The following is a 114,689-nucleotide window of genomic DNA, read 5'->3' on the forward strand; positions in this document are numbered from 1 at the left end:
GCCCAGCATCGAGTCCCGGCCCCGGCGCGAACGGCGCTGCGAGCGCTTCAGCCGACGTGCCGTTCGACCCACTCCGGCACCGATGCCGCCGGCATGGGGCGGGAAATGCCGTAGCCCTGGCCGTAGCGGCAGCCGAGCTCGCGAAGCCGCGTCGCGAGGGCGTTGTTCTCCACGCCCTCGGCGATGACCCGGCGATCGAAGGCCTGGGCGAGGCCGATGACGCTGCGCACGATATCCATGTCCGCCGGGTCGCGGAGCATGTCGCAGACGAAGCTTCGGTCGATCTTCACGGTGTCCACCGGCAGGAAGCGGAAATAGGAGAGCGAGGAGTAGCCGGTCCCGAAATCGTCGAGGGCGACCCGGAAGCCCCCGCGCGCACAGTCCTCCAGCACGCGTCGGGCCCGCTCGACGTTGGCCAGCGCCGATGACTCGAGAATCTCCAGCGACAGGTCTGCGGCAGCGAGGGCAGGGTGGGCCGCGAGCTGCGCTTGCAGCTTCTCGTAGAACGATCCCTCCAGAAGCTGCTGGGCGCTGACATTCACGCTCACCGGCACCTCGAGACCCATGGCCCGCCACTGGTCGAGCTGCGTGAGGGCCAGCGCGATCACCCGGTCACCCAGCGCGACTTCCAGCTGCGTGCCCTCAACATCGGGAATAAAGGCATCGGGCAGCAGCTCGCCGCGCTCGGGATGCTGCCAGCGGACCAGGGCTTCGAGGCTGATGGGTTCGCCGGTGACGAGGTCGATGACCGGCTGGTAGACCAGGAACAGCTCGCCCGCCTCGATGCCGTGGGCGATCCGCGCCCGCCAGCGCTGGGCCGCCTCCTGCTTGCGATCTTCCTCGGCATCGTAGAACACGTGGCCGTTGCGGCCCTGTTCCTTGGCCCGGTACATCGCCTGGTCCGCGTGGCGGATGAGAAGGTCAGGCTCCGCCGCGTCCGGGGGCGAGAGGGCGACACCGATGCTGGCCGTGAGCCGGTGTTCCACTCCCTGGAGGAGCAGCGGCTCGCGCACGGCGCCGAGAACGCGGTCGAGCAGGTTCACCAGCTCGCGGCGGGCGGGATCGATGTCGTTGAACAGCAGCACGAACTCGTCGCCGCCGAGGCGGGCGACCGTGTCATCGCTGCGCATTTCCTGCACCAGCCGCCGCGCCACTTCGCTCAGTACCGCGTCCCCGGTGCTGTGGCCGTAGCGATCGTTGACCGGCTTGAAGTTGTCGAGATCGAGGTAGCAGAGGGCGAGCGCCTTGCCGCCGCGCTGGGCGCGGCGAAGCCCCTGTAGCACCCGGTCCGTGAGCAGCCGCCGGTTCGGCACGCCGGTGAGGGGATCGTAGTTGGCCCGCTGCTCCAGCTCGTCCTCGTAGCGCTTGAGAGGCGTGATGTCGGTGGCCACGGCGAGGTAGTTGCGAACGGTGCCGCCCTCGTCGCAGAGCACCGAGATCGCGAGCAGCTGGGCGTAAGGCTCGCCGTCTTTGCGCCGGTTCCAGACCTCGCCGCGCCAGGCGCCGTCACGCTCGAGCGCCGCCCACATGGCAGCGTAGAATTCACTGTCCTGCTGCCCGGAGGAAAGGAACCCGGGATCCCGGCCGATGGCCTCCTCGTGGCTGTAACCGGTGATCTGCACGAAGGCCTCGTTTACCTGGACGATGCGGTTGTCCGCGTCACAGATAACAATTGCTTCGGTGCTGTTCTCGAAGACCGCGGCGGCCAGGCGGCGATCCCGCTCGAGTTCCTCGCGCTGCCGCTGCTCCATGATCCGGAGCGTCACGTCGCGGATATAGCCGTGCCAGAGCACGCTGCCGTCCGGCTGCGCTTCCGGCGTCGCCTCTCCCTCGAGCCAGCGGACCCCGCTGCCCGGGTCGCAGATCCGGTAGGTGCACACCCAGGGTGTCAGCGCCTCGGCAGACGCGTCGATGGAGGCCGCCACGCGGTCCAAGTCGTCCGGGTGAATGCGCTCGAACACGATGCCGGCATCCTCGACGACCTGCTCCGGCCGGACGCCGTAGATCGCCAGCATGCCGCCGCTGGAGTAGGGGAAGGCCGTGCGCCCGTCGGGCCACTGCTGGTACTGGTAGATCACGCCGGGGATGTTGACCGCCAGCTTCTCCAGCCGCTCGAGCATGGCGGCGTCGAGCCCGGTATCTTTCCCTGGCGCCATGGGTTTTTGCCCTGTTTTTACCCCAGCTTAGACTGCTGGCGTCGCCCCGTCGACGCTAGCCGGGCAGATCGATGACCAGCTTGCCCTGGAAGCCACCGGCATCGAGGTCGCGCAGGGCAGACGGCGCCTCGTCGAAGGCATAGCGCCGGGCGATGACCGGACGCAGGCCCTTCTCACCGACGAAGGCCAGCAGGGCTTCGAAGGCAGCCCGGTGCCCGGTACCGATGCCATGGATGTTGGCATTGCGGATGATGAGCGGGAACACCGTCAGATCGAGCGCGGCGCCAGCCATGTAGCCGATCACGTTCACGTGCCCGCCGTGGCGGATTGCCGCCAGGGACTGGGGCAGGGTGCCCGCGCCGCCGATCTCGACGACCGCGTCGACCCCATGGCCGGCCATGGCGTAGGCCTGCTCGCCCCAGTCGGGCGTTTCCCGGTAGTTGATCGTCTCCGTGGCCCCCAGTTCCCGGGCCCGCGCCAGGCGCTCGTCACTCGAGGACAGCACGATACTGTTGGCGCCGAGCGCCGTGGCGAACTGCAGGGCGGCAGTCGCGACGCCGCCGGTGCCCTGGACCAGCACCCAGCTCCCGGGGCTGACCCGGGATTTTTCCACCAGCGCCGTCCAGGCGGTCAGGCCCGCGCAGGGAAAGCAGGCGAGTTCGGCTGCCGAGAGCCCTGCCGGCGCCTTGACCAGGGCGTGTTCGGGATAGACCCCGTATTCGCGCAGCACACCGGGCGCTTCGAGTCCACCGGAGATCTTGCGCTCCTCCCCGAGTGCCTCGCCGTCGAGCCAGTTCGGAAAGAACGTCGGCGCGACGAGGTCGCCGACGGCGACACGGCTGACGCCTTTACCGACGGCCGCCACCGTGCCGGCACCGTCGGAGAGGGGCACCAGCGGGAAGTCCACGTTGGGCGTGAAGTGACCCGCGATGATCTGGCTGTCCCGGGGATTCACGCTCGCCGCTGCAAAGTGCACCAGGACCTCTCCGGGGCCGGGATCCGGTGTCGGCAGGCCGCTGAGCGTGAGGTGGTCGATACCGAAAGCGGGGAGTTGCCAGGCGCGCATGGAGTGTCCTCTGGTTTACCGGTGGGTCTTCCCGTCACGGAGCGCGTGGCGGAAGAAGCGCTCAAGAGTGCCAGAGCGTCCCGGCGGCCGCCAGTAGCGGGGCGGAGCCGTCCCTTCATACCCGCCTGTGGATGACTCGGTGGCCAGATCCTTTATTTAACATAATATGTATTATGCGCACTTGTGGATAAGACTGGCCCCAGGGCCGGAGTCTACAGGGATAGGCCCTCGACGCTCTTTTCGATCACTTCCAGCGCCCACACCACGGGCACCATGGCGATCGGCTGCGTCGCCTCTCGCGAGTCAAACAGGGTTAAACAAGGGATGCCGTCGCAGTCGAGGATGCCGAGCTTGCGGCACTTCGGCGTGGCTTCGATCAAGCGGTGCAGCTCGTCATCGGTGAGCGCTTCCAGTCCAACTTCCGGGCGTGTCATCAGGCGTACTCCATGCGTTTCAGTTGATGCTGCGGAGCCTGCACGCGCTTCCGCCAGAACGGCGCCGGCTCACGTCCATCAGTGAACAGCGGCTTGTCGTCCACGTCCCTGATGAGCCAGTACAGATCGACGTGCTGGTCGCAGATGTGCAGGAGTTTCTCGGTAAACCAGTAGTACAGCTCGTCCTGGGCGCTGGGCGGCAGCCGGTGGAACTCCCAGCGCTCGAGGTGCCGCCAGTACAGCATCACGTCCACGAGGATGCAGTACAGCATGAAGGCCTGGCGGCTAGCGTGGGCTTTCCGGTTGCGCCGGTAGATAGCTTCCAGCCTGTCGAGGAACGGCCGGATTTCCCGGTGGACGATCACGCGGCTTTGAGCTGCGCGACCCTCGGCAGTCGGTACCAGCTGGGCATCACGGCTGGCTTGAGGTCGATGACCTCCGAGCTGCGCACCTGCGGCGGCAGCCGGGAGATGTCGTGCGGCATGGAGATGTCCAGGCCGAGCTGCAGCAGCCGCCCACGGTGCACGTGGTACTGGCTTTTGCTGCGATCCAGCGGCGTGCCGTGCAGCCACTTGAGAGCATAAGATTCAGTCGCATTTGCAGACTGAGAGCTGGTGCAGATGCCTTTGGCGATCAGTTGTTCCGCTATGGTTTCGTAGGTCACGTGGTTCACCTCTAGTCGCTTGAGCGCGGTCTCAATGTCGGTCAGGTGCGGCCTAAAGTCCTGTTCAGAGGTCAGCCCGTAGAACGCCAGCGTGAGGTGCTTTTTCAGGAACGGGGCTTTCTTGCTCTGCTCTTCTCGGACTATTCCGCAGTCCTTGCAGTATTCGATGAGTCGGTCGTAGTAGGTGATTTCCTCCCTCGAAGCGCCCTTCAGGCGCTTGTCACGATGCGTCTCCAGGTCGTGGGCCTTGATATAGAGCTTGTCGTAGCGGTAGCTGGAGCCCTGGCCTCGAACGCGGAGCCGATGCGTGCCCCAGTCGACGGTGGCCCCGTTCGGGTACAGGTGCGGCTGCAGGCCGCGGCCTATGGTCAGCGTGGACGCGCCCCGCAGGAACGCGTGTTCCCTGCCCTGTCCTACCGCGTGATTTCGCGTCCAGTCGATGTGCCGGATAACAGCCCCATCGGAGATCATCCGAGCGCGCTTCCCGTCCGGTGACTGTCCATGCCAGACGCCAGTGCAGCGGGCGAACGGCGGCAAGTCGTACTCAGCAAGGATCTGGTTGTAGACCTGCATGCATTGCTCGATGGTCGTGAAGCCCCAGAGGTTGTCGGAACGGTTGAACCTGGACGGATTGCCAGAGACCGTCACCGATGAACCAGTGCAGCGGATCTGCACACTGGAGCTGTAGGAGCCTTCGTGCTGGCGGCTGTTAACGGTGTCGCTGAGGCGCTCGCCGGTGGCGATATCGTGGCGCAGGATGCCGTGCTTGCCGACGACCGGCAGGCCGCCCTCAGGGTACTCCTGATGGACGGTAAGCCTGTCGATGAACCAGTCCATGCGCCCTCTCGGCGATCCCCTCTGGCCGTCAGTTTGTCCGGAACTCCGGAGTTAGTTTGGGTGTAGTTTGGGTGTAACAGGAACCCAAACGAGAAGGCGTCAATACGCCTTGAGCATCAATCTAGTTGATCCTATAGAACCAAGCAAGCCTTTCAGGGTGTGTCAGGGGGTTATATTGACTCTCGGGACACAACCGGAGGGCCAGAGAATGAGCCTCGGAGAGAACCTCAGGCGGCTTCGCATAGATCGTGGGATGACCCAGGGCGAGCTGTCCAACAAGTCAGGCGTGGGCCTGGGCCAGATCAGCAAGCTGGAGCGGAACAAGGCCGACCCTACCCTATCGACCCTCTACAAGCTGATGACCGCCCTGGACTGCTCAGCCGACCGGCTGCTGATGGACAAGGAGAAGTCAGGGCTGAGCGCCGTACTCAAGGAACAGTTCGAGCGGGTATCAGGCCTACCCGAGGGCGACCAGGAGACCCTCATCCGGATTATGGACAAGTTCTGTATCGCCAACGGCCTGAGAGCGATGCTGGATGAACACCGAGTACTAATCGGCATCTCAGGCAGCTCAGGCGTCGCAGACGTACTCGATTAGTTAACCAAGAAGGAGTTGATATGAAGGTCTTCATTAGCTGGTCTGGGGAGAGGAGCGCTAAGGTTGCAGAAGCTTTTCGCGATTGGCTTCCTGCCGTGATACAAGCCATAAAGCCATACTACACGCCTTCTGACATCGAGAAGGGAGCTAGGTGGTTAAACGATATATCTCAGGAACTTTCGGATTCCTCCTTTGGGATTCTTTGCATCACCAGGGAAAACATTCATAGCGACTGGATGCTTTTCGAGGCAGGGGCGCTGTCCAAGAGCCTCGAAAAGTCACACGTCTGCCCCATCCTGTTCGGCATTACAAATGCAGATGTCACTGGGCCTTTGAAGCAATTTCAAGCTACATCGTTTAGTAAAGCTGATGTGCAAAAACTTATTAATGCGATGAACAACGCTATGGGGGATGCCAGGCTACCTCAAAAGACACTTGATACGGTCTATGCAACTTGGTGGCCTCAGCTGGAAGAAAAAATCGTAGCGATAATGGAGGCTGATGATGACGATAATGATGAGCCACCGCTTCGCAACGACAGAGAGCTACTGGAGGAAATTTTGATGCTGACTAGGGCAGCATCAAGACGACCATTGAGTAGGGTCAGCCAGATAGCAATCAAGGACCTACTTCGAAAGTTCATTGAATTCCACGATCACCAGGCAACCGCTACAGGCGGTTACCAAGAGGCGCTGGACAAGCTAGACGAATTACGAACACCAGTTAATCATCTCGTTGTGAAGCTTGCGGACCGAAACGATGAAGAAATCGAAGCATTGGTAAAGCAATTCAAGGAGCTATCTTTTAGCGTCGTTGAGGAGCAAGAACAAAACGAAGAGCAGGATAGCAACGACGATATTCCGTTCTAGCGCGTCAAAGGGTTCCACGCTCGCGAGTGTGCAGCGAAGCTGCACACACACTCGCGCGGTCGGCGCCCGACCTGGCCACGCCCCGCACGCCCTTACATAACCTACTGTTATGCGCACTTGTGGATAAGCGAACAGGCAGGTGCCCGGTGCCAGGATGGCGCGCCAGCGTGAAATCTCGTGGGGTTTGCCCCTCGCCGAGGAAGACATTGGCTCTCTCCGCGCCGTCGCTCTCCCGTGGTAGCGGCAAATCTTGCCTTGAGAGCATGGCCGTTCGGAACTCTCTGCCTGCGCAGAAGCCCTGACTGCTCCGCGATCGCTCTCGTGCCCGGCAGCAACAAACACACTGCATTCCTCCCGGCGATCGACGCTCCCGCCCCAAGACAGGTAGCGCCCTGTAGCAGCTGGGCCCCTGGAACGGGCTGTCTGCCGGTAACCCCCGCGCCGTACTGCGCTGCTTTTTTGGAACAACTTCGCGAGACCACCGGCCGGACGGCGGAGCCTGGCAGGCACCGGTCCAGCTGACGGCACTCGGGATCCGGCAGCGCTAGCGAGAGCCCGGCCGAAGGGCAAGCGGCTCATGCCGACAGACAAAGCCACCAGTAAATATTGTTTTAATACAAAAGGTTGGGGCACCTTTCTCCCCTGGATTCTCCGAATTCCTGCAACAAGTTTCAGAGCCAATTCCGGCCGTTCCCGGGTGGTGGCGCTGTAGATAAATGTTTTATGTTAAATAGAAAGATGCCTGCTCGCACGACTGCAAGGCCAAGGATCAACAAGGGGATCTCGCGACTGCCCCGTCGGGGGCAGCCGATTGCTCAGGCGAGCTTGCGATAGAGGCTGCGGACGCTGATGCCCGCCGCCTCGGCAGCGCGTTGCTTGTCCCCGCCGAGGTGGGCCAGCAACCAGCGCAGGTAGCGCTGCTCGGCCGCACGCAGGCTCAGGTCTTCGGGGACTGTGGACGTGGACGCCGGCGCAGGGGCCCCCTCCTCCCCCGCCAGCCGATGCCGGGAGGGCGCCAGGGCGCGATCGATCACGTTGCGGTCGATGACGTTGGTGTTCGCCAGCAGCATCGCCCGCGCGAGGATATTACGCAGCTCGCGGATGTTGCCCGGGAACCGGTGCTGGCGCAGCCGGTCCGCGGCCGACTGGGTGAGGTGATGGTGCCTGCCCTCCCCCAGGTCCTCGAGGATCCGGCGGGCGATGCCCTGCAGGTCCTCCAGGCGCTCGCGCAGCGCAGGCACTCGGATGGGAAACACGTTGATCCGGTAGTAGAGGTCCTCCCGGAACTGCCCCTCGGCGACGAGCTGCTCGAGGTCCTTGTGCGTGGCGCAGACCAGGCGGAAGTCTGAGTGGCGCACCTCGGTGCTGCCGACCTGCCGGTAGGTGCCCGTCTCGATGAGCCGCAGCAGCTTTACCTGCAGCGGCAGCGGCACGTCGCCGATCTCGTCCAGGAACAGCGTGCCGCCGTTGGCCGCCTCGACGAGCCCGGGCTTGTGGAAGTTGGCCCCGGTGAACGCGCCGCGGACATGGCCGAACAGCTCGCTCTCGAACAGGGTCTCGGTGAGGCCCGCGCACTCGAGCGTGACCATGTGCCGCTTTGCCCGCCGGCTGTGCTGGTGGATGGCGTGCGCCGCCAGCTCCTTGCCGGAGCCGGACTCGCCGGACAGCAATACCGCGACCTCGCCCGGGGCAACCCGCGAGATGAGCCCCATCATCTCGTTGAAGGCCGGCGAACTGCCGGTCATGGCCAGTTCGGGTTCGTTGACGCTGCCCGTGCGCAGGGGGCGAAGCAGCTCGATGAAAAATTCGAGGTCGCCGGCCTCGTCGAACACCGGCAGCATCTCGACGTCCACGTGCTCTTCACCGCGCGGGGTCTGGTGGATATGAAGCACGCGTTCCCGGTTGCGCGAGGCGGTGGCCGCCCGCAGCGGGCAGGTCTCCCCGGCCTCGTCGCAGGGCCGGTCGTAGCCGTGGGACACGGCGTAGCAGCGTGGACGCTCCTCGCCCGGGTCCAGCTCGCCGAACTTCTCGCGGTAGAGGTCGTTGGTGGCGAGGATCTCGTAATCCCGGCTGACCAGGATCGCGGGGCTATCGTAGCTGTCGAGCATGCGGGCGACAGTGGGATGGGTATCGCGGGCGATAACGTTCATGTTTTGTCATTACTGTCAGTAAGCTCTGCCAATAATGACACAGCTGGCACAGTACCGCGAGGTGTCAGTTCCCGTAAACCCCCGGGGTTTACGCTCGTATCGAATTAAACTCTCTTATTATCAGGGGCTTGGAGCTGCACGGAAGCTGCCCTGGGCAACCTTGGCACGGCTCGTGCTGAACCGGGGTAAGGATGGCGCAGGCCCCGGCCGCGCCCGCAGCGAATCCTCGACAGCGATAACGCCAGGAGATATCACCATGCAAAGTGCCCAAGCCGCCGGCAGCGCCCTGAAGGCCGTGGTAACCCCCTTCTTCGACGAGCCCACGAACACCCTCAGCTACGTGGTCCGTGACCCGGACAGCAAAGCCTGCGCCGTGGTCGATTCGGTCCTCGACCTCGACTATCCCTCGGGCACCATCAGCTACACGAGTGCCGACCAGATCATCAGCTTCATCCGCGACAACCAGCTGGAACTCGACTGGATCCTCGAGACCCACGTGCACGCCGATCACCTGTCGGCCGCGCCCTACATCCAGCAGGAGCTCGGTGGCAGGATCGCCATCGGCGACCACATCACCACCGTGCAGGAGACCTTCGGCGAAGTCTTCGCCGCCGGCCAGCGCTTCGCCCGCGACGGCTCGCAGTTCGACGTGCTGCTCTCCGAAGGCGATGCCATCAACATCGGCGGTCTCACCGGCTACGCCATGCATACCCCAGGTCATACGCCGGCCTGCATGACCTACGTGCTCGGCGACGCGATCTTCGTCGGCGACACGCTGTTCATGCCGGACTACGGCACGGCCCGCTGCGACTTCCCCGGCGGTGATGCAGCCACCCTCTTCCGGTCCATCAAGCGTATCCTCGCGCTGCCCGAGGACATGCGCATCTTCGTCTGCCATGATTACCTGCCGAACGGTCGCGAACTCGAGTTCGAGACCACCGTGGGAGCGGAGCGCAAGGACAACATCCACGTCCACGACGGCACCAGCGAGGAAACGTTCGTGGCCATGCGCGAGAAGCGCGACGCCACCCTGGGCATGCCGACGCTGATCCTGCCCTCGCTGCAGGTCAATATGCGCGCGGGTCATATGCCGCCCGCGGAAGGCGAGCGCTTCTTCCTCAAGCTGCCGCTGAATGCCTTTGGCGGCCCGGATCTCGGCCGCCTGGCGCCGAAGGGGGAATAGGGTCATGAGCGTCGATATCATAAGAGTCAGCGACGAGTACGCCGTTTCCGCCCAGATCACCGCGGCCGACATCGAGGCGATCGTCGCCTCCGGCGCGAAAACCCTGCTCTGCAGCCGCCCCGACGGCGAGGCCAACGACCAGCCCACCTTCGCAGAGATCGAAGCGGTCGCCCGCGAGGCCGGCCTGGCGGTCGCGCACGTGCCGGTCATCTCCGGCAAGGTGAACGAGACCAACGTGGACGACTTTCTCGCGGTGGTGGAGAAGCTGGACAAGCCGATCCACGCCTACTGCCGCACGGGTACCCGGTCCATGACCCTGTGGACGCTCTACCAGCGCCGCCTCGGCGTGCCCGATGACGACCTGCTGGCGCGGGCGAAGGCCTGCGGCTACGACCTGTCGCAGGTCCTGGCGGCAAAGGGCAAGGCCGCCGCCGTTGCCGGCCCCGGGCACCGCCGGGACCACTACGACATCGTGATCGTCGGCGCCGGCGCCGCCGGTATCGCCGTGGCCTCGAGCCTAGTGGCGCGCACGCAGGACCTGGCCATCGCCATCATCGACCCGGCGGCCGTGCACTACTACCAGCCCGGCTGGACCATGGTCGGCGCCGGCGTGTTCACGCAGCAGGAAACGGTGAAGACCACCGCGTCGCTCATCCCCCGCGGCGTGACCTGGATCCAGGCGGCCGTCGGCGACCTGGAGCCGGACCACAACCGTGTGCTACTGGAGGACGCCCGGCCGGTTTACTACGACCGGCTCATCGTCGCGCCGGGCATCAAGCTCGACTGGAACGGCATCGAGGGCCTGGTGGAAACGCTCGGCGACAACGGCGTGACCTCCAACTACCGCTTTGACCTCGCCCCCTACACCTGGGAACTGGTGAGCCAGCTGCGCAGCGGCCGCGCCGTATTCACGCAGCCGCCCATGCCGATCAAGTGCGCCGGGGCGCCGCAGAAGGCCGTGTACATGTCCTCGGACCACTGGAAGCGCAGCGGCTGCCTGGACGACATCGACATCGCCTTCTACAACGCCGGCCAGGTGCTCTTCGGCGTCAAGGAGTACGTCCCGGCGCTCATGTCCTACATGGAGAGCTACGGCGTCGACCTGAACTTCGGCAAGCGCCTGGTGCGCGTCGACGGGCCGGGCCGTACCGCCTGGTTCGCAACGCAGAATGCCGACGGCGAAACCGTGGAGGAGAGCACCCGCTTCGACATGATCCACGTCGTCCCGCCGCAGACGGCGCCCGATTTCGTCCGCGCCAGCCCCCTGGCCGACGAGGCCGGCTGGGTGGACGTGGACCAGAACACGCTGCAGCACAAGCGCTACGCCAACGTCTGGGGGCTCGGCGACGCCATGAACGCGCCGAACGCCAAGACGGCGGCCGCCGCGCGCATGCAGGCGCCGATCGTCGCCAACAACCTGCTGCAGGACATCGGCAAGGCGCGCGGCGTCGCCCACTACAACGGCTACGGCTCCTGCCCGCTCACGGTGGAACGGGGCAAGATCGTCCTCGCGGAATTCGGCTACGGCGGCAAGCTGCTGCCCAGCTTCCCGCGCTGGCTCATCAACGGGGAGAAACCCTCGCGGCTGGCCTGGATCCTCAAGGAAAAGATCCTGCCGCCGGTCTACTGGAAGGCCATGCTGCGCGGCCGTGAGTGGATGGTCGAGCCCGAACGGAGCAAGCCCGGCGCCAGCGCTGCATGAACGGGGGCCCGGCCCGCTTCCTGCCGCCCCTGGCCTGGCTCCGGGGCTACGACGGCCCGACGCTCGCGAGCGACCTGCTGGCAGCGGTGATCGTCACGATCATGCTGATCCCGCAGTCTCTCGCCTATGCGCTCCTCGCGGGGCTGCCGCCGGAGATGGGGCTCTACGCGAGCATCCTGCCGCTGGTGGCCTACGCGCTGTTCGGCACCAGCCGCACGCTGTCGGTCGGCCCGGTCGCCGTGGCATCACTCATGACGGCAACGGCCGTGGGCAAGGTCGCGCAGGCCGGCACCGCCGATTACGCCAGCGCCGCGGTGGCCATGGCCCTGATGTCCGGCCTCATGCTCGCCGCCATGGGCCTGCTGCGCTTCGGCGCGCTGTCGAACCTGCTGTCCCACCCGGTGGTGTCCGGTTTCATCACCGCCTCCGGGATCATCATCGCCATGTCCCAGCTGCGCCACATCCTGGGCATTCACGCGCACGGTGAGACGCTGCTGGACCTCGGCCACTCGCTGCTCGCGCACCTTTCCGACTTCAACACGGTTACCCTCGGCACGGGGACCGCCGCCCTGCTCTTCCTGTTCTGGGTGCGCCGGGGCCTGGCGCCGCTGCTCACCCGCGCCGGCCTCTCGGAGACCGCGGCAGGCATGGTGGCAAAGGCCGGTCCGGTACTGATCATTGTGCTCACCACCCTGGCCAGCTACCTAGGCGGCTTCGAGGCCCGCGGCGTCGCCATCGTCGGCGCGGTTCCGAGCGGCCTGCCCGCCTTCAGCACCCCGGTGTTCGACGCCGAGCTCTGGTCGGAGCTGGCCGTCTCCGCGCTCCTCGTCAGCATCATCGGCTTCGTCGAGTCCGTGTCCGTCGGGCGCACCCTCGCCGCCAGGCGGCGCCAGGCCATCGACGCGAACCAGGAGCTCATCGCCCTCGGCGCCGCCAACGTGGCCTCCGGCATTTCCAGCGGTTTCCCGGTGACCGGCGGCTTCTCGCGCTCCGTGGTCAACTTCGATGCCGGGGCGCAGACCCAGCTCGCCAGCGTGTTCACCGCCGCGGGTATCGCCCTCGCCGCGCTGTTCCTGACGCCGGTGCTCTACTTCCTGCCCAAGGCCACGCTGGCGGCCACGATCATCGTCGCCGTGACCTCCCTGATCGACTGGGGCATCGTCCGCCTGGCCTTCCGTTACTCGCGCTCGGACTTCATCGCGGTGACCGCGACCATTGCCGTCACCCTGGCGCTGGGGGTCGAGCTCGGCGTGCTCGCGGGAATCATCGCCTCCATCGCCCTGCACCTGCACAAGACCTCGCGGCCGCACATCGCCGTGGTCGGCACGGTGCCCGGCACGGAGCACTACCGGAACGTCGAGCGGCACGACGTGGTGACCTACCCGAACCTCGTCTCGATCCGAGTCGACGAGAGCCTGTACTTCGTCAACGCGGCGTACCTGGAGAGCGCCATCTACGACATCGTCGCCGCGCGGCCGGGGGTGGAACACGTGATCCTGCAGTGCGCAGCCGTCAACGAGATCGACCTGTCGGCCCTGGAAGCGCTGGAGAACGTCGACCACCGGCTGCGCGAGCGCGGCATCGCGCTGCACCTGTCGGAAGTGAAGGGGCCGGTGATGGATGCCCTGAAGCGCACGGATTTCCTCGACCGCCTGAGCGGCGAAGTCTTCCTGAGCCAGCACCAGGCGGTGGCGGCGCTGCGCCGCGCGGAAGGTTAGCGGCGACGCCGGGACTCAGACCTGGCGCCGGTCGAGGCCCCGCTGCCAGAGCCTGAGGATGGCGCGGGTCACCGCCTCTTCGGCCGCCACCCCGAGCCGGTCCTGCCAGCTGCGCCGCTGGACGAAGCGCACGGCCAGCAGGTCGCGCTCTGCCGCCAGCGACGTCAGCAGGGCATCGGAGGTGCTGAGCTCGTCGACCAGCCCCGCCTCCAGCGCCCGGCGGCCATACCAGATCTCGCCGGTAGCGACCGCGGCCACGTCCAGCGCCGGACGGTTCTCGTGCACGAAGGCCTTGAACAGCTCGTGCGTCTCCTCGAGCTCCTCCTGGAACTTCTGCCGGCCCTTGTCCGTGTTCTCCCCGAACAGCGTCAGCGTGCGCTTGTACTCGCCGGCGGTGAGCAGCTCGACGTCGACGTCGTGCTTTTTCAGGAAGCGGTGGAAATTCGGCAGCTGGGCCACGACACCGATGGAGCCGAGCACGGCAAAGGGGGCCGCGACGATGCGCTCGGCGACACAGGCCATCATGTAGCCGCCGCTGGCGGCGACCTTGTCGACGCAGACGGTCAGCGGCATGCCGGCGTCGCGCAGGCGCTGCAGCTGGGACGCGGCGAGGCCGTAGCCGTGCACGATGCCGCCGGGGCTCTCCAGGCGCAGAATCACGTCGTCACCCTCGCGCCGCGCGGCGAGGACGGCGCTCACCTCCTCCCGCAGCTGCTCGGCGGCGGCCGCGCGCAGGTCGCCCTCGAAGTCGAGCACGAAGGTCACCGGCCGCTCGCGGGGGGCGCCCCTGTCGCCGCCCTTCCCGGCATCCTTCTCGGCGCCCTTCCGGGCCGCCTTCTGCGCCCGCTTGTGCGCCTTGCTGCGCGCCTTGGCGGCGGCCTTGTCCGACTTCTCCCGCGCCTTGGCCGCCGTCTTGGCGCCCTCCGGGTCCAGGGCCTCGGCCAGCGTGTCGGCGTGGTGCCGGTAGCGCTCGTGCAGCTTGTGCACTTCCATGTGGCCGTCGCTGCCGCCCTTCTTCTGCCGCTGGGCGATCACGGCGATGCCGAGCACCAGCAGGAGCAGTGCGAGCACCACGCTCACCGCCTGTGCCAGGAAAAGGCCGACCTCACTCAGGAATTCCACGTGTCGTGCTCCCCCGCCATCAGGCGATCTCGTCGATGTAGGTCTGGATCAGCTGCCCGGCGATCGATTGCGGTGGCGGCACGGGCGGCAGGTCCCGGTAGTGAAACCAGTCCGCGTGGGCGATCTCGCCCGGCTCGCAGCGGATATCGCCGCCGGCATAGCGGGCGTGGAAGCCCACCATGAGCTGGTCCGGGAAGGGCCAGGGCTGGGACCCGTAGTAGCGCAGCTCATCGACCTCCACGCCGACCTCCTCGCGCACCTCCCGGGCCACGCAGTGCTCGAGGTTCTCGCCCGCCTCCACGAAACCCGCCAGGGTGCTGTAGAACGGCCGCCGCGTGCGCGCGTTGCGCGCGAGCAGGAGATGATCGCCGTTGGTCACCAGCACGATGACGCAGGGCGAGATGCGCGGGTAGACGCTGCGGCCACAGCGCTCGCAGCGCATCGCCCGCTCACGCCCGTCCAGGGCCATCGGCTCGCCGCAGCGCCCGCAGTAGCGGTGGTCCCGCTCCCAGGCGAGCAGTTGTGCTGCGCGGCCGGCCAGGGCGAAGAGCGGCTCCTCGACCCGGCCGAGGAGCTGGTAGAGGCTGCCGCAGTGGTGTTGCATCGGGTCCAGCGCCTCGTTCTCGATTTCCACGGCGAAGCAGGGCCGCCCCTGCCAGCTGCCGATGTACTGTTCCCGGCAGACGGTCCAGCCGTTCGCCGCCAGCTGCCCCTCGCTCAACGCGCAGCCGTCCGGGGCGCGCAGCTCGCTCACGAGCTGTCCCTCGCGAAAAACGAAATGCAGTGCGCGGTCCCGGGACGCCGGGGGCGGCGTTTCGAAATCGAACATGGTGAAAAGTCTGCTCTGGCGACGGCCGCGTATGGTAGGCAGGCGGAGGATGAGACCGCAAGGGCGGGCGCTTACCCCGCTCACCGAATTTGCCGTACACTACGCCGCTTTCAATCCCGGACAGAGTGAACTCCCATGAGCGAATCGACCGCCCAGGCGCTGTGGCAGAACTTCCTCGGCCCGTCTCCGGCCTGGTACAAGAAGACCATTATCGGTTTCCTGCTGATCAACCCCGTGCTCCTGATGACTCTCGGCCCCTTCATCACCGGCTGGTTCCTCATCGCGGAGTTCATCTTCACCCTGGCCCTGGCGCTGCGCTGCTACCCGCTGCAGCCGGGCGGTCTCCTCGCCATCGAAGCGGTGGTGCTGGGGATGACCACGCCGCACATGGTCTACGACGAGGCGATCCACAACTTCGAGGTGATCCTGCTGCTCATGTTCATGGTGGCGGGCATCTACTTCATGAAGGAGCTGCTGCTCTTCGTGTTCACGCGGATCCTGCTAACGGTGCGCTCCAAGAAGCTGCTCGCGCTCCTGTTCTCCTTCGTAGCCGCCTTCCTGTCCGCCTTTCTCGATGCGCTCACCGTGACGGCGGTACTGATCGCCGTCGGCGTCGGCTTTTATTCCGTGTATCACAAGGTCGCCTCCGGCAAGGGCTCGGCGGACGACCATGATCACGGCGACGACGCCACCATCCACGCCAATCACCGCGAGGACCTGGAGCAGTTCCGCGCCTTCCTGCGCAGCCTGCTCATGCACGGCGCCGTCGGCACCGCGCTTGGCGGCGTGTGCACGCTCGTCGGCGAACCGCAGAACCTGCTCATCGCCTCGGTGGCCGAGTGGGAGTTCGTGCACTTCGTCAAGGTGATGGCGCCGGTGACCATGCCGGTGCTGGCCTGCGGCCTGCTCACCTGTCTGCTGCTGGAGGTAACCGGCAAGTTCGGTTACGGCGCCACGCTGCCCGACAACGTCCGCATCGTCCTGCAGGACTTTCAGCAGGAGCAGGAACAGCACCGTAACGCGCGCATGAACGCGCGCCTGGTCGTGCAGGCGCTGGTCGCCGTGCTGCTGGTCGTGGGCCTGGCCATGCACTGGGCCGCAGTTGGCCTCATCGGCCTCATGATCATGGTGCTGCTGACGGCCTTCAACGGCGTGGTGGAAGAGCACCAGATCGGTCACGCCTTCGAGGAGGCCCTGCCCTTCACCGCGCTGCTGGTCGTGTTCTTCGCCATCGTGGCTGTGATCCACGAGCAGCACCTGTTCACGCCGGTAATCGACGCGGTGCTGGCCATGGAGTCGGATATCCGCCCTGCCATGTTCTTCCTCGCCAACGGTATCCTGTCGATGATCAGCGACAACGTCTTCGTGGCAACGGTGTATATCAGCGAGGTAAAGGCGGCGCTGGATGCGGGCACCATCACCCGCGAGGAATTCGACCACCTGGCCGTCGCCATCAACACCGGCACCAACCTGCCCAGCGTGGCGACACCGAACGGCCAGGCGGCCTTCCTGTTCCTGCTGACCTCGGCGCTGGCGCCGCTGATCCGCCTGTCCTACGGCCGCATGGTGATCATGGCCTTCCCGTACACGCTGGTCCTCGGCGGCGTGGGCCTGGCCTGCGTGCACTTTTTCATCGCCTGAGCGTCGTCGCCCGGGGGTCAGGGCCCCGGGGTGATGGCGGTGCCTTGATGGTCTGAAAGCGCCCGCAGTGCCCGCCGGCGCCGGCTCACCCCCGGCGCCAGGCCACCTCGCCGCCGCAGGCGGACGCGATCGCATCCAGGGCCGCCTCGTGGGCGGCCAGCTCTGCCGCGCTGGGCGCGATCACCGGCAGCCGGGGCCTGTCCGCCGGCAGCCGTCGCGGCTCCGCGCCACCGCTCTGCCCGTCCGCCGCGCGGCTCGAGGCCTCGAGTTCGAAGGTCGTCTGGCCACCGGTCATCGCCAGGTAGACGTCGGCGAGGATCTCCGCGTCGAGCAGCGCGCCGTGCAGTTCCCGGGAGGAGTTGTCGACGTCGTAGCGCTGGCAGAGGCTGTCCAGGTTGTTGCGCTGGCCCGGGTGCCGGTCGCGGGCCATCAGCAGCGTGTCGACCACCCGGCAGCGGGCGGCGAGGCCCGGCTCACTGCCATCGACCCGGCGCAGCTCGCTGTCGAGGAAGCCGACGTCGAAGGGCGCGTTGTGGATGACCAGCTCCGCGCCGTCGATGAATTCGAGGAACGCCGCGGCAACGCGGGCGAAGGGCGGTTTGTCAGCCAGGAACTCGTTGGTGATCCCGTGCACCTCGATGGCGCCGGGGTCGATCTCCCGCTCCGGGTTGATGTACTGGTGGAAATGGCGGCCGGTCAGGCGCCGGTTCAGCACCTCGACACAGCCGATCTCGATCACCCGGTGGCCCTGGCTCACCTCGAGGCCCGTGGTTTCCGTGTCCAGTACGACCTGTCTCATGGCGCTTCCATCGTGAGTTCGTCGATGCCGCGGTTGGCAAGCGCGTCGGCGCGCTCGTTGCCCTCGTGGCCGCTGTGGCCCTTCACCCACTCCCAGTGTACCTGGTGCCGCTGTGCCTCCGCGTCGAGCGCCTGCCAGAGCTCGGCATTCTTCACCGGCTTCCTGGCGGCGGTGCGCCAGCCGCGTGCCTTCCAGGCCGGCAGCCACTCCGTGAGCCCCTTCATGACATAGGTGGAGTCGGTCGTGAGGGTGACCTCGCAGGGCTCGCGCAGGGCCTTCAGGCCCTCGATGGCGGCGCGCAGTTCCATGCGGTTGTTGGTCGTCGCAGCTTCGCCGCCGTAGAGCTCGCGCTCGTGGTCGCCATAACGCAGGAGTACTCCCCAGCCACCGGGCCCCGGGTTTCCGCGGCAGGCCCCGTCGGTGAACATTGCAACGCGCTTCACGCGGCGATATCGCTGCCCTGGCGCCGCGGGTGCCGCGGCATGCCGCCGGAGGATGCGGCCGGCTTCGGCACGAGGCCCATGAGCCGGCGCGGCACCGCCAGGCGTTCCGGGGCCCGGCGGATGTTGGGCACTTCCTTGATCGCGTGCGCGATATACAGGGAGCCGCCCGGGAGGTTGCGTCGCATCGCCCAGCTGTCGACCCGGCTAACCATGCGGTGCAGCCGGTCCCCGCCCCAGAGCGGCAGCGGGCAGACATGGTGAAAGTGTTCGAGTTCGCAGCCGACCAGGTGCAGCCAGTCCGTCAGGCGCCCCTGGCTCACGGGGCGCAGGGCCCGCCAGGGGCCGCGGCGCGCGAGGCCGCGAGCGCGCTGGGACAGGCCGAGCAGGCTCGCCGGGTTGAAGCCGATGATGAGCAGGTGCCCGTGCGGCGTGAGCACGCGCTGCATTTCGCGCAGGCACTGGTGCGGCGTCGAACAGAAGTCGAGCGTGTGCAGGGCGACCACCATGTCGACGCTGTCGCTTTCCAGCGGCAGCTCATCGCAGTGGCAGACCAGGCTGACACCGCCCGCCGCCTGTTCGCCGGCGAGCACACGGTGGTTGATCGGGCTCTGGCCGAGGAGGTTGCGCAACGGCAGCGGGCCGAGCTGCAGCGTGTGATAGCCGAAGGCCACGTCGAGCAGGGGCCGCAACCGCTCGCGCAGCGCGCCGTACAGGAACTCGCCGCCGTCGCGCGCGTACCAGGTTTCCAGTTGCTGGGAAATCTCGCTAAACTCGCGGTTCATCCGGGCACCACGTGCTGGCCAAGTTATGAGGGTAGCCAGCGCGGGATGTCTTTGGCAACCGCTTTTCTTCGCGAGGGACCCCATGGCAGCGATCGAGCCCCTGCGCGCCTTCAGCGACAACTACATCTGGCTCTTCGACGACGGGGCCGGCAGCGCCTTCGTGGTCGACCCCGGCGACCCGGAGCCGGTGCGCACCGCCCTCGAGGCGCGGGGCCTGGCCCTCGAGGCTATCCTGGTCACCCATCACCATTTCGACCACGTCGGCGGCGTCGAGGCGCTGAAGGCGGAAACCGGCTGCACCGTGTACGGCCCCGACAACCCCGGCCTCCCCTTCATCGACCGCCGCCTGCGCGACGGCGATGCGGTCACGGTACTGGGGCTCGCCTTCGAAGTGCTCACGGTGCCCGGGCACACGCTGGACCACATCGCCTACTTCGCGGCCTCGCCGAATCCCGTGCTGTTCTGCGGCGACACGCTTTTCGCCGGCGGCTGCGGGCGGCTCTTCGAGGGGACCCCGGCGATGATGCACGCCTCGCTGCAGCGTCTCGCGGGCCTGCCGGCGGAAACGGCGGTCTACTGCGCCCACGAGTACACCCAGGCCAACCTCGCCTTCGCCAGTGCCGCGGAGCCGGCCAACGCGGCCCTGGCTGCCCGCGTTGCCGAGGTACGGGAACGGCGCGAGCGTGACGAGCCCACGGTTCCGTCCTCCATCGCACTTGAGCGCGAGACCAATCCCTTCCTGCGCCCCGACGCCGACGGCATCCTCGCCGGTCTCAGCGCGGCGGGGCAGACGCCCGCGGCGGACAGCGTCGGCCGCTTTGCCCAGCTCCGCGCCTGGAAGGACGGTTTCTGAACCATGGCTTCTCTGAACCACGGCTGCTGAATGATGGCCGAGCGGATGACCCGCCTTTTCCTTGCCGTCCTGGCGGTGCTCCTGCTCGGCGCCTGCCAGGCCCTGGGGCCGGTCGGCGCGGAGGTCGCGCAGGAGAGTACCCCCTCCGGTGACGACCTGCTGGTGTCGGCCCCGGCGCGAAAGCCGGTCGAAGCCCCCCTGCCGCCCCCGGAGGACCTCTGGGAACGGCTGCGGCGCGAACTGCGCTGGCACGACATCCACAATGCCCACGTCGCCCGCGCCCGGGACCACTTCCTGTCCCAGCCGCGCTACCTGTCGGTGGTCGGTGAACGCGCCGGCAACTATCTCTTTCATATCGTCGAGGCCGTCGAGGCGCGGGACATGCCGGCGGAGCTGGCGCTGCTGCCGCTGGTGGAGAGCACCCTCAACCCCTACGCGGTCTCGCCGCAGCGGGCGGCGGGGCTGTGGCAGATCATGCCGGCCACCGCCGATTACCTGGGCATGCCCCGGGACTGGTGGTACGACGGCCGGCTGGACGTCCGCCTGGCCACGGACGTGGCCCTGGACTACCTGCAGGCGCTCCACGACGATTTCGACGGCGACTGGCTCCTCGCCCTGGCCGCCTACAACGCGGGGAAAGGGCGCGTCGCGAAGGCAGTAGCGCGCAACGAGCGCGCCGGCCGGCCCACCGATTACTGGTCGCTGCAGCTGCCCCGGGAGACGCGCCACTACGTGCCGAGGCTGATCGCCTTGGCGGCCATCGTGCACTACGCCGACGCGCTCGGCGCAGAGCTGCCCCCGGTTCCCAACGCGCCGGCCTTCGTGGCCGTACCGACCGGCGGCCAGATCGAGCTGCAGCGGGCGGCACAGCTCGCCGGCGTCGACCTGCGCACACTGCGGGCCCTGAACCCCGGCCACCTGCGCTGGGCCAGCGCGCCGGGGCAGGACGAACTGCTGCTGCCCGTGGACCGGGCGCAGCGGTTCCGCACCGGTGTGGCGGCGCTGGCGCCGGAGGACAGGGTATCCTGGGCCCATTACCGCATCGAGCCGGGTGACAGCCTGGTGCGCATCGCCCGCCGCTTCGACACGCAGGTGGCGCTGCTGCGCGAGGTCAACGATATCGACGGCCACCTGATCCGGGCCGGGGACACGCTGCTGATCCCGCGCGGCTCCGCGTGGCCCGACAGCCTGGCCCTCGCGGACGCGGCCGGCCCGCGCAAGCCCCGCGGCTACCGGGTGCGCGCCGGGGACTCGCTCTACCGCATTGCCAGCCGCTTCAACGTCACCGTGGATGACCTGGTCAGCTGGAACGCCCTGGACCCGGGCCAGTACCTGCAGCCGGGCCAGCAGCTGCGCCTGTTCCCGAACGGCCGCTAGGCGGTTTTCCCGGGCGCTTCTCCGGGCGTTTCCTCCGGCGCCCTCTTCCCGCTGAAGAGCAGCGCGTACAGCGTCGGCACCACGAATAGCGTCAGCAGCGATGCGAAGCCGAGTCCCGCCATGATCGTCACCGCCATGTTCACGAAAAACACATCGCCGAGCAGCGGGATGAGACCGAGGATGGTGGTCGCCGCGGCGAGGATCACGGGGCGCAGGCGGCTCACGCCGGCGTCGAGGATGCCCTCCTCCAGCGCCTTGCCCTCGGCCAGCTGCTGGTCCATCTCCTCGATGAGCACGATGGCGTTCTTGATCAGCAGGCCGATGAGCGACAGGCCGCCGAGCAGCGACATGAAGTCGAAGGCGCCGTCGGCGATGAGCAGCCCCGCCGTGATGCCGACGATCGCCAGCGGCACGGTGAGCCAGATGATCAGCGGCTGGCGCAGCTTGCCGAACAGCAGCACCGTGGTCAGCACCATGAGCAGCACCCCGGCGGGGAACACGCTGAACAGGCCGCCCTGGGCGTTGCTCGCATCCTCGAACTCCCCGCCCCAGCTCAGGCTGTAGCCCGGCGGCAGCTCGATCGCCTCGACCCGGGGGCGCAGCCGCGCGAATAGCGGGTCGGTCAGTTCACCCACCGGGTTGCAGGAGGCGATGATGGTCTGCTGCCGGTCCCGGCCGCGAATGACGGCATTCTCCCAGCGTGTCTCGAAGCTGCTGACCACCTGCGTGATCGGGACCGAGCGGCCGAGGGCCGTGCTCCAGACCTGCAGGTCGCGCAGGCTGGCGATATCGTCGCGGTCGCTGGCGGCGGCGCGCAGGTAAATGGGCAGCACCCGGTTGCCGTCGCGAAAGGTGCCGGCGGCCGCGCCGTCGTGGCCGTACTTGAGCGCCTTGCCGAGGTCCTCGCGGCTGATGCCGAGCCGTCGCCCCGCCTGCTCGTTGAAAACGGGGCGCAGCACCTTCACCGGTGAACGCCAGTCATCGCGCACGTCCCGGGCACCGGGGTCGGCACGCATGATCTGCTTGGCTTCCTCTGCCAGGCGGCGCAGCCCCACCGGGTCCGGGCCCGAGAAACGCGCCTCGATCTTCGCGTCGCGCCCGGGGCCCATGCGCAGCGGCTTGACCAGCGGGTCGAGCCAGGGCATCTCGACAGCGAGCATCGCCTCGAGACGTGCGCGCAGCGGGGCGATCTGTTCCAGTGTCTCCGTGCGCACGATCACCTGGGCATAGACCGGCGAGGGTTCCTTGGCGTCGTAGACCAGGGTGAAGCGCTGGTGCGGACCGCCGATCACCGCGGCTGCCTGGGTCACTTCGGGCTGGTCCGCCAGCCACGCGCTGACCGCCCGCGCGTCATCCCGGGTCCTGCGGATATCAGTACCCTCCGGCTCCCAGAGATCGACGAAAACCAGCGGCGTACTCGAGGCCGGGAAGAAACCCGCCTTGACCTGCCCGAAGCCGACCACCGCCGCCACGAACAGCAGCAGCACGACGGCCACGGTCAGCCACCGGTAGCGCAGCGCCTGTGCCAGGAGCCGTCGATAGCCGCGGAACAGGCGTCCGTCGTAGGCGCCTTCGGCCGCCGGCGGCGCCTCTTTCATCAGCAGCGCGAACAGCAGCGGCGTCGAGCTGACCGCCGTCACCCAGGACAGGGCGAGGGAGATGAGGATCACCCAGAACAGCGACCCGGCGAACTCGCCGGTGTTGTCCGTCGACAGTGCGATGGGCGAGAACGCGAGGATGCCGATCGCCGTGCCGCCGAGCAGCGGCACCATGGTCTTGCCCACCGCCTCGCCGGCGGCGCTGCGGGCGCTGGCGCCGGCCTGCATGCGGACCTGCATGCCCTCGGCCACCACGATGGCGTTGTCCACCAGCATGCCAAGGGCAATGACGAGCGCGCCCAGGGAGATCCGCTGCAGCTCGATCCCGTACAGGTGCATGAACAGCAGCGTACCGGCCACGGTGATGAGCAGCACCGCGCCGATGATGACGCCAACGCGCAGGCCCATGAACAGCAGGAGCACGACGATCACGATGGCGATGGCCTGGGCGACGCTGATGATAAAACCGGCCACGGAGTTCTCGACCTCCGTCGGCTGGCTGTAGACCGCCTCGAGGTGCATGCCCACCGGGATGCTCGAGCGCAGCTCTTCGAAACGCGCCCTGAGGGCTTGCCCGACCTCCACCACGTTCTGACCGGCGGCCATGGAGATACCGAGACTGAGCCCCGGCGCACCGTTCAGGTAGTAGAGCTTGCCGGGTACCTCGCGATAGGCGCGGGTGATCTCCGCCACGTCGCGCAGGCGCACCAGGCGGCCCCCGTCGGAACTGATCAGCGTGTCCCCCATGGCCTGCACCGAGCTGTAGGCACCGGTGGGGCTGAGGCGAAGGTACTCGTCACCGAGGGGCATGTTGCCGGCGTCGACGACGCTGTTCTGCGAGCCGAGCACGGCGGCGATCTGCTCCGGGGAGATGCCGAGCTCGCCGACCCGCGCCCGGCTGATGTCCACGTAGACGACCTCCTGCTGCACGCCGTCGATGGACACCTTGCGGACCCCCGGCACCAGCACCAGCTCGCGCTTGAGCGCGTCCGCGGTGTCGTAGAGGTCGCGCCAGCTGTAGCCCTCCCCCGTGAGCATGAGGTAGACGCCGTAGACATCACCGAAATCGTCGATGACCATGGGCTCGCCCGCGCCGGGCGGCAGCTCCCGGCGTACGTCGGCCACCTTGCGCCGCAGCTCGTCGAAAATGTCCGGCATTTCCGCCGCGCCGTAGCGATCCTTGAACTCGATGGTGATGTCCGACAGGCCCGGCCGGGAGACGGACATCTTGATGCGCTTGAGCTGCGGCAGGCGCTGCAGCGCGTCTTCGAGGTGGTAGGTGAGCTCCTCCTGCACCTCGCGCGCCGTGGCGCCGGGATAGGGGGTGAGGATCTTCGCCATCTTGATCGTGAAGGCGGGGTCCTCGAGCTTGCCCATGTTGACAAAGCCCCAGTAGCCGCCGCCGAGCAGCACGAGCACCAGCAGCCAGGCGCTGACGCGATTGTCGACGGACCAGGTTCCGATATTGGTCACGGGGCGTTCCTCAGCGGTCGCCGGGGCGGGGTTCCGCCTGCTCCAGCTGCGGCAGGGGCCGCACCCGCATGCCCTCGGAAAGGTACGGTGCCCCGACGGCGACGATCTCCTCGCCGCCCTCCAGCCCCGCGAGCACCTGGATGCGGTCGTCCGCAAGGCGCCCGGTCTCCACCGTCCGGGCGGTCACCGTGCCGGAAGCGCTGTCGTAGACCCAGACCTGCGCTGCCAGGGACGCATCGGCCTGCACCGCCTGCGCCGGCAGCCAGAACACCCGGTCGGCGGAGAGCAGGGGCGAGAAATCGACCGCCACCTCCGCCGTCATGCCCGGCAGCACCGTGAAGGCCTCTGGCGGCGGCATGCTGAAGGTTACCCGGTAAGTCTGCGTGGAGGCATCGGCACGGGTGGCAACCTCGCGCAGCGAGAGCGGCAGCTGCAGCTCCGGGTAGTCACTGAAGGTCGCCCAGGCCCGGACCCGTGCGGCGTCCGAGGAGGCCACATCCTCCTCCATTTCCACCGCGTCACCGCGGCGGACCTGGCGGATGATCGTCTCGGGCAGGTCGATGATCACGTCGAGCTGCTGATCACCCTGCAGGTAGAACACGGGCTGCCGTGCCTGCACCTCTTCGAAATTCTCCACCAGCCGCTGGGCGATGCGGCCCGTGAACGGGGCGCGAAGCTCCGTGTAGGCGAGGTTGTTCCGCGCCTGCTCGAGGGCGGCCTCGGCGCTGCGGAACTGCGCTTCCATGCGGTCGTAATCGAGGCGGGAAATGCTGCCGCTCTCGACCAGCTCGCTCGCCCGGCGGTAGTTGCGCTCGGCGTTGTCGAAGGTGGCCTGGCGGTCGGCAAGGGCGGTCTCGTAGTCCGTCGGATCCAGGCGGGCGATGACGCCGCCGGCCTCGACCCGGTCGCCCTCGCGCACCCGTATCTCCCGCAGCTGCCCGCCGACGCGGAAAGACAGCTCCGCCTGCTGCGTCGCTTCTACCCGCCCCGGGAAGCGGCGCAGCTCGCTGCCGGCGCTGTCCCCGACGACGATCGTGCGCACGGGCCTGGCGGCGCTTTCTGCCGGCGGGCCGTCGCCCCGATCGCCGCAGGCCGCCAGCGCCAGCGGCACGCAGCACAGGACCGTCATCAGTCGCAGGCGGGTAGGCATGGGGGTAGCTCCTGGGGCGGTGGGCGTCACCAGTATAGCGACGACAGGATTCAGGGGAAGCGCAGCAGGCGCCCGAGGGCGGTGAAGTAGAGCGCCGAGCGCACCGGGCCACCGACGATGGCGGCGAGCGCTTCCCGGTAGGCCGCGAGCTGGGCGCCATGCGCCTCGGCCTCCCGCGCTTCGAAGACCTCGGGGGCTTCGCCGGGCAGCGGGCGGCTGGTCTTGTAGTCGATGATCCAGTGCTCCCCGGTCTCGCCGTCCCGGAAGCGACGGTCCAGTACCAGCTGCCGGAGTTCACCGGCATCGTCGAGGGCCGTCAGCGCCCACTCGGTCGCGCCCTCGGGGTGGGCGGCGAGGACCCAGCGGCCCCCTTCGTCAGCGAGCGTGCGATCGACGTGCTCGAGCACCTCGGCCAGGGCCTCGGCCTCATCCATCGCGGGCAGCCCCGCCTGCGCCAGGGACAGCGTGGCGAGGTGTCGCTCGGCCGCTCCGCATTGCGCGGGCAGCGGGTAGCGTCCGGCCAGGCCCTCGAGGACGCGGTGCACCGCGGTGCCGATGCAGCGCTCGCGCAGGCCGACGGCTTCCCAGGGGTTCTCGGCGACCGGCGCTTCCGACAGCGGTGCCTCCGGCGCGACCGGCACTGCGGCGAGGCGCTCGAGCGGCGGCGGTCCCTCCCCCGCAGCCGGCGCCGTCACGTCCACGACATGCTCCACGGCGCCGTCGAGGACGCGCGGCCACAGCGCCGCCGCCAGCGCTGCCGATGACGGGGCGCGAAAGCTCTCCCGTCGGTCGTCCCAGCCCGGCCGCGCACAGAGCACGAGCTCGCGCACGGCCCGGGTCGCGCCGACGTAGAGAAGCCGCGTGGCCTCCAGGCTCCGCTTCACCGCCGCCTCCTCGCGCAGGTACTGGTACAGGCTCGGCGAGCGCCTGTCGCTGTGGTCTTCCGCCGCCAGCAGGAAGAAGCGCTCCCCCGCCCGGGTCACGTGCTGGTCCCAGGCCAGCAGTTCGCGGTCATCGCCGCGGGTGCCGCCGGCGATATCGAGGAGCCACACCCGGTCGAACTGCAGGCCCTTGGCCTTGTGCAGGGTCATCACCTGCACGGCGGCTCGCGGGTCGCCGGGCTCGGCATAGAGGCGGCCGACCTCGCGCTCTAGCCAAGCCACGTCCAGCCCGGCGGCCTCGGCGTCGGCTCGCTCGACGAGCGCGAAGAACTGCGCGGCGGCGCCGTCGCTTTCCGGCGGGTAGCAGGCCGGGCCGCCGAGGGCGAGCCAGGCCGTTTCCAGCCAGCCGCGCAGCCCGCGCCGGTCCCGGGTTGCCTCGGCGCGGGCGAGCACCGCGGCGACCGCCGCAAGGCGGGCCGCGCCCTCGGTGCTGAGGCCGGGGGCCCGGCGATCGCCGAGCAGCCAGCCGCTCACCGCGCCGGTCGCCGTTGCCTCGTGCACGGCAAGAAGGTCGGCCAGGCCGAGCCCACACCACGGCGCGCGCAGCAGCGAAAACCAGGCCAGCCGGTCGTAGCGGTCCGCCAGGGCACGGCAGAGGACGAGGAGGTCCCGGATGACCGGCCGGCTGCCCAGCGCATCCACGTCCTGGGCGGCGACCGGGGCACCGGCCGACCGCAGCCGGGACAACACCGGCTGCAGCTGACGCCGGGTGCGGCCGAGCACGGCACAGCTTTCGCCCGGGGCGTCGCGCAGCGCGGCGAGCACCCCGGCGGCGACGAAGTCGGCCTCGGCGGCCACCAGGTCCGCCCCGTCCTCGCCGCGGAAACAGTGCACGGCCACGGCGCCCCCGCCATCGCGGGTCGGGACGGCGGGCGTATAGCGGATGCGCCCGGCAACGACGTCGTCTTCCGGCGGGAAGGCCGCGGCAAACTGGTCGTTCACCCAGTCAACGACCGGTCGCACGGAGCGGAAGTTGCTGGCGAGCTGCAGCGGCGTGAGGCGCAGGCCGTTGAAGCCCTCGTCCCGGGCCTTGAGGAACAGGCTCACGTTCGCGTCCCGGAAGCCGTAGATGGACTGCATGCCGTCGCCGACGACCAGCACGGTGCGCGGCGCCCCGGGGTTGGCAGCGTTGTGCTCGGCCCAGTCCCGCGTCAGGCGCCGCACCAGCTCGTATTGCTTGATCGAGGTATCCTGGAACTCGTCGACCAGGATGTGCTCGATCCGGTAATCGAGGCGCAGGGCGAGATCCGTCGGGGCGTCGTCGTCACCGAGCGCATCGAGGGCGGCGAGCGCCATCTGCGAGTGGTCCACCGCGCCGCGACGCTGGAAGACGATGAAGAGCTGGGCCACGGCCTGGGGCAGCAGACGGGCGAGGCTGGCGAGGACCGGCCAGGCGCCCGCATCCTCCGCCGACGGCAGGATGCGCACCCGGGCCAGCGCCTCGGCGAGGTCCGTATCCGCCTGCACCGTTTCCAGCCAGCCATTCATGGCGGCGACCGCCTCCACCTTGCCGCCCCCCGGGAAGCCCTGGGCCCTGGTAACGCGCTTGCGCCAGGCGCCGTCGTTCGTCAGCAGCACGGCGGCGAGCTCCCGCCAGGCCGGCAGCGCCTCCGGCGACGGTGGCGGCATGCCCTCGAGCCGGTCGCCCTCTCCCTGCCCATGGCGCCAGGCCAGCAGAGCGTCCAGCGTCGCCGCGGCGGGTTGCAGGCGGGCGGCGAGATCGCCGAGAACGTCACCGGCGAGCGCCTGCAGTGCCGCGCGGAGATACGCCTCGGAGGCCGCTTCGTCGCGGTGCGCGCCGAGGTAGCTGAGCCACTGGTCGCGACGGGCCAGGAGCGAGGCGAGCAGGGTCGCGAGGCGCTCCCAGTGGTTGTCGAGGTGCGCTAGGAGCGCGGCGAGGTCCGGGTTCTGCGCCGGCGCCCGGTCGAGACCGGCAAGCAGACCCTCGGCCGCCTCCCGGTAGAGCTCGCTGGCATCGTCCACGGTGGCGACAGAGCCGCCCAGGTTGCTGAGCAGCGGCATCTGCCGCGCCAGCTCCGCGCAGAAGCTGTCGATGGTGCGCACGCGCAGCCGGTTGCCGTTGTCGAGGAGCCCCCAGCCCGCGTCCCGGTCCCTGGCCAGGACCTGGTCAGCGAGCGCCCGCGTGCGCCGGCCGTGCTCGCTTTCCACGGGCGCCTCGCTGGCCGCGTCGGCGAGCGCATCGAGAATCCGCTCGCGCATCTCGGCGGCCGCCTTGCGGGTGAAGGTGATGGCGAGCACCGCTTCCGGGTGCTCTACGCGCGCGAGGAGCGCGAGGAAGCGCTGGATCAACAGCTCCGTCTTGCCGGAACCGGCCGGCGCGCTCACGCAGACGCTGGCGGCCGGGTCGATCGCGGCGAGCCGTGCGTCGGCGTCCGCGAGCGTCACTCCACTGCCCCCGGCAGCGCGCTGTCCGCGGCGCCGAACTCGACGCCCTCGCCGGCGCTGTCCTCGACCGCGCCGATGCGGCAGAGGCTGGCGAGATCGCAGTGGCGGCAGGCGGTCGCCGTGGGCGCTACGGGCGCCTCGCCGGCCATCAGCTCCCCGGCCAGCGCCTCGAGGCGCTCCCGCCAGGCGCTGCGCAGTCCTTCCCAGTCCTCGACCGCCGGGTCGCCGGCAAGGTATTTCCCGAGGTTTTTCTCGAGGTCGGCAAGGCCCTCGCCCACCCCCGCCGCGAGCAGGCGCAGGTCCCGGGGGCGCAGCTGGGCGTAGGCGACCCCGTTCAGCGCCGGGCCGCGGGCCAGGCTGTACAGGGGCAGCTGGGGGCTGTCGATGCGTTCCCGGAAAATACCGGCGAGCTGGGTGCTGCCGCTCTTGTAGTCGATCACCAGCTCGCCGCCGTCCTCGAGGCGGTCGACCCGGTCCAGTTTCAGGTTCAGCACCAGCCCGGCGAGCGCCAGCTCGACGGGCTCTTCCCGGGCGATCACGGCAAAAGACTGCGGGCGCGCCGCCTCGAGGTCGAGCCAGGCGACCAGCGTATCGGCGAGACGCGCCTGCTCCAGGGCGAGGCAGGCGCCGCCGACGACCTGGCGCCGCTCGGGGCGCAGGGCATCCATGGCGGCCTCGGCGCTCGCCTCGCAATGCCGCCGCCTGGCCGGCCCGTCCAGGGCTGCGAGGGTCCCGCTGTCGCCGAGGCTGCCCCAGAGGCTGTAGAGGGCGCCGTGCAGCAGCACGCCGCGCTCCAGGGCATTGAGACCGGTGACCGGTTCCTCCGGCGCTGCGAGGCGCAAACGGTAGCGGGCGAAGGCGCGGAAAGGACAGGCGGCCTGCGACTCCAGCAGCCCGGCGCCGCCGCGCACGCCTTCCCCGCCGACGGCCGGGGCGCAGCTGTCCGCGACCGTTTCGAGCTCGAGGGCCTCCCGCCGCCGGCGCCAGGCCTGTTCGCCGGGGGCGGGTGCCGTCTCCGGCGCGGGGGCGTCGCCGAGGTAGGGGCTCGGCAGCAGCGGCGCGCCGTCCGCCGCCAGCGCCGTGCTCATGACCAGGCTGTCCACCGCCGCGGCGTAGCGCGCGAGCAGCCGGCTGGCGAAGGCGTGCTCCCCCTCCGGCGAGCACTGGGGCATGCCTGTGCGCCGCTGCAGGGACAGGGGGATGAGCGGGTTGGGCCGCGCCGGTGCCGGCCAGGCGCCGGCATGCATGCCGGAGACCCAGAGGGCGTCGAAGGCAAGGCCCGCGGCCTCCAGGGCGCCGAGCACCTGGATATCCGTATCGGCGGTCTTGGGCTGGAAAACACGCTGGCCGAGGCACTCGCGCAGCAGCTGCAGGGCCTCCGCTGCGCCGAGCGGCGGGCCGAGGGCGGCACAGCGCTCGAAGCTGCCGAGGGTCTCCTCCCAGAGCCCGTACTGCTGGTACTCGAGAGAATCGAGCCCCGTCCCCGGCCAGCCGAAAGCGGCCAGGAACTCGCGGAACCGCCCTACCCAGCCCGGGCCGTCGCGCCGTCCGGGGCGCTCCGTCTGCTCGCGCAGCTCCAGCAGCCGCTGCCCCAGTGCGGTCCCGGCACGGCCGGCCTGGTAGCGCAACAGGCCCAGCTCGATGCGCCGCGCGCCGAGGGCACGCAGCCGCTCGACGAAGGTCACCATCGCCGCGTCGTCCCGATCCGGCAGCGGCAGGAAACGGGAGCGCAGCAGCGCCAGGAACGCGGACAGGTCCACGCTGCCCTCGAGCAGCGCGAGCAGGCCCAGCGCATCGCGCACCAGCGGCGCGCGGTCGAGCGTGAGGCCGGCGCTGTAATTCACGGGCAGCCGGTGGTAGTTGGCATCGACGCAGTCGAAGGCCCGGCGCAGCTGGTAGTCGAGCGCCGCCCGGCGTACCGAATCCGCATCCACCACCACGCCGATCCTCGCGCCGGGCCGGGCGGCCGCAAGCGCCGCGCACCAGTCGGCGATCGCCCGCAGTTCATCGTGCTGCCCGGCATAGCAGCGGACTTCCGGCATCGCCCGGGGCGCCGCCGGCGGGGCCTCCTCGAGCGGCTCGCCGAGGCGTGCCAGGCAGGCATCGACCAGTGGTGACAGGTCGTGGCAGGCCACCAGGGTGAGCGGACCGGCGGCCGGCGCCGGGTCTTCGAGAAGGTCGCGCAGGCAGTCCGCGGGGGTCGCGGCACCGAGGCGTGCCAGCTCTTCCTCGAAGCGGTCCAGCCAGCGCAGGAAGTGCGCGCTGTCACCGCCCAGGCGGAAGAGCTGGCGCGTCGCCTCGTCGCCGCCGTCGATGCGCCAGCGAAGCAGCGTGTCGCGGGCGCGCTGCGCAAGCCGGGCGGCCTCGCCGGGCTGCAGGAGGGTGAACCCGGTAGCCCCGTCGTCGTCAGCGGCGATGACCTGCCGCCACAGGTAGTGCACGGCAGCCGGTTCGAGGCAGCGGCGCAGCGGCAGCCTTCCTGCGGCAACGGCATCCTCCCAGCGCGCCAGGAGCCAGCTCTCTACCGCCGAAGCCGGTGCCGCGGCCCAGGCCCGGGCGCCGGCCGCGCGCTGGCGCTCGTCCCAGGCGCGCTGAATGTAGCGCGCCAGCCGGTGGTTGGCGGTGAGCACCGTGTCGCCGCGCTCCAGCCAGGGTGCCAGCGGCGCGACGTCGAAGAGGGGTTTGGCGGCCATCGGGCTCCCGTGTTGCGGCGCCCCAGGTGAGGCGCCTGTGAAAGCGGGCGTCGCTGTTTTAGAATGCGGCGCCCTCTGCGCACCGGAGGGACTTTAGCAGGAAGGCCAGGAAAACCGCCATGAGCGAAAGCGAAGCGCAGAACACGGTTCACAACGTCAATGTCGCCGGGCAGGAAGTCCTCATCCCGCCGGCGGAGCTGAAGCGTGCCCTCCCCCTGGGCGAAGCGGCCCTGGCCACCGTCACCCGCAGCCGCCAGGTCCTCCGCGACATCCTCGACGGGCGGGACCCGCGCCTTTTCGTGGTGGTGGGGCCCTGCTCCATCCACGACCCCGAGGCGGCCATGGACTACGCCCGGCGCCTGCGCGTCCTCGCAGACGAGGTCAGCGACACCCTGTTCATCGTCATGCGCGCCTACTTCGAGAAGCCGCGCACGACCGTGGGCTGGAAGGGGCTGATCAACGACCCCTACATGGACGACACCTTCCGCATCGAGGACGGCCTGCGCATCGGTCGCCGGTTGCTGCTGGACATCCTCGAGCTCGGCCTGCCGACGGCCACCGAGGCCCTCGACCCGATCTCACCGCAGTACCTGCAGGACCTCATCGCCTGGTCGGCGATCGGCGCACGGACCACGGAGTCCCAGACCCACCGCGAGATGGCCAGCGGCCTGTCCTCCGCCGTGGGCTTCAAGAACGGGACGGACGGCAGCCTGACCGTGGCGACCAATGCCCTGAAGTCCGCGGCCCGGCCGCACCGCTTTCTCGGCATCAACCACGAGGGCCGGGTCTCCGTGTACACGACCCGCGGCAACCGCTACGGACACATCGTCCTGCGCGGCGGCTCCCAGGGTCCGAACTACGACTCGGTCCACGTCAAGCTCGCCGAGGCGGCGCTCGCCGAGGCCGGCCTCTCGACCAACATCATGGTGGACTGCAGTCACGCCAATTCGAACAAGCAGCCCGAGCTGCAGCCACTGGTCGTCGAGAACGTGGTCAACCAGATCCTCGAGGGCAACGAGTCCATCGTCGGCCTGATGATCGAGAGCCACCTGAACGCGGGCAACCAGCCGCTGGCGCCGCCGTCGGAACTCGCCTATGGCGTGTCCATTACGGACGGCTGTATCGGCTGGGAAGAAACGGAGAGCTGCCTGCGTGAGGCCGATGCCGCGCTGAAAGCGGCGCTGCCTGCGCGGCGGCGGGGCGCTGCGGCCGAAGCCGCTGCCCGGTAGAAGAGCTGTCAGTAATAGGCCTGGCTGCGGTCCGTGTGGTCGGTGACGTCGCGCACACCGGCCAGCTGCGGTAGCTGATCCAGCAGCGAGCGCTCGACGCCGTTCTTCAGCGTGATATCCACGGCGCTGCAGCCCTGGCAACCCCCGCCGAACTGGAGCACGGCAAAGTTGTCGTCGGTGATCTCGACCAGGCTCACCTCGCCGCCGTGGGCCGCCAGGGACGGGTTGATCTCGTTGTAGAGGATGTAATTGATCCTGTCCTCAAGGGGGCTGTCGTCGCCCACCCGCGGCATCTTTGCGTTCGGCGCCTTGATCGTGAGCTGGCCACCCATGCGGTCCTTGGCGAAGTCGACCAGGGCGTCCTCCAGGAAAGGCACGCTGCGCGGCTCGAACCAGGCCTTCAGCTTGTCGAACTGGTGCTCCACGTCCTCCTCGCGGACGTCCCCTTCCCGGCAGTAGGCGATGCAGGTCTCCGCTCTCGGCGTGCCCGGCTGGTTGATGAAGACGCGTACACCCAGCGCATCCTCCTGCTTGCCGAGGAGTTCGGCGAGGTATTCCTGGGCGGCTTCCGTGATGGTGATCATGTTCGGCGCTTCTTCCTGAGTGATTTACTCGGGTATTATAGCAGGGCGGTCCGGGGCGCGTGCAAGCGCCGGCACGCCCGGCTGCCGCTTCGACAGCAGGGGGCGGAACGGGCGGCGACCGGCGGGAAGCCGGTCGAAGGCCCGCCGTTCTGCTAGACTACGCCGCTTTTGACCGCCGACTCCCCGGCCGCACGGGGGTTCTCACAACCAGCAAGAGGTTACCGTGGCCAGCGACACACCGCCCAGGATCAGCCCCATCGACAGCGAGCTGCGCGCGCAGCTCGACGCCCGCATCCTCGTGATCGACGGCGCCATGGGCACGATGATCCAGGGCGAGGGGCTGGTCGAGGCGGATTACCGCGGCGAGCGCTTCGCCGACCACGCGGGCGACCTCAAGGGCAACAACGACCTGCTCTCGCTCACGCGCCCGGACGTGGTGCGCCGCATCCACGAGGCCTACCTCGCGGCGGGCGCGGACATCATCGAGACCAACACCTTCAACAGCACCGCCGTGGCCCAGGGCGATTACGGCCTGGAGGCGCTGGCGCGGGAACTCAACGTCGAGGGAGCGCGCCTGGCCCGCGCGGCCGCCGACGCCGCCATGGCGGAGGCGCCCGACCGGCGCTGCTATGTCGCCGGCGTCCTCGGGCCGACGCCGCGGACGGCGTCCATCTCGCCGGACGTCAACGATCCCGGCGCGCGCAACATCGACTTCGATACCCTGGTCCGGGACTACCGCGAGGCGGTGGAAGGCCTCATGGACGGCGGTGCGGATCTGCTCATGATCGAGACGGTCTTCGACACGCTGAACGCCAAGGCCGCCATCTTCGCCGCCCAGGGCGTTTTCGAGGACCGCGGCGAGGCTCTGCCGCTGATGATCTCCGTGACCTTCCCGGACACCAGCGGCCGCAACCTGTCCGGGCAGCGGCCGGAGGCCTTCTGGAATGCCATCGCCCACGCCCGGCCACTCATTGTCGGGAGCAACTGCGGGCGCCGCTTTGCGGAGGTGCGGCCCTTCCTCGAAGAGCTCTCCAACGCCGTGGACTGCTACTTCTCCGCGCACCTGAACGCAGGCCTGCCGAACGCCTTCGGCGAATACGACGAGCAGCCCGCCGACATGCAGGCGGAGTTCCGCGACTTTGCCCGCCGCGGCTTCCTCAACCTTGCCGGCGGCTGCTGCGGCACGGGGCCCGAGCACATCGCCGCCATTGCGGCGGCCGTTGACGGCATCGCCCCGCGCGCCCTTCCCGAGCGTCCGCCGGCCTGCCGCCTGAGCGGCCTCGAGCCGTTCAACATCGGCGCGGACACGCTGTTCGTGAACGTGGGTGAGCGCTGCAACGTCACCGGTTCCGCCCGCTTCAAGCGCCTGGTCCTCGAGGGTGACTACGCCACGGCCCTGGACGTGGCGCGCGCGCAGGTCGAAGACGGCGCCCTGGTCATCGACGTGAACATGGACGAGGGCATGCTCGATGCCGAGGCGGCCATGGTCACCTTCCTGCGCCTCGTGGCGTCGGAGCCGGACATCTCCCGCGTGCCGGTGATGATCGACTCCTCGCGCTGGTCCGTGATCGAGGCCGGCCTGAAATGCGTGCAGGGCAAGGCGGTGGTGAACTCGATCAGCCTGAAGGCCGGCGAGGCGGAGTTTCTCGAGCAGGCCAGGCTGTGCCAGCGCTACGGCGCGGCCGTGGTGGTGATGGCCTTCGACGAGGACGGCCAGGCCGACAACCTGGAGCGGCGCAAGGCGATCTGCCGGCGGAGCTACGATCTGCTTCGCGAGCGCCTCGACTTCAACCCGAACGACATCATCTTCGACCCGAACATCTTCGCGGTGGCCACGGGGATCGCCGAGCACAACAACTACGCCGTGGATTTCATCGAGGCGACGCGCTTCATCAAGGCGGAGCTCCCCGGCGCCCTCGTGTCCGGCGGTGTGTCCAACGTCTCCTTCTCTTTCCGCGGCAACAACACCGTGCGCGAGGCGATCCACTCCGTGTTCCTCTACCACGCGATCCGCGCCGGCATGGACATGGGCATCGTCAACGCCGGCCAGCTCGCGGTGTATGACGAGCTGCCGGAGGAACTGCGCGAGGGCGTCGAGGACGTCGTCCTCAACCGCCGCGAGGACGCCACGGAGCGCCTGCTCGACCTCGCCGAGCGCTACCGGGGAGACGGCAAGGGCAGCGAGCGCAAGGAGGACCTCGCCTGGCGCGAGTGGCCCGTGGCGAAGCGCCTTGAGCACGCGCTGGTCAAGGGCATCAACAGCTACATCGAGGAAGACGCGGAAGCCGCGCGACAGACCGTCGATCACCCCATCGAGGTCATCGAGGGGCCGCTCATGGACGGCATGAACGTGGTCGGCGACCTCTTCGGCGAGGGCAAGATGTTCCTGCCGCAGGTGGTGAAGAGCGCCCGCGTCATGAAACAGGCGGTCGCCTACCTGCAGCCCTACATCGAGGCGGAAAAGCGCGAGGGGTCAAAGCCCAACGGCAGGATTCTCATGGCCACGGTCAAGGGTGACGTACACGACATCGGCAAGAACATCGTCGGGGTCGTACTGCAGTGCAACAACTTCCAGGTCATCGACCTGGGGGTGATGGTGCACTGCGAGGAGATTCTGCGCGTCGCCAGGGAGGAGCAGGTCGACATCATCGGCCTGTCCGGCCTGATCACGCCATCCCTCGACGAGATGGTGCACGTCGCCTCGGAGATGCAGCGCCAGGGCTTCGACGTCCCGCTCATGATCGGCGGCGCGACCACCTCGAAGGCCCACACGGCAGTGAAGATCGAGCCGGCCTACGAGAACGATGCCGTGATCTACGTGCCGGATGCCTCGCGCAGCGTGGCCGTGGCGACGCAGCTCGCCGGCCAGGGCAAGGACCGTTTCGTCGCCGAGCGCCGGGCCGAGTACGCCGAGGTGCGTGAGCGCGTGGCCAACCGCAAGCCGCGGGCGCCCCGCCTTGCCTACGCCGACGCGCTCGCCAACGGCTTCGCTCCGGACTGGTCCGCCTATGCGCCGCCCCGTCCGAGCTTCCTCGGCGTGCGCAGCTGGGAGGAGTTCCCCCTCGCCGATCTCGTCGACACCATCGACTGGACGCCCTTCTTTCTCACCTGGGAACTGTCCGGAAAGTACCCGGCGATCCTCGACGATGCCGTGGTGGGCGAGCAGGCCCGGGAGCTCTACCGCGACGCCGAGACGATGCTCGCGCGCATCATCGACGAGGGCTGGCTGACAGCGCGGGCCGCCGTGGGCTTCTGGCCGGCCAACGCGGACGGCGACGACATCGTCGTGTTCGAGGACGACCGCCGCGACGCCCCCCTCGCCCGGCTGCACCAGCTTCGCCAGCAGTCGAAGAAGGGCAACGACGACCCGAACTACAGCCTGGCCGACTTTGTCGCCCCCGCGGGCACGGCGGACTACGTCGGCGGCTTCTGCGTCACCGCGGGCCATGGCGTGGCCGAGCGGGCCGCGACCTACGAGGCGGCTCACGACGACTACAACAGCATTCTCCTGAAGGCCCTGGCGGACCGCCTGGCCGAGTCTCTCGCCGAGCACCTGCACCGGCAGGTGCGCCGCGAGCTCTGGGGCTATGCACCCGACGAGGAGCTGGACAACGCGGCGCTGATCCGCGAGCGCTACCGCGGAATCCGTCCGGCGCCCGGCTACCCGGCCTGCCCGGACCACACGGAGAAGGCCACTCTCTTCGACCTGCTCGATGCGCCGGGGCGCTGCGGTGTCTCGCTTTCCGAGAGCTTTGCCATGACACCGGCCGCCTCCGTGAGCGGGTGGTATTTCGCCCACCCGGATTCGCGCTACTTCAACGTGGGCAAGATCGGGCGGGACCAGCTCGAGGACCTCGCCGCCCGCAAGGGCATGGCCGTGGACGAACTGGCCCGCTGGCTGGCGCCCAACCTGGACTAGGGGATAGCCATGGAAGACCGCAACCACAGCGCCGCGAAAGACGAAGCTGCCGCAGGGCAGGATGCGCCCGGGCAGGACAACGGGGACGCTTCGACCGGGGCGCAGGAACCCGCCCCGGACCGTGAAGAAAGGAAGGGCCTCGGTGTCCTGCAGGTGGTGAGCAGCGTCTTCGCAGCCGGACTCGGCGTTCAGAGCAGCCGCAACCGGGAACGGGACTTCCGCCAGGGACGTGCGGGCACCTTTATCGCGGCGGGGCTCATCTTCACGGCGCTGTTTATCGGCGCCGTGCTGACGGTCGTAAAGCTGGTGCTGGCCGGCGCCGACTGAGCGGCGCGGGAGACCCTTGCCTAGCTCGGCATCCCCGACAGCCAGAGGTACAGGCCCAGGACCGCGATGGCGATGATCGCCGTTACTGCCACCGCGTCTGCCGCGCCGTCACTGCCGTTGCTCTGGGATGCCATGGGCCTGCTCGTCCTTTCTGAATGGGTTGCGGTCTTGTTTACTGTCGCGTCGTATGCCCTGCGGTGGTGCCGTCGCCGGGCGATCTCGGGGGCCCGGCTGACCGGCCGGGCGCGCGCATTATAGCAGGGGCAGGGACAGGTCCAAGGGGCCCGGCGCCGCCGGCGGTCGCGTTCTAAGCTTAAGCAGAAATCGAATAATCAGCGCAGGGCTTATTCTGCTAGAGTGCGCGCAAGTCCCGATACCTGATTCCTCCATGTACCGCTACGACGATTACGACCAGCGCCTCGTCGACGAGCGCGTCGACCAGTTCCGCGACCAGACCGAGCGCTACCTGCGCGGCGACCTGGGCGACGCGGAGTTCCTGCCCCTGCGCCTGCAGAACGGCCTCTACGTGCAGCGCCTGGCGCCGATGCTGCGCATCGCGGTGCCGTATGGTCTCCTCGACGCGCGGCAGGTGCGCAAGCTGGCCCACATCACCCGGCACTACGACAAGGGCTACGCGCACATCAGCACCCGCCAGAACGTCCAGATCAACTGGCCGCGCATCGAGGATGTGCCGGACATTCTCGCCGAACTCGCCAGCGTGCAGATGCACGCCATCCAGACCAGCGGCAACTGCATCCGCAACACCACCACGGACCCGCTGGCCGGCGTCGCCGACGACGAGCTGGAGGATCCGCGCCCCTGGTGCGAGATTATCCGGCAGTGGTCCACCCTGCACCCGGAGTTCGCCTTCCTGCCGCGCAAGTTCAAGATCGCCGTTTGCGGCAGCCGGGAGGACCGGGCGGCCATCCACAGCCACGACATCGGTCTCGAGATCGTCCCCGGGCCCGATGGTGAGAACGGCTTCCGCGTTCTCGTCGGCGGCGGCCTCGGCCGCACGCCGGTCATCGGCAGCGAGATCCGCCCCTATCTCGAGCGCCGGCACCTGCTGTCCTACCTCGAGGCGATCCTGCGCGTCTACAACCTGCACGGGCGCCGGGACAACAAGTACAAGGCGCGGATCAAGATCCTGGTCAAGGCCATGGGCGTGGACGCGTTCACCGCCGCCGTCGAAAAGGAATGGGAGAGCCTGCGCGACGGGCCCACCACGCTTCCCGATGCAGAGATCGACCGGATCGCCGCCTTCTTCAGTGGTCCCGCCTACGCCAGCGTGGACGCCGCCGGTGAAGCCGCCGTGCTCGAAGCGCACTGCGCCAGCGAGCCGATCTTCGCCAACTGGGTCCGGCGCAACAGCCACGCCCACCAGGTGCCCGGCTACCGCGCCGTCACCGTGTCCCTGAAGGCCACGGGTAACCCGCCGGGGGATGTCTCCGCGGCACAGCTCGATCGCCTCGCCGACCTCTGCGAGGCCTACAGCTTCGGCCAGCTGCGCACGACGCACCAGCAGAACATCGTGCTCGCCGACGTGCGCCAGAGTGACCTGCTTCCGCTCTGGCGGGGGCTGCAGGCCGTGGGTCTCGCCTGCCCCAACGCCGGTTACCTCACCGACATGATCTGCTGCCCCGGTGGCGACTTCTGCTCCCTGGCCAATGCCAAGTCGATACCCGTCGCCGAGGCCATCCAGGCCCGCTTCGAGGATCTCGACTACCTCTACGATCTCGGGCCCCTGGAGCTCAACATCAGCGGCTGCATGAACGCCTGCGGCCATCACCATATCGGCCACATCGGTATTCTCGGCGTGGACAAGAAAGGCGAGGAGTTCTTCCAGGTGTCCCTCGGCGGCAACCAGGGCAAGGAGGCGAGCCTCGGCGCGATCCTCGGGCCCTCCTTCCGCCGCGAGGACATGCCCGACGTGATCGAGACCCTGCTGCGGGTCTACCTCGACCACCGGCTGGAGGAAGAAACCTTCCTGCAGACCCTGCGCCGCATCGGTATGCAACCCTTCAAGGAGCGCGTCTATGACAACGCCAACGCCCGCTAACGGCACTCCGGTACAGGCAAGGCTCCTCCGCGACGGCGCCGTCGTCGCCGATGACTGGCTGCCTCCGGCGGAGCAGGCGCCGGGCGACGGCGAGCGGCGTATCCTCACGCTGGCGCAGTGGCAGGCGGCCGGCTCCCCCGCCGGTGCGGCCGTTCAGCTCGAGGCCGGGGACGACCCGGCGACGCTCCTCGACGCGCTGCCCGGCCTCGCGCTCGTGGCGGTGCAATTCGAGGCGTTTACCGACGGCCGGGGCTTTTCCCTCGCCCGCCGGCTCCGTGAGGCAGGCTTTACCGGCGAACTGCGCGCTCGCGGCTCGCTGCTGCCGGACCAGGCCCACTACCTGCGGCGCTGCGGCTTCAACGCCCTGGAGTTCACCGATCCGGGGCGCCTCGCCCAGGCGCAGGAGCGGCTGGCCGTGTTCAGCACCGATTACCAGGGCGCGGTGGATCAGCCCCTGCCGTTGTTCCGGCGCCGCGCCTGACGTGCACCGCGGCCCGGCAACGGGCTAGACTGCGCCTTTACACCGCGCCGGGGTTACCGTGGAAGGCACGTCCGTCACCTTCTCTTTCTTTTTGATCTTTTCCGGGGCCGCGGTGTTTGCCTCGATTGCCCTGTACACGCGCCAGCCCCTGATCATCGCCTACATCGCCCTCGGCGCCTGCATCGGCCCCTACGGCCTCAGCCTCGTGCCGGACCTGAAGCTGCTCTCGGACATCGGCCACATCGGCATCATCTTCCTGCTGTTCCTGCTCGGCCTCGACATGCAGCCACGGGCCCTGTTCGCGACCCTGCGCAATGCGACGGTGGTGATGGTGGCGAGCTCGGCGCTGTTCCTCCTGGCCGCCTACGCCGTGGCCCTGCCCTTCCTGCCGAGCAAGCTCGATGCGCTGGTGGTGGGCGCCGCGATGATGTTCTCGTCGACGATCATCGGCATCAAGCTGCTGCCGACCACGGTGCTGCACCACCGGCACACCGGCGAACTGATGGTGGGCATGCTCCTGCTCCAGGACCTGCTCGCCATCATCGTGCTCATGCTGCTCATGGGTGGCGACGCCGGCGGTGCGGGCGCCGCCCTGTCCCTGCTCAGCCTGCCGCTGCTCTGCGCCGGCGCCTGGGTCGCCGTACGCTATGCGCTGCTGCCGCTCATCGCCCGCTTCGACCGCTTCCACGAGTACGTCTTCCTGGTGGCCATCGGCTGGTGCCTGGGGGTCGCCGAAGTGGCCCAGGTCCTCGGCCTCAGCGAGGAGATCGGCGCCTTCATCGCCGGGGTGACGATCGCCACCAGCCCCATCTCCCAGTACATCGCCGGCAGCCTGCGCCCCCTGCGCGATTTCTTTCTCATCCTGTTTTTCTTCAGCGTGGGCGCCCGCTTCGACCTCGGCCAGCTGGACCGGATCCTCCTCCCCGCCCTGCTCCTCGCCGCACTGGTGCTGGCGCTGAAGCCCGTGGTCTACCGCTACCTCCTCGGCGGCATGAGCGAAAGCCGCAGCCTGGCCTGGGACCTCGGCTTCCGCCTGGGCCAGGCCAGCGAATTCTCGCTGCTCATCGCCTATATCGCCTTCGACCTGGCGCTCATCAGCCAGGATGCCTCGCTGCTGATCCAGGCGACGACGATCCTCACGCTTCTCGCCTCGTCCTACATCGTGGTGCTCAACTACCCTACCCCGATCGCCATTTCCGACCGGCTGCGGCGCGACTAGGCAGGGAGGGATGCCGGGACGTTACCCGACTCACACCGGGTGGGAGCTCGCGCTCGGTCCATGGCCCGCACCGCCCTAGTTCAAGCCGTCTCCAGAAACGTTCACGCGGGAACGCGCCGCGCGCCTCTAACCTCCCGACCGCCCGTTGCGGCGCACAGCCCAGGTAGCTAGGTAGACAAGCGCGCCACCGTCTTCGCCGCACCCTGGAGCTCCCGAACTTCTCCCACGCATTCACCGGCGTACAGCGCCACTACCTCCAACAGCGCTTCGTTCATCTCGACTGTCAGGCAACTGGGGGTATACAGGGGGCGGGAAAGCGCCTGCCTTGCCGTTAACGCCGCGCCGCCGTCACCACCTGCCAGTTTCGACAAGATGCGGGTCAGGCTATGCAAGGCAGGTAACCACGCCGGCTCACTGCCATCCCCGCGCAGCCATTTTCCGGTCGCAGCGTTCGGCATGACCCGGTGCGGATCACGCCAGCCAACACCGAATAGCCTGGTGACGATCGTGCTCGAGTCACTGATCAATCGCTGCTTGTAAGCTGGATGCGCAGCAGACTCGGGCGACGCAAGAAAGCGTGTGCCGCTGCACACCGCGTCTGCGCCAAAAGATCGACACCTGGCCGCGCTCGTTTCGTCATGGATGCCGCCTGCGCCAACTACCAGGTGATTCGGCAGGGCCTCCCGGACCTTGGGTAGCAGCACAGCCAATCGTTCCGTGCCCCGGAGGTGGCCCCCGGCCTCGTGGCCCTGCACGATCACCCCATCCGCGCCTTCGGCGACGACCAGCTTGGCCTCGTCGACGCTGCCCACCTGGAAAAGCACTTTCTTACCCGCATCCTTGAGTGCGGACACTAGCCGTTTGCTGAACCCGTAGAAGATGGAGACGATCGGAACGTCGCTCTGCAGGCAGGCCTCAACATGGGCCTTGCTGATGATGGGCATCAGCAGGTTGGCTGCGAAGGAGCGACCTTCCAGACTATCTTCGATTCGAGCAAGCTCTCTACGGAAGTTCTCAGGGGGGAGGTAGCTCAAGGTCCCCAGGCCGCCGGCCTTTGAGACGGCAACTACCAGGTCGTGTCTGGCAACGGCGCCCATGGCCCCCTGAAGAACGGGCTTTTCAATGGACAGGAAATCGCAAGCATCGACCATCGCCGCCGCCCGTCAACCGGGTATCCAGCAGATAGCGTAGTTCACTGAACGGGACGCTGCCCGGGGTTGCGGCAACGCGGGCCCGAGCGTTTGCTATCGGCCATATGGTTGCAAGCGGACATCTAGCGGGCACGTCTTGGGCGGCAGCAAACGACCAGGAGGTGTGAGAGGCAGGTAGCGTTCAGGGCGGTCGATACTATGGACTGTGCTCGGCGTGCGTTTCACACGGCATCATTGCGGTACCTGCTCAGGCTCGCGATGAATTATGCTGGCCATTCTATTGGATTCACGTGGTACACCGATGATCAAGACCCTGGACCTTGTTGTGCTTTGTGTGGCGCTGCTGCTGGCGCCGCTTGCCAATGCCGATGTCTCAACGAGCGAGCTGCCGGTTCTCAGCGGAACCAGCATCCATCGACTGAAGTCCGAGTCTGTCCGCGATGACTTCGTGCTCTACGTGCGCACGCCGCCAGGGGCGCTGTCCGATCCGACACGCCGTTATCCGGTGATCTACACACTCGACGGAGACCATACGTTTCCACAGGTCACAGCGATTGCCACGCAATTGGGCTGGGGAGGATCGGTGCCCGATGCAGTGATCGTGGGCATTGGTTATGGAACGCTCGACCTGGACAACGGAAACCACCGGGTGCGGGATCTGAGTCCGCAGCGCTCCAGTGACTACCCGGAGTCCGGCGGTGCAGCCAGGTTCCTTCAATGCATGATTGAGGAGGTGTTTCCGCTTATCGAGGGCGGGTACCCGGTGGATTCTGAAAAACGCTACCTGTTTGGTCATTCGCTCGGCGGCCTGTTTTCCCTCTACGCGTACGCAAAGGCCCCTGACAGGTTTGCCGGTATAGCTGCCGGCAGCCCATACCTCGAGGGGCAGCTTGATTTTCTTTTTGCTATCGACTCCGGCCAAGAACCGCGAAAAACGAACCTGTTCATCGCCACAGGTAGCGGGGAAGACCCGCAAATGTTCATCGACGGGCTCGAGCGATTGCGCAAGCAGCTGGCGTCCGCATGGGCGACAGAAGGCAGCAGTCAGATCGTTCTACTACCCGGGTTCGACCACTATACAGCCCTAACGCCGGCGATAAGCAGGGGCCTGCAGGCAGTTTTTGCCGAGGCACCCTGAGCGCGGCTGCGCTCAGTCTGTCGCGGTCGTGGGCGAGGACGGCGCCGGCGGGGAACAGAACGCCAGGCAGGGCCGATCGGGCTGCGTCGGGCGGCGACCGCTGAGTGAAGGGAGTGGCAGCGCATGAAAGAGCTCAAGAACGAAAAGGAATTAGTCAAGAGGGCGATGGCTCTCGGCACGGCTTACGGCGAGAAGCGCGGCGTCGTCGAGTTCGAGGCGACCGACTCGGCGACGGACAAGCTCGAATACATCTATCGCCTGCTTGTACACGACAAGCTCATCCAGCCGCTACCGCCGGACCAGTTGTCTCAGAAAGCGATAAGGCACCGTCTCGCCATCTGGGCATCGAAGCAGCCCGACTGAGGAGGGCCAGCTTGCATCGCCCCCGTCCAGCGGGAGGCACCCTGCTGGACGGGCAGTAGCTGTGGGCAGAGTCTGCAAGCATGACGACCTGGTGGCCTGGTCGGCGTCGTCGAGCATATGAAGTACGCGGCGGCTCGATGCCACGGAGAAAGAAAAAAGCCGGCAACGCGGCCGGCTTTCGGGGTGGTTACCTGTCAGGCAAGCGTGCCCGTCAGAGCTTGCCTTCCAGCTCCGGCAGGGCCTCGAACAGGTCGGCCACCAGGCCGTAGTCCGCGACCTGGAAGATCGGGGCGTCCTCGTCCTTGTTGATCGCGACGATGACCTTCGAGTCCTTCATGCCGGCCAGGTGCTGGATCGCGCCCGAGATGCCCACGGCGATGTAGAGCTCCGGCGCGACGATCTTGCCGGTCTGGCCGACCTGGTAGTCGTTGGGCACGAAACCCGCATCCACGGCAGCGCGGGAGGCGCCGATGGCGGCGCCGAGCTTGTCGGCAATGCCGTCCAGGAGCTTGAAGTTATCCCCGTTTTGCATGCCGCGGCCGCCGGAAATCACCACCGGTGCGGCGGTCAGCTCGGGTCGGTCGGACTTGGCCAGCTCTTCGCCGACGAAGCTGGACACGCCAGCATCGTGCACGGCGTCCACGGCTTCAACGGTGGCGGACCCACCCTCGGCGGCCACGGCGTCAAAAGCCGTCGCGCGCACGGTGATGACCTTCTTGGCATCGGCCGTCTGCACGGTGGCGATGACGTTGCCGGCGTAGATGGGCCGCTTGAAGGTGTCGGCAGACTCGACGGAGATGATGTCGGAGATCTGCGCCACGTCGAGGAGCGCTGCCACGCGCGGCATGACGTTCTTGCCGCTGGTGGTGGCGGCGGCCACGATGTTGTCGTAGCCGGCGGCCAGTTCCGCCACCAGCAGGCTGGTGTTCTCCGCCAGCGCGTGATCGTAGGCGGCATTATCTGCCACCAGCACCTTACCGACGCCCGGCACCTTGGCCGCGGCCTCGCCAACGGCGGCGCAGCCGTTGCCGGCGACCAGGATGTCGATGTCGCTGCCCATGGCCTGGGCGGCGGCGACCGCGTTCAGCGTTGCCGGATTGAGGGTCGCGTTATCGTGTTCGGCTACTACCAGGGTTCCCATCAGATCACCTTCGCTTCGTTCTTCAGTTTTTCGACCAGCTCATCGACGCTCTCGACCTTGATACCTGCCTGGCGCTCCGCCGGCGGCTCTACCTTGACCAGCGTCAGGTGCTGCTTGACCTCCACGCCAAGGTCAGCGGGGCTGTAGACGTCAAGCTGCTTCTTCTTGGCCTTCATGATGTTCGGCAGCGACGCGTAGCGCGGCTCGTTGAGGCGAAGGTCGGTGGTGACGATCGCCGGAAGCTTGAGGCTGACGGTCTGCAGGCCGCCGTCCACTTCCCGGGTGACCTGGACCTGGTCGCCCTCTACCTTCACCTCCGAGGCGAAGGTGCCCTGGGCCATGCCGGCGAGCGCGCCCAGCATTTGTCCGGTCTGGTTGTTGTCACCGTCGATGGACTGCTTGCCGAGGATGACCAGCTGCGGCTCCTCTTTCTCGACCACGCCCTTCAGCAGCTTGGCGACCACCAGCGGCTCCACGGGGCCGTCGGTCTCGACCTGGATGCCGCGGTCGGCGCCGAGAGCCAGGGCCGTGCGGATCTGCTCCTGGCAGGCCTTGTCGCCGATGGAAACGGCGATGACTTCGGTGGCGACGCCGGCTTCTTTCAGGCGCACGGCTTCTTCGACGGCAATCTCGCAGAACGGGTTGATGGACATCTTGACGTTATTCAGGTCGACGTCGGAACCGTCGGCCTTGGCGCGGACCTTGACGTTGTAGTCGACCACGCGCTTCACAGCGACCAAAACCTTCATGAAAACTCCAGTGTCGTGTGGATGGAAGGGAGTGGGATCACGCGACAAACAGACTCGCCGGGACCCGAGATGCGCCCCGGGGGGGCGGAATCGGCGTGACATGTTGCCGAGTTTGCACGAGGGGGTCAATAGCCCCCCTGACCGGGGGCGCGGTAGCGGAGACGGCGAAGGGGAAGCACCGGTGCGCTGTACACACCCGGTGCCGTTGCCCCTGCGTTGCCTGTAAACTGCGGGGCTTTCCGGGCCGGCCTTGCGGGGAACCATGCTGGAGAGCTTTCTGATAGCCATGGGCAGCTACGGCCGGTGCTACCTGCACAGCGCCTGGCCCGGGCGCCATCCGGCGGCGCCGCTCCGGCCGCGGCGGCTGCTCTTCCTGCTTCTCTTTCCCCTCTTCCTGCTGGTTCAGCTCGGGCACTGGCTGGCCCTGGCCCTGGACGAGATCCTCTATCCGGACTACCGCCAGCAGCCCGTCCGGGCGCCGGTGTTCATCACCGGCATACCGCGCAGCGGCACCACCTACCTGCACCGGCTGCTCGCGGCCGGCGGCGCGTTTACCACGGTGCGCACCTGGGAGGCGCTGCTCGCCCCGGCGATCTGCCAGCGCCGGGCCCTGCGCGCGCTCGCCCGCCTGGACCGTCGCCTGGGTGCCCCGCTGCAGCGAATCACCCAGGCCGCGATCGCCCGTGGCAGCGGCGACTTCGCGAGCGTGCACGCGGTCGGCCTTCACGATGCCGAGGAGGACTATCTCTGCCTGCTGCCGGCCGCCGGCTGCTTCCTCCTGCTCATGGCCTTTCCCTTCGACCGGGAGCTGGAGCAACTGGGCACCCTCGGGACGCTGCCGCCGCGGCGCCGCCGCGCCCTGCTCGCTTTCTACCACCGGGTCATCCAGCGCCACTGCTACAGCCACCCGGGGGAGCGATTCCTGTCGAAGAATGCGGCCTTCGCCAGCTGGCCGCCCTACCTCGCCGAGCGCTACCCGGACGCGACCTTCCTGCTCTGCGTGCGCCGCCCGAGCACGGCGCTCGCCTCGCAGCTCAGCGCCCTCGAGCCGGCCCGCCGCCTGTTCGGTACAGACCCCGGTGGCGAGCACACGACAGCGCGCTTCCGCCGTCTCTACGCGGCCTTCCTCGACGACCTCGCGGGCTTCGCCGCGGCGCAGCCGGGCCGGGTGCGGGTTATCGAGCAGGCGGACCTGCGCAGGGCGCCGGCAGCGGTCGGCAGGGCGCTCGCAGCATGGCTCGCCATTCCGCCGCCCCCGCTGCCGCCGGCAGGGCCGGCCGGCCGGCACCGCTACGACGCGGACAGCTTCGGGCTGTCGACCAAAGCGGTGGACGAGGAGCTCGGCGCGCCCTACGCCGCCCTGCTCGCCAGCGAGGCGCGGCTGGCGGTGGCTGCGTGAACATCGTCCCCGCCACCCGCCCGGCGGACGCCTGCGAACAGCCGCTGCGTGTCGCCTTTTTCTCCGATGCGTTCCCGGAACGCAACGGCACCGGTGCCTACTACCACGACCTGCTGCCCCAGCTCGCCGCCCGGCTGGACAGCCTCGCCATGTTCCAGCCGAGCGACCGGCCGCCCCGTCCGCTCCTTTCCATCGCCATGCCCGGCGATCCCAACCAGCGCCTCGAGGGGCCGCCCCTGCGGCGCATCGGCCGCCACATGGGCGAGCTCCAGCCGGATGTCGTGGTGGTGGTCACCCCGGGGCTCTACGGCCTCCTGGGGGCCTGGTACGCGCGGCGGCGCAGGCTGCCCCTGGTCGCGGCCTTCCACACGGATTTCGAGCGCCTCGCCCGGCTCTACTGGCCGCCGCTGGCCCGCTGGCTGGTCAACCTCGTGGTCGGCACCGCCAACCGGCTGATCTGCCGCCGCGCCAGCCGCGTGCTGATCAACAACGCCGGCCTCACCGACGCGGTACGCGCCTACGGCGCCGACCGCGTGCAGGTCGTCGGTACCCCGCTGCCCCTCGAATTCCTCGAGCGGCCGCGGCGCGCCATCCCCGGACGGCTGGCGCGGGTGTGCTTCGCCGGCCGCCTCGCGCCGGAAAAGAACGTGGACCTGGTGATCGAAGCGGCGCGGGACCTGCCGGCCGTGGAATTCGTCATCGGCGGCGAGGGACCGCTGCGCCAGGCGCTGGAGACGCAGGCCGCCGGCCTTGCCAACGTCCGCTTCACCGGCTGGCTCGACCGCTCCGCGCTCATCGATCTCATCGACAGCTCGAGCCTGCTGCTCCTGCCCTCCCGCTTCGAGACCTTCGGTTCCATCGCCCTGGAGGCCATGGCCCGGGGGCGGCCCGCGCTGGTGTCGACGGCGGCGGGCATCCACGACTGGCCCTCCTTGCGCCCCGGCCTGGTGCCCTTCACCCCCGGTGAGAGCCTTGCAGACTGCCTGCGATCGCTGCAGGCTTACGGACCCGGGCGCTGGGAGCTGCTGGAGCGCCAGTGCCGGGCGGCCGCGGCAGACCTGAACGGCGCAACCATCGCCGAGTGGCACAAGCTGCTGCAGGCCGTGGCGGTAACTGAACGCAGGGAGCCAGCATGAGACCGACGGCCCTCGTATCCGTCCATGACGTGATGCCGGACACGCTCCCGGCCGTGCAGGGCTGCCTCGCGCTCCTCGCCCAGTTCGGGATCACCCGGGCCGCACTGCTGGTGGTGCCCGGGGCCGGCTGGGACGATGCCGGGGTCGCCGTACTGCGCGAGCTCGCGGACGCCGGCCACGAGCTGGTCGCGCATGGCTGGGTGCACCGCACGGCTCCGCGTTCCGCCTGGCACCGCACGCACGCGGCGCTCCTTTCGCGCAACGTCGCCGAGCACCTCGCCCTCGACCGCAGCGGCGCCATCGCCCTCACCCGGCGCAGCCGCAACTGGTTTGCCGACCGCGACCTGCCGGAACCGCGAACCTATATCCCCCCGGCCTGGGCCCTCGGGCGCCTGCGCGGCAGCGCGCTCCGGGAACAGCCCTTCCCGGTGCTCGAATCCCTGCGCGGTGTCCACCTGCGCGACGCGGCCGGCGCGTTCCGCTTCGTGTCCCTGCCGCTGGTCGGCTTCGAGGCGGATACGCGGCTGCGCGCCGAGGTCCTCGGCAAGTGGAACCGGCTGCAGCTGCGCCAGGCACGCCGCCGCGGGCGCCCGCTGCGCATCGCCGTGCACCCGCGGGACCCGGAGCTGCAGCTGGGCCAGCAGCTGCGCGCCATCCTCGGCCTCGGCTGGACACCGATCAGCTACGCCTCTCTCTGCCCCGTGCAGGGCACCGCCGCGCTGTGCGCCTGAGCCGCTTCGGCGAGAAATTCGCCGGCCGTTCCGGCGTCGTCGACCTCATGACCGACCTCGGCGAGGCCCTGCGCGCCGACCCGGACCTCGTGTTCATGGGCGGCGGCAACCCGGCGCGCGTCCCGGCGGCCGAGACGGCGTTTCGGGCCGCCCTGGAAGCGCTGCTGGCGGACCCGGGCGAGTGGCAGCGCCTCGCCGGCGCCTACCAGTCACCGCAGGGCGACCCGGCCTTTCGCGAGGCGCTCGCGCGCTACCTGCAGGCCCGCTACGGCTGGGACGTGGGGCCCGGGCACATTGCCGTGGCCAACGGCAGCCAGTCTGCCTACTTCATTCTCTACAATCTCTTCGCCGGCGCGATGCCCGATGGCGGCCAGCGGCGCATCCACCTGCCCCTGGTGCCCGAGTACATCGGTTACGCCGATGCGGGCCTGGCGCCGGATTTCTTTTCCGCGACCGCGCCGGCCATCGAGCGGCTGCCGGACCGGCAGTTCCGCTACCACGTCGACTTCGAGCGGCTGGTCGTGGACGACGAGGTGGGCGCGCTCTGCGTCTCGCGGCCGACCAATCCCACCGGGAATGTCCTCGGCCCCGACGAACTGGCCCGCCTCGGGGCCCTTGCGCGCGAGGCGGACATCCCGCTGATCGTCGACGGCGCCTACGGTGAACCCTTCCCGGGGATCACCTTCGCCGACGCCGCGCCGCACTGGGACGAGCACACGGTGCTGACCCTGAGCCTCTCCAAGCTCGGGCTGCCGGGGGTGCGTACCGGGATCGTGATCGCCGCCGAGCCGGTCATCCAGGCCTTCGCCAGCGCCAGCACGATCATCAGCCTGGCCGCCGGCAACCTCGGCCCGGTGCTGGCGACCCGCCTGCTCGAGGACGGCACCCTGGACCGGCTCGGCAGCGAGGTACTGCGCCCCTTCTACCGCGACCGCCGCGAGGAGACCCTCGCCGGGCTGCACCGCGAACTCCAGGGCATCCCCTGGCAGGTGCACCGGCCGGACGGGGCCTTCTTCCTCTGGCTCTGGTTCGAGGACCTGCCCGTGCCCGCCAGTGAGCTCTACCGCCGCCTCAAGGCCCGCGGGCTCCTCGCGATCCCCGGCGAGCGCTTTTTCATCGGTCTCGACCCGGCCTGGAACCACGCGCGCCAGTGCCTGCGCCTGTCCTACGCCCAGGACCCGGCCGCCGTGGCCCGCGGGCTGGGCATGCTCGGGGAGGAGCTGCGCGCGCTCTACGACCCCTTGGGCAGCTAGTTTTTGCCCCCCGGGGCGCTTATAATCTCTATTCTTTTCAATCCCTTATCCCCTCTTCCAAAAGGAAGCAGCGAATTCCGGAAGGAAGCAGCAGCAGAATTAGCAGAGGACGCAGCGAAGATGCAGGAGTCAGCCGTGGAACGCGAGTCAATGGAATTCGATGTGGTCATCGTGGGCGCCGGCCCCGCCGGGCTTTCCGCCGCCTGCCGCATCATGCAACTCGCCCAGGCCCACGAGCACGAGGTCACCGTGTGCGTGGTCGAGAAAGGCTCGGAGGTGGGTGCGCACATCCTGTCCGGCGCAGTCCTCGAGCCGCGCGCCCTCGCCGAGCTGTTCCCGGATTGGCAGGACATGGATGCCCCGATCCAGACCGAGGTGACGGAAGACAACTTCTTCTTCTACACCAGCGAAAAAGGCGCCGTGAAGCTGCCGAACTTCGCCATCCCGAAGCCCACGCACAACGAGGGCAACTACATCGTCTCCATGGGTAACGTCTGCCGCTGGCTCGCCCAGCAGGCCGAGAACCTCGGCGTCGAGGTCTACCCCGGCTTCGCCGCGGCAGAAGTCCTCTACCACGAGGACGGCCGCGTGAAGGGTATCGCCACCGGCGACATGGGGATCAGCGCGGAGGGCGAGAAGAAGGACAGCTACATGCCCGGCATGGAGCTCCACGCCCGCTACACGCTCTTCTGCGAGGGCTGCCGCGGCCACCTGGGCAAGCAGCTCATGGAGCGCTTCGACCTCAACGCCGGCCGCGACCCGCAGCACTACGGCATCGGCATCAAGGAGATCTGGGAGATTCCCGCCGAGCAGCACCGGCAGGGCCTGGTCGTCCACGGTCTCGGCTGGCCGCTCAAGGAGAGCGGCTCCTCCGGCGGCGCCTTCATGTACCACGCCGAGAACAACCAGGTGTACCTGGGCTTCATCACGGACCTCAATTACGAGAACCCCCACGTCTCGCCCTACGACGAGTTCCAGCGCTGGAAGCATCACCCAGAGACCCTCAAGTACCTCGAGGGCGGCTCGCGGCTCAGCTACGGTGCCCGCGCCATTACCAAGGGCGGCCTCAATTCACTGCCGCGCATGCACTTTCCCGGCGGCCTGCTCCTCGGCTGCGATGCGGGCACCCTCAACGCGGTGAAGATCAAGGGCAACCACACGGCCATGAAGAGCGGCCTAGTCGCCGCAGAGGCCGTGGTCGAGGCTCTCCTCAAGGGCGACGACGCGCCGGCTGACCTGGCCAGCTTCGAGACGAAGTTCAAGGAGTCCTGGGCCTACGACGAGCTCTACCGCACGCGCAACTTCTCCGGCTTCATGCACAAGTTCGGCTTCCTGCTGGGCTCGGGCATGGTCTGGCTGGACCAGAACATCTTCGGCGGCAAGCTACCGTTCACGCTGAATGACGCGAAGCCCGACCACGCCGCCATGAAGCCGGCGGACCAGTGCCCGAAGATCGACTACCCGAAGCCGGACAACGTCATCAGCTTCGACAAGCTGTCCTCGGTCTTCCTGTCCAACACCAATCACGAGGAAGACCAGCCCTGCCACCTGACGCTGAAGGACCCCGAGGTCCCCATCGGCACCAATCTCCCGCTCTACGACGAGCCGGCGCAGCGCTACTGCCCGGCCGGCGTGTACGAGGTGGTGGAAGAGGCAGGCGGCAGCAAGCGCTTCCAGATCAACGCGCAGAACTGCGTGCACTGCAAGACCTGCGACATCAAGGACCCGTCGCAGAACATCGTCTGGGTGACGCCCGAGGGCTTCGGCGGGCCGAATTACCCGAACATGTAGCCGAGACGGCCCCGCCGTGGCGGGGCCTCAGGCGAGGGGGAACCGCTGGCCGGCGCTGTAGACTACCGATTCGCCGTCCTCCTCGACCGCGAGGTCGACGAGGCGGGGCCAGGCCTTGCGGCTGAACAGCGCGGTCAGCCCGCGCTCGAGGCGCACCACCGCCGCCCCGGCGGCCGCCGGCTCCGTGAACAGCGGGTGATCGGCGTCGATGGCCACCTGCCGTCCCGTATTGCAGCTCGCGAGCAGCGTCACCTCGCCATCCTCCTCGACCGCCTCGACGTCCTCCACGACCAGCGGATGCAGGTCCACGGCGATGCGCCACTTCTCCACCGGCGTCACCAGGTAGTAGGCGCCGTCGCCTTCCCGGCGCAGGATGCTGGCGAACAGCCGCACCAGGGCCTCCCGGCGGATCGGGTCGCCCTCGTGCAGCCAGCTGCCATCGGCGAGGATGCGGATGTCGATGTCGCCGGAGAGGGGCGGATCCCAGTGGTCTACCGGCGGGCCGCCGGGGGCGCGACGCGCGGCCTCGAGCTGCCGCGAAAGGGTGTCGAGGCTGTCACTCATGGGCGGGTCTCCAGGACGGGGGCCGGGCGTGGAAGCAACGCGGGGGGCAGGACGTGCTCGCCGGCCTGAGGAACGCACTGGTCGCTTTCCTCGGCCACAAGCGGCCGCTGCCCGCCTTTCCACTCAGTGATTTTGAGCGCTTGCAGGCGGAAATCCAACCGGGCGACGTGATCCTCGTGGAGGGACGCAGCCGGGTCAGCGACGTGATCGGCTGGGTGACCCAGAGCCCCTGGACCCACGCGGCGCTGTACCTGGGCCCGGCGGCGAGCCTCGCCGAGGCCCCGGAGCTGACCACGCGGCTGGCCACGACGCCCGAAGAACCGTTGCTGATCGAGAGCGAGCTGGGCCAGGGCACGGTGCTGCGGCCCCTCTCCGCCTACCGGGGCGAGCACCTGCGGGTCTGCCGGCCCCGGGGACTGGGGCCCGGCGCGCGGCGCAAGGTGCTCCGCTATGCCCTCGGCCGCCTGGGCACGCCCTACGACGTGCGCCAGATCTTCGACCTGCTGCGCTTCCTGTTCCCCTGGTTCATCATGCCGCGGCGCTGGCGCTCGACGCTGTTCGAGGCCGCCGCAGGCCCCGGCACGCACACCGTCTGCTCCACGATGATCGCCGAGGCCTTCGCCAGCGCCGGCCACCCGATCCTGCCGCTGGTCAAGCGCGTGGAAGACGGCCACCTCGTGCTCTACCGGCGCAACCCGAAGCTCTGCGTGCCCGCGGACTTCGACTATTCACCGTATTTTTCGATCGTGAAGTACCCGGTGCTGGATCTACGCAGCTGGGATCGCGAGGAGCTCGCGGAGGGAACGGCGGCCGCGGCGCTCGGCGCCGAGGAGCAGGGTCTCTACCTGCCGGAGCCGCTGCGCAGCATAGCGGAGGCCAGGCCACCGCCGGACACTCAGTAGACTTCGATATCCGCGTCCGCGCGCAGGGCGCTCTCGAAGGCACCGATGAGAACGCTGCCGTACTCGCCCGCAATGCTGCGGCGCAGCTGCGCCTGGCGCTGCGGGGGCAGCGTTTCGAGGCTGCCAGGCGTTACCCGGGTCAGCTCGACGAGGTAGACGTCGCCCGCCGGGGCGCCGACCAGTTCGCGTACCGGTGCCTCGCCCTCGGGTCGCGGCAGCGTGAAGGCCCGCCGCCCCACCGGTCCCGGCAGCGCGTTCGCCGCGCGCGTCGCGCCCAGCTCCACCTGCCACTCGTAGTCGCCGGCGTTGGCCAGGCTGTCCAGCGTCTCGCCGGCGGCGAGCGCGGCGAGCAGCCGTTCGCCCTCCGCCAGCGCGGCGGCACGCGCCCGCTCGGTGGCGATCCGCGCGGCAATCTGGTCGCGCACGGCCGCCAGCGGCTGCCGCTCCGGCAGGTGGTGGCTGTCGGCATGCACGACCAGGAAACGCTCCGGGGACAGTTCCAGCACGGGGCTGTTATGCCGCTCGACCAGTACTTCCTCGGAGAACAGCGCGCTCTGGACACGCGGATCCGCGAACAGACCGTCGCTCGCCCCGCGGGACACGCCGCTCTCGGTCTCCACGGCCAGGCCTAGCTCGTCGGCCGGGAACGCGAGGTCTTCTGCGTTGAACGCGAGGTCCCGCAATTCCTCCACCACCCGCAGCAGTTCGTCGCGGGCCGCACCCTCACGCAGGCGCTGGGCCAGCTGGCCGCGAACCTCGTCAAAGGTCACCGCCTTGCCCTCGCGGCGGTCCAGCACCTTGATGAGGTGCGTGCCGGCCTCGGTCTCTACGGGCGGGGAAATTTCGCCCACGGCGAGCCCGGTGATGGCCGCTTCCATGGCGTCCGGGAAGGTGTCGCCGGCCGTGTAGCCGAGGTCCCCACCCCCGGCAGCGGAGCCGATGTCGTCAGACAGGCGACCGGCGACGGCGGCGAAGTCCTCGCCCGCGGCGACGGCCTCCTCGGCTCCGGCAACGCGCGCCGCGTAGGCCTCGTCGCTCTCGTCATCGCCCTGGATGAGCAGGATGTGCGCGACACGGGCCTCGGTGGGCACCTGGAAGGTATCGCGGGTGAGCTCGAACTCTTCGCGCAGCGCTTGCTCGCTCACCGGTTCCTCGAAGTCCTCGAGGGTGAGCTCGAGGTAGCTGACGTCGACGGTCTCCGGCGTCATGAACGTGTCCGGGTTGTCTGCGTACCAGGCCTCGATGGCCGCGTCCTCGACGGTGCCGCTGTCGTCGAAGCGGTCCATGGGGATTGCCAGGTAGCGCAGGTCCCGCTTCTCGCCGGCGATGCGCGCCTGCACCTCGAGCTCGGCGGGGGTGGCAAAGTCACTGGCGGCGAGACCGACGCGCAGCTGGTTCGTGACCAGGTCCTCCCGCAGGCTCTCCTTGAACAGCGCCGGCGTGAAACCCGCGGTAGCGAGCACGCTGCGGAACAGGTCCTGGTTGAACTGCCCGCCGACCTGGAACTGTTCCATGCCGCCCACGAGGGCGCCGATGGCCTGCTCCGAGGTGGTCAGCCCGAGCTCGCCGGCGGCCTGCACCAGTAGCTGGCGCTGGATCAGCGTCTCGATGGCCTGCGCCGTGAGCCGGTCCTCGTCGAGGAGCGACGGGTCCGCCTCGTCGCCGAGCATGGCCAGCAGCTGGCGCCGCTGCAGGTTGACCGTCTGCTGCACGTCGTAGGGCGTGATCGTTTCACCATTGACCTCGGCGACACCGCTGTTGCCGCCCCCCAGCAGGATCGACTCGATACCGAAGAGAGCGAAGGACACCACGATGAGGCCGATGATGATCTTGGCCAGCGTGCCCTGGATGTTGGAGCGGATGTTCTGGAGCATGGGTCGTTGCGGTCGCGTTAGTCAGGCGTGGAGTCGGGAGTGACGGGGTCGGATACAAAAAGAGCGCACCCGGTAAGTGCGCTCCCTGTTCCGGGGCCGACAGCCTGGCCCCGGTTGTAGCGGCGGTGGGCGATCAGCTGTTGACCGCGTCCTTGAGCGCCTTGCCGGCCTTGAAGCCCGGCACGTTGGAAGGCGCGATCTGGATCGTGGCGCCCGTTTGCGGGTTGCGGCCCTCGCGACCGGCCCGGTGCTTCACCGTGAAGGTCCCGAAGCCGACCAGGGAAACCTGGTCGCCCTTTTTCAGTGCCTTGGTGATGTTGTCGATGACCGCGTCGAGCGCACGGCCCGCGTCGGACTTGTTGATGTCGGCGTCGGCCGCGATTGCATCGATGAGTTCGGATTTGTTCACTGTGATCCCCTTTGGTAGTGGACGCCATTCCGGCGTGCTGAGCGTTGTTTTATCAGGCCTGGAAAGGCCCGCGCAGGAAGGACGGCAGGTTATACCACGGTCCGCTGCGCGGTCAACTTGGTCCCCGGAGCGACAGCTTCAGGGGGCGCCTCAATGGGTGTTCAGGCGCGCCTCGTCACCCTCCTCGCCATCGCTGCCGGCGGGCTGCCGGTTCGGCGGCGGCGCGAGGTAGTCGTCGTCGCTCAGGGGCTCCGGCGTCTTCTCCAGGGCGATGGCAAGCACTTCGTCAATCCACTTCACGGCGACGATTTCCAGGTCTTCCTTGATCTTGTCGGGCACTTCCTTGAGGTCGCGCTCGTTCTCCCGCGGGATGATCACCGTCTTGATGCCGCCGCGGCGCGCCGCGAGGAGCTTCTCCTTCAGGCCGCCGATAGGCAGCACCTCGCCGCGCAGGGTGATCTCACCGGTCATGGCGACATCGGCCCGCACGGGAATCTGTGTGGCCACGGAGACCAGCGCCGTGGCCATGGCGATCCCCGCACTGGGGCCGTCCTTCGGCGTGGCACCCTCGGGCACGTGGATGTGAAGGTCGTGCGCATCGTGGTAGCGCGCCGGAATGCCGAGGAGCTGGGAGCGGCTGCGCACCACGGTGCTCGCCGCCTGGATCGACTCCTGCATCACGTCACCCAGCGAGCCCGTCTTGACGTAGCGCCCCTTGCCGGCGACCGCCGCCGCCTCGATGGTCAGCAGTTCACCGCCCACCGACGTCCAGGCCAGGCCCGTGACCTGGCCGATCTTGTTCTCCTCCTCGGCCACGCCGTAGTTGAACTTGCGGACCCCGAGCAGGTCCTCGAGGCCCTCGGGGCCGACCTCGGCCTTCGCCTCGGCTTCGCCGAGGGCGATCTTCTTGACCATCTTGCGGCAGACCTTGGCGATTTCCCGCTCCAGCGCGCGCACACCCGCTTCCCGGGTGTAGTAGCGGATGATGTCGATGATCGCCGCTTCACTCAGGGTGATCTCGCCCTTCTTGAGGCCGTTGACCTTCACCTGCTTGGGCAGCAGGTAGCGCAGGGCGATATTGAGCTTCTCGTCCTCCGTGTAGCCCGGGATGCGGATCACTTCCATGCGGTCCAGCAGCGGCGTCGGGATGTTCATGGTGTTCGAGGTGCACACGAACATCACGTCGGACAGGTCGTAGTCCACCTCCAGGTAGTGATCGTTGAAGGCGTGGTTCTGCTCCGGGTCGAGCACCTCGAGCATCGCCGAGGCCGGGTCACCGCGGTGGTCCATGCCCATCTTGTCGATCTCGTCGAGGAGGAACAGCGGGTTGCGCACGCCGGCCTTGGCCATCTTCTGCAGCAGCTTGCCCGGCATGGAACCGATGTAGGTACGGCGGTGGCCGCGGATCTCCGCCTCGTCGCGCACGCCGCCCAGGGCCATGCGCACGAACTTGCGGTTCGTGGCCCGGGCCAGGGACTCGCCGAGGGACGTCTTGCCCACGCCGGGCGGTCCGACCAGGCAGAGCACGGGGCCCTTGATCTTGCGCACGCGCTTTTGCACCGCGAGGTACTCGACGATGCGTTCCTTGACCTCCTCGAGGCCGTAGTGGTCGGCATCGAGAATCTCCTGGGCGCGCTTGAGGTCGTGCTTGACCCGGCTGCGCTTCGACCAGGGCACACTCACCATCCAGTCGAGGTAGCTGCGCACCACGGAGGCCTCGGCGGACATGGGCGACATCATCTTCAGCTTGGACAGCTCGCCGAGGGCCTTCTCGCGCGCCTCTTCGGGCATGCGCGCCTCGTTGATCTTCGCCTCCAGCTCCTCGGCTTCGTTCGGCGCATCGTCCATCTCGCCGAGCTCTTTCTGGATCGCCTTCATCTGCTCGTTGAGGTAGTACTCGCGCTGACTCTTCTCCATCTGCTTCTTGACGCGGCCGCGGATGCGCTTCTCGACCTGGAACAGGTCGATCTCCGCCTCCATGAGCCCCATCAGGTGCTCCAGGCGCGGCTTTACGTCGGCGATCTCGAGGATGCGCTGCTTCTCCTCGAGGTCCACGCCCATGTGCGCGGCAATCGTGTCCGCCAGCCGGCCGGGCTCGTCGATGCCGGACAGGGAGGTCAGCACCTCTGCCGGTACCTTCTTGCTGAGGTTCACGTACTTCTCGAACTGGCTGGAGGTCGAGCGCACCAGCCCCTCGGCCTCGCTCTCGTCGGGCTCTGCGCCCTCGATCTCGCGCACGTCGGCAACGGCGTAGGCGCCCTCGTCATCCACGGACTCGACGGCGGCACGGTACAGCCCTTCCACGAGCACCTTGATGGTGCCGTCGGGCAGCTTGAGCAGCTGGAGGATGTTGGAGACGGTACCGACCTGGTAGATATCGTCGGCACCCGGGTTGTCCTCGGCGGCGTTGCGCTGGGCGACCAGCAGCACCTGCTTGTCGCCGTTCATGGCGGTTTCGAGCGCATCGATGGATTTCTGCCGGCCCACGAACAGCGGCAGTACCATGTGCGGGTACACCACGACGTCGCGCAGGGGAAGCAGGGGTAGCTGCAAGGCGTTTACATCGCCCATAGGTCTCTCCGGGTCAGTCACCTGTAATGGTCAATGTTGGGGCGCGGGGGCGACTTTACAAGCCCCGGCACCTGTCGCCGGAATGCCGGTGACCCGGCCCCGGGAACGGGCGGAAGACCGTCAGTCGTCCGGCGACGCGGCGCGGGCGGGCTCGCTGTTCTGGTAGACCAGCAGCGGCTCGGAGTCGCCGCGGATGACGGACTCGTCGATCACGACCTTGGCCACGTCGTCCCGGGACGGGATGTTGTACATGGAATCGAGCAGCACGCTCTCGAGGATGGAGCGCAGGCCACGGGCGCCGGTCTTGCGCTCCATGGCCCGCTCGGCGACCGCGCGCAGGCCGTCCTCGCGGAAGTCGACCTCGACCCCCTCCATCTCGAACAGCTTGGAATACTGCTTGGTCAGCGAGTTCTTCGGCTCCGTGAGGATCTTCACCAGCGCCGCCACGTCCAGTTCCTCGAGGGTCGCTATCACCGGGAGGCGACCGACGAACTCGGGGATCAGCCCGTACTGCACGAGGTCCTCGGGCTCGAGCTCGAACAGCAGCTCGCCGACGTTGCGGTTCTCGTCCTTGCTCTTGACCTCGGCGGAGAAGCCGATGCCGCCCTTCTCGGAGCGGTTGCGGATCACCTTGTCGAGGCCGGCGAAAGCGCCGCCGCAGATGAACAGGATGTTCGAGGTATCGACCTGCAGGAACTCCTGCTGCGGGTGCTTGCGGCCGCCCTGGGGCGGCACGGAGGCCACGGTGCCCTCGATGAGCTTGAGCAGCGCCTGCTGGACACCCTCCCCGGACACGTCGCGGGTGATCGAGGGGTTGTCGGACTTACGGGAGATCTTGTCGATCTCGTCGATGTAGACGATGCCCACCTGGGCCTTCTCGACATCGTAGTCGCACTTCTGCAGCAGCTTCTGGATGATGTTCTCGACGTCCTCACCGACGTAGCCCGCCTCCGTGAGCGTGGTGGCATCGGCGATGGTGAAGGGCACATCAAGCAGCCGCGCCAGGGTCTCGGCCAGCAGCGTCTTGCCGGAGCCCGTGGGGCCGACCAGGAGGATGTTGCTCTTGCTGAGCTCGACGTCCTCGCCGCGGCCGCTGCTGCCATAGCGCAGGCGCTTGTAGTGATTATAAACGGCCACCGAGAGCACCTTCTTCGCGCGCTGCTGGCCGATCACATACTCGTCGAGTATGTCGTTGATTTCCCGCGGGGACGGCAGCCGGTCCTGCTTGTCGTCGCCACCGGCTTCCTGGACCTCCTCGCGGATGATGTCGTTGCAGAGGTCCACACATTCGTCGCAGATGAACACGGAGGGGCCCGCAATCAACTTGCGCACCTCGTGCTGGCTCTTGCCGCAGAAGGAACAGTACAGAAGCTTGCCGCTGTCGTCTCCGCTGCCGGAGGATTCCTTGCTCATCTAACCGCCTGTGTATCAGCCTGCTTGCCGGCAGCACCGGGCTGCCTTGAACACGGCTCGCGCCGCGTCTTTCCACCATCCACTATCTATGGCCCAAGGGTGAGGTTTTTTCGGCGCCTTTGCAAGTCGCCGGCCCCCGCGGCCCGGGCGATCAGACCCCTGCGGGGGCGCTTCCGCGGGAGCTGACGACGGTGTCGACCAGGCCGTACTCGCAGCTCTGGGCGGCGTCCATGAACCGGTCCCGCTCCGTATCGCGCTCGATCACCTCGATCGGCTGGCCCGTGTGCTCCGCCATGAGGCGGTTCAGGCGCTCGCGGATGATCAGGATCTCGCGGGCATGGATGTCGATGTCCGTGGCCTGGCCCTGAGCGCCACCGCTGGGCTGGTGGATCATGGTGCGGGCGTTGGGCAGGATGAAACGCTTGCTCTTCGCCCCGCCGCAGAGCAGGAAGGCACCCATGGACGCGGCCTGGCCGACGCACATGGTGCTCACGTCCGGCTTGATGAACTGCATGGTGTCGTAGATCGACAGGCCGGCGGTCACGGAGCCGCCGGGCGAATTGATGTAAAGGTGGACGTCCTTGTCGGGGTTTTCCGACTCGAGGAACAAGAGCTGCGCCACGATGAGGTTCGCCATGTGGTCCTCGATCGGGCCCACGACGAAGATGACGCGCTCCTTGAGCAGCCGGGAAAAGATGTCATAGGAGCGCTCGCCCCGGGACGTCTGCTCCACCACCATCGGCACAAGGCCGAGATTCTGTACCGGGTGCCGTTCGTATCCGCCGGGCTGGTTGGCCATATGCTCACTTCCTCTCGCACGGCGCCCGCCCGAGAGCGGGCGCTGGTTGGCGTCCGCCCCGTGGCGGACGCGGGTTCGGGTTCAGGCGTTGTTCGCCTGCTGGCCGAGGCTGATCGCCTCCTGGTAGCTGCAGGGTGCTTCGCTGACCGAGGCCTGCTCGAGCAGGGACTCGACCGCCTGGTCCTCCAGCACCTTGGATTCTACGGCCTGGAGCTGCTCCTGGTTCCCGTAGTACCAGTTGATGACCTCTTCCGGCTCCTGGTAGGTGGACGCCAGTTCCTCGATTTCACTGCGCACCTTCTCCGGATCCGCTTTGAGTTCGCGGCTGCTGATGAGTTCCGCGAGGAGCAGGCCCAGCTTGACCCGGCGCTCGGCGCGCTCGGCAAACATCTCGTCCGGCAGCAGGGACTTGAGGTCGAGGTTCTCGGCGCTGGCGCCGCCGAACTGCTGGAACATCTGCCGGCGCATGCCGTCGACCTCCTGGGAGACCAGGGCCTGCGGGACCTCGAGGTCGGCATGGGCCTCGAGCAGCGCATCCATGACCTGCTGCTTGACCCGCGCCTGGATCGCGTTGCGCAATTCCCGTTCCATGTTCGCGGCCACTTCCGCGCGGAAGGCCGCCTCGTCGTCCCCCTCGACGCCATAGGCCGCGAAGAGCTTTTCGTCCAGCGGGGCGAGTTCCAGCTCGCTGACGCTGTTCATCCTGACCGCGAACTCGACGGCAGCGCCCTGCAGGCTCTCTTCCTGGTAGTCCTCGGGGAAGGTCAGGGCCAGGGTCTTCTCCTCGCCCGCGCTCATGCCGACGATACCGTCCTCGAAGCCCGGAATCATGCGGCCGGACCCCAGCTCGAGTTCCGTGCCCTCGGCGCTGCCGCCCTCGAAGGGCTCGCCGTCGCGGGTGCCGGTGAAGTCGATGTTGACCTTGTCGCCTTCCTGCGCGGCCCGCTCCACGACTTCCCAGCTGCCCTGCTGGCGGCGGAACACGTCGATGATGTTGTCCACGTCCTCGTCCGAAACACTCGCCGCGGGCTTCTCGACGGTGAAGCCGCTCACGTCCTTGAGGGCCACTTCCGGAAAGACTTCGAAGGTCGCGACGTACTCGAGGTCCTTGCCGGCCTCGAGATTGCGCGGCTCGATGGTGGGCTGGCCGGCCGGGCGCAGGTTCTCCTGCATGACCGCGTCCTGGAAGCTCTGGCTCATGACCTCGCCGAGCACCTCCTGGCGGACACCGGCACCGAAGCGCTGGCGCATGACCCGCATCGGCACCTTGCCGGGCCGGAACCCCGGCAGCCGCACGTTCTTCTTGGCCTGCTGCAGCCGGTTGTCGACTTCCTGGTCAACCCGCTCCGCGGGCACACCGACCGTCAGCCGCCGCTCTAGGCCGGAAGTCGTTTCAATGGAAACCTGCATGGTCTGTCCTCACAGTGATTGCCGGCGGCGCCCGGCGCCGCACGCTGTCATACTCCGGCCCGCGGGCCGCTTGCACCTGGTGCGGAAGGAGAGACTCGAACTCTCACGCCGTTTAAGGCACTGGAACCTAAATCCAGCGCGTCTACCAGTTCCGCCACTTCCGCCTGAACTCGTGTCTGTACACGCCCAGCGCCCGCCAGGCACAACGGCAATCGCGTCCTCATCTGGACCCAAGTCCATGAAAATCAAGCGGATTTCGGTCGTATTGGCTGGCTGGCGGGCTCGCTTCAAGGCGCGAGATTCTGCCACAAGCCCCCTACCCGTTCAACTGGCCCCTGGTGCCCTTTACAGCGTGTCGTGAAAGGGCTGCCGTGAAACGGCTGTCAGGTAACGGCTCAGTCCGTGAGGCAGTCCGGGTCGAAGGACCAGGCACCATCCAGCCAGGCCAGCAGTTCCCGCGCCGCGGCACCGCCGAGTGCAGCGTAGCGTTCGCGCAGCCGCGCCTCCTCGTGCCGCTCGAGGGCGTCCCGGGGCCGCTGCTCCAGGAAGGCGGCGTCCTCGGACAGCGCCCCGGCGACAGCGGGGCCCAGGCGCTCAGCCAGCCAGTCCGCCGCGCTGGGCAGGCGGCCGTGCAGCTCGGCGAGGCCGGCCAGCGCCGGCAGCGACAGGACGGGCTGGTTCATGGCGTTGCAGAGGTGGCCGGCGCAGGCGCCGTCGAGGGCCCCTCCCCGGTCCGGGGGCGGCCGAAGGTAGAGGTGCAGGGAACGCTTCGCGCCGTCGTTGACCGGCCAGTTGTCCCAGAGCGTCACCGGGCGGCCGAAGGCGGCCGCGGCGTCGACGACGTCGCCCCCGCTGATCGAAGGCGCGCAGACTGTGCGGCCGGTCCAGAAAATGCCCGCGCGCGGCGGCAGCGCGGCCCCCAGGGCCTCGCGGTAACCGGCCGGGCGCTGGCCGAAGACGCGATCGAGGACCGGGTCGTCGCTGTAATAGGTCGGGCAGACCAGCAGGCGCTCCGCCCCGCTCCAGGCCGCCACGTCCGCCACGATCTCGGCCTGCCGGGCTGCGAGCTCCGCGGTGTCTCCCGGCATGTCATCGAAAAGCACGGCCAGGAACGCGGCCCCCAGGTCGTCGAGCTGGTGGATTCGCGCCTGCAGGGCGCGGCGCGCAGCGCGGCCGTAGTCCGCGTAGAGCCGGAACGGCGACAGGCCGAGGCCGAAGGCCAGGCCCACAGCCTGGCAGTGCCTCGAGAGCTGCGCCAGCGACGCGGCCTCCGCCGCCGGCCACGGTTCCGCCCAGCCCCGACGCAGGTGCGCGTCCGCCTTCGGCGCGTAGAGATAGGCGTCGAGGCCGAGCTCGGCGAGATCGGTGACGAACTGCAGCCGCTCCGCCGCCGACCAGGGACGGCCATAGAATCCCTCGATGGCCCCGGTCAGGCGCGCAGGTACGGCGTTAGCAGGCATGGGGATTGGCAGGCTCTGTAGTTATAACAAAATGAACTAAATATTCCCCCAAAGGGGCATGGAAAATTGTCACGTTTGAGCGATACTTGTTCTGTGGTCCCATTTCCTCGCAGGAATGTGTGGTCGCAGGAGCAAACCCAATTGCTCTTTGAAGGAAGAAATTCCTTTATGTTTCACTCCTAATGGTCTTCCTGGGCTCCTTTACGGAGCCCATTTTTTTATCTATATATTTCTTAAATTCAAGAGCTTGGCTGCTTTTTCTAAAGCGCCATCTCAACTGATTTCTACATGGTGTGGGTCGGTTTTTCGGAGGTGAGAAGCCCCGCCAGGTACTCCTCGATCTTCGCATTCGCGCCGGTGTCCTGCTCGGAGAACTGCACGCCAATACCCGCCGTGCGGTTGCCCTGCGCGCCCCGGGGCGTCACCCAGATTACGCGTCCGGCGATGGGTATCTTCTCCGGCTCCTCCATGAGCGTGAGCAGCATGAAGACCTCGTCCCCCAGCTCGTAGGACTTGTTCGTCGGCACGAACAGCCCGCCGTTCTTGACGAACGGCATGTAGGCCGAGTAGAGGACTGCCTTGTCCTTGATAGTCAGGGAGAGAATGCCCTGGCGGCTGCTGTGGTCGTCGCTCACAAGCGCGTCACCGGCGAGAATACGGAGCGCAGTTTAGCACCGGCAGCCCGCTCCCCCAAGCGCGCCTCGAGGCCGCCGAGCAGCGTCGCCCGCGCCAGCTCCGGTTGCGGGTTGGCGCCCGCCGCCACGGCGCGGGCGGCGCCATGCACCTCGTCGAGGCTGGCGAGCAGCGCGTGACCCCGGGGTCCGCGCAGGGCATCCGCTGCCAGCGCGCGCACCGCGTCCTGCAGGCCGCGGGCCAGGAGCTCGAGAAAGGCCTCCAGCGGCAGCTCTGCCAGGGCGGCATCGACAGCCGGCGCGGGCGCGCGCCCGGCGAGCAGTGCCTCGACCGCGGCGCGCCGCTTCATGGCCGCCTCGACCTCGCCCTCGCGCAGGAGCTGCGCGGCGCGCAGCGGCCGTCCGGCGGCGAGCGAGAGTGCCTGCCGGGCCAGCTCGACGTCGCTCCCCTCGGCGAGCCAGGGCAGGCAGTCCTCTGCCGCGGGGACCGGGAAGCGCAGTACCTGGCAGCGCGAGCGCACCGTCGCCGGCAGGCGGCTCTCGGCGCCGGTGACCAGCAGCAGGTAGGTGTTCGCGGGCGGCTCCTCGAGCGTCTTCAGCAACGCGTTCGCCGCCGCCGCATTCATGCGCTCGGCGGGCGCGATGAGCAGTACCTTGCAGCGCCCGAGCCCCGGCGTCTGCGACCCGAAGGCGATGGCCTCGCGCACCTGCCCGACCGAGATAACCTGCCCCTTGCCCGTGGGTTCCAGGGCAAGGAAATCGCCGTGCGCACCGACTGCCGTCAGCCGGCAGGCCTTGCACTCGCCGCAGTTCATCCCCTGCGCCGGCGCCGCACAGAGCAGGTAGCGGGCAAGCGCCAGGGCGAAGCGCTCGCCGCCCGTGCCGGGCAGGCCGGCGAGAAGCAGCGCATGGGGCAGGCTGCCGCCGTCGTGGCTGGCCAGGAGCCGCTCCCACGCCGCGTGCTGCCAGGGCAGCGGCGGCGTCACCGGCGGCAGGGCATCCGGCGTGTCGGTCACGGGCGCCCTCCTTCGCGGCAGGCCAGGAGTTCATCACAGATGACGTCGAGCTGAGCCTGCACCGCGCCGAGGTCCTGGCTGGCATCGATCACGCGGTAGCGGCCGCTGCTCTCCCGGGCGAGGCGCAGGTAGGTGGCGCGCACCCGCTCGAAGAAGGCCACCTGCTCCCGCTCGAAGCGATCCAGGTCGCCGCGGCCGCGGGCGCGCTCGATGCCGAGCGTTACCGGCGCATCGAGGAGCAGCGTGCAGTCCGGACGCAGCTCACCCTGGACGAGGGTCTCCAATTGCTGGACCCAGCGCGCCGGGAGCTCGCGGCCACCGGACTGGTAGGCGTAGGTCGCGTCCGTGAAGCGATCACAGAGCACCCACTGCCCGGCCTCAAGCGCCGGCCGGATGCGCCGGGCCAGGTGCTGTGCCCGGGCTGCGAAGATCAGCAGCAGCTCGGCGAGGTCGTCCACCGGTTCATCGCGCACCGCCAGGAGTACCTCGCGGATGTCCTCGGCGAGCGCGCTGCCGCCGGGTTCCCGCGTGGTCACCAGCGGCACGCCGGCCTCGCGCAGGCGCCCGGCCACGTGGTCCAGGGCCGTGGACTTGCCCACGCCCTCGCCCCCTTCCAGGGTCAGGAACAGGCCGCGCCCGGTCACCTAGCCGGGCCCCGGCGTCGAGCGGTAGTCGGCCCGGCGCTTGAGCTGGTACTCGCGCACCGCGCGCTGGTGCGCCTCCAGCGTGTCACTGAAGACGTGGCTGCCGTCACCGCGGGCGACGAAATAGAGTGCCGTGCCCTCGGCGGGCTGCAGCGCGGCGCGCAGGGCAGCGAGCCCGGGCAGCGCGATAGGCGTGGGCGGCAGGCCGTCATGGCGGTAGGTGTTCCAGGGATTGCTGTCATCTTTGAGGTGCTCACGGCGCAGGTTGCCATCAAACGCCGCCCCGAGGCCATAGATCACCGTCGGGTCGGTCTGCAGGCGCATGCCGCGCTGCAGGCGGCGCACGAAGACACCGGCAATGCGGCCGCGCTCCGCGGGCACGCCCGTCTCCCGCTCGACGATCGACGCGAGCACCAGAGCCTCGTAGGGATCGGCGAGCGGCACGGCCGGGTCGCGTTCCGCCCAGGCCTCGGCCAGGGCTGTCTCCAGCGCCGCGTGGGCGCGCTGGAGCAGCGCCCAGTCGCTCTCCCCGCGGCGATAGCGGTAGGTCTCCGGGAGGAACAGGCCCTCGGCGGACAGCCGCCCCGGTGCCAGGGCGAGCAGGCGCGGGTCGCCGGGGCCTTCGAGGACACGTTCCAGCGCCTCCTCCCGCGCAAGGATTTCGAGCGCCTGCGCCAGGGTGATGCCCTCCGGGAGCGTGACCTGGTACTCGATCACGGCGCCCTTTACGAGCTGGTCGAGAATCTCCGCCGCCGTCGGCGCACCGGACAGGCGGTACTCGCCGCGGTGGATCCGTCCATCGAGGCCCGTATAGCGGCCGTACAGGTCGAGGAGCAGGGCGTTGTCGATGATGCCGTCGGCTTCCAGGCGGCGGCTCAGGCCCGCGAGGGATTCGCCCGCGCCAACGGTCAGCGTGTAGCCGCCGGCCTGCAGCGTTGCCGGCTGCTGCCAGCGGTCGAGCACCCAGAGCGTGCCGAGCGCGACGCCCAGGCACAGCGCCAGGAGCCCGAGGGCTAGCCAAGGCTTGCGCACAGGGCCTCCCGGTAGGTCGCCTGTAACCGCTCGATCACGGGGTGTGCCCTCCACTGCCGCTGTTCATGGCGCCCGATCGCTACGATACCGCGCAGGCTGTTGCAGCAGAACAGCGCGTCCGCCGACTCGACTGCAGCGGGCTCGAGGGTCGTTACTTCGCCCGCAAGGCCCAGGGCCGGCGCGAGCGTATCGAGGAGCAGCCGCCGGCGCGTGCCCGCTATCCCGCAGGCCGCGAGGTCCGGCGTGGCGAGGACGTCGCCGCGGAGCAGGAACAGGTTGCCGCGGGTCGCGGCGACGAGACACCCCGCCGTATCGCAGACGAGCAGCTCATCGAGCCCGCGCTCGCGGCACTCCCGCGCGGCGAGCACCTGCTCCAGCCGGTTCAGGTGCTTGAGGCCCGCCAGGGCCGGCTGGCGCGCCCAGTGCAGCCTGGCAAGCGCGGTGTTGAGCGGCGCGGGCGCGGCGAGCGGGTCCAGCGGTGCCTCCGCAAGCTCGATGACGGTGCGCGGCACGGGGGCCGTCGGCGGCGCGTAGCCGCGCGGGCCGTCGCCGCGGGTGACCGTGAGGCGCAGGGTCAGCCAGCGTTCCGCCGGCGCATTGAAAGCCGCGAGGCTGGCCGCGAGGTGGTCGCGCCAGGGCGGTTCAGGAATGCCCAGTCGCGCCAGACCCGCGCTCAGGCGGTCGGCGTGCAGCGCCAGCCAGGCCGGCTGCCTGCCGCGCACCAGCAGCGTCTCGAACAGGCCATCACCGTAGGCGAAGCCGCGGTCAGGAAGGGGCAGGGACGCCGCCGCACGGCCATCGATGAACAGGCCGGGCGCCACCGGGCGCTCAGGCGAGCTGGCTGAAGACGAGGGAGCCGTTCGTCCCGCCAAAGCCGAAGGAGTTGCTGAGCACGTGGCGGATCGACCGCTCCCGCGCCGTGTGCGGCACGTAGTCGAGGTTGCAGCCCTCGTCGACGTTGTCGAGGTTGATGGTGGGCGGCGCAACCTGGTCGCGCAGCGCGAGAATCGAGATGATCGCCTCGACTGCGCCGGCCGCCCCCAGCAGGTGCCCGATCATCGACTTGGTGGAACTCACCGCCACCTTCGACGCCGCGGCACCGATGACGTCCTCGATGGCCCGGCTCTCGGCGAGATCACCGGCCTTCGTGGAAGTGCCATGGGCATTGATATAGTCGATGGCCTCCGCGGGGAGCCCGGCGTCGGTGATCGCGTTGCGCATGGCCAGCGCCGCGCCGTGACCGTCTTCCGGCGGCAGGGTCATGTGGTAGGCGTCGCCACTCATGCCGAAGCCGGTGAGCTCGGCGTAGATGTTCGCGCCGCGGGCCCGGGCGCCCTCGTACTCCTCGAGCAGCAGCACGCCGGCACCATCGCCGAGGACGAAGCCGTCCCGGTCGCGGTCCCAGGGGCGCGACGCGGCCTCCGGGTCGTCGTTGCGCGTGGACAGGGCGCGTGCGGCGGCAAAGCCGCCGAGGCCCACCGGGGTCGTCGCCATCTCGGCGCCGCCCACGAGCATGGCATCGGCGTCGCCCTGGGCGATCAGACGGCCACCCAGGCCGATGTTGTGCGTGCCCGTCGTGCACGCGGTGACCAGCGCGAGGTTGGGGCCCTGCATGCCATAGCGCACGGAGAGGATGCCGCCGATCATGTTGATGATGGAACCGGGCACGAAGAACGGGGAGATGCGCCGAGGCCCGGCCGTGCGCACGACTTCCGTGTTCTTCTCGATCTGGCCGATACCGCCGATACCGGAGCCGATGGCACAGCCCACGCGGCCGGCGTTGGCCGCCGATACTTCCAGGCCGGCGTCTTCCATCGCCTGGATGCCCGCGGCGACACCGTACTGCACGAAGGTATCGAGCTTGCGGGCTTCCTTGCTGCTCAGGTAGGGCGAGACGTCGAAGTCGCGCACGCTGGCGGCGAAGCGGGTGCTGTAGTCGGACACGTCGAAGGCCGTGATCGGCGCCGCACCTCTGCGGCCGGCCAGGAGCGATTCCCAGCTCGCCGCGACGGTGTGCCCTACGGAGGTCACCGCGCCCATGCCCGTGACGACGACTCTTCTGCCCTTCAAGGCTTCAGCTCTCCCGGTCCAGCGTTTCGCGTTGCCTGATCGTCATGTTCCGCCCCGACCTTTTCAACCCTGACCTGTCTCAACCGCCGTGAAACCGGCCTTCATGCAGAGCGCCATAAAAAAAGCCGCCCTATCGCGCAATAGAGGCGGCCTCGGGTCGGGCTGTTACAACAATCAGGCGAGGTGTTCGTTGATGTAGTCGATGGCCAGCTTGACCGTGGTGATCTTCTCGGCTTCCTCGTCGGGGATTTCCGTTTCGAATTCCTCCTCGAGTGCCATCACCAGTTCGACCGTGTCGAGGGAGTCGGCGCCGAGGTCCTCAACGAAGGACGCCTCGGTGTTCACTTCTTCCTCTTTCACGCCGAGTTGCTCGGCGACGATCTTCTTTACTCGTTCTTCGATGCTGCTCATGACTGTTGTTGTCTCCTGCTGCTGTAAGGGGTGTACCCGATTGAGACGCCCTCTCAGGGGACGAAGTTTACAAGTTTTTCCAGGGCAGTAATAGGACTTTTCCGGGCCGCCCGCCCGTGCCGTCCGGCCGCTACGCCATGTACATACCGCCGTTGATATGCACGGTTTCACCGGTAACGTAGGCGGCCTGCTCCGAGCACAGGAAGGCGACCAGCGCGGCAATCTCCTGCGGCGCGCCAAGGCGGCCGAGGGGAATCTGCGCCAGCATCGCCGCGCGCTGGTCTTCATTGAGCTCCCGGGTCATGTCCGTGTCGATGAACCCCGGGGCGACGCAGTTCACGGTGATATTTCGGCCGCCGAGTTCCCGGGCAAGCGCCCGGGTAAAACCGCCCGCGCCGGCCTTGCTGGCGGCGTAGTTGCTCTGGCCCGCGTTGCCCATCGCGCCCACGACGGACGTGATATTCACGATGCGCCCCCAGCGGGCGCGGGTCATGGCGCGGGCACAGGCCTTGCTCACGCGGTAGAGAGCGCCGAGGTTGGTATCAATAACGTCGTCCCATTCATCGGGCTTCATGCGCATGAGCAGGTTGTCACGCGTGATGCCCGCATTGTTGACCAGGATCAGCGGCGCACCGAACTCCTCGGTGACCGCCTTGACCAGGCCGTCCACCGATGCTGCGTCGGCGACGTCGAGCACGCGCCCGGCACCGCGGTCGCCCAGGTCCTCGTCGATACGCGCGGCACCGTTCTCGCTGGTCGCCGTGCCGATCACGCGATGACCGGCATCGGCCAGGGCGTGGGCGATGGCGCGGCCGATGCCGCGGCTGGCGCCGGTCACCAGGGCGATGCGGGCTTCCGTTGACTGTTCGCTCATGCTGCTCTCCCTCTGTTTCCCCGTCAGGCCGCCAGGGCCGCGTGCAGTGCCTCTAGGTCGGCGGGCGCCTCCAGGTACCAGCTCTCGAGACTGCGGTCGATGCGGCGGTTGAGGCCGCCGAGCACCTTGCCGGGGCCGCACTCGGCCACGCGGTTGACACCACTGGCCGCGATCGCGCGAACGCAGTCGGTCCAGCGCACGGGGCTGGAGATCTGCTTGACCAGCAGCGCACGGATCACCGCGGGGTCGCTCGCCGTTTCTGCGTTGACGTTGTGCACGACCGGAATGGCCGGGGGCTGCAGGGGCAGTTCCGCCAGGGCGTCGCGCAGGCGGTCGCCCGCCGGCGTCATGAGGGTCGTATGGAACGGGGCGCTCACCGGCAGCGGCACGACGCGGCGGGCCCCGGCTTCCTTCAGGGCCGCGACCGCGCTGTCGAGGGCGGTGCGCTCGCCGGCGATCACGACCTGGCCGGGCGCGTTGTAGTTGACGGCTTCGACGATGCCGCTGCCCGCCGCCGTCACCTCGCCGCAAACACGCTCGATGTCGGCGTCCTCCACGCCGAGCACGGCCGCCATCGCGCCCTCGCCCACCGGCACCGCGCTTTGCATGGCCTCGCCGCGCAGGCGCACCAGGCGGACGGCGTCGTCGAAGGCAAAACTGCCGGCACAGGTGAGCGCAGAGAACTCGCCGAGGCTGTGGCCGGCCATCATCGCCGGCGTGGGCCCGTCGACGGCTTGCCAGGCACGCCAGAGCGCCACGCTGCTGGTCAGCAGCACGGGCTGGGTCGTCTCGGTGAGGTTCAGCGCTTCCTGGTCGTCGCCGCTGACGAGCGCCCAGAGGTCATGGCCCAGGGCGTCGCAAGCCTGCTGGAAAGTCTCGCGCACACAGGCAAAGCGGGCGTGTGCGTCCTGTAGCATCCCTGTCCGCTGCGATCCCTGGCCGGGAAAGACGAACGCGAGGCTGCTGTCGGTCATCGGTGCGCTCCTGGCACTGGCATCGAGCACGTGCATCGGTGGCCGGCGCCCCGGGGACGCCGACGCCGGCGTGAGCCGGCGCGGATCGGGTCAGTCGTCGTTACGGGTGTCGACGACTTTCTTGCCGCGGTAGAAACCGTCAGCCGTCACGTGATGGCGACGATGCGTCTCGCCGGACACCGGGTCGACGGACAGCGTGTTGCCGCCGAGGGCGTCGTGGGAACGGCGCATGCCGCGACGCGAGCGCGTCTTCTTGTTCTGCTGAACTGCCATGGTCCTACTCTCCTGAGTCCTGGTCCCGCTTCAACTGCGCCAGGACCTCAAATGGGTTGTCTCTCGCCGGCGCCTCTGCCGGAACGTCCTGCTGTACCCCGCCCGGGGCCAGCCTGTCGATGCAGCCCGGGTCGTCGTGATAGGAAAAGGGCGGCAACGCCAGCACCAGTTCTTCCTCCACCAGATCCCAGAGATCGACTTCCTCTTCCTCGGTGAGCACGGGCTCCAGGCTCGCCGGCAGGTGCCGGGCCTGGTCGTCGCTCCAGACCGCGGCCAGCTCGCTGCGCGGCGCCAGGGTCTCGCTGACTGTCTCCAGGCAGCGCTGGCACTCGACCGGCAGCACGGCATCCACGGCCAGGCTGGCGAGAAACCGGCCCTCTTCATCCCGGTGGAAGTCGATGGACACCTCGATGGTACCGTCCGTACCCGCGAGTAGCGGCGCCAGGCGCGGAAGATCCCCGGGCCGCAAGCTTCCACTGAGGCGCGCTTCCCGGGACGCCGCCCTGCGAAAATCCAGCATCCGCGGGAGGGGGCCAGTCGACATAGGCGCGCACTATAGGGCCGGCCCCGGTAGTTGTCAAAAAAATTGTTACAGAACAAGGGCTTCAAGGACGCAGCGCCGTCGCCGGTGCGGCGGGGGTCACGAGGGCGAATCAGGTTACCGGTTGTTTTCTCATGATATTCAGCTAATTACGCAGCTTTTCAAGAAACGACTCGAGATCACTGTCCAGCGGCGCCTCGAGATCGTAGGTCCGTGGCGGATCACCGAGAGCAAAGCGCAGCCGCCACGCGTGCAGAAAAAGCCGGTCGAGGCCGCCCTTCTCGGCCAGGGCCGCTTCCCGCTCGCCCTGGTATTTCACGTCGCCGACCAGCGGGTGCCCGGCGTGCAGCGCGTGCACACGGATCTGGTGCGTGCGGCCGGTGAGCGGCCTCGCCTCCACCAGGGTCGCGTCGCGGAAACGCTCGACTACCCGGAAGCGGGTGACCGAACGCCGGCCGGCGGCCGTCACCCGCACCACGCGCTCGCCGGAGGCCCGGGCCTGCTTCTCCAGCGGGGCATCCACCTCGGAAAGCCCGCGCGGCCAGCGGCCCGCCACCAGCGCGAGGTAGACCTTTTCCACGCCGTCCCCGCGGAGCTTGGCATGCAGCTCCTTGAGCACCCGCGGCCGTCGCGCCACCAGGATGAGCCCGGAGGTGTCGCGATCGAGGCGGTGCACCAGCTCGAGGTCCCGGTCCCCGGGGCGCACCTGGCGCAAGCACTCGATCAGGCCCAGGTTCACGCCGCTGCCGCCGTGCACGGCGAGGCCCGCGGGCTTGTCGATGACCAGTAGGTCCTCGTCCTCCAGGACGACGCGACCGGCGAGGCGGTCGGCCCAGTAGAAGGGCACCGGGGGCGGCTTGCGCCGGGCGGGCTGGTGCAGCGGCGGCAGGCGCACGCTGTCGCCCTCCACCAGGCGCTGGCCGGGCCTGGCGCGGCCCTTGTTCACGCGGATCTCGCCCTTGCGCAGCGCCCGGTAGAGGCGGGTCTTCGGCACACCGGGCAGTTCGCGGAGCAGGAAATTGTCGAGGCGCTGACCGTCGCTGCGGGCGGTCACGGTGACGATGCGCACGCCGCTGCGCTCCGTGGGACGCGCCCTGCCGCCGCCGCTGGCGTGCTGCTCACCCATGGTGCGTCCGCTCTTGCCTCTTATATTTGAGTGGCGTGGGAATAGTTGCTATGCTCCGCCCCGTGCGAGGCCCGGCTACTGTAAACACCCCGTGCCGGGCTGGCAAATCGGTCCCGACAGACCCCGCCATTAGTGAGGTCGCGGTGATCGACGCACGCCAAGGACCCGGTGCAGGAGGCACGGGCAGCGGCGCGAGACCAAGAGCCGGCGACGCCTTTGGCAGGCAGCTTGCAACCCATGCAGCGCCGCCAAAGCCCCGCCAGAGCCGCGCGCTACGCCAGCCAGGAGACAGTACCCGCCCCCGCCCCCGGGAAGAACCGAAAAACCAAGGTTATCCGGAAAGACAGAGACAGCATCGCCCGGCGCCCCAGGGCTGCCGGGCCCGGCCACCGGGTGGTGGCCCCCGGCGAGCGGCACGCCGCCGCGCCGGCGCATGTCATGACACCCGTGCGAGCAAGGAGATTCCCAAGCGTCGTGTTCACCAGGGCCTTCCCCAGGTAGACCAACCGCCACACCGCGAGGCCACGCCCCGCGGAGCCCTGCACGGGTGCCTTTCCGGCGAGCCTTTTAAATGGTGAGTCGCAGCATGAAGAAAATGCTAATCAACGCCACGCAGCCGGAAGAACTGCGCGTGGCCCTCGTGGACGGGCAGCGCCTGTACGATCTCGACATCGAGAACCGCACCCGTCTCCAGAAAAAAGCCAACATCTACGTCGGCAAGATCACCCGCGTGGAGCCCAGCCTCGAGGCGGCCTTCGTCGACTTCGGCGCCGAGCGCCACGGCTTTCTCCCCCTCAAGGAAATCGCCCGCGAGTACTTCTACCGCAAGGCTTCCGATGGCGACGGCAAGACCAAGATCAAGGATGTCGTCAAGGAAGGCACCAAGGTCATCGTGCAGGTCGACAAGGAGGAGCGCGGCACCAAGGGCGCGGCGCTGACCACGTTCATCAGCCTCGCCGGCCGCTACATGGTGCTGATGCCCAACAATCCGCGCGCCGGGGGCATCTCCCGCCGCATCGAGGGCGACGACCGCGCCGAGCTGCGCGAGGCCCTGAGTGTCCTCGATATTCCCGAGGGTATGGGCGTCATCATCCGCACCGCGGGCGTGGGCCGCAGCGCCGAGGAACTGCAGTGGGACCTCGCCTACCTGCTGCAGCTGTGGGACTCCATCAGCAAGGCCGGTGAAGAGAACGCCAAGCCGGTGCTCCTGTACCAGGAGAGCAACGTCATCATCCGCGCCGTGCGCGACTACCTCCGCGACGACGTCGACCAGGTGCTCATCGACTCCCCCGACGCCTACCGCCAGGCCACGGATTTCGTCGGGATGGTGATGCCGAAGTACCTGAACCGCATCAAGCTCTACGAAGACAACATCCCCCTTTTCAACCGCTTCCAGATCGAGAGCCAGATCGAGACCGCCTTCCAGCGGGAGGTGCGCCTGCCCTCCGGCGGCTCCATCGTTATCGACCCGACGGAGGCGCTGGTCTCCATCGACATCAACTCGGCCCGCGCCACCAAGGGCTCGAACATCGAGGACACGGCGCTGCAGACCAACCTGGAGGCCGCCGACGAGATTGCCCGCCAGCTCCGCCTGCGCGACATGGGCGGCCTGATCGTCATCGACTTCATCGACATGTCCGCCTCGCGCAACCAGCGCCAGGTGGAGAACCGCATGCGCGACGCCCTGGCGCTGGACCGCGCCCGGGTCCAGGTGGGCCGCATCTCCCGCTTCGGGCTGCTGGAAATGTCCCGGCAGCGCCTGCGCCCCTCCCTGGGCGAGACCAGCGCCATCGTCTGCCCGCGCTGCAACGGCCAGGGCACGATCCGCGACACCAAGTCCCTGGCCCTCTCCATCCTCCGGCTCATGGAGGAAGAGGCGATCAAGGAGCGCAGCGCCGAGGTGCGCGCCATTGTCCCCGTAGACGTGGCAGCCTACCTGCTCAACGAGAAGCGCAACGCGCTGACCGACATCGAGCGCGTCACCCGCTCCCGCGTGCTCGTGGTGCCCAACCCGAACCTGGAAACGCCCCACTTCGACGTGCAGCGCCTGCGTGACGACGAGGTGAACGGCGATCACGAGACCAGCTACAAGATCGACGTGGAAGTGCCCGAGGCCGAGCAGATCAGCGACGCCCACGGCGCCGTCCCGCCGCCGCCGAAGGCCATCGTCGAAGCGCCCCGGCCGACGCAACCGGCACCGGTCGCCCGCGAAGCCGCGGCGCCCGAAGCCGCGCCGGTACAACCGGCCGAGGAGCCTGCGGCCCGCGCCCCGGCGCCCGCCGCTCCACCCCAATCCGCTCCCGCACCGGCCGCCGCGCCGCGCGAAGGCCTGCTCCGGCGCCTGGCAGTCACTCTCTTCGGCCCTGCCGAGCCCGTGGCGCCGGCACCGGAAGCGGCCCCTGAAACCCGCAAGGCGCGTGAAGACAGCAAGCCGGCCAAGCGCGCACCCGGGAACGATGCACAGGGTGACGAGCGTGGTGACGGGCGTGGCGAAGAGCGCCGTGAGAGTTCCAGCCGCCGCCGGCGCAAGCCGCGGAAGCCGCGGGAAGACGCGGCTCAGGACACGGCAGGGGAAGCCGACCAGGAGGCGCCGCGGGAAGCCCGGGAGCCTTCCAGCGACGGGAGCCACGACGCAGACAAAGGCAGCGGCGAACAGAAATCGGGCAGCCGCCGCCGGCGCCGCCGCAAGCCGCGCCGCAATGGCGACAGCCCCGGCGCGGACAACAACCAGGCCGCGACCCGCTCTGACGACTACGACACCGACTACAACCCGGACGAGGACGACTCCCTCGAGGCGATGGACAGCGACCAGGATGAGCTTGCCCTGCGCCGCCGCCCGAGCGACATGAAGCGCGCCCGGCCGCAGCGCCGCCGCCGCGAGACCGAGGCCCTCGACCTGCCGGAGAACCTGACCGGCGGCGACGGTGCCAACGTCGAACTGCCCCGGGCCCTGGCGGACAAGGTCAGCCGGGACGCACCCGAGCAAAGCGCTGAAGCCGGGGCCGACGTGGCGGCCCGTCAGGACGTCGCGGGCGCCGAGGCCGGCGAAGTGCCGGCTGAGGCAAGCGCAGCGGCAGAGGAAGCACCGGCAGCTGCCGAAGCCGCGTCGGAAGTGGCGATGCCGAAAACCGCCCCGGGCGCTGCAACCGGGGAGGCCGCTGCAGCGGAGCCACCCACCGCGGAAGCGACCGAACCGGCTGCGGTGACCGAAGCCCATATTGAAGCCCGGGCTGAAGCCGAGACCCGAACCGAGCCGAGGGCTGAGGTAGAAGCCGCGCCGGCGGCAGCGGAGGAGGCAGCGCCGGCACCGGCAGCGGAGCCGACCCACCCCGAGCCCTTGCGCAGCCAGGCCGCCGCCAACGAACAGCAGCCCGGTGAAGGCACCGCGGTCGGCATCGGGGGTGGCGTTGCTCAGCAGGGCCGCGCGGTCAACGACCCCCGCGTTGCGCCGGCACCGGTCACGGAGGTCCGCATCGAGACGGCCCACATGACCCTGTTCAGCGACACGCCAGCCCCGGCGGTCGAGCCCCCAGCACGCAACGTACCGCGGGCCAGCAACGACCCCCGCGGCCCCCGCGGCAACGAGGACGTCGCCGGGCAGCAGGGCTGACGCAGCAAAGGCACCGCCGGCGGTGGTTGTTAGCCGCCGGGGGTGCCGTATAATCCCGTGTTCATGGTGGGCTGGCTGAGTGGTCGAAAGCGGCGGTCTTGAAAACCGTTGAACCGAGAGGTTCCCGGGGTTCGAATCCCTGGCCCACCGCCATCAAAAAACAGGTAAGCGGCTGATATATAATCGGTTTACAGGCACTAAGACCCTCAATATTTATACCGTTTACCATACTCCCCCGTTTCTGCGCGAGGTGCTGTATGGAAAGCCCCGTTCTGCGCGACGGTGGGGCTGGGCCGCTGGAGGCTACCTAGAAGCTTCCGAAAATTGATACAGGCCACATCACCTCTCTGGGTGGTTGCGCCAGCCACGTCATGATAACTTTCCAAACGACTGCTAAGGGTGGAATGCCAAAGCAGGCGTTGTTGCCAGATCGAGGACTCGACTGGTGGCGGAGAAGGCTCGGAAAGGGCGACTCCGTACACCAAATCAATATGGAGTCCCAGATATGGCCAAGAAGAGAACGTCCCTCAAATCTCCCCGCGATGAAGCATTCAGAAGGCAGCACGGTCGATGCTACTACTGCCATGCGCCGATGTGGCAGAACTCAGCAGAAGAGCTCGTCAGCCGGTACGGCATCACGCGCAAACAGGCTAGGTTGCTGCAATGCACGGGTGAACACTTAACTCCTCACTCGGAAAATGGCTCAGCTGAGAAAACCAACATCGTTGCGGCTTGCGTGTACTGCAACAGGACGCGCCACAGGGCAAAAAAGCCAATGGACCCGCTCAGCTATGGCTCACAGGTCAAAAAGCGACTCATTTCCGGTCGATGGCATCAACTGCGGTTGCAGTCGTCTTAGGGCCCCGTATGCGCACCGTGGGGCCAGGCGGTCGGAGGCTCAGAGAGCAGCGCTCCACTATGGGACCACGATTAGGTGGACGGGAGAACGTCAAATTCGTCCACCGTGGGGCTTTGCAGGCTCTCACGATCCAGGCCAAGGCCGCCCCCCTACGTTGCTGCTGCTACTTAGGGCTGACGTGGCTCAATAGCTGTGTGCGTTCGTCGTACAGCTTGCCGACAGCGTTATGCATTGGCGCAAGCTCACCAGGATCGAGCTTCTTTACACCGCCAGCGTAGTCTGAAACTACAGCGAGTTGGTTCTTGTAATTCTTCACCTGGGCCAGACTTTCGCGGTCGTCCAGCGTTCGAGCTAGGTTGTCGACTATGTTCATCTGCTTTATGAGGTTTGCCTGCACCTCGCTAACAACCTCCCGCTCTAATCCGCTTGGTCGATTCTCAACAAACAGCCGCTGAAGATTTTGGTCTAGTTCAGTCGTGTGTTGTACCAACTCGCTGATAATCGCATCCCGCTGAGCTAAGACCGTACGTATTTTCTCGGCCTCAATCTCTTTTAGGACAAACGCGCCGCTAATTATCGCGGCGATTACGGTAGCGCCCGCGGTAATTATCGCAACGATAATCTGCGCCTTGCCGCTTTGCTGCATCTTCATTTTCGCAACCACGAACAGTTAGTGACCAAAGCTTAGCTATTCCTCTGTACCCAACTGGACATGCAGATTGGGGGTTTCGTCCCGTGGCTCTATTTCGACATCAATGTCAGAAGTTGGTTCGCCGCCTATCGCATCATGGAATTGACGTTGTATCTCGCAGTTTTCTCGGTAAGTAGGGCCTGAGATCATCCGCATGTAAGTACGGATGTGCTCTTCAATAGGCTCTGAAGGGCATTTCTCTGGCACAACGTCCCATTTGTCGACATGTACATCAAGCTCCGACGGTTCGAAAGCAGCGAGCTCTGGACTGCCCATAATTTGGAGCATCAATGCGAGGAAGAGACACTTAGCTCCGTTCGCTGCCCGATAAGTGACCGCGCCAGGGGATCGAACCGATGTTTGCCACGACATTGGGAATTCGCGAACGAATGGGCTTCTTAGCGCGTCGTACACAGAAAGCCCGGAGTACTCTTCGAACTTGCCTTGCTCGAGAGCCTCAAACGCACCGCCCAGATACATGACGAGATTCTGCATCTGGGCGGCAGCAAGGCCATCCGCATCCCAGGTTTCGTCTTCTACCCCGTCGCTGTGCTCGATTTTGAGGTTGATCGTTGACTTATTTGCGTAGCTAAACTCACCATAAGCATGGTCGTAGAATTCCTCGCGGATTGTGCTGGGTACCACATACCAAACCCGCGGTGCGGAAAAAAAAGTGTGCGCCTTGAGAGAGAAGTCTTTCCGCAGAACGCTGTCGCACAGCCACTGCACTCTGACGGCAGGGTATGAATGCTCAACTTCGGTCTGCGCGTCAGTAACGGTTGCTTTGGTTGTTCCGTTGTACGGTTCTAGAATCTCTCCAATAAGCACCCTGGCATCCGCGCTTCCGCGCCCAGGCACTATGATCAGATCGCCTGTCTTGCACTGCCCGTACAGCGTCTCTATCCCATCGAAAGTGCGCTTGTCGAGCGCAGACCGGCCTTTGAGCTCGCGATGATTGATGCCGACCTGGCCTTTCTTTGGGTCATAGTCATTGAGATCTTGGCTTGGTCGCTGCCACTGGCCCCTATGGCACATATAGTCAGCGTTTGCTTTCGCCCGCTGGAGCTCCTTTTTGATGTCGTCAGTGAGTTCGCGGACTGCTGGCAGATTTGCATCTGGTAAATCGAAGAACACGAGCCCCTTGTACTCGAAAGCCTCGAAGAAGGCGGAGCCTCGGCCGGCACGGAGCATGTAGACTCCATGGTCATCGGGAATCGCCTTGTACTTCGGGCGCAAAGTGACTCGCACAGCTTCTCTCGATTCGTTCGTTGGTGTTAAAGCATTATCCTGATTTCACCACGAGTTTCACCCCCAGCGCATCTGTCGCCATTCCGCGCCCTCGGGGTGCTCGCCGATAGGCTCCCAAGTGCGCCAACCGTCCACGATGGTCATCTTCTCGATTTGCCACTGCCCACCAGGCAGCTACTGGCGGCGTGCGATGTCAGGCATCAGGACGCTTCCGTTTCCACGCCGGCGCGTTGGCTTTGTTGTACTGCCAGTCGTGCCAGCTTTCGGGCTTGCCGGGGCCGTCCCACTCCCTCAGCAGCGCAGCCTCGAACTTCTCCCAAAAGCCGTCCGCATCGGCTTCTAACCACGCAAACGGGTTGTAGTCGCGCGGCTTGGGGTAGCCCAGGCAATAGAACAAAGCGACCTCCCATTCTGCGGGATCGTCGACGCCAGATGCCTGCGGCTCGCGCTTGAGGTACTTCGCCATTGTCAGACGCTAGCCAAAGCCGGCCGGCCACGCTTGGGCCTGCGGCTGCTGTGCCGGTGCGTCGCCTGCATCTCAAGCTGCTTGTAGCAGCGCAGAAGCTGGCTCCTGACGTCCAACACAAGGCGTTCATTGACCACTGAGGGATCTTCTTCGGCCCTCGCCGCCACCGCCTCTAGCTTTTCGTGGAGAGCGCCAATTTCATCAAGCAGGCACTCGCCTAGCGGGTCGTCTACCTCGAATTGCGCGGCCAGGGATTGCAGCAGCTTCAGCGTTTCGGGTTTCATCTTTCAATCATTTCCGCGTAAAAAACATCAGTCGGGCGCGGTCCAGAAATAACGCCGATCAGAGTACTAAGCCACGCCCGGCTAGTCAGGCGCACTGCCTCGGCTGGCAAGCGCTTCCAGGCTGTAGTTCTGCTGCTGTAGATAGGGATGCTGACCACCAGGGACAGGGCCAAGGTTCAGCTTAGCTCTAGCCTCATCGGGTGCCATGATCCCAGCGCCTACAGCACGGGCGAGGGATTCAACGTGTGTCTGCGTATCCATGCGAAACAGGCCATCAAGATCAAGCTGCACGCGCTGACCGTTTGGGACGTTGATGCCGTTATCTAGCGCAGCTTCCATGTCCTCGATGAGCACTTGGAGACACTGGCTGTAATACTGCGTGACCAGCGCCTCGATGTTGTTGTGGGTAGGCATCTGACCGACGCCGATCATGTAGCCGGGGACGCGGAAGGTTGAGCAGATCGTTTCCGCTGTCCACTTCAGGTGCTCCAGCATCTGCGCGTCCACGTTAGACATGCGCATCTGTTGATACTCAAGGCCATCGCCCAGGATCGCCACCCGTCCGCTGTTGGAGCCGGTGAAGCCACCTTCCCAATACTCTTTGAGGCGCTTGGCAGTCTCGTCGGAGATGTTGCCGGGAGCCGTCAGCACACCACTGGCATTGCTGGCGTTGTCGAAAAATTCTTTAGCGTTGCCCTGGATGGTAAGACCCATACGCGACGGCGCAGCGCTGGCGTAGATCGGCGGCAGTCCTACCAGCGGGTGGTAGATGCAGTTCCAACGGTCGTGAATGATCTCGCGGGCAGGTACGTTAATGTCCTCAGGTTGACGCGCCAGCCGGTGACGTTTCAGCCGGTAGAACACTTCGCCTGCATCGGAGATCAGGGGTTCAACCTTGGTCGGATCGAGAACGTGCAGCGCCGTGATCTGTCGGCCCTCGCGTTCCTTCAGGACGTAGGTATTGCCGTGCAGCAGCTTGCTCTCAATCCACTGCTGTTTAAACCGGATATGGTTTTGATAGCTGTTCGGGTTACTCAGCAGCGCGAAGGCGTTGCCCCTTACGTCCGTCCAGATGCCGCCGGAGCGCCGCTGTACCAGGGGCCGAAGCTTGGCAATGTCGCCACTGATAAGCGACGTACAAGCGAACAGCGCACTATGGGTAACAACGCTATCGCTCGTCGTGTAGGCCGCGTGACTCTGCCAGGCACCCGGTCGCCAGTCGAATATCCGAGTCCAGCCGTAGTCCTCGGCAGGGGCGAGCGCCTTAGCTTCTGCCTCAGGCTGCTTTTTCCGAAAGGGCCACATTAGGTAGAGATCGCGCCGCCGTAATCTGCGTCATTGATCCAGGCCACCGCAGATTCTCTGCGCCGTGCGAAGTTCATGCTCTGCACAACCTTGATCGCCGTGGACTCGGTTTGGAACATCCCAACGAATTTGCCCGTCGGGGCCGTGGGCGTGTCCGTGTCGCCTGCCGGTGCGTCGTCCATTTCGATGGTGGCTTGCTGGGAGATGCTGACTTGCATCTCGCCCGCGCCGATGCGGTAGATATCACTCGGCTTCAGCATGATGAGCGCGTTTTCAGGAACGTTGTCACCAACGATCACCGGCATTTGGTAGATCGTGCCGCCCGTCGTTGAAACCTCCGGGAACTCGTATTGATCGAGAGCATTGCGAAGCAGACTGATAGCCATCGCCAGGGACGGGTTCATCACAAAGGAAAGGCCACCGGAGTTCTTCGCCGCAACAAAGCGATACATAAGCTCCTTAGCATCGTTGGCAAACGCATCGCCGTCGGTGCCACTGGAACTTGTGGCAGCTATGTTGTTCAGGATGCCAGCAGGGGCGGCGGCGGTCGCAGCGGCTGTGCTGATAAAGGTCGTGTCGATACGCTGCCGGATGGCTTCCACCAGGGCATCGCGCACCAGCATTTCGGCAGATGGCGAGGAATCCCGCATTAGCTCATTAGAGACCACCGCAAGCGATGCGACCTTCAGCGGGGTGAGGGTCACATCGTTGAAGTCTGCCGAGGTCGCCGGGATGGCCTTTGACTCGCCTACCCAGTAAGCGCTGGCCGCTCCGTCCTGGCCTTTGATAGTGATGTTGGCCGGAACTTCCCGCAGCGGAAGCTGGTTATATACCGTCTGCCCGTAAAGGAAGTTCTGGAAGTCGCCCAGCCAAGTATCCTGCGAGACAAGCTCGTTGCCCCACTCACCGGAACCGGAACCACCGCCCAGCACGTCAGCTTTAATGACATTGACCAGCCGGGGGTTCTCGCGGCCCCAACGCTCCTGAGCTACCGCCACGGGCGAGCGCTGCGTCTGCATACCCCATGCCTTAGCGATGATCTGGCGGGTGAAGTTCTGCCCCTCGAAGGCTTCATCTTTCTCGCGGTCGATGATGATTGCAGGCCCTCGCGGCGCTGCCGTTGCATGTGCCATTTCGGTGGCCTCCAGTTCTGAGAATCGTTTGTGGTCTTCGGTGAGTGTCTGAATGTCGGCGGTCAGTTGGTCGAACTCCTGCGCCTCATCCACGCTAAGGGTCCGCTCCTCCTCCACCGCCTTTTTCGTGATCGCGTCACGGCGCTCCTGCGTCCAGGCGAGGGTGTCGGCAACCTGTTCCAAATATCTATTCAAGTTCATGCAAAGCGCTCCTTCAGGATCGCGGTCAACTCGCCGTCCTTGAAAATCCGAGTAGCAACCTCTGCGACCAGCATCTTGGTCAGGTCGTCAGTAGAGAGGTACTGCGTTAGCTCGCTGTCGGGGTAATACCCAACGGCCACCCGCAGCGCCGCAGCCTGGAACTCATGCCCCAGCACGTCAGGGTGCTTGTGGACCAAGTTGGCGAGGTCGTTTTCCAGTTGTGAATTCATAACGGTATTCATCGCTCAAACTCCCTGTATTTTAAGGCCCAAACCGCGATTACACGGCATGAATCCGATGCCGAAATATGCCGCCATTTCCGCGTTTTGCCGGGTTTTCCCGCGATTTCCGGGCGAAAGGTCTAAAAGAATTCCGCAATATCCGAGAGCGCGTAACATCGCCTGTTTCCGCGTAGCTCGAACGCGACACGGCACCGGCCCTCGGCAGCTTGCTTCCGCAGCGTGTCGGGACTCAGCCCCATCACTCGCGCTGCATCACCCTCCCATAGATAACCGCCCGGCAATGGGTCAATGTGCAGGTCGCGGCAGGCACGGCGCACCCGCCGCACCCGCTCATCGAAGATGTGATCCATCGGTTGCCCGCAGTGGGGGCAGTTCATCTCAGCCATTGATCGTCCTCATTCTGGTTGCGCTTGGCCGCACACTTCGCACAACTCACTCATCGTGTTTCATCGCATCGAGGGAGCGACGGCACCCGTCCAACGCATCACGCGCGTTTTCCAACATAGATTCCGCCAGCTTTGCCAGCGTGATTGCGGCGGCTGCATTGGACATATCCGCGCAACACTTACCCGTGATTCTTTCCAGCTGGTCGAGCGACATTTCGACAACCTGAACCTGATCCTCGATATATCGGATGTGATTTTTCATTTCTGCTTCTCCTTCGATGCCTTCGGTGTGTATCCCGGAGCCAGTAGCTTGCCGACGCGGATCACGCCGCGCCCCTCCCCAACCGGAAACTGGTGCTGTAGCCGCGCTCCGTGAACTTCTCCCAGGACAACGTGGTGTCCATCGCCAACATGCCCTCGCATGGAAGCCAGTCCAGGTCGCCAGGGAAGTCCAGCGGCAGGGTCAGCACTTCAGCGCCAGCCAATGCAATGCGGTCGTCAGTGACGCGAAGCACCCGCCGCCGCCACACTCGCTGCCACCGATTGCACTGCGAGTCTGTCTGGAACTCGGTCTGAAAAACGAAATCGCCTGTTTTGAGTTTCATCGCTGCCCCTCCGTAACGGGAACATGGGTTTCATAGGCATCGAGCCATTCAGCGGTCGATTGCTCCTGAGGTCTCTTACTGAAGGGGGATATGGGAGTACCCGTGTATCCGCACTCCCTTACGTCCTTGTTCCGTACTTTGCTTTGCCCGTACTTTGGTTTGGCATCAACGCAAGACGTGGCAAGGCTTTCAGACGATTCCTTGTCCGTGACGGTTGTCCGTGCGTTGTCCGTAACTTGTCCGTGCTCAGTCCGTGACAAGTCCGTGAGGGTTGCTCGCCGGATCGCGGCTTCAGTGATCGTTACCGGCTGCAATGTCGCCTTGTCGATGCGCTCTTGCTGGCGATTACCCTGGAAGGCAATGCCGTCGAGGTTGCCCATGAACTCCCAGAAACGAGACAGCTTCGGCACGGGGAGGTCAGTGCGCCGCCAGAACTTCACAAAGGCGCTTCGCCTGCCGACACGGAAACGCTTGCCGGGATAGCGCCGCCCCTTCCTTGGGCCTCGATCAAAAGTTAGATGAGCGTTAAAGACTGCGTAGGCGTCGAGACCGTAGACGCTGCGAAACTGTAGGGTCACGCCTGGATGTGCGCTGTTGCCGTAGTTGCCCGTGCTCCAGGACTCCAGAAACATGCCGTCGATGCCGGTCGCTTTCAGCACGTCAACAAGGATCGGGCGCGAGTGCTGCCTGAGCCACTCGACGGGAACAGGCTCACAACTGGCAGGCTCGATGCTGAGGCGACCATTCACCACGGCTACACTGTCACCGCGCTGCAATAGCAGGCTCAGAAGTGCGTGCGCGTCACTGTGGCGTGGTATACTCACACTCGTTACCTAGCTCGGTGACATCCTTTTGAGCCTCGGTTGCCGCCGGGGCTTTTTCTTGTCCGTCCTGCCCGATTCCGTGCGCTTCTCGCTGCACGTCAGCACCTTGCCGGCCGATTAGGTGGGCTACCCTTGCCATGCCCCGGCTGCGCGGCCTGACGGCATACAGGGGGCAATCAGTGCAGGGGCACGCTTCTACCTGCTGCCGCCAGTTCCCTGGCGCAAGGTCGTCATAAATGCACCACTTGCACTTGGCGTTGATGGCTTCGCGGAGGCTCATGCTGCATCGCCCGTGGGCTTGCCCTGGCCGCCCCAAGGATTGTTCGACGGGCTGACTTCAGTCGGCAGGCTGTCTAGCCATGCTTGCTCGTCTTCGGGGGTGACGATGGTGCGCGAACCGATCTTGCGGATGGTCAGGCGACCACGCTTTACCTCGTCGTAAAAGGTCTGGTGAGAGATGCCCCAGCGCTCACAGAACGCTTTGCGGGAAAAGGGGTGCGGTTGCTTGTCGGACATTGTCTGGCTCCTGTTGAAACGCGGTTAATACCGCCGACAGGACAGACAATAGGAAACGGTCTGGACGTTTCTAAAACATCCAAAACGGGCTTTTGGGAATTATTTTCTGGCCTCAGAAACCTGCTTGGCGAGGTAGGTAATACTGCACCGCAATTCCTCGGGCAGGGCATGGTGCAGGTCGTCGGCGGTGAGATGCGGTTGTCGCTGAAGCTGTCGCTTGATCCATCCTAAGCGCTCGGCCTTCTTGTTCTTCTTCGCGTAGACACGGCGCAACTCGGCACGGGCGCGGGGCTGTAGGACTGCGAGCGTATGATCTGTTTGCCATGCGAAGTGCAGCACTTCCAGCGTTGGGCGAGCCTCGTCTATACGATGCTGGCGCACAAGCTCCACGGCATCGTCGCGGAGTGTCTTTAGAGATGCCTTCGCCCCCCCGTCCGGCAACGCCTCCCGCCACTCGTCAAACTTGGCGAGGTCGAACCCGATAAACACCAGGGAAATCTGCACATCCATGTCGCTGATACTCATGCGCCCTCCACGAACTCGGCCCACTCATTCATCAGCACTCGCCGCTTCGCCAGCAGGTCGCCGCGCCGGTATGCAGCCTCAACGGCATTGCGGATAACGTGAGAGAGCGCCATTTCGCATACCTCGTTGGGGTGGCTGGTTTCCTCTGCGGCCCAGTCACGGAACGCGCTCCGCATCCCGTGGACAGTAACGCCGGGGCGCTTCTTCTGAAGGAAGGTCAACATTGCCATGTTGGAGAGAGGCTTGCCGCGCTTCAGGCCGGGGAATACCCATTCCTGCCCGTGGTTCAACTTCTCCATAATGGCGAGCGCAGGAGGCGACAGGGGCACACGGAAGGGCTTGCCGCTTTTCATCCGCTCCCCCGGCACCGTCCATACGTCCTCGTCAAACTCCTCCCAGCGGGCACCTATGACGCTGTGAGTGCGGCAGCAGGTCAGGATGGTGAAGCGTAGGGCCTGCGCGGAAACGGACTCCCCAAGGCTGCTGTATAGCTCTGGCAGGGCTTTGTAGTCGATGGCGTTGAAGTGCTGGCGCTTCTGCACCTTTTCCCGTGGCGGCAGGATAAGGTCTAGGTGCCCCTTCCAGATCGCCGGGTTGAAGCCCTCCCGGTGCCCGTGGACGGTCGCCCAGGCTAGTATCGCCTCAATCCGCATCCGCACCCGTGAGGCGGTTTCTGTTTTCGTGTACCAGATGGGCTGAAGGACGCGCAGCACATCGTCGGTGGTGATCTTGTCCACGGACATATCGCCTATGAACTTGTCCGCATAGGTCTTCAGGGAGGACTCCCATTGGGGCTTTTGCTTCGGGCTGCGCCATGCCGGGGCCTGCGCTTCGATGTATTGCTTCGCGGCCTCGCGGAAGGTCACGCCACCGTCCTTGCCACGGATCACAGCGCGGGGGTCCTCGCCTCGCCTCGCAGCCTTCCGGCACTCGTCGGCAAGCTCACGGGCTTCCTTCAGGCTCAAGTCCTCGACGCTACCCATGCCCCGGTCGATTAGCTTGCCGTTCCTGCGGAAGCGATAGACCCAACTCTGCGAGCCGGTCTTTGACGTGGAGAGGTACAGCCCTCCCCCGTCAGCGACTAGGCCCGGCGGCCTGGCCGTGCCGATCTGGTTTGCCTTCAACCTGAACCGTTCCACGTTCCATACTCCCCATACGCTTTCCCATACTTTAGCCCTTCTCCCTGTATCTTTCCATACCTGTCAGGACAAGTAAGGGAGAGAGGCGAAACGCAGTATAAATAGGGGTTTCAGGGGCCTATGGCAGGTATCAGGTTGATGGGTGGGGATACGGGCTGAAGGGGGTTAGTCGGTCTGGCCCACCGCCACTACTTCAAGGAAGTCAAGGCGTTGAGATGCCGCACTCCTCGCGGTTTTTGCCTTAGAAAATCATCAAATCAATCGATCACGCTGTACTCAGAAGCTTCCACAATCTCTTCGGGATTCTTGATATCAAAGACGACCTTGTGCAACTGTCCTTCGGTAAATTTGAATCTACCTTTGTCTGCATACTCCTCATTCACCGGCATGCCCTCATCCCGACCAATGTCAAAGGTTTCATGACCGGTATAGGCGCCATAGACCGTCGCAATAATGTCCATTTCACCAACCTTATTATCGTTGATGAATAATTCGACATTAGAAGGACCGTTCAATTTCGGCTCCTTCATGGTGTGTTTCAGCGTGATTTTGATATCTCCGTAAGGAATGTTCACATCACCGGCGAAATCGTGCCAGTACAACCCGAGCGTAGAATAGCTATAACGCAGCTTACCATCCATGATAAACAGTGCCTGTCCTCCGATGCGCTCGCCGACGGCATAGATAACCCCCTCGGTAACTTCATTGGCGGTTAAATAGGCATTGATCTCGTAGTTTGTGGACTTGATCTCGGGTCCGGCCAATTCAGGCACACGGTACACGTTGGGTGTGAGCTCCCAGTGTTTTTTTGCCGCCCGTTGCGGATTGGATTCCGGCTGCAGGGTTCTGCCCAGGGACCCCCCCACGGGAGATACATTGTATCTTTCAGCTTCTTCCCAGAATATCTTTTCCAGCTCTTTCACCTTTTCAGGATACTGGTCGGCTACATTCACCTGCTGGACGGGATCTTCTTCAATGTTGTACAACTCCCATTCTGTGTTCAGGGGATCGAAGTTTGCCAGGGCCGATGGATCCACCGACCAGGGAATCCGATAGGGCTTCCCGGAAAGCGTCCAGCCTTCATGATACAGGCCCATGAAACCCAGCATTTCAAAATACTGGGTGGGATGGTTTGTTTCTGCATCGGGATTGTTCCATGCATAGGTGAGCGATTTACCCGGATACGGCTTCCGTTTCTGGCCGTTTACATAGTCGGGGGCGGGCACTCCGGTCACTTCGAGGATGGTTGGAACGAGATCGGTCACATTCTGAAACTGCCTGCGCCACTCTCCCCGTGCTTCAATCGCTTCCGGGTATCGTATGGCCGTAGCCGACATGGTCCCGCCGAAATGGGAAGCCATCTGTTTGGTCCACTGGAACGGTGTGGATGAAGCATACGCCCATGCCACTGAGTAATGGTTGGCCATATGAGGCCCGCCCCAGGCGTCCAGCCCTCCGAACTCTTCGAGTTTTTCCAGCTGCTGATGCATACTGAGGGGTGGGAAGCCGTTCTGCATCAGAAGCTCCGAGAAGGTCCCGGTCGGCGTTCCCTCTGCCGTAGCGCCATTATCGGCGGTGAGATAGACAACCAGTGTATTGTCCAGTTCGCCCATTTCTTCAAGATGTTCGACGACCCGCCCCACGTGATAATCCGTATGTTCCAGAAAGGCGGCATTGACTTCCATTTGCCTCGCCAGATAGGCCCTGCCCTCTTCGCTGAAGGAATCCCATCGGGGAATGGATTCGGGCCAATCGACCATTTCTGCATCTTCCGGAACCAGCCCCAGCTTTTTCTGACGCTCCAGCTGTTGCGCCCGGTAGATGTGCCAGCCATCGTCAAACTGTCCTTTGTATTTATCGCGCCACTCTTCGGGTACCTGAATCGGCGCATGCACAGCGCCCGGTGTGAAGTACATGAAGAACGGAGCATCTCGCAGTCCTTTCCAGTTATCCAGCCATTTAATAGCCTGATCGGCCATGCCGTGAGTCAGATGAAACACTGATCCATCTGCATTGGTCTCCGGGGTTTCAATGGCCGTGGTGTTTTCGTACAACAGCGGATGGAACTGGTTAGTCTCGCCGCCCAGGAAACCCCAGAAGTATTCAAAGCCCCAGATGCCGGTGGGCCAGCTTTCGAACGGGCCCGCGGGCGAGGCTTCTTCCATGGGGGTGTTGTGCCATTTGCCGAAGGCTGCCGTCGCATAGCCGTTGTCGGTCAGAATCTTTGCAATGGATGGCGTGGTGTAGTCGATCTGCGAGTTGTATCCTGGATAGCCGGTGGCAAACTCTGAAATGATACCGGTACCGATCTGGTGAATATTGTAACCGGTCAATAGGGAGCCCCTCGTCGGGGAACAAACAGCAGCTACGGACATGTGTGTGTACCGTATCCCTTCGTCACCGATCCGATCGAGGGTTGGCGTTTGCATGACACCGCCAAAGGAGGTCGCATTGGAATACCCGGCATCATCAAGCATTACAATCAAAACATTGGGAGCGTCCTTGGGAGCCTTAGGCTGACCGATAAAATCGGGTTTTGAATCGGCAAGGGTTTTACCCTGTACGCCCTCCCATTCCGGCAAGGGGTAGGGAATTGCATTGCCCTCCGTTTGTGCGCTCGCCGTTTCTGTTGAACCTGCGGTGACAAGCACCAGCATGACCAGGCTCATGAACGTTAGGTAAGCGTTACGCATGTCTCTATCCTCGTGAATGGGCGTTAAAGCGGACACTCAGAAATTAGACCGGCACCATAACCGTGCATACCAGAACGGTGAGGTACGGGCGTGCTACTTTGCTTTCATCGAAACCTCCGGCCGCACCTGAAGCTAGAGCAGAGGCGTTGTCTACGTGTATAGCGCAGGCTAGCTAGAGCTTAGTTGCCGCGACAAGCCAGAAGAGTCATTTGGCGCCACTCTCGGATGTGACGGATGCACATCTTTCCCCGCCCCTGGGTCGCCTACCCCGCCAATATGGTGCACGCCGGTGTGACGGGCGCTTGTTGCTGACCGTTATGTCCCCCGGAGGAATCCCTCTGCGCCGCGCTGCCCTTGGACCGGCAGTATCGTTAGGCGCCCTGCTGTTCACTGAAGGCACTGGGAGCGTATGGAAAGACAAGACGACGTGCGTGGTCATGCAGGCAAGCATGGGCCGCCGACTACGGGATTAAAGACGGCCACTGCAGGCGGCGATTCGGAGAGAGGGTATTCCACCAGGCCGGTGAATTCGTGCATGAGGATCAAAACAGCTCCAAGGCGGGTTCGAGTCATCCCCGAAAGCCCTTCAACCGCTCAATTCACTCTGCGAGCCACATAAAAGCCATAACTCACGAAGGCCTGGTAGCGCTCATAGAGCGCGATTTCCGCTTCCTCCGCCGCCACGATCGCCTCCGCCGCCTCGGCATGATCGAACTGCGCAAGGAAAGCGGCAAAGCGCGCCTGCAGCGGCCGGTAGTAGTTCTCCAGCCAGCACCGCTCCGGCAGCGGAAAGTAGCCGAGCAGACTGTAACCCGCTGCCTCCAGCTGGGCGATCTTGGCCGATGCCGTGGCGACTTCGGCGTACTCGCCCGCCCAGTGCTGCTCCAGCTCCGCCGGCCGCGCCTGCGTCAGCCAGGTGAGTTCCGACACGGCGAGCACACCCCCGGGCTTGAGAAAGGGCCGCCAGGCTTCGATGCCCCTGGCGAAGCCCAGGTTGTAGATCGCCCCCTCGGACCAGATCGCGTCGAGGGATGCCGGCTCGAAGGGCAGCGCGTCCATGGAGGCCGCGAGCGTCTCGATGCGGTTCCCCAGGCCCGCTTCGCCCGCCCGGGCCTCCAGCCGGGCCAGGAAGGGCGGCAGGAAATCCACCGCGGTAATCGATGCATCCAGTTCACGCGCCAGCACCAGCGTCGATGCGCCGGTCCCGCAGCCGATATCGGCAACCGCCAGCCGTTGCCGTGCCGCGAGCCCCGACAAGGTGATCGCGAGCCGGGTCTCGTCGTCGCCCCCCGGTCCCTGTCGCTCCCCGTCGCGGTGCAGCTCCAGAAGCAGTTCCAATTCGTCCATCGCGTCTTCCTCGTGGTCGGCCGTAATCATACTGGTATGCTCGGCTTTGCCGTAACACGGCATCGACGGGTAACCACTGCACCGGTCCATTGCGCCACTACCCGCCGGGCCTTGTCCGACCCCGGAGACCGCTGGATGTACGAAACACTGTCTATCGAACAAGCGGGCCCCATCGCCCGCCTCTGGCTCGACCGCCCCGACAAGCTCAACCCGCTCTCCGTGCAGACGTTGCAGGAACTCACTGCCGCTGCACAGGCCCTGGACGCCGATCCGGCGGTGCGGGTAATCATCGTCGGTGGCCGCGGCCGCAGCTTCTCCGCCGGTGCGGACCTCGCGGGCTTTCCCGGCCCCGGAGAAACGGGCGCGCGCGAGGCGGCGGATGCCGGCCGTATCATGGCCGATGCGCTGGAGGCGGTGCGGGCGATCACCATCGCCCGGCTTCACGGCTGGTGCGTGGGCGGCGGGCTGGTCCTCGCCGCCGCCTGTGACCTGCGCGTGGCGGCCAGCTCGACCCGTTTCTCCATCCCCGAGGTCGACCTGGGCATACCCCTGGCCTGGGGCGGCATACCCCGGCTGGTGCGTGAGATCGGCCCCGCGCTGACGAAGGAGCTCGTCATCACCTGCCGGCCTTTCGATGCAGCCGAGGCCCTGGACGCGGGGTTTCTCAACCGGGTAGTGGAAGAGAGCGAACTCGATGCCACCGTCGACACGCTTGCTGATGAGGTGGCGAAACGCCCCGCGCTGCCCGTGCAGGCGACCAAGCGCCACGTGGATGCCGTGACAGCGACCCAGGTCGGGCTCGCGCGATCGTGGTCGGATGCCGACAGCCTGCTTGCCGGCTTGCTTGACCCGGAGTGCGAGGCGGCGCGGCAGCACTATCTCGAGGCGCGGCGTAAGCCTCCCGGTTGAAGCGACGCAGAAGCCTGCACGCGAGGCAGCCCGCTCCGGAAAGGAAGCGGGCTGCCATGCCGCTAGAACATCAGGCGAACACCCGCCTCGATGCTCTCCCCCGGCTGCGGCGCGTAGTTGCGCAGGAAGGAAGTGCTCAGGCGGATCTCCTCGTCGGCGATGTTCTTCCACTTGACGAAGGCCAGCAGCTGCGTGTCACCGGCAAACTCGATGTTGTAATCGATGCCGGCGTCCCAGCGGGTGTAGCCGTCAGTCTCCGTTTCGAAATCGCCCGGGTTATCCTGATCATCGGCATTCAGCACCCGCACATAGGCGCCCAGCGAATCGCTGCGCCAGGCCAGCTCGCTGCCGATGCGCATCGGCGGCAGCCGGGGCACGTCGCCGGCCGAGTCGAACTCGCCGGTAGTCATGTCGCCGAAGACACCCAGTGACAGGTCGCCGCCCGCCAGCCTGGCCAGATCGAAGCTCGTCTCGATCTCCACACCGTAAAAGTCGGCGTCGTCCTGCTCGTAGACATAGACGGGGGTCTCGTCGACCGCCGTACCCGTGTTCAGCAGGAAGATGTAGTCGCTGAAGGTGTTGTAGAACAGCGTCAGCTCGGCAGAGGCGCGCTCGGTCAGCCAGTTCAAAGAGAGATCCGCGTTCATGGACACCTCCTCGTCCATGTCCGGATCGCCGATCTCGATGATCCCTGTGGCGGCGTGGGTCACCAGTTGCTCGCCCGTATTGTTCAGGTTCGAGAACAGCTCCTCGGTAGAGGGCGCACGCTCGGAACGCGACAGGGAAAGCCCCGTGCTCCAGTTGGAGTTGATCGTGTACAGCGCCGTACCCGACAGGCTGAAACTGGTGAAGTCTTCCGCGGAGCCCGCGGCCGGATCGCGCTCGACGTAGTCGGCGCGCGCGCCCACTTCGAACAGCCAGTCGTTGCTGTGGAAGTCCTGGACGAAGAAAACCCCCCATTCGGTCGAGTCTGTCTCGGGCACGTAGGCCTCGTCGCCGATAGCCTCGAACTCGTCGGCACGCCACTGCAGGCCGAGCACTCCGTGGTTGACGCCCTCACGCACCAGTTCCAGCCGGCCTTCGTAAGTCTGCCGGTCGAACTGCGTGCCCACTTCCATCCCCTCGAGCTCGACGTGCTCATAGTCGGTGTAGGTGAGGAAGCCGCGCGCCACGTCAATCAGCCCTGGCACGACATCATGCAGGTGCAGCTGGGTATCGTAGCGCTCCTGCTTGAGGTCGATGCGGATGTTCTCCTCTTCTTCGCCGTGCTCGTGCTCCTCGTCCTCGTGGTCGTGCTCCCCGTCCTCGTGCTCATCGCCGTGGTCGTGCTCGTGGGCACCGGGCGGGATACCGTAATTGGTCTCGAAGCTGTTGTAGGCAAAGCCGACGAAGTTGCGCTCGCCGAAGTGATAGCTGCCGCCGATGGTATAGATGTCGGCCTCGCCGTCGGTGTTGGCAATGAAGCCGTCGGAGTTCTCGAGCTCCTCTTCATGTTCGTGCTCGTGCTCGTCGTCCTCCTCACCCGCGTGATCGTCATGGTCTTCATGGCCATGCTCAAGCCCGAGCAACTCCTCCTGGCGCTCCACCGCGGCTTCGTCGATGGCAAGCCCCGGGATTTCCAGGTCATCGAACTCGCGGAAGGTACCGCTGACGTGGAACGCGAAGTTGCCGCCACCACCCTCCAGCTTGACCACCCCGGTGTCCATGTCGGCGGCCTCGTCGTACCGGTACTCCACGGCGCCCTGTACGCCGTCAATGCGCTGCCCGGGGATCCGGTTGTCCACCGTATTGATCACCCCGCCGATGGCGCCGCCGCCGTAGAGCAGCGTCCCCGGTCCACGCAGGACTTCGACGGATTCGGCCAGCATGGGCTCGATGCCGACGGCGTGGTCGGGGCTGAGGCTGGAGACGTCTGCGGCGGCGATACCGTTGGACAGGTTGACCGTTCTCGGCCCCGCCTGCCCGCGAATCACGGGGCGGCCGACGCCCGGGCCGAAGGAGGAATTGGAAATCCCGGGCTGGTCGCCGAGCGTTTCGCCGAGGGTGCTGGTTGCAAGGCGCCGCAGCTCTTCGGCGGTGAGTACCGTCACCGGCAGTGCGGTTTCGGCGGCCTTCTTGTGGATGGGCACGGTGACGATGACGTGCTCCATCCGCGATGCGGTAGTCTCCGCCATCGCATGACTTGCAGCGCCCACACAGAGCGCAAGGATAGTGCGTTTCATGACTAGCTCCTGATAGATGAAAAGAAGTTGCGACTATCAGGAAGCGGCTGGCGGACCTCGCGCCTGGAGACGGTAGCGGATGGCAACCGGCGACTGCCGGTGGGGTCGGGGGGTGTCGGCTCGTACCGCAAGAAGCACCGGCAGTTCAGCCGTACTGGCTACGACAGCATGGCCACCATAATGCTGGCACTGAGAGCAATCGCCGATGGGATCATCGGCGCCGTGCAGGTGACCGAGAGCTTCGGTCTGGACCGCGACAAAGACGCCAAGCAATGCCGCCAGCAGAATTGCCGGCAACGCCCGGGGGCCTCGCAACCTGTCGCGCAATGCTCTCATGGCGCGGAAGCTTACCCTACTTGTCAGGGGACAGAAAGCGGATGCCTGATGGCTCGGACTCACCGGCACCGGTGCAAGCGCCCTACCCGCCTGCAGCCTGCACGCAGGAAAAGATCAGCCCCGTCTCCAGGTGCGCCACCTCCGGGCGGGTGGTGAGGGCGTTCATGGCGAAATCCCGCAGCGCGTCGGAATCGCGCACGCCCACGTGCACCAGGAAGTCATTCGCGCCGGCCACGTGGTAAAGGCGCATTACCTCGGCCAGGCCGAGCACGTAGTCCTGGAACGACGCCACGCCGGCGGCCGTGTGCTCGCGCAGGCGCACGGCGATCAGCGCCTGCAGGCCGATGCCGAGAGCCGCCGGGTTGATGCTGGCGTGATAACCGCGGATGATGCCGGCGCGCTCGAGCTGGCGGGTGCGCACCAGGGTCGTGGACGGCGCCAGGCCCACCCGCTCAGCCAGGTCCTTATTGCTCAGCCGCGCATTGTTCTGCAGCTGGCGCAGGATCTCGAAGTCTGTTTCGTCGAGGTTCGCACTGCGGGTTGCAACCGCATTTTCTTCGCTGCTGACATTCTTCATCAAATAAAGCTCAGGATAGGCGCCATCACTCGCAATTAAATCCAGCATAACAGCGATCCGGGAGAGCCTCCATGGCCAGCAGCGATGCCCACAACGACCCTATCGAAGCCCTCGCCTCCCTCCGCCATGAGTTCGGCGAGCACGGCGGCGTGAACATGTCCATCGAGGCGAGTTCCACCTTCACCGTGGTGGACCCGGCGACCATGCCCGACATCTTCGCCGGCCGTAAGGGGCCTGAGAGCGGCGGCTGCTACCTCTACGGCCGGCACTTCAACCCCACGGTGTACAACCTCGGCCGCCAGCTCGCCGCATTGGAAGGCACCGAGGCCGCCTACTGCAGCGCCAGCGGCATGGGCGCGATCTCCGCGGTGATCCTGGCCCTGTGCGGCGCCGGTGACCACGTGGTGGCCAGCCACACGATTTACGGCGGCACCTGGGCGCTGCTGCACGATTTCATGCCTTCCAAGACGGGGGTGACCACGGCCTTCGTCGACACGACGGACCTCGCCGCGGTCAAAAACGCCATCACCGACCGCACCCGCCTGCTCTACGTCGAGAGCCAGTCCAACCCCACGCTGCGCGTGGCCGACATCCCGAGCCTGGCCGCCATCGCCCGCGAGGCTGGCATCCCGCTGGTGGTGGACAACACCTTCACGCCGCTGGTGCTCTCCCCGGCCCGCTTGGGCGCCGACATCGTGGTGCACAGCCTGACCAAGTTCATCGGCGGCGCCTCGGACCTGATCGGCGGCGCGGTGTGCGCCAGCGCCGAGTTCATCGGCAGCCTGATGGACCTGCACACCGGGCCGCTGATGATCCTCGGCCCGACCATGGACCCCACCGTCGCCGCCAGCGTCGCCCTGCGCGTGCCCCACCTGCCGCTGCGCATGGCGGCCCACGGCGAGCGCGCCCTGGCCCTGGCCGAGCGCACCGCTGCCCTCGGCGTGCCGGTCGCCTACCCCGGCCTGCCCTCGCACCCGGACCACGCGCTGATCGAGCAGCTGCGCCACCCCAACTACGGCCACGGCGGCCTGCTCACGCTCGACGCCGGTACGGAAGAGAAGGCCATGGCGCTCATGCACACGCTGCAGAACGAGCACCAGTTCGGCTACGTGGCCGTGAGCCTCGGCTACTTTGACACGCTCATGTCCTGCTCGGCCACGAGCACCTCGAGCGAGATGCCGGAAGAGGCCCTTGAGGCGGCGGCGATCCGCCATGGGCTGGTGCGCATGGCGGTGGGGTATACGGGGACGCTGGCGCAGCGCTGGGGGCAACTGCAGACGGCCCTGGAAGCCGTCGGGCTCACCTGAAAAACGACCGGCGCTAGCTCACCAGCAGGCGCACTTTGGCCAGCACGGTGTCAATGATGGCTGATGGCGCGCGCTCGATGTAGCGCAGGCCCCGGGCCTGGTAATCGATGACCTTGACCTGCTGACAGAGCACGACACCGGTTGTCTTCATGCCGTCCAGGCCTACCTCGAAGCCGTGACCACGCACTGTCGAGGTCACGGGTGCCACAAGCGCCAGCCCCAGCTTTTCATTGAAGGCGTCCGGGGACAGGACCAGGGCGGGGCGCTTCATCTTCTGCTCATGGCCGGCTGCGGGGTCAAAGTCCGTGAACACCATGTCACCGCGGCGGGGAACATAGCTCACGGCCAGCTAGATCTCTTTCCCCTGCGGCGCGTCTTCGAGCCACTCACGGTCTTCGTCGTCCAGGCCCACCTTCTCTGGCGTGCAGCTTTCAAGGAGTTCATCAAGGCTGAACTCGGGCTTCCTGGTGGGCCGCAGGAACAGCCCGCCGTCGACAACCTCGACCTCGAGCGTTTCGCCGATCTCGCACTGGATCTGGCGCAGCAGCGGACGCTGGAGGCGCACGGCGGCGCCATTGCCCCATTTCTGGATCGACAGTTTCATGCTCTGGGTCCTTGGTGCTCTATCCCTTGGAGCTTAGGGAACAGCGCACAAGAGTGTCAACAATGTTGATACTTCAAAACTGGGCAGCTCACGGCACCCGCAAGCAATACCGGTCGATCGGTGCAAACGCGATTGCAGACTGGGGAGCTCCCGGCCAGGGGAAAGGTCAACCACTCAGGTAGTCACGGCGAAGCGCACGCGGTGTCGTTCCATAGTGCCGCCGCACCGCGCTCGACAGCTGGCTCGCCTGGGAAAAGCCGAGTTGCTCGGCGATGGCGCCCATGGGCAGGGCGGTTTCCTCGATCAGCCGCCGCGCCTCGCGCATCCGCTTCGCTGCCTGGTACTGGTGGATGGTCGTGCCGAAGGCGGCCTTGAACTCGGCTTTCAGGGTCGTGCGGTTAATCCCGACCATCCGGGCAAGCTGTTCGATGGTCGGCGGGTCCGCCAGCGTTGCATCGATGATGCGCTGGGCTTCCTGCAGGCGGCGGCGCAGGCGGGTTTCCCGGGGCCGCGGTGTCGCCCGGCTGTCACTCCCCTCGGAAAACAGGGCGTTCAGGGCCTCCGTGAGCAGTTCCCGTGCCTTTCCCGTCACGTAGGTGAGCCGGAAAGCGCCAGGAAAACGGTCGCGGGAAAGCAGGATCGCCTCGGCGATGCGCAACAACCGGTCGGCCGGTTCGATACGGCGCACCGGGGCAGCGGCGTCACCCGCCGCATGCTCCCGGGCGACGAAGTCATGCAGGGCCTTGCCATCCATGCCGAGGCCCGCAAGCCCCTCGGGCGTGAGGTGCAGTGTCACCATGCGCAGCTCGCCGGAATGGATCTCATAGGCGAAGCGACGTTCCTGCCCGCGGCGGAGGCTGTGTATGTGCACGCTGCCGGCGTCGATGGTCTTTCCCGAGTCGATCAGCCGCAGGCATCCACTGCAGAGGAGGCGGATCTTCGTGAGCGTTTCATCGGGGAGCTCCAGGCGGTGGGGCCTCCGGTAGCTCGCGTCGGTGATACCGGTATAAATGCCCGGGACGACCTGGACAAAGTCCCAGTACCCTGTGCCCGTCTCCTGGGGAAGGTAGGTTCTCAGCCCACCGGCCGCGGGAGACCGGGAGGGATCCAGCGCGATGGCCATCGGCGGCTTTTGCTTCGGGGCGTCGCCGTCCTTCGCGGGGCGACCGACGCCCTGCTCCACCAGGCGCTGCAGCAGGCTGAATTCGGCGCCCACGAGCTCCTGGTCCGAGACGAGCAGGGCCGGCGCAATGTCATCGGGTCGCTTCATAACAATCTGACGGATTTAAACCGCTCAAGCATAACTTACTGCCGAATTTAAAAGTATTTCGTCCAAAATCAAAACTCATGCATCGCCCTTTCGCCTACGGTCGGCAGCAGTGATGCAAGGCGCATCGCCATCATAGCCGCCAGAGGGGGTTGCAATGGTCACTGACAGAAACGAGAAAGCACACATCACAAAGCTCAAGCACCTTTCTATCGCCGTCGCGATCGCCTGCGGCACGGATGCCCTGGCACAGCAGGGCACGGACGCGGACAAGCGCGCCCTGGAGGAAGTGCTGGTCACCGCGCAAAAGCGGGAACAGCGTCTGCAGGACGTGCCCATGAGCCTGTCTGCCTTTACCGCGAAAGACATCGTGGAGAGCGGCATGGTCGGCGTTCAGGATCTTGCGCAGATGACGCCCGGGCTGGTGTTTGCCGAGACCATCGGCCGGCAGACGACCGTGCCGGTGATCCGGGGTATCGCGCCGTTCGGCTTCGGTGACCCCACCGTCGTCATGATGATCGACGGCTACACCAACGGCTTCAACCGCTCCGGCAACAACGCCTCGCTGGTCGACCTGGAGCGGATCGAAATTCTCCGCGGGCCGCAGCCCACGCTTTACGGCCGCAACGCCATCGGCGGCGTGATCAACTACATCAGCAAAAAGCCGGGCGACGAGTTCCGCGCCTCCTTCCGCGGCGATGCCGGGACCAGGGGCACCTACCTGGCCCAGGGCTCCGTGAGCGGCCCCCTGGTCGAGGACGTGCTGGCCGGCGGCCTGGCCCTGGGTTACCGCGAGTTCGGCGGCTTCATGGATAACGTGGTCACCGGCGAGAACGACGTCAACGAAGAGAAGGACATCAATGCCCGCGCAACGCTGCGCTTCACGCCCGGCGACCGGCTGACGGTGGATCTGACCGCCGACTACAACGAGGCGGACGACGCCGCCGGCGACCCGTCTCACGTGCCGCCGGCATTCTTCCCGCCGGACCCGTTGAGTCTCATTGCCGTCGGCCAGGGCGCCTTCGACTTCAACGACTTCGATCGAACGATCAGCCAGGACGTGCTCGGCGGTTTCGACCGCGAGGAATCAACGATCGTTCTCAACGCCAGCTATGACTTCGGCTGGGCGGAGCTGACCAGCATCACCGGCACGTCCAGCCAGGAAACGTCGATCCGCACGGACGTCACCCGGCTGCCGGGCCCGAGTCCTTTCGGAGAGTACTTCGATGTCGCCATCGACAACGACAGCTGGAGCGAGGAGTTGCGCCTCGCCTCGACCGGCGACGGAGCCCTGACCTGGCTGGTCGGCGCGTTTTACTTCGAAAACCAGCGCGACCGGCTACTGACTTTCGACGGCAACTTCACCATTCAGGACACGACCGGTGAGGTCACCAACTGGGCCCTGTTCGCCAATGTCGAGTACGCTCTCAGCGAACGCTGGTCGGTGATTGCGGGCCTGCGCTACGACGAGGAGGAGCGCAAGGAAAAGGACAACTTCCAGGCGCTAGAAGCGGATTCCAAGTTCGAGGAGTGGCTCCCGAGCCTCTCCGTCTCCTATAAGCCCAGCGAGACCATGCACTACTACGCGACGATCTCCCGTGGCTATCACGCCGGCGGTCCGAACAGCTTCCCGTCCATTGCCTTCGGTGCACCGGCAACCTACGACCCCGAGTACGTCACCAACTACGAGGTCGGGGCGAAGGGCTTCCTCCTCGATGGAAAGATGTCCTTCGAAGCCGCCCTGTTCTACATGGACTGGGAAGACCAGCAGATCCAGAACAGCTTCAACGAACTCGTGGGCTTCATCGAGAACGCCGGTGGTTCCGAGGTGACCGGGCTCGAATTCAGCGCGCAGTATGCTCCCGTCGATGCCCTGGAACTCTCCCTCAGCTTCAGCGTCCTCGATGCCGAGTACACGGAGTTCCTGAGCCCGCTGCAGGCAGCCCCTTTCGGCCTGTCGCCCGATCTCTCGGGTAATGACATGATCCAGGCGCCGGATTTCTCGGGCAACCTGTCCGCCCAGTACACGCTGCCCCTGGGCGACGGCTGGGATATGCGGCTGCGCGCCGACGTCAACCACGTCGGGGAACGCGCCTTCGACACCACTAACCTGCTGATCGCCGACGCCTACACCACGCTCGACCTCTATGCGGGGGTGAGGAGCGATCGGCTGGAGCTCGGTGTATTTGCAAACAATGCGACTGACGAGGACTTCCTGGTGGGCGGCATCCTGGCCTCCGTCGGGTTCCCGCCGCTCCTGACCGTGGGCGATCCGAGTGTCTTCGGCCTGCGCGTGACGGTGAACTACTGATGGGCGCCAGGGTGGTGAAGCCGTTGCTGTGGACGCTCTCGCTGGTTTTCGCGGCGCTGACCCATGCCGAGACCCTGCTGGTGCAGAACGTCACCGTGCTGCCCATGAATGCGCAGGATCAGCTGGACGCGCAGGATGTGCTCATCCGCGAGGGGCGCATCGCCGCCCTCGCCGACCACGGCCTGTTGAACGTACCTGCGGACACAACGGTCATCGATGGCAGGGGCCGCACGCTGCTGCCCGGCCTGTCCGACATGCACGCGCACATCGCAGGCTACGCCGAGGGTGAGCGGGATGAGCCCGGAGAGGCGACCATAACGAGCGTGGCCGAGAACCAGCTGCTCATGTACCTCGCCACCGGTGTCACCCTGCTCCGCGATACCGCCGGCAGCGAGGCGCACTTCACGATCCGCGAGCGCCTCGAACGGGGCGACTGGCTCGGCCCGCAACTGCGCTTCACCAGCCCAGTACTGGAGGGTGAGCGCGCCGTCTGGGAGTTCTCCACCAAGGTCACCGAACCCGGCGAGGCGGCTGAACTGATTGCAGGCTACGCCGAGCGCGGCTACTGGGGCATCAAGACCTATCACACGCTCGACGCCGAGGTCTTCGAAGCCATTCTCGACGCTGCCCGCGCTAACGGCCTGCCCGTGATCGGGCACGTGCCGTTCGAAGTCGGCATCGACGAGGCCCTTAGCTCCGGCATGCTGACCATCGAGCACCTGCGCGGTTACGACTTCGACGGTATGGACGCAGAAGCCCTGTTCGCCGACGGCGGGCGTTCACGGGAGCGGTTTGTCTCCCTGGTGCGCATGAGTGACGCACGAATGGATGAACTGGTCGCGCTCACCGTCGCGGAGGGGGTCTGGAACTGCCCCACCCTGGCGATCAATCGCTTTCTCGCCGAGCCGGAGTCACGGGCCGCCCTGGTCGAGGAGCCCCGCTATCGCCTGGTGCACCCAGAACTTCGGTCCTCGGTGGAAAACGCCTCCGCCCTCGATGAGATTTTCTCCCCGGACGCCAAGGCAGCACTTCGGGAAGCCCTGCCCCGCTCCCTGGAGCTGGTGCGACGCCTGCACGCCGCCGGCGGCAGGCTGCTCATCGGCACCGATGCGGTCGTGCCCGCCTGGGTGCCGGGCTTCACTCCCATCGACGAGATGAAAATGATCGAGCAGAGCGGGGTTCCGCGCGCTGACGTGCTGCGCATGGCCACCGTGGACGCGGCGCGCCTGCTCGGTCTCGACGCAGAACGGGGCACGATCGCGGTGGGCAAGGGGGCCAGCCTCATTCTTGTCTCGGGGAACCCCCTCGAGGATCTCGACGCACTCTGGCAGCTGGAGGGCGTCATACATGCGGGACGCTGGCACAGCCACGAAGACCTGCAGGCCGCGCTCGAAGCGCAGGCTGCGCGTTTCCCGGCGCTCGACGCGACGCCGGCACGTGCAGACTGAGACCGCTACCGGGAGGCAAGCGCCATGACAAAGCAACAGCGATGCGGCCTGTTGGCCCTTCTTCTGAGTGCCGTGCTCGGCGGCTGCAGCGGCGAGAACACACCGGCGACGACAGCGCAGTCGTCGGCCAGCCGGGCCCCCGTCTTCGCCGTCGAGAACGTGACCGTGCTGCCCATGGAGGGACCGGAAAGGCTGGAGGCGCAGACCGTACTGATCAGCGAGGGACGCATCCTTCGCGTCGCCCCCCGCGACGAGGTCACCGTACCAGAGGGCGCGACCCGGATCGACGGCAGCGGCCGCTACCTCATGCCGGGGCTGGCCGACATGCATGCGCATCCCATGCGCGAGCGGGATCTCGCGCTCTATCTCGCCAACGGCGTCACGCTGATCCGGTCGATGTGGGGCGAACCCTCCCTCCTCGATCTCCGCGAACAGGTTCGCGCCGGCGACCTTCCAGGCCCGCGCATCTATACCTCCGGACGCATCGTGGGCGGCGCCGAGCCGCACCACTTCGGCACCGTTCCCCTGGGGGACCCTGTCGATGCGCGCGGCGTTATCGAGGACCAGCTGCACGCCGGCTTCGACTTCATCAAGATCTACTCGAAAATGAGCCTCGAGGTCTTTGATGCCGTCGATGCCGCTGCAAAAGACCTCGGCGCAGAGTATTCCGGTCACGTTCCCAGGGCGGTGCCGCTATCACATGCTGTCGCTGCCGACATGCGCACCATGGAACACCTCTACGGTTTCCTCAAGACCGCACAACGGGCGGAGGTGCCGGGTGATCTCGAGTGGCGTTTCTTCGACCCTGAAGCCAAAGCCGTCGTTGAAGGACTGGGCGCCGGGACCCGCACCATCGAGGACCTGCTGGACAGTGAAGCGCAGGCCGCCATCGTCGCGCTGATTGCAGACGACGGCGTCTGGATCGTGCCGACCTTCTCCGTGCTCCGGATGCACGAGTTTCGGGCGATGCCGGAAAACGCCCGCTACCTGCACCCTCTCGTCAGCGGTTCGTGGACCGATATGCTTTCGATGCTGCAGTCCACAGAGGATGGCCGCCGCGGCGAGCAGATCCTGTTCGACGCACAGCTTGCCCTGGTGGGTGAGCTCTACCGCACCGGCGCCAACCTGCTGGTGGGCACGGATGCGCCGAATCCCGGCGTGGTGACCGGGTTCGCCGTCGCGGAGGAAATTGCGCTGATGGAGCAGGCCGGTCTCAGCCGCCTGGATGCGCTGCGGGCGGCGACGCTTTGGCCGGCGCGCTATCTCGGTGAGGCCGGCAAGGATCTCGGCCGCATCCGGGAAGGTGCGGCTGCCGACCTGCTGCTGCTCGATGAGGATCCGATGGCAGACCTCGATGCCCTGCGCGCGATAGCCGGGGTGTTTCGCGCTGTGGGCAAGGCCGGCAGCGGGACCCGCTGGCACCCCCGGGACGCACTCGCGGGGTTACTCGACGCCATGCTTGACGAAAACGCGGCCATCACCGCGCGTATTGAAGCGGAACCGAAACCCCTGGGCGACACGCTCCCCGTCTTCAGCTTCGACGGCAGCCGGGGTGAAAGGCTGGTCCTGCAGCACGCCGCTGAGGATGACACGCTCCGTGTGGGGGCGGCTTTCGCCAGTGAGCGCGACCGCGCAGCCTGGGAACGCATCGAGACCGTGCATGATGAATCCGGGGCCAGTCTCAGCACCGAAGACGGGCGGACGTTCCGTACCGCAGACGATGGCCGCAGCCTGCTCAGGGATGGGGAGACCGTCGTGGGGGCCGGCGAAGCGCCGGGCGCGCGCGTCATACTAACCGGTTCCCCGGCGGACCTGCCGGTGATCGACCGGGCGGTCACCGGCCTCGCGGTGGGCGACAGCACAACCTTCTCTGCCTGGCTCTGCCCTGCCATAACCCGTTGCGAAGACGCGGCCGTCAAGCAGTGGCAGCTGGAACGCCTCGAGGATGACGTCGTCGATGGTGTCTTCTATTACACGGGCGTACGGCAATACCGGGTGTCCTCTGACGGACAGAACCTGGGCACGGTGCAGATCGGCGGCGGCCCGTTCTACGGCGGGCAACCCATGGCGCTCTCCGTGCAAGGCCTGATCCTCAACGACATGATCCGCGTGCACTGACAAGCCGCGATGGCAGAACACGAACAAGCGCGTCGCGCCGGCGCGCCCGCCTATCCGCTCGCGGAGGCGATTCCGCCGGCGCTGCTCGATGCGGAGGCTGACAGGCTCGACGCCCTCGCGAGTCGGCCCTGGCTGAGCCGCCTGCCGGTCTACCTCAAGCTGGGCGGCCCCGGCTTCATGGGCGCCGCCCTCACCCTCGGTGCCGGCACCCTCACGGCAGCCATGCTCTCCGGCGCGCAGTTCGGCTACCGCACGCTGTGGATCGTCTGGATCGCCATCGGCTCGGGGCTGTTCATGATGGCGGCCATAGCACGCATCACCACGCGCGGTCAGTTCCGCCTGATCGAGAAGCAGCACGAGCGCCACGGGCTGGTGATCGCGCGCGTGCTCACGGCATTCGTAGGCCTGGTCGTGGTGGCCGTGGCGTTCAACTTCGGCCAGGTCGCCCTGGGTACCCATCTGATTGAATCCCTCGGCAACCAGCTCGGCGTGTCGCTGCCGCAGTCGCTCAATTGGCCGGCCTACGTGCTGCTGACCTCCTGGATCGCACTGAGCTATGGCCGTGGCGGGCGCAGGGGCACGGTGCTCGTCGAAACCTTCATGAAGGCCACGCTGGCGCTGATCCTGTTCTGCTTCCTGGCCTGCCTGCTGGTTGTAGGGGTAGATTGGGGCGCTGCGCTGCGGGGCCTTTTCGTGCCGTGGCTGCCGGCGGGCAAGGTCGGCATTGATCTGTTCATCGCGTCATCGGCCGCCGCCGTGGGCGTGATGGACTGGGTGTTCTTCCACTACGCGGGCCTCGCAAAAGGCTGGGGACCACGGCACGAGGGCCTCGCCCGGGTGGACATCTTTGCGGGCCTCGCCCTGCCCTTCCTGCTGATCTACTTCTTGATTGTCGGCGTGTTTGCCGCCACCCTGCACCGGGCTGGCGGCGATCTGCCGCAGACCGCGACCGAGCTGTCCGCCGCCCTGATCCCGCTGCTGGGCGAGCAGTTTGCTGTGCTTGCCTTTCTGGCGGGCTTCCTCGCGGTACCCATCACTACAACCGTGGGCATGAGCATCGCGTGCGCCGTGGGGATGCACGAGGCGTTCGGCTGGAAACCGGATGTCCACTCGCCACGATGGAAAGCCTGCATTCTGCTGCCCCAGCTGGCACTGCTCGGCGCGTTCCTGCCAAACCCGATCGCCCTTATCATCGTGATCGCTGCGGTACTGTCCCTGACCAACAACATCGTCGGCTGGTCCTTCTACCTGCTCTTCAATGACCGCGAGGTGCTGGGTCCGGATCGCTCCCGCTCCTACCTGTGGAACATTGGCATCCTGGTGCAGGTCACGCTGCTCAACGCCGTGGCGATCATGTGGGTGCTCAACCGTCTGGGGCTCTGGGGTGACTGACCGCTTTTTTCTCGAACGACGACTCGGCCCGATTCGACTACGCGCCTGGGGTCTGCTGCTCAATTTCCTGATGAACGCGGTGGCGCTCACCGGTCTGGCACTCTGGCTTGCCGGGCGGTCCGGGCCGCTGCTCATGCTGCTCGGCGGGGCGGGGACGGTCGCGTGTGTGCTGACGCTCGCGCTGCCGGACCGGGATGACCCGGCAAGCGGGGGCAGGGACGATCAGCAGAACTTAAAGGACGACACACCATGAAACTCAGCGCTCTCACCAACGCCGGCCTCGCGCTGGTCATCGCCACGCTTGCCACGACCCATGCGGGCGCAGCCCCCTCCCTGACGCTCGAACCTGCACAGCGCCTGCTTTTCGAGCCGGGCGAGCTCGTGGTTTCCGGTGCCCTGCCGGGCGCTGCGGTCACCCTGACGGCTACGCTGACCGACGACAAGGGACAGGCCTGGTCCAGTACGGCCACTTACCACGCGAACAGTCACGGCACGGTGAACCCGGCGCAGCAGGCCGCGGTGCGCGGTACCTACACGGGGATCGACGCGCGGGGCCTTTACTGGTCCATGCTGCCCCTGGCGGCCGATCAACTGATGCCGACGCCGGAGCGGGCCCCGGACTGGCCCTCGCGTCCGGCGCTTTCTCCGCAACAGCCGGCGGTCATCACCGTGACTGCGCTCGTGCCCGCCTCGCTGACCGACAGAGCAGCTACCGAACTGCGCGCAACGCAGGAGCTTGCCTTTCTGGCACCCGGGGTCCGCCGTGTGCCTGTCGAGGACGAGCCGTTCGAGGGTGTGCTCTACGAGGCCGCGGGCTCCGGCCCGAAACCGGCGGTCATGGTGATCACCGGCTCCGGCGGGGGCGCACCGGAAGGGGCGGCCGCCCTCCTCGCCTCGCACGGCATCACCGCGCTTGCCCTGGCACACTTCAACTACCCGGGCCGCCCGGATGAGCTGGCCAATATCCCGCTCGAGTACTTCTACACCGCCGCCGACTGGCTGCGCGACCGGACCGGCGCTCCCCGCATCGGCCTGACCGGCGGCTCCCGGGGCGGTGAGGGCGCGCTGCTGCTCGCGGCGATGAATCCGGCTCCCTTCGCGGCCGTGGTCGCCGGCGTGCCGTCCAACGTCCGCTGGGATGGCTGCTGTTCGCCGGAAGCCTCGGCCGCGCCGGCCTGGACCTGGCAGGGCCAGCCGCTGGACGGGTTCCGGGAGTCTGAAGAGCACGGTGAGTGGCGGGAAGAGGACATGCCGGTGGATTATGTCCGCATGTTCCTCGGCGGGATGCTGGAGCCCGGCGAGGCGGTGATTCCCGTCGAGCGCATCGAGGCGCCGGTCCTCCTCCTTTCCGGCGATTCCGACGAACTCTGGCCTTCCGCCGTGGCGGGAGAGCAAGTGCTGGCGCGCCTTCGTGCCCACGATTTCGCCTACCCGGCCGAACACATCGCCTACCCGGGGGCCGGCCATGTCGCCAGCTCCCAGGGTCTCGTGACATCGCTTTCGGACCGGGTCGTGCACCCGGTCACCGGCACCGAAATCCCCCTAGGGGGCACGGCGGCCCTGAATGCCGCGGCCATGGTCGACGCCTTCGCGCGCAAGGTCGCCTTTTTCAAACAGCATCTGCCCGCGGCCACCCCTTAAAACGACAAGCAAAGACAACGAATCCCGCAAAGATCCCGCAAGGAGCGACACATGCGAGCTGTACTGACCACGGCCCACGGGGACCGCAGCGTTCTGGCGCTGAAGAGTGATCATCCCGACCCGGCCCCCGGCCCCGGCGAAGTCGTCGTGACCATCGCCGCCACGGCGGTCAACTACCACGACATCTTCACCCGCCGCGGCATGCCCGGCATCCGCATCGACCTGCCGGTGATCGTCGGCTCCGACATCGCCGGTGAGGTCACTGAGCTGGGCGACGGTGTGGACGCGAGCTGGCTCGGCCAGCGCGTGCTCATCGACCCGGTGTTCCGGGATGGCAAGCGCTTCGGGATGATCGGCGAGACCTGCGACGGCGGCCGGGCGGAGCGCATCGCCGTGGCCACGGGGCAGCTGCTGCGCGTACCGGATGGGGTCACGCTGGAACAGGCTGCGAGCCTGCCGCTGGCCTACGGCACCGCCTGGCGCATGATGGTCACCCGGGGCCGCGTTGCCGAAGGGGAGACGGTGCTCGTCCTCGGCGCCAGCGGCGGCGTCGGCGTCGCCTGCGTTCAGATCGCCAGGTTGTTCGGCGCCCGCGTCATCGCCTGCGCCAGTTCGGAACGCAAGGCCGAGCGTCTGCGTTCGCTCGGTGCGGATGAGGTGGTGAATTATGCCGAGCGGCCGTTCCGGGAGAGCGTTCAGGAGATCATCGGCAAGCCGCGCATGAGCGGCGACGGCGGCGTGGACGTCGCCGTCAATTTTACCGGGGGCGACACGCTCATCGACACGCAGAAATGCACGCGCCTCGGGGGGCGCATCCTCACCTGTGGCGCCACCGCCGGCTATGAGCTCACCCTGGACGCCCGCTACTGGTGGACCTTTGAGCACGACCTGATCGGTTCCAATGGCTGGGAGCCCAGCGACCTGGAGGCCCTGCTCCAGGCCATTGACGACGGGCGCCTGGCTCCAGAGATCGACCGCCGCTTCCCGCTGGAGGAAACCGCAGAAGCAGAGCGGCTGCTCGAGGACCGCGAAGTCGTCGGCAAGGTCCTGATCGTACCGTGAACCCGACCTTACCCAACAACCTGGGCGACCTGCTTCCGGAAAGTATCGACAGGGCCTGCGAGGTGCTGGTCGACCTGCGCGTGCCCGACCGGCCCCGTCACCTGAGCGCTGGTGAGCTGCGCGACGCTACCCGCGCCTTCGCCCGAGGGCTGCGCGATATCGGTATCGCGCCCGGGGAGCGCGTCGCCTTCCTCTCGGCCAACCGCTGGGAGCTGCTGGTCGGCTACCTCGGCAGCATGCTCCTGGGCGCCGTTGCCGTGCCGGTCAATCACAAGCTGCCGCCCGCCACCGTGGCGCACGTGATCGCGGACAGCGGTGCGGCCGTCGTGTTCTTCGATGCGGAGCGCGCACCCCTGGTACCGCCAGACCGCCAGGCCCTGGGTTTCGACGAGCGCGGTGGTGAACTGTTCCGTGCTTTCCTGCACCCGGGCCGTATCGCGGCGTTCAATCCGCCGAAGCATCACCTGGCGGAGATACTCTACACCTCCGGCTCCACCGGCGCGCCGAAGGGGGTCCCCCTGACGCACGCGGGCCAGCTCTGGGCGCTGGGTGAATACTTGGAAACCGGCGACCCCGCGTTCGCAGACAGCACGGTCGTCGTGGCCCCCATGTACCACATGAACGCCCTGTTCTTCGCGTCGCTCAGCCTGCTCAACGGCCTGCGCATGGTACTCATGCCCGTCTTTGACGCGCGCCGTTACCTCGAGGCCGTGACCGCCTATCACTGCACCACCCTCAGCGGCGTGCCCACCATGTTTGCGCTCATGGCCGCGCTGCCCCGCGAGGAGCGCCCTCAAGGCCTCGACAGCGTGCGAACCATCAGCCTCGGTTCGGCACCACTGTCTGACACACTGCTTGCGCAGGTGCGAGCGCTGTTTCCCAACGCGGAGATTTCCAATGGCTACGGCAGCACGGAAGCCGGACCGGCGGTTTTCGGCCCGCACCGGGACGGCCTGCCAAGGCCGCCGCTGTCGATCGGCTATCCCCGCCCGGGGGTGGACTGGCGCCTGGTTGACGGTGCGGGCCCCGAGCAGGGCAGGCTGCAGCTGCGGACGCCGGCCCTTGCGGACGGTTACCTGAACCGGCCGGAGGCGACCGAGGAAAAGTTCGTGGACGGCTGGTTCGACACCGGGGATATCCTCCGCCGGGATGCCGACGGCTTCATGTATTTCGTGGGCCGGGCAGACGACATGTTCGTGTGCGGCGGGGAGAACGTGTATCCCGCCCAGGTCGAATCCCTGCTCGGCACGCATCCGGCAGTGCGCGACGCCATCGTGGTCGGCGCCCCGGATGACCTCAAGGGCGCAGTGCCGGTCGCGTTCGTTGTCCTCGAGCGGGAGTCGGCGGTGAGCGAGGCGGAACTGCGGGATCACTGCCTGGCCGGCGGCCCCGCCTACGCGCATCCGCGCCGGATCGTCTTCAAGAGCGAGCTGCCCGTCGGCGGGACTCACAAGATCGACCGGCGCACCCTCACGGAGGAGGCAGCGGCGCTCATGGCGGCGGAGGGCCGTGCAACGCCATCGGCGGTGACGACCGTCGCGGATCAGCCCGGGGCGGAGGCTTAGGCCCATGGTAGCGCTCGCTATTGATCACCTGCTGGTCGCCTCGCCGTCGCTGGCAGCGGGGCAGGACTACCTGGCGGAACGTTTCGGCGTCGAGCCGGTCGTCGGTGGCTCCCATCCCGGGCAAGGTACCTGCAATGCGCTGCTCGCGCTGAGGGACCATTGCTACCTGGAAGTGTTTGCGCCCGACCCGGCACAGCCCCCCACCCGTATCGCAGACTTCCTGCACACCCTGGCCGCGCCGACCCTCCTCTGGTGGGCAGTGCGAGTGGAGCAGGTAAGCGCGGTGACCCCCCTGCTCCAGCGGGCGGGCGTCTCCGTCGCCGCAGAGACGGCCGGTGCCCGGGAGCTGCCCGGTGAAGGAGGCACGCTGCGCTGGAACCTGTTGCTGCCGGGACCTTCACCCGCCGGCAACGCCGTGCCCTTTTTCATCGCCTGGTCCTCGCTTACGGAACACCCCTCGACCGCCATGGCAACAGACATCCGTCTGCGTTCGCTCTGCGTGAACGCACCCGGTGATCTGCTGCCGTGTTTGACGGCACCGGGCCTGACCACACGCAGCGCGGACGAACCATTGCTGGAAGCCGCTTTCGATACACCGCGCGGCGTCGTCACCCTCGCTTCGCCGCCAGCACACTTCCCGGCCGTCGGGGAACTCCTCGACTGAACGGCGGGGAGAACAGCGGGCACTATCCATCACAGGCACCGACAGCGGTTCAGCCAAGCCTCAGGAGCACTTGCATGAGCGAACAGAAGATGACCCTTGCCGCCCTTAACGAGATGCTGGCAGGCAGTCCGTTCCACCATGTCCTCGACCTCAGCGTGGAGCAGCTCGACGACGCGGCTGATACGCTGGTAATGCGCCTGCGCTACAGCGACCGCATCGCTCGCGCCGAGGGCACCGGCCAGCACCACGGCGGCGTGATCGCCAGTCTGATCGATATCGCGGGTGACTTTGCGCTCATCTGGCAGCTGGGCCACGGCGTGCCGACGATCAATTTCCGCACCGACTACCTGCGGCCCGCGATCAATACGGACCTGCTGGCGCATGCAAAGGTGCGACGCATCGGCCGCACCGTCTCGGTCTGCGATATCGACGTGTATTCCGAGGAAGGCAAGCTGCTGGCCATCGGCCGGGGAACCTATGCGACGGCGGCTGGCTGACCGCCGGGCGGAGGACGCACGACGATGCGCCTGCTTTGTTCAGGAACGAACTGCGCGGCATAAGGCACCTTCAGACGTTACTCCCCTGCCGCTCCCGCGCGCCTGCAACGAGGTCTTCCGGCCCCATGATGATCTCCTGGTAGCTACCGCCGGCGGGAATCATCGGGTACACGTTCTCCTCCGCCGCCACGATCACGTCGAGGAGGTAGGTCTCGCCCGGGTCTGCCAGCAGGCGTTCCAGCGCGGCGTCGAGGTCTTCAGGGCGGCTGACTCGTTCCGCCTTGATCCGGTAACCGGCAGCAATCGTCGGGAAGTCCGGATAGATGTCGGCCTCATCGTCGGCCTTCACCGCCATCGGGTCCGCGAGCCCCGACTCCGCCCGGTGGCCGTCATAGATCATGTCCTGCCACTGCCTGACCATGCCCAGCCACTGGTTGTTGATGAGGACGACCTTGACGCCGATCCCGTAGCGACGGCAGGTGGCCAGCTCGTGCACGGTCATGTTCAGGGAGCCGTCGCCGTCGATGTCGATCACCGTCGCATCCGGGCAGGCGACCTTGGCGCCGATCGCGGCGGGCAGGCCGTAGCCCATGGTGCCGAAGCCGGAGCTGGAGAGGAAACCCCGCGGCCGGCGGCTGCGGTAGTGCTGCATGGCCCACATCTGGTGCTGGCCGACACCGAGGCTGACGATGGCATTGCCGTCGGTCAGTTCACTGATGCGGGCAATCGCCTGCTGCGGGCTGATGCGGTCGGCGTGCCGCGGCAGCGGGTACGGAAAGTCCCGGCGCAGGCCGTCGAGATAACCGAGCCAGTCTCCACGCTCCGCTGTCCGCGCGCAGGCCACGAGCTGCGGCAGCGCCAAGGCGAGGTCGGCGCACAGCGGCAGCGTCACCGTCTTGTTCTTGTTGAGCTCGGTGCGGTCGATATCGATATGGATGATCTTCCCGTCGGCAATAAAGGCATCCACACGCCCGGTAACGCGGTCGTCGAAACGCACGCCGAGCGCCAGCACCAGGTCGGCCTCGTTGACCGCGACGTTCGCCACTTTCGCCCCATGCATGCCGAGGCAGCCCAGCGCCAGCGGGTGCTCCGGCGGGAACACGCCGTGCCCCATCACCGTGGTGGTCACCGGGCAGGCCAGCGCCTCCGCCAGCTGCCGGAGCGCCTCACCACAGCCGGCCGCCACGATGCCGCCGCCGGCGTAGATCACCGGACGCCTGGCCTCGCCGATCAGCCGGCAGGCCTCGGCGAGCTGGTTGTCGCCCAGCCCGCCTGCTTCCGGTTCCGGCGGCTCGATGACGGCGGGGATGGGCGGCGGCGTGTAGTTGCCCGCCGCGTCTTTGGGGTAGTGCTGCTGGATATCCTTGGGAATGTCGATAAGCACCGGCCCGGGCCGGTTACCCCCGGCGAGGGCAAAGGCCTCGCGCACCACCTCCGGGATCTCGCTCACCCGGCGCACCAGCGTGCTCTTCTTGGTGATCGGCCGGGTGATGGCGACGATATCGACTTCCTGGAAGGCGTTCTTGCCGAGCAGCGGCGTCGGTACATTGCCGGTGATGGCAACCACCGGGGTCGAGTCGCTGTTGGCATCGGCAAGGCCGGTGACCAGGTTAGTGGCACCGGGGCCCGACGTCGCGAGGCACACCCCCACCCGCCCGCTCGCGCGGGCATAGCCCTGGGCGGCGTGCACGGCCCCCTGCTCGTGCTCCGTGCGCACGCAGCGGATGCCGGCGCCGGCGAGCACGTCGAAGATCTCGAGGTTGGCCCCGCCCGGGTAGCCGAAGAGCAGGTCGACGCCCTCGGCCCTGAGCGCCCGCGCGAGCAGCTCCGCACCGCGGGCTGCACCGGCCCGCTGCCCGGGCTGGATATCGGAAAGGCGGCCGCCGGTGACGGAAGCCTGGTCCCCGTAGGTGATGTTGTCGACGCCCATGGTGCCCCTGTCCTCCCGTCACGAAAAGGCACAGCTTAGCCCGAGAATCGCGTCGGCGTTATTTGTTTGCTGCCCTTAGGGCAGTCGCTTGAGTATGATTGCTACCTAATCAATGAAGTAAGAGTAGGTTTCATGCAGTCAGACCCCGTGAAACTCGATAAGCTCGACCGCCGCATCCTCGCCCTCCTCCAGCGCGATGCGGGCCTCAGCGCCGCCGAAATCGCCGAGCGGGTGGGCCTCACCCAGCCGCCCTGCTGGCGCCGCATCCGCCGCCTGGAGGAAAACGGCATCATCGAGCGCCGCGTCGCCCTCCTCGACCAGCGCAAGCTAGGCCTCTCGGTTACGGTCTTTGCCCGGGTGAAGCTCTCCGCCCACGGCAAGCGCTCCCTGCCCGAGTTCGAGGAGCAGATCCGCGACCTGCCGGAGGTGCTCGAGTGCCACACGATCATGGGCGATTACGACTTCCTGCTGAAGATCGTCACCCGGGATATCGACAGCTACGAGACGCTGTTCCGCAAGAAGCTGTCGCAGATGCCGACGGTGCAGGAGATCCATTCGAACGCGGCGCTGTCGCGGGTGAAGATCACGACGGAATTGCCCATCGAGCAGGGGGAGCTCACCGTTTGAAGATGAGCACCGTGTCGCAGCCGTCGGTGGACGCTAAAGCTGCGAAGGTCATGCGAATGCTCCCCTTTCGCAACCATCACACAGGTCCCGGGACTAGAGGTGCTGCCCACAACACCAGCCGGAGGCCCAGGCCCACTGGAAGTTGTAGCCGCCCAGCCAGCCGGTGACGTCTAGCGCCTCACCGATCACGTGCACGCCGGGCAGCTTTTTCAGTTCGAAGGTCTTCGACGAGACCTCGCTGGTCGCGATGCCGCCGAGCGTCACCTCTGCCGTGCGGTAGCCCTCGGTGCCATTGGGCAGGAACGGCCAGGCATTGAGCTGCTCGCCCACCTGTTGCAGCACCGCAGCGGGCACACTGCCGAGCCGGTCATCCTGGAACGCGGTCTCGCAGAGGACTTCCACCAGCCGGCGCGACAGCGCGGTCCGCAGTACCGTGGACAATTGCTGCCGGGGAGTTTCCTGCTGCGCGGACCAAAGCCAGGCCGCGGCGTCATGCTCCGGCAGCAGGTTGATCAGGACGCGTTCGCCCTCCCGCCAGTAGGAAGATACCTGCAGGATTGCCGGGCCGCTGAGGCCCCGGTGCGTAAACAGGATGTTCTCACGGAAGCTCACCCCGCCCACCGTGACCGATGCATCCAGCGAGATGCCGGAAAGCGCCGCATAGCGGGCCTTGTCGTCGGCCCGCCAGGTTAAGGGCACCAGGGCCGCCCGGGTGGGCACCCGCGCGAGGCCCTGGCGGTCGGCGACGCGGAAGGCGAGGTCACTGGCGATCTTCGGCATCGACAGCCCGCCCGAGGCGAGCACCACCCGGGGCGCCTGGTGGCTGCCAGTTTCCGTCTCCACGAGGTAGCCGCCCTCCCCCGCTTCGCGCAGGCCGGTCACCCGCTGCCGGAGGCCGATCTCCACCCCCGCCCAATCGCAGTGCTGAAGCAGCATGGCGACGATGTCGCGGGCGCTGTGGTCACAGAACAGCTGCCCGAGCTTCTTCT

At 66.8% G+C, this 114,689-nt stretch carries 100 protein-coding genes and 2 tRNA genes (1 of these 102 only partly in view); 38 read left to right on the plus strand and 64 right to left on the minus strand.

Annotated elements, in window-relative coordinates; translation table 11 throughout:
- Positions 1-47 precede the first annotated feature (47 nt).
- The 5 genes from RKE50_RS06830 to RKE50_RS06850 form a co-directional block, all read right to left on the minus strand.
- Complete coding sequence (locus tag RKE50_RS06830) at positions 48-2,156, minus strand: putative bifunctional diguanylate cyclase/phosphodiesterase (protein WP_350035401.1); 2,109 nt, start codon at positions 2,154-2,156, stop codon at positions 48-50.
- A gap of 55 nt (positions 2,157-2,211) precedes the next feature.
- Entirely contained in the window at positions 2,212-3,222 is a 1,011-nt protein-coding gene (locus RKE50_RS06835) for a zinc-dependent alcohol dehydrogenase family protein (RefSeq protein WP_350035402.1), read from the minus strand.
- A gap of 212 nt (positions 3,223-3,434) precedes the next feature.
- Positions 3,435-3,656, minus strand: coding sequence for a hypothetical protein (locus RKE50_RS06840; RefSeq protein WP_350035403.1), 222 nt, complete (start codon positions 3,654-3,656; stop codon positions 3,435-3,437).
- Positions 3,656-4,021: a hypothetical protein gene (locus RKE50_RS06845; protein WP_350035404.1), complete on the minus strand. Its 366-nt coding sequence runs from the start codon at positions 4,019-4,021 to the stop codon at positions 3,656-3,658. Before RKE50_RS06845 ends, RKE50_RS06840 begins: the two co-directional genes overlap by 1 nt.
- Complete coding sequence (locus RKE50_RS06850; RefSeq protein WP_350035405.1) at positions 4,018-5,157, minus strand: phage/plasmid replication domain-containing protein; 1,140 nt, start codon at positions 5,155-5,157, stop codon at positions 4,018-4,020. Before RKE50_RS06850 ends, RKE50_RS06845 begins: the two co-directional genes overlap by 4 nt.
- A gap of 208 nt (positions 5,158-5,365) precedes the next feature.
- On the opposite strand from RKE50_RS06850, the gene RKE50_RS06855 reads away from it, so the two are divergent.
- Positions 5,366-5,755 (plus strand): helix-turn-helix domain-containing protein, encoded by a 390-nt coding sequence (locus tag RKE50_RS06855; protein ID WP_350035406.1) that lies wholly within the window; start codon positions 5,366-5,368, stop codon positions 5,753-5,755.
- A gap of 20 nt (positions 5,756-5,775) precedes the next feature.
- Positions 5,776-6,624: a TIR domain-containing protein gene (locus RKE50_RS06860; protein WP_350035407.1), complete on the plus strand. Its 849-nt coding sequence runs from the start codon at positions 5,776-5,778 to the stop codon at positions 6,622-6,624.
- Positions 6,625-7,439: 815 nt separating this feature from the next.
- Here the strand turns inward: RKE50_RS06860 and RKE50_RS06865 are convergent.
- On the minus strand, positions 7,440-8,774 hold the full coding sequence (locus RKE50_RS06865; protein ID WP_350035409.1) for a sigma-54 interaction domain-containing protein: 1,335 nt from the start codon (positions 8,772-8,774) through the stop codon (positions 7,440-7,442).
- 256 nt (positions 8,775-9,030) lie between these two features.
- Here RKE50_RS06865 and RKE50_RS06870 point away from each other — a divergent pair, with 256 nt between their 5' ends.
- From RKE50_RS06870 to RKE50_RS06880, 3 genes are read left to right on the plus strand one after another with little or no spacing between them, the layout of a single operon-like run.
- Entirely contained in the window at positions 9,031-9,957 is a 927-nt protein-coding gene (locus RKE50_RS06870) for an MBL fold metallo-hydrolase (protein WP_350035411.1), read from the plus strand.
- Positions 9,958-9,961: 4 nt separating this feature from the next.
- Positions 9,962-11,659 carry a bifunctional protein tyrosine phosphatase family protein/NAD(P)/FAD-dependent oxidoreductase gene (locus tag RKE50_RS06875; protein WP_350035413.1) on the plus strand — a complete coding sequence of 566 codons (1,698 nt, stop codon included), beginning with the start codon at positions 9,962-9,964 and terminating at the stop codon, positions 11,657-11,659.
- The gene (locus RKE50_RS06880) at positions 11,656-13,377 is read left to right on the plus strand and encodes a SulP family inorganic anion transporter (RefSeq protein ID WP_350035414.1); all 1,722 of its coding nucleotides are present in this window, start codon (positions 11,656-11,658) and stop codon (positions 13,375-13,377) included. The genes RKE50_RS06875 and RKE50_RS06880 overlap by 4 nt, the downstream gene beginning before the upstream one ends.
- Positions 13,378-13,392: 15 nt before the next feature.
- Here RKE50_RS06880 and sohB read toward each other — a convergent pair whose 3' ends face one another.
- The gene (sohB, locus tag RKE50_RS06885; RefSeq protein WP_350035416.1) at positions 13,393-14,499 is read right to left on the minus strand and encodes a protease SohB; all 1,107 of its coding nucleotides are present in this window, start codon (positions 14,497-14,499) and stop codon (positions 13,393-13,395) included.
- 19 nt (positions 14,500-14,518) lie between these two features.
- A complete protein-coding gene (gene nudC / locus RKE50_RS06890; RefSeq protein ID WP_350035417.1) occupies positions 14,519-15,328 on the minus strand; it encodes an NAD(+) diphosphatase in 810 nt (269 codons plus the stop codon).
- Positions 15,329-15,463: 135 nt separating this feature from the next.
- Between nudC and nhaB the strand changes: the two genes are divergently transcribed.
- Positions 15,464-16,969, plus strand: coding sequence for a sodium/proton antiporter NhaB (nhaB, locus tag RKE50_RS06895; RefSeq protein ID WP_350035419.1), 1,506 nt, complete (start codon positions 15,464-15,466; stop codon positions 16,967-16,969).
- Between the two features lie 85 nt (positions 16,970-17,054).
- Here nhaB and dnaQ read toward each other — a convergent pair whose 3' ends face one another.
- From dnaQ to RKE50_RS06910, 3 genes are read right to left on the minus strand one after another with little or no spacing between them, the layout of a single operon-like run.
- Positions 17,055-17,768: a DNA polymerase III subunit epsilon gene (gene dnaQ / locus RKE50_RS06900; RefSeq protein ID WP_350035421.1), complete on the minus strand. Its 714-nt coding sequence runs from the start codon at positions 17,766-17,768 to the stop codon at positions 17,055-17,057.
- Positions 17,765-18,196 (minus strand): ribonuclease HI, encoded by a 432-nt coding sequence (rnhA, locus tag RKE50_RS06905; RefSeq protein WP_502937884.1) that lies wholly within the window; start codon positions 18,194-18,196, stop codon positions 17,765-17,767. Before rnhA ends, dnaQ begins: the two co-directional genes overlap by 4 nt.
- A gap of 11 nt (positions 18,197-18,207) precedes the next feature.
- Positions 18,208-18,993, minus strand: coding sequence for a class I SAM-dependent methyltransferase (locus RKE50_RS06910; protein WP_350035425.1), 786 nt, complete (start codon positions 18,991-18,993; stop codon positions 18,208-18,210).
- A gap of 82 nt (positions 18,994-19,075) precedes the next feature.
- On the opposite strand from RKE50_RS06910, the gene gloB reads away from it, so the two are divergent.
- The gene (gloB, locus tag RKE50_RS06915; protein WP_350035427.1) at positions 19,076-19,846 is read left to right on the plus strand and encodes a hydroxyacylglutathione hydrolase; all 771 of its coding nucleotides are present in this window, start codon (positions 19,076-19,078) and stop codon (positions 19,844-19,846) included.
- A gap of 45 nt (positions 19,847-19,891) precedes the next feature.
- Positions 19,892-21,223 (plus strand): LysM peptidoglycan-binding domain-containing protein, encoded by a 1,332-nt coding sequence (locus tag RKE50_RS06920; protein WP_350035429.1) that lies wholly within the window; start codon positions 19,892-19,894, stop codon positions 21,221-21,223.
- Here the strand turns inward: RKE50_RS06920 and RKE50_RS06925 are convergent.
- Genes RKE50_RS06925 through RKE50_RS06940 form a run of 4 tightly spaced genes read right to left on the minus strand, consistent with a single transcriptional unit; the run spans position 21,220 to position 31,484 of the window.
- Positions 21,220-24,294 carry an efflux RND transporter permease subunit gene (locus tag RKE50_RS06925; RefSeq protein WP_350035431.1) on the minus strand — a complete coding sequence of 1,025 codons (3,075 nt, stop codon included), beginning with the start codon at positions 24,292-24,294 and terminating at the stop codon, positions 21,220-21,222. The genes RKE50_RS06920 and RKE50_RS06925 overlap by 4 nt on opposite strands.
- A 10-nt stretch (positions 24,295-24,304) precedes the next feature.
- Complete coding sequence (locus RKE50_RS06930; RefSeq protein ID WP_350035433.1) at positions 24,305-25,444, minus strand: efflux RND transporter periplasmic adaptor subunit; 1,140 nt, start codon at positions 25,442-25,444, stop codon at positions 24,305-24,307.
- A gap of 50 nt (positions 25,445-25,494) precedes the next feature.
- Positions 25,495-28,791 (minus strand): UvrD-helicase domain-containing protein, encoded by a 3,297-nt coding sequence (locus tag RKE50_RS06935; protein ID WP_350035435.1) that lies wholly within the window; start codon positions 28,789-28,791, stop codon positions 25,495-25,497.
- Positions 28,788-31,484: a PD-(D/E)XK nuclease family protein gene (locus tag RKE50_RS06940; RefSeq protein WP_350035436.1), complete on the minus strand. Its 2,697-nt coding sequence runs from the start codon at positions 31,482-31,484 to the stop codon at positions 28,788-28,790. The genes RKE50_RS06935 and RKE50_RS06940 overlap by 4 nt, the downstream gene beginning before the upstream one ends.
- A 119-nt stretch (positions 31,485-31,603) precedes the next feature.
- Between RKE50_RS06940 and RKE50_RS06945 the strand changes: the two genes are divergently transcribed.
- Entirely contained in the window at positions 31,604-32,713 is a 1,110-nt protein-coding gene (locus tag RKE50_RS06945) for a 3-deoxy-7-phosphoheptulonate synthase (protein WP_350035437.1), read from the plus strand.
- Between the two features lie 8 nt (positions 32,714-32,721).
- Here RKE50_RS06945 and nfuA read toward each other — a convergent pair whose 3' ends face one another.
- Positions 32,722-33,297, minus strand: a complete 576-nt coding sequence (gene nfuA, locus RKE50_RS06950) for a Fe-S biogenesis protein NfuA (protein ID WP_350035438.1) — start codon at positions 33,295-33,297, stop codon at positions 32,722-32,724.
- Positions 33,298-33,520: 223 nt separating this feature from the next.
- On the opposite strand from nfuA, the gene metH reads away from it, so the two are divergent.
- Together metH and RKE50_RS06960 are read left to right on the plus strand one after the other, a co-directional pair.
- Positions 33,521-37,216 (plus strand): methionine synthase, encoded by a 3,696-nt coding sequence (metH, locus tag RKE50_RS06955; RefSeq protein ID WP_502937872.1) that lies wholly within the window; start codon positions 33,521-33,523, stop codon positions 37,214-37,216.
- Between the two features lie 9 nt (positions 37,217-37,225).
- Positions 37,226-37,543, plus strand: coding sequence for a DUF2970 domain-containing protein (locus RKE50_RS06960; RefSeq protein WP_350035440.1), 318 nt, complete (start codon positions 37,226-37,228; stop codon positions 37,541-37,543).
- Between the two features lie 20 nt (positions 37,544-37,563).
- On the opposite strand, the gene RKE50_RS06965 is transcribed toward RKE50_RS06960, so the two are convergent.
- The gene (locus RKE50_RS06965) at positions 37,564-37,677 is read right to left on the minus strand and encodes a methionine synthase (protein ID WP_350035442.1); all 114 of its coding nucleotides are present in this window, start codon (positions 37,675-37,677) and stop codon (positions 37,564-37,566) included.
- 254 nt (positions 37,678-37,931) lie between these two features.
- Between RKE50_RS06965 and RKE50_RS06970 the strand changes: the two genes are divergently transcribed.
- Genes RKE50_RS06970 through RKE50_RS06980 form a run of 3 tightly spaced genes read left to right on the plus strand, consistent with a single transcriptional unit; the run spans position 37,932 to position 41,302 of the window.
- Positions 37,932-39,602: a nitrite/sulfite reductase gene (locus tag RKE50_RS06970; RefSeq protein ID WP_350035443.1), complete on the plus strand. Its 1,671-nt coding sequence runs from the start codon at positions 37,932-37,934 to the stop codon at positions 39,600-39,602.
- Entirely contained in the window at positions 39,580-40,083 is a 504-nt protein-coding gene (locus RKE50_RS06975; protein ID WP_350035444.1) for a DUF934 domain-containing protein, read from the plus strand. Before RKE50_RS06970 ends, RKE50_RS06975 begins: the two co-directional genes overlap by 23 nt.
- A 58-nt stretch (positions 40,084-40,141) precedes the next feature.
- Complete coding sequence (locus RKE50_RS06980) at positions 40,142-41,302, plus strand: cation:proton antiporter domain-containing protein (RefSeq protein WP_350035446.1); 1,161 nt, start codon at positions 40,142-40,144, stop codon at positions 41,300-41,302.
- 167 nt (positions 41,303-41,469) lie between these two features.
- On the opposite strand, the gene RKE50_RS06985 is transcribed toward RKE50_RS06980, so the two are convergent.
- On the minus strand, positions 41,470-42,453 hold the full coding sequence (locus RKE50_RS06985; protein ID WP_350035448.1) for an NAD(P)H-dependent flavin oxidoreductase: 984 nt from the start codon (positions 42,451-42,453) through the stop codon (positions 41,470-41,472).
- Between the two features lie 301 nt (positions 42,454-42,754).
- Here RKE50_RS06985 and RKE50_RS06990 point away from each other — a divergent pair, with 301 nt between their 5' ends.
- The gene (locus RKE50_RS06990) at positions 42,755-43,591 is read left to right on the plus strand and encodes an alpha/beta hydrolase (protein ID WP_350035449.1); all 837 of its coding nucleotides are present in this window, start codon (positions 42,755-42,757) and stop codon (positions 43,589-43,591) included.
- Positions 43,592-43,714: 123 nt separating this feature from the next.
- Positions 43,715-43,954, plus strand: a complete 240-nt coding sequence (locus tag RKE50_RS06995) for a DUF5062 family protein (RefSeq protein ID WP_350035451.1) — start codon at positions 43,715-43,717, stop codon at positions 43,952-43,954.
- A gap of 211 nt (positions 43,955-44,165) precedes the next feature.
- Here RKE50_RS06995 and RKE50_RS07000 read toward each other — a convergent pair whose 3' ends face one another.
- Positions 44,166-45,095 (minus strand): electron transfer flavoprotein subunit alpha/FixB family protein, encoded by a 930-nt coding sequence (locus tag RKE50_RS07000; RefSeq protein WP_350035453.1) that lies wholly within the window; start codon positions 45,093-45,095, stop codon positions 44,166-44,168.
- A complete protein-coding gene (locus RKE50_RS07005; RefSeq protein WP_350035455.1) occupies positions 45,095-45,844 on the minus strand; it encodes an electron transfer flavoprotein subunit beta/FixA family protein in 750 nt (249 codons plus the stop codon). The genes RKE50_RS07000 and RKE50_RS07005 overlap by 1 nt, the downstream gene beginning before the upstream one ends.
- A 262-nt stretch (positions 45,845-46,106) precedes the next feature.
- Here RKE50_RS07005 and RKE50_RS07010 point away from each other — a divergent pair, with 262 nt between their 5' ends.
- From RKE50_RS07010 to RKE50_RS07030, 5 genes are all read left to right on the plus strand, one after another.
- Positions 46,107-47,243, plus strand: coding sequence for a sulfotransferase (locus RKE50_RS07010; protein ID WP_350035457.1), 1,137 nt, complete (start codon positions 46,107-46,109; stop codon positions 47,241-47,243).
- A complete protein-coding gene (locus RKE50_RS07015) occupies positions 47,240-48,379 on the plus strand; it encodes a glycosyltransferase (protein ID WP_350035458.1) in 1,140 nt (379 codons plus the stop codon). The genes RKE50_RS07010 and RKE50_RS07015 overlap by 4 nt, the downstream gene beginning before the upstream one ends.
- Positions 48,376-49,110, plus strand: coding sequence for a DUF2334 domain-containing protein (locus tag RKE50_RS07020; protein WP_350035460.1), 735 nt, complete (start codon positions 48,376-48,378; stop codon positions 49,108-49,110). Before RKE50_RS07015 ends, RKE50_RS07020 begins: the two co-directional genes overlap by 4 nt.
- On the plus strand, positions 49,101-50,363 hold the full coding sequence (locus RKE50_RS07025; RefSeq protein WP_350035461.1) for a valine--pyruvate transaminase: 1,263 nt from the start codon (positions 49,101-49,103) through the stop codon (positions 50,361-50,363). The genes RKE50_RS07020 and RKE50_RS07025 overlap by 10 nt, the downstream gene beginning before the upstream one ends.
- A gap of 135 nt (positions 50,364-50,498) precedes the next feature.
- Positions 50,499-52,154 (plus strand): electron transfer flavoprotein-ubiquinone oxidoreductase, encoded by a 1,656-nt coding sequence (locus RKE50_RS07030; protein WP_350035462.1) that lies wholly within the window; start codon positions 50,499-50,501, stop codon positions 52,152-52,154.
- 27 nt (positions 52,155-52,181) lie between these two features.
- On the opposite strand, the gene RKE50_RS07035 is transcribed toward RKE50_RS07030, so the two are convergent.
- The gene (locus tag RKE50_RS07035; protein WP_350035463.1) at positions 52,182-52,718 is read right to left on the minus strand and encodes a DUF1285 domain-containing protein; all 537 of its coding nucleotides are present in this window, start codon (positions 52,716-52,718) and stop codon (positions 52,182-52,184) included.
- Positions 52,719-52,771: 53 nt separating this feature from the next.
- On the opposite strand from RKE50_RS07035, the gene RKE50_RS07040 reads away from it, so the two are divergent.
- Complete coding sequence (locus RKE50_RS07040; protein WP_350035464.1) at positions 52,772-53,620, plus strand: C40 family peptidase; 849 nt, start codon at positions 52,772-52,774, stop codon at positions 53,618-53,620.
- Here RKE50_RS07040 and RKE50_RS07045 read toward each other — a convergent pair.
- The 20 genes from RKE50_RS07045 to RKE50_RS07140 form a co-directional block, all read right to left on the minus strand.
- Positions 53,614-55,494, minus strand: coding sequence for a SurA N-terminal domain-containing protein (locus RKE50_RS07045; protein ID WP_350035466.1), 1,881 nt, complete (start codon positions 55,492-55,494; stop codon positions 53,614-53,616). The genes RKE50_RS07040 and RKE50_RS07045 overlap by 7 nt on opposite strands.
- Before the next feature lie 133 nt (positions 55,495-55,627).
- Complete coding sequence (gene hbs, locus RKE50_RS07050) at positions 55,628-55,903, minus strand: non-specific DNA-binding protein Hbs (RefSeq protein WP_350035467.1); 276 nt, start codon at positions 55,901-55,903, stop codon at positions 55,628-55,630.
- 150 nt (positions 55,904-56,053) lie between these two features.
- Positions 56,054-58,474 (minus strand): endopeptidase La, encoded by a 2,421-nt coding sequence (gene lon, locus RKE50_RS07055; RefSeq protein ID WP_350035468.1) that lies wholly within the window; start codon positions 58,472-58,474, stop codon positions 56,054-56,056.
- A gap of 120 nt (positions 58,475-58,594) precedes the next feature.
- The gene (clpX, locus tag RKE50_RS07060) at positions 58,595-59,887 is read right to left on the minus strand and encodes an ATP-dependent Clp protease ATP-binding subunit ClpX (RefSeq protein ID WP_350035469.1); all 1,293 of its coding nucleotides are present in this window, start codon (positions 59,885-59,887) and stop codon (positions 58,595-58,597) included.
- A 151-nt stretch (positions 59,888-60,038) separates the two neighbouring features.
- The gene (clpP, locus tag RKE50_RS07065; RefSeq protein ID WP_350035470.1) at positions 60,039-60,686 is read right to left on the minus strand and encodes an ATP-dependent Clp endopeptidase proteolytic subunit ClpP; all 648 of its coding nucleotides are present in this window, start codon (positions 60,684-60,686) and stop codon (positions 60,039-60,041) included.
- 81 nt (positions 60,687-60,767) lie between these two features.
- Positions 60,768-62,096 carry a trigger factor gene (gene tig, locus RKE50_RS07070; protein ID WP_350035471.1) on the minus strand — a complete coding sequence of 443 codons (1,329 nt, stop codon included), beginning with the start codon at positions 62,094-62,096 and terminating at the stop codon, positions 60,768-60,770.
- A 77-nt stretch (positions 62,097-62,173) separates the two neighbouring features.
- Positions 62,174-62,260: transfer RNA gene (locus RKE50_RS07075), tRNA-Leu, on the minus strand.
- 231 nt (positions 62,261-62,491) lie between these two features.
- Positions 62,492-63,556: a beta-N-acetylglucosaminidase domain-containing protein gene (locus RKE50_RS07080; protein ID WP_350035473.1), complete on the minus strand. Its 1,065-nt coding sequence runs from the start codon at positions 63,554-63,556 to the stop codon at positions 62,492-62,494.
- Positions 63,557-63,840: 284 nt separating this feature from the next.
- Complete coding sequence (locus RKE50_RS07085) at positions 63,841-64,191, minus strand: PilZ domain-containing protein (protein WP_350035475.1); 351 nt, start codon at positions 64,189-64,191, stop codon at positions 63,841-63,843.
- On the minus strand, positions 64,188-65,204 hold the full coding sequence (gene holB, locus RKE50_RS07090) for a DNA polymerase III subunit delta' (RefSeq protein WP_350035476.1): 1,017 nt from the start codon (positions 65,202-65,204) through the stop codon (positions 64,188-64,190). Before holB ends, RKE50_RS07085 begins: the two co-directional genes overlap by 4 nt.
- Positions 65,201-65,848 carry a dTMP kinase gene (tmk, locus tag RKE50_RS07095; protein WP_350035477.1) on the minus strand — a complete coding sequence of 216 codons (648 nt, stop codon included), beginning with the start codon at positions 65,846-65,848 and terminating at the stop codon, positions 65,201-65,203. The genes holB and tmk overlap by 4 nt, the downstream gene beginning before the upstream one ends.
- Positions 65,849-66,880: an endolytic transglycosylase MltG gene (gene mltG / locus RKE50_RS07100; protein WP_350035479.1), complete on the minus strand. Its 1,032-nt coding sequence runs from the start codon at positions 66,878-66,880 to the stop codon at positions 65,849-65,851.
- A complete protein-coding gene (gene pabC, locus RKE50_RS07105) occupies positions 66,862-67,701 on the minus strand; it encodes an aminodeoxychorismate lyase (protein WP_350035481.1) in 840 nt (279 codons plus the stop codon). The genes mltG and pabC overlap by 19 nt, the downstream gene beginning before the upstream one ends.
- A gap of 7 nt (positions 67,702-67,708) precedes the next feature.
- Positions 67,709-68,950 (minus strand): beta-ketoacyl-ACP synthase II, encoded by a 1,242-nt coding sequence (gene fabF, locus RKE50_RS07110; protein WP_350035482.1) that lies wholly within the window; start codon positions 68,948-68,950, stop codon positions 67,709-67,711.
- Between the two features lie 174 nt (positions 68,951-69,124).
- Positions 69,125-69,361 (minus strand): acyl carrier protein, encoded by a 237-nt coding sequence (gene acpP / locus RKE50_RS07115; RefSeq protein ID WP_035513564.1) that lies wholly within the window; start codon positions 69,359-69,361, stop codon positions 69,125-69,127.
- Between the two features lie 130 nt (positions 69,362-69,491).
- Complete coding sequence (fabG, locus tag RKE50_RS07120; RefSeq protein ID WP_350035483.1) at positions 69,492-70,235, minus strand: 3-oxoacyl-ACP reductase FabG; 744 nt, start codon at positions 70,233-70,235, stop codon at positions 69,492-69,494.
- Between the two features lie 23 nt (positions 70,236-70,258).
- Positions 70,259-71,209, minus strand: coding sequence for an ACP S-malonyltransferase (fabD, locus tag RKE50_RS07125; RefSeq protein WP_350035484.1), 951 nt, complete (start codon positions 71,207-71,209; stop codon positions 70,259-70,261).
- Positions 71,210-71,299: 90 nt separating this feature from the next.
- Entirely contained in the window at positions 71,300-71,482 is a 183-nt protein-coding gene (gene rpmF / locus RKE50_RS07130) for a 50S ribosomal protein L32 (RefSeq protein WP_350035486.1), read from the minus strand.
- A 4-nt stretch (positions 71,483-71,486) separates the two neighbouring features.
- A complete protein-coding gene (locus tag RKE50_RS07135) occupies positions 71,487-71,951 on the minus strand; it encodes a YceD family protein (protein ID WP_350035487.1) in 465 nt (154 codons plus the stop codon).
- A gap of 217 nt (positions 71,952-72,168) precedes the next feature.
- Positions 72,169-73,149: an RluA family pseudouridine synthase gene (locus RKE50_RS07140; RefSeq protein ID WP_350035489.1), complete on the minus strand. Its 981-nt coding sequence runs from the start codon at positions 73,147-73,149 to the stop codon at positions 72,169-72,171.
- 586 nt (positions 73,150-73,735) lie between these two features.
- On the opposite strand from RKE50_RS07140, the gene rne reads away from it, so the two are divergent.
- The 3 genes from rne (at position 73,736) to RKE50_RS07155 (ending at position 77,618) form a co-directional block, all read left to right on the plus strand.
- Complete coding sequence (gene rne, locus RKE50_RS07145) at positions 73,736-76,759, plus strand: ribonuclease E (protein WP_350035491.1); 3,024 nt, start codon at positions 73,736-73,738, stop codon at positions 76,757-76,759.
- Positions 76,760-76,824: 65 nt separating this feature from the next.
- A tRNA-Ser gene (locus tag RKE50_RS07150) sits at positions 76,825-76,912 on the plus strand.
- A gap of 439 nt (positions 76,913-77,351) precedes the next feature.
- Entirely contained in the window at positions 77,352-77,618 is a 267-nt protein-coding gene (locus tag RKE50_RS07155; RefSeq protein WP_350036489.1) for an HNH endonuclease, read from the plus strand.
- A 163-nt stretch (positions 77,619-77,781) separates the two neighbouring features.
- On the opposite strand, the gene RKE50_RS07160 is transcribed toward RKE50_RS07155, so the two are convergent.
- From RKE50_RS07160 to RKE50_RS07235, 16 genes are all read right to left on the minus strand, one after another.
- Entirely contained in the window at positions 77,782-78,270 is a 489-nt protein-coding gene (locus RKE50_RS07160; protein ID WP_350035493.1) for a hypothetical protein, read from the minus strand.
- A 36-nt stretch (positions 78,271-78,306) separates the two neighbouring features.
- A complete protein-coding gene (locus RKE50_RS07165; protein ID WP_350035495.1) occupies positions 78,307-79,500 on the minus strand; it encodes a hypothetical protein in 1,194 nt (397 codons plus the stop codon).
- Positions 79,501-79,750: 250 nt separating this feature from the next.
- Entirely contained in the window at positions 79,751-80,023 is a 273-nt protein-coding gene (locus RKE50_RS07170) for a hypothetical protein (RefSeq protein ID WP_350035497.1), read from the minus strand.
- A gap of 2 nt (positions 80,024-80,025) precedes the next feature.
- On the minus strand, positions 80,026-80,307 hold the full coding sequence (locus RKE50_RS07175) for a hypothetical protein (protein WP_350035499.1): 282 nt from the start codon (positions 80,305-80,307) through the stop codon (positions 80,026-80,028).
- Between the two features lie 81 nt (positions 80,308-80,388).
- Positions 80,389-81,612, minus strand: coding sequence for a phage portal protein (locus tag RKE50_RS07180; protein ID WP_350035500.1), 1,224 nt, complete (start codon positions 81,610-81,612; stop codon positions 80,389-80,391).
- The gene (locus RKE50_RS07185; protein WP_350035502.1) at positions 81,612-82,946 is read right to left on the minus strand and encodes a phage major capsid protein; all 1,335 of its coding nucleotides are present in this window, start codon (positions 82,944-82,946) and stop codon (positions 81,612-81,614) included. The genes RKE50_RS07180 and RKE50_RS07185 overlap by 1 nt, the downstream gene beginning before the upstream one ends.
- Complete coding sequence (locus RKE50_RS07190) at positions 82,943-83,188, minus strand: hypothetical protein (protein ID WP_350035504.1); 246 nt, start codon at positions 83,186-83,188, stop codon at positions 82,943-82,945. Before RKE50_RS07190 ends, RKE50_RS07185 begins: the two co-directional genes overlap by 4 nt.
- A gap of 119 nt (positions 83,189-83,307) precedes the next feature.
- Complete coding sequence (locus tag RKE50_RS07195; RefSeq protein WP_350035505.1) at positions 83,308-83,574, minus strand: MerR family transcriptional regulator; 267 nt, start codon at positions 83,572-83,574, stop codon at positions 83,308-83,310.
- Between the two features lie 46 nt (positions 83,575-83,620).
- Positions 83,621-83,836, minus strand: a complete 216-nt coding sequence (locus tag RKE50_RS07200) for a hypothetical protein (RefSeq protein ID WP_350035507.1) — start codon at positions 83,834-83,836, stop codon at positions 83,621-83,623.
- A 61-nt stretch (positions 83,837-83,897) separates the two neighbouring features.
- Positions 83,898-84,179: a hypothetical protein gene (locus tag RKE50_RS07205; RefSeq protein WP_350035509.1), complete on the minus strand. Its 282-nt coding sequence runs from the start codon at positions 84,177-84,179 to the stop codon at positions 83,898-83,900.
- Positions 84,176-84,931, minus strand: coding sequence for a hypothetical protein (locus tag RKE50_RS07210; protein WP_350035511.1), 756 nt, complete (start codon positions 84,929-84,931; stop codon positions 84,176-84,178). Before RKE50_RS07210 ends, RKE50_RS07205 begins: the two co-directional genes overlap by 4 nt.
- A gap of 348 nt (positions 84,932-85,279) precedes the next feature.
- On the minus strand, positions 85,280-85,519 hold the full coding sequence (locus RKE50_RS07215; RefSeq protein WP_350035513.1) for a helix-turn-helix transcriptional regulator: 240 nt from the start codon (positions 85,517-85,519) through the stop codon (positions 85,280-85,282).
- 99 nt (positions 85,520-85,618) lie between these two features.
- On the minus strand, positions 85,619-86,044 hold the full coding sequence (locus RKE50_RS07220; RefSeq protein WP_350035515.1) for a hypothetical protein: 426 nt from the start codon (positions 86,042-86,044) through the stop codon (positions 85,619-85,621).
- Positions 86,041-87,183 carry a tyrosine-type recombinase/integrase gene (locus RKE50_RS07225; RefSeq protein WP_350035516.1) on the minus strand — a complete coding sequence of 381 codons (1,143 nt, stop codon included), beginning with the start codon at positions 87,181-87,183 and terminating at the stop codon, positions 86,041-86,043. The genes RKE50_RS07220 and RKE50_RS07225 overlap by 4 nt, the downstream gene beginning before the upstream one ends.
- Positions 87,184-87,440: 257 nt before the next feature.
- Complete coding sequence (locus RKE50_RS07230; RefSeq protein ID WP_350035518.1) at positions 87,441-89,876, minus strand: arylsulfatase; 2,436 nt, start codon at positions 89,874-89,876, stop codon at positions 87,441-87,443.
- 594 nt (positions 89,877-90,470) lie between these two features.
- The gene (locus RKE50_RS07235; protein WP_350035519.1) at positions 90,471-91,253 is read right to left on the minus strand and encodes a class I SAM-dependent methyltransferase; all 783 of its coding nucleotides are present in this window, start codon (positions 91,251-91,253) and stop codon (positions 90,471-90,473) included.
- A gap of 105 nt (positions 91,254-91,358) precedes the next feature.
- Here RKE50_RS07235 and RKE50_RS07240 point away from each other — a divergent pair, with 105 nt between their 5' ends.
- Positions 91,359-92,132, plus strand: a complete 774-nt coding sequence (locus RKE50_RS07240) for an enoyl-CoA hydratase/isomerase family protein (RefSeq protein ID WP_350035520.1) — start codon at positions 91,359-91,361, stop codon at positions 92,130-92,132.
- 62 nt (positions 92,133-92,194) lie between these two features.
- Here the strand turns inward: RKE50_RS07240 and RKE50_RS07245 are convergent, their stop codons facing one another.
- The gene (locus RKE50_RS07245) at positions 92,195-94,354 is read right to left on the minus strand and encodes a TonB-dependent receptor (protein ID WP_350035521.1); all 2,160 of its coding nucleotides are present in this window, start codon (positions 94,352-94,354) and stop codon (positions 92,195-92,197) included.
- A 418-nt stretch (positions 94,355-94,772) separates the two neighbouring features.
- Positions 94,773-95,267, minus strand: coding sequence for an Lrp/AsnC family transcriptional regulator (locus RKE50_RS07250; RefSeq protein WP_350035522.1), 495 nt, complete (start codon positions 95,265-95,267; stop codon positions 94,773-94,775).
- A 71-nt stretch (positions 95,268-95,338) separates the two neighbouring features.
- On the opposite strand from RKE50_RS07250, the gene RKE50_RS07255 reads away from it, so the two are divergent.
- The gene (locus RKE50_RS07255) at positions 95,339-96,574 is read left to right on the plus strand and encodes an aminotransferase class I/II-fold pyridoxal phosphate-dependent enzyme (protein WP_350035523.1); all 1,236 of its coding nucleotides are present in this window, start codon (positions 95,339-95,341) and stop codon (positions 96,572-96,574) included.
- 13 nt (positions 96,575-96,587) lie between these two features.
- Here RKE50_RS07255 and RKE50_RS07260 read toward each other — a convergent pair whose 3' ends face one another.
- From RKE50_RS07260 to RKE50_RS07270, 3 genes are all read right to left on the minus strand, one after another.
- Positions 96,588-96,917: a type II toxin-antitoxin system PemK/MazF family toxin gene (locus RKE50_RS07260; protein WP_350035524.1), complete on the minus strand. Its 330-nt coding sequence runs from the start codon at positions 96,915-96,917 to the stop codon at positions 96,588-96,590.
- 6 nt (positions 96,918-96,923) lie between these two features.
- Complete coding sequence (locus RKE50_RS07265; protein ID WP_350035525.1) at positions 96,924-97,178, minus strand: AbrB/MazE/SpoVT family DNA-binding domain-containing protein; 255 nt, start codon at positions 97,176-97,178, stop codon at positions 96,924-96,926.
- Between the two features lie 166 nt (positions 97,179-97,344).
- Positions 97,345-98,448, minus strand: a complete 1,104-nt coding sequence (locus RKE50_RS07270; RefSeq protein ID WP_350035526.1) for a helix-turn-helix transcriptional regulator — start codon at positions 98,446-98,448, stop codon at positions 97,345-97,347.
- A gap of 154 nt (positions 98,449-98,602) precedes the next feature.
- Between RKE50_RS07270 and RKE50_RS07275 the strand changes: the two genes are divergently transcribed.
- From RKE50_RS07275 to RKE50_RS07320, 10 genes are all read left to right on the plus strand, one after another.
- Positions 98,603-100,756 (plus strand): TonB-dependent receptor, encoded by a 2,154-nt coding sequence (locus RKE50_RS07275; RefSeq protein WP_350035528.1) that lies wholly within the window; start codon positions 98,603-98,605, stop codon positions 100,754-100,756.
- Positions 100,756-102,204: an amidohydrolase family protein gene (locus RKE50_RS07280; protein WP_350035529.1), complete on the plus strand. Its 1,449-nt coding sequence runs from the start codon at positions 100,756-100,758 to the stop codon at positions 102,202-102,204. The genes RKE50_RS07275 and RKE50_RS07280 overlap by 1 nt, the downstream gene beginning before the upstream one ends.
- Positions 102,205-102,228: 24 nt before the next feature.
- Positions 102,229-104,322 carry an amidohydrolase family protein gene (locus tag RKE50_RS07285; RefSeq protein ID WP_350035531.1) on the plus strand — a complete coding sequence of 698 codons (2,094 nt, stop codon included), beginning with the start codon at positions 102,229-102,231 and terminating at the stop codon, positions 104,320-104,322.
- 9 nt (positions 104,323-104,331) lie between these two features.
- Positions 104,332-105,714 (plus strand): NRAMP family divalent metal transporter, encoded by a 1,383-nt coding sequence (locus RKE50_RS07290; RefSeq protein ID WP_350035532.1) that lies wholly within the window; start codon positions 104,332-104,334, stop codon positions 105,712-105,714.
- Positions 105,707-105,967: a hypothetical protein gene (locus tag RKE50_RS07295; RefSeq protein ID WP_350035533.1), complete on the plus strand. Its 261-nt coding sequence runs from the start codon at positions 105,707-105,709 to the stop codon at positions 105,965-105,967. Before RKE50_RS07290 ends, RKE50_RS07295 begins: the two co-directional genes overlap by 8 nt.
- Positions 105,964-107,355: an acyl-CoA thioesterase/bile acid-CoA:amino acid N-acyltransferase family protein gene (locus RKE50_RS07300; protein ID WP_350035534.1), complete on the plus strand. Its 1,392-nt coding sequence runs from the start codon at positions 105,964-105,966 to the stop codon at positions 107,353-107,355. Before RKE50_RS07295 ends, RKE50_RS07300 begins: the two co-directional genes overlap by 4 nt.
- A 51-nt stretch (positions 107,356-107,406) precedes the next feature.
- Positions 107,407-108,417, plus strand: a complete 1,011-nt coding sequence (locus RKE50_RS07305) for a zinc-binding dehydrogenase (protein WP_350035535.1) — start codon at positions 107,407-107,409, stop codon at positions 108,415-108,417.
- Positions 108,414-109,982, plus strand: coding sequence for a class I adenylate-forming enzyme family protein (locus tag RKE50_RS07310; RefSeq protein WP_350035536.1), 1,569 nt, complete (start codon positions 108,414-108,416; stop codon positions 109,980-109,982). Before RKE50_RS07305 ends, RKE50_RS07310 begins: the two co-directional genes overlap by 4 nt.
- 4 nt (positions 109,983-109,986) lie before the next feature.
- A complete protein-coding gene (locus RKE50_RS07315) occupies positions 109,987-110,646 on the plus strand; it encodes a VOC family protein (protein WP_350035538.1) in 660 nt (219 codons plus the stop codon).
- A 74-nt stretch (positions 110,647-110,720) separates the two neighbouring features.
- Positions 110,721-111,143: a PaaI family thioesterase gene (locus RKE50_RS07320; RefSeq protein ID WP_350035540.1), complete on the plus strand. Its 423-nt coding sequence runs from the start codon at positions 110,721-110,723 to the stop codon at positions 111,141-111,143.
- A gap of 70 nt (positions 111,144-111,213) precedes the next feature.
- On the opposite strand, the gene ilvB is transcribed toward RKE50_RS07320, so the two are convergent.
- Entirely contained in the window at positions 111,214-113,073 is a 1,860-nt protein-coding gene (ilvB, locus tag RKE50_RS07325; protein WP_350035542.1) for a biosynthetic-type acetolactate synthase large subunit, read from the minus strand.
- 132 nt (positions 113,074-113,205) lie between these two features.
- Here ilvB and RKE50_RS07330 point away from each other — a divergent pair, with 132 nt between their 5' ends.
- Positions 113,206-113,700: an Lrp/AsnC family transcriptional regulator gene (locus RKE50_RS07330; RefSeq protein WP_350035544.1), complete on the plus strand. Its 495-nt coding sequence runs from the start codon at positions 113,206-113,208 to the stop codon at positions 113,698-113,700.
- Between the two features lie 93 nt (positions 113,701-113,793).
- Here the strand turns inward: RKE50_RS07330 and RKE50_RS07335 are convergent, their stop codons facing one another.
- Positions 113,794-114,689 carry the 3' portion of a BaiN/RdsA family NAD(P)/FAD-dependent oxidoreductase gene (locus RKE50_RS07335; protein ID WP_350035546.1) on the minus strand. The gene runs 289 nt beyond the window's last position, so 896 of the gene's 1,185 nt are visible here — the last part of the coding sequence; its start codon lies off the right edge, out of view — the gene reads right to left on this strand; it ends in the stop codon at positions 113,794-113,796.

The organism is Pseudohaliea sp. (assembly GCF_040217025.1).
In the GTDB taxonomy this organism is placed as follows: Bacteria; Pseudomonadota; Gammaproteobacteria; order Pseudomonadales; family Halieaceae; genus Pseudohaliea.

Excerpts from the sequence above, each read along its gene's own strand:
- RKE50_RS07165 (WP_350035495.1), bottom strand. The coding sequence starts at position 79,500 with ATGCTCCGTGCCGGCCGAGGCTCCGCCTTCTTCGAGGCTTTCGAGTAC.
- RKE50_RS07045 (WP_350035466.1), bottom strand. The coding sequence starts at position 55,494 with ATGCTCCAGAACATCCGCTCCAACATCCAGGGCACGCTGGCCAAGATC.
- RKE50_RS06990 (WP_350035449.1), top strand. The coding sequence starts at position 42,755 with ATGATCAAGACCCTGGACCTTGTTGTGCTTTGTGTGGCGCTGCTGCTG.
- RKE50_RS06910 (WP_350035425.1), bottom strand. The coding sequence starts at position 18,993 with ATGAACCGCGAGTTTAGCGAGATTTCCCAGCAACTGGAAACCTGGTAC.
- RKE50_RS06855 (WP_350035406.1), top strand. The coding sequence starts at position 5,366 with ATGAGCCTCGGAGAGAACCTCAGGCGGCTTCGCATAGATCGTGGGATG.
- RKE50_RS07230 (WP_350035518.1), bottom strand. The coding sequence starts at position 89,876 with ATGCGTAACGCTTACCTAACGTTCATGAGCCTGGTCATGCTGGTGCTT.
- RKE50_RS07020 (WP_350035460.1), top strand. The coding sequence starts at position 48,376 with ATGAGACCGACGGCCCTCGTATCCGTCCATGACGTGATGCCGGACACG.
- RKE50_RS07255 (WP_350035523.1), top strand. The coding sequence starts at position 95,339 with ATGGCCAGCAGCGATGCCCACAACGACCCTATCGAAGCCCTCGCCTCC.
- fabD (WP_350035484.1), bottom strand. The coding sequence starts at position 71,209 with ATGACCGACAGCAGCCTCGCGTTCGTCTTTCCCGGCCAGGGATCGCAG.
- RKE50_RS07005 (WP_350035455.1), bottom strand. The coding sequence starts at position 45,844 with ATGAAGGTTTTGGTCGCTGTGAAGCGCGTGGTCGACTACAACGTCAAG.
- RKE50_RS07000 (WP_350035453.1), bottom strand. The coding sequence starts at position 45,095 with ATGGGAACCCTGGTAGTAGCCGAACACGATAACGCGACCCTCAATCCG.
- RKE50_RS07270 (WP_350035526.1), bottom strand. The coding sequence starts at position 98,448 with ATGAAGCGACCCGATGACATTGCGCCGGCCCTGCTCGTCTCGGACCAG.
- RKE50_RS07235 (WP_350035519.1), bottom strand. The coding sequence starts at position 91,253 with ATGATTACGGCCGACCACGAGGAAGACGCGATGGACGAATTGGAACTG.
- RKE50_RS07195 (WP_350035505.1), bottom strand. The coding sequence starts at position 83,574 with ATGGCTGAGATGAACTGCCCCCACTGCGGGCAACCGATGGATCACATC.
- RKE50_RS07080 (WP_350035473.1), bottom strand. The coding sequence starts at position 63,556 with ATGCCTGCTAACGCCGTACCTGCGCGCCTGACCGGGGCCATCGAGGGA.
- ilvB (WP_350035542.1), bottom strand. The coding sequence starts at position 113,073 with ATGGGCGTCGACAACATCACCTACGGGGACCAGGCTTCCGTCACCGGC.
- RKE50_RS07275 (WP_350035528.1), top strand. The coding sequence starts at position 98,603 with ATGGTCACTGACAGAAACGAGAAAGCACACATCACAAAGCTCAAGCAC.
- tig (WP_350035471.1), bottom strand. The coding sequence starts at position 62,096 with ATGCAGGTTTCCATTGAAACGACTTCCGGCCTAGAGCGGCGGCTGACG.
- RKE50_RS07035 (WP_350035463.1), bottom strand. The coding sequence starts at position 52,718 with ATGAGTGACAGCCTCGACACCCTTTCGCGGCAGCTCGAGGCCGCGCGT.
- RKE50_RS06875 (WP_350035413.1), top strand. The coding sequence starts at position 9,962 with ATGAGCGTCGATATCATAAGAGTCAGCGACGAGTACGCCGTTTCCGCC.
- RKE50_RS07175 (WP_350035499.1), bottom strand. The coding sequence starts at position 80,307 with ATGAAACCCGAAACGCTGAAGCTGCTGCAATCCCTGGCCGCGCAATTC.
- nhaB (WP_350035419.1), top strand. The coding sequence starts at position 15,464 with ATGAGCGAATCGACCGCCCAGGCGCTGTGGCAGAACTTCCTCGGCCCG.
- RKE50_RS06865 (WP_350035409.1), bottom strand. The coding sequence starts at position 8,774 with ATGAACGTTATCGCCCGCGATACCCATCCCACTGTCGCCCGCATGCTC.
- RKE50_RS06995 (WP_350035451.1), top strand. The coding sequence starts at position 43,715 with ATGAAAGAGCTCAAGAACGAAAAGGAATTAGTCAAGAGGGCGATGGCT.
- RKE50_RS06835 (WP_350035402.1), bottom strand. The coding sequence starts at position 3,222 with ATGCGCGCCTGGCAACTCCCCGCTTTCGGTATCGACCACCTCACGCTC.
- rne (WP_350035491.1), top strand. The coding sequence starts at position 73,736 with ATGAAGAAAATGCTAATCAACGCCACGCAGCCGGAAGAACTGCGCGTG.
- RKE50_RS06930 (WP_350035433.1), bottom strand. The coding sequence starts at position 25,444 with ATGCCTACCCGCCTGCGACTGATGACGGTCCTGTGCTGCGTGCCGCTG.
- acpP (WP_035513564.1), bottom strand. The coding sequence starts at position 69,361 with ATGAGCAGCATCGAAGAACGAGTAAAGAAGATCGTCGCCGAGCAACTC.
- dnaQ (WP_350035421.1), bottom strand. The coding sequence starts at position 17,768 with ATGAGACAGGTCGTACTGGACACGGAAACCACGGGCCTCGAGGTGAGC.
- RKE50_RS06940 (WP_350035436.1), bottom strand. The coding sequence starts at position 31,484 with ATGGCCGCCAAACCCCTCTTCGACGTCGCGCCGCTGGCACCCTGGCTG.
- RKE50_RS06970 (WP_350035443.1), top strand. The coding sequence starts at position 37,932 with ATGTACCGCTACGACGATTACGACCAGCGCCTCGTCGACGAGCGCGTC.
- lon (WP_350035468.1), bottom strand. The coding sequence starts at position 58,474 with ATGGGCGATGTAAACGCCTTGCAGCTACCCCTGCTTCCCCTGCGCGAC.
- rnhA (WP_502937884.1), bottom strand. The coding sequence starts at position 18,196 with ATGTTCACCGACGGGGCCTGCCGCGGAAACCCGGGGCCCGGTGGCTGG.
- RKE50_RS07200 (WP_350035507.1), bottom strand. The coding sequence starts at position 83,836 with ATGAAAAATCACATCCGATATATCGAGGATCAGGTTCAGGTTGTCGAA.
- RKE50_RS07290 (WP_350035532.1), top strand. The coding sequence starts at position 104,332 with ATGGCAGAACACGAACAAGCGCGTCGCGCCGGCGCGCCCGCCTATCCG.
- RKE50_RS06965 (WP_350035442.1), bottom strand. The coding sequence starts at position 37,677 with ATGGCATCCCAGAGCAACGGCAGTGACGGCGCGGCAGACGCGGTGGCA.
- RKE50_RS06840 (WP_350035403.1), bottom strand. The coding sequence starts at position 3,656 with ATGACACGCCCGGAAGTTGGACTGGAAGCGCTCACCGATGACGAGCTG.
- clpX (WP_350035469.1), bottom strand. The coding sequence starts at position 59,887 with ATGAGCAAGGAATCCTCCGGCAGCGGAGACGACAGCGGCAAGCTTCTG.
- RKE50_RS07285 (WP_350035531.1), top strand. The coding sequence starts at position 102,229 with ATGACAAAGCAACAGCGATGCGGCCTGTTGGCCCTTCTTCTGAGTGCC.
- fabG (WP_350035483.1), bottom strand. The coding sequence starts at position 70,235 with ATGAGCGAACAGTCAACGGAAGCCCGCATCGCCCTGGTGACCGGCGCC.
- nfuA (WP_350035438.1), bottom strand. The coding sequence starts at position 33,297 with ATGATCACCATCACGGAAGCCGCCCAGGAATACCTCGCCGAACTCCTC.
- RKE50_RS07190 (WP_350035504.1), bottom strand. The coding sequence starts at position 83,188 with ATGAATACCGTTATGAATTCACAACTGGAAAACGACCTCGCCAACTTG.
- RKE50_RS06975 (WP_350035444.1), top strand. The coding sequence starts at position 39,580 with ATGACAACGCCAACGCCCGCTAACGGCACTCCGGTACAGGCAAGGCTC.
- RKE50_RS07180 (WP_350035500.1), bottom strand. The coding sequence starts at position 81,612 with ATGTGGCCCTTTCGGAAAAAGCAGCCTGAGGCAGAAGCTAAGGCGCTC.
- RKE50_RS07205 (WP_350035509.1), bottom strand. The coding sequence starts at position 84,179 with ATGAAACTCAAAACAGGCGATTTCGTTTTTCAGACCGAGTTCCAGACA.
- RKE50_RS06850 (WP_350035405.1), bottom strand. The coding sequence starts at position 5,157 with ATGGACTGGTTCATCGACAGGCTTACCGTCCATCAGGAGTACCCTGAG.
- RKE50_RS07330 (WP_350035544.1), top strand. The coding sequence starts at position 113,206 with ATGCAGTCAGACCCCGTGAAACTCGATAAGCTCGACCGCCGCATCCTC.
- RKE50_RS07155 (WP_350036489.1), top strand. The coding sequence starts at position 77,352 with ATGTGGCAGAACTCAGCAGAAGAGCTCGTCAGCCGGTACGGCATCACG.
- RKE50_RS07215 (WP_350035513.1), bottom strand. The coding sequence starts at position 85,519 with ATGTCCGACAAGCAACCGCACCCCTTTTCCCGCAAAGCGTTCTGTGAG.
- RKE50_RS06985 (WP_350035448.1), bottom strand. The coding sequence starts at position 42,453 with ATGGTCGATGCTTGCGATTTCCTGTCCATTGAAAAGCCCGTTCTTCAG.
- rpmF (WP_350035486.1), bottom strand. The coding sequence starts at position 71,482 with ATGGCAGTTCAGCAGAACAAGAAGACGCGCTCGCGTCGCGGCATGCGC.
- RKE50_RS06870 (WP_350035411.1), top strand. The coding sequence starts at position 9,031 with ATGCAAAGTGCCCAAGCCGCCGGCAGCGCCCTGAAGGCCGTGGTAACC.
- RKE50_RS06830 (WP_350035401.1), bottom strand. The coding sequence starts at position 2,156 with ATGGCGCCAGGGAAAGATACCGGGCTCGACGCCGCCATGCTCGAGCGG.
- RKE50_RS07220 (WP_350035515.1), bottom strand. The coding sequence starts at position 86,044 with ATGAGTATCAGCGACATGGATGTGCAGATTTCCCTGGTGTTTATCGGG.
- gloB (WP_350035427.1), top strand. The coding sequence starts at position 19,076 with ATGGCAGCGATCGAGCCCCTGCGCGCCTTCAGCGACAACTACATCTGG.
- RKE50_RS06960 (WP_350035440.1), top strand. The coding sequence starts at position 37,226 with ATGGAAGACCGCAACCACAGCGCCGCGAAAGACGAAGCTGCCGCAGGG.
- RKE50_RS06945 (WP_350035437.1), top strand. The coding sequence starts at position 31,604 with ATGAGCGAAAGCGAAGCGCAGAACACGGTTCACAACGTCAATGTCGCC.
- RKE50_RS07300 (WP_350035534.1), top strand. The coding sequence starts at position 105,964 with ATGAAACTCAGCGCTCTCACCAACGCCGGCCTCGCGCTGGTCATCGCC.
- RKE50_RS07250 (WP_350035522.1), bottom strand. The coding sequence starts at position 95,267 with ATGAAGAATGTCAGCAGCGAAGAAAATGCGGTTGCAACCCGCAGTGCG.
- RKE50_RS07265 (WP_350035525.1), bottom strand. The coding sequence starts at position 97,178 with ATGAAACTGTCGATCCAGAAATGGGGCAATGGCGCCGCCGTGCGCCTC.
- RKE50_RS06880 (WP_350035414.1), top strand. The coding sequence starts at position 11,656 with ATGAACGGGGGCCCGGCCCGCTTCCTGCCGCCCCTGGCCTGGCTCCGG.
- RKE50_RS07240 (WP_350035520.1), top strand. The coding sequence starts at position 91,359 with ATGTACGAAACACTGTCTATCGAACAAGCGGGCCCCATCGCCCGCCTC.
- RKE50_RS06860 (WP_350035407.1), top strand. The coding sequence starts at position 5,776 with ATGAAGGTCTTCATTAGCTGGTCTGGGGAGAGGAGCGCTAAGGTTGCA.
- RKE50_RS06920 (WP_350035429.1), top strand. The coding sequence starts at position 19,892 with ATGACCCGCCTTTTCCTTGCCGTCCTGGCGGTGCTCCTGCTCGGCGCC.
- RKE50_RS07245 (WP_350035521.1), bottom strand. The coding sequence starts at position 94,354 with ATGAAACGCACTATCCTTGCGCTCTGTGTGGGCGCTGCAAGTCATGCG.
- RKE50_RS07280 (WP_350035529.1), top strand. The coding sequence starts at position 100,756 with ATGGGCGCCAGGGTGGTGAAGCCGTTGCTGTGGACGCTCTCGCTGGTT.
- RKE50_RS07170 (WP_350035497.1), bottom strand. The coding sequence starts at position 80,023 with ATGGCGAAGTACCTCAAGCGCGAGCCGCAGGCATCTGGCGTCGACGAT.
- RKE50_RS07305 (WP_350035535.1), top strand. The coding sequence starts at position 107,407 with ATGCGAGCTGTACTGACCACGGCCCACGGGGACCGCAGCGTTCTGGCG.
- RKE50_RS07320 (WP_350035540.1), top strand. The coding sequence starts at position 110,721 with ATGAGCGAACAGAAGATGACCCTTGCCGCCCTTAACGAGATGCTGGCA.
- RKE50_RS07185 (WP_350035502.1), bottom strand. The coding sequence starts at position 82,946 with ATGAACTTGAATAGATATTTGGAACAGGTTGCCGACACCCTCGCCTGG.
- clpP (WP_350035470.1), bottom strand. The coding sequence starts at position 60,686 with ATGGCCAACCAGCCCGGCGGATACGAACGGCACCCGGTACAGAATCTC.
- nudC (WP_350035417.1), bottom strand. The coding sequence starts at position 15,328 with ATGTTCGATTTCGAAACGCCGCCCCCGGCGTCCCGGGACCGCGCACTG.
- RKE50_RS07160 (WP_350035493.1), bottom strand. The coding sequence starts at position 78,270 with ATGAAGATGCAGCAAAGCGGCAAGGCGCAGATTATCGTTGCGATAATT.
- RKE50_RS07315 (WP_350035538.1), top strand. The coding sequence starts at position 109,987 with ATGGTAGCGCTCGCTATTGATCACCTGCTGGTCGCCTCGCCGTCGCTG.
- RKE50_RS07140 (WP_350035489.1), bottom strand. The coding sequence starts at position 73,149 with ATGGGTGAGCAGCACGCCAGCGGCGGCGGCAGGGCGCGTCCCACGGAG.
- RKE50_RS07010 (WP_350035457.1), top strand. The coding sequence starts at position 46,107 with ATGCTGGAGAGCTTTCTGATAGCCATGGGCAGCTACGGCCGGTGCTAC.